The sequence below is a fragment of the Streptomyces sp. NPDC038200 genome, assembly GCF_055600785.1.
Genome location: NZ_JBVJYH010000005.1, coordinates 348,109 through 460,900, shown reverse-complemented (window position 1 = coordinate 460,900; position 112,792 = coordinate 348,109). Strand labels below are relative to the sequence as shown.

The 112,792-nt window shown below is 73.1% G+C and carries 102 protein-coding genes and 1 pseudogene (2 of these 103 running past the window's edge); 53 read left to right on the top strand and 50 right to left on the bottom strand.

Going from position 1 to position 112,792, the window contains the following annotated elements:
• The 4 genes from ACZ7KF_RS14320 to der form a co-directional block, all read left to right on the top strand.
• A protein-coding gene (locus ACZ7KF_RS14320; protein WP_471073342.1) for a prephenate dehydrogenase crosses the window boundary here: on the top strand, positions 1-840 show its 3' portion. The gene continues 246 nt to the left of window position 1, outside the view; 840 of the gene's 1,086 nt are visible here — the last part of the coding sequence; its start codon lies beyond the left edge, outside the window; its stop codon occupies positions 838-840.
• A gap of 99 nt (positions 841-939) precedes the next feature.
• Entirely contained in the window at positions 940-1,635 is a 696-nt protein-coding gene (cmk, locus tag ACZ7KF_RS14315) for a (d)CMP kinase (protein ID WP_471073339.1), read from the top strand.
• Entirely contained in the window at positions 1,593-2,285 is a 693-nt protein-coding gene (locus tag ACZ7KF_RS14310) for a lysophospholipid acyltransferase family protein (RefSeq protein WP_471073336.1), read from the top strand. The genes cmk and ACZ7KF_RS14310 overlap by 43 nt, the downstream gene beginning before the upstream one ends.
• A 77-nt stretch (positions 2,286-2,362) precedes the next feature.
• Positions 2,363-3,853 carry a ribosome biogenesis GTPase Der gene (gene der, locus ACZ7KF_RS14305; RefSeq protein ID WP_225822203.1) on the top strand — a complete coding sequence of 497 codons (1,491 nt, stop codon included), beginning with the start codon at positions 2,363-2,365 and terminating at the stop codon, positions 3,851-3,853.
• A 78-nt stretch (positions 3,854-3,931) separates the two neighbouring features.
• Here the strand turns inward: der and ACZ7KF_RS14300 are convergent, their stop codons facing one another.
• Both ACZ7KF_RS14300 and ACZ7KF_RS14295 read right to left on the bottom strand, forming a co-directional pair.
• Positions 3,932-4,327 carry a hypothetical protein gene (locus ACZ7KF_RS14300; protein ID WP_471073333.1) on the bottom strand — a complete coding sequence of 132 codons (396 nt, stop codon included), beginning with the start codon at positions 4,325-4,327 and terminating at the stop codon, positions 3,932-3,934.
• A gap of 56 nt (positions 4,328-4,383) precedes the next feature.
• Positions 4,384-5,178 carry a hypothetical protein gene (locus ACZ7KF_RS14295; protein ID WP_471073330.1) on the bottom strand — a complete coding sequence of 265 codons (795 nt, stop codon included), beginning with the start codon at positions 5,176-5,178 and terminating at the stop codon, positions 4,384-4,386.
• Positions 5,179-5,721: 543 nt separating this feature from the next.
• On the opposite strand from ACZ7KF_RS14295, the gene ACZ7KF_RS14290 reads away from it, so the two are divergent.
• A complete protein-coding gene (locus tag ACZ7KF_RS14290; RefSeq protein ID WP_471073327.1) occupies positions 5,722-6,417 on the top strand; it encodes a LysM peptidoglycan-binding domain-containing protein in 696 nt (231 codons plus the stop codon).
• A 731-nt stretch (positions 6,418-7,148) separates the two neighbouring features.
• On the top strand, positions 7,149-7,364 hold the full coding sequence (locus tag ACZ7KF_RS14285; protein WP_471073324.1) for an I78 family peptidase inhibitor: 216 nt from the start codon (positions 7,149-7,151) through the stop codon (positions 7,362-7,364).
• A gap of 115 nt (positions 7,365-7,479) precedes the next feature.
• Here ACZ7KF_RS14285 and ACZ7KF_RS14280 read toward each other — a convergent pair whose 3' ends face one another.
• Together ACZ7KF_RS14280 and ACZ7KF_RS14275 are read right to left on the bottom strand one after the other, a co-directional pair.
• On the bottom strand, positions 7,480-8,505 hold the full coding sequence (locus tag ACZ7KF_RS14280) for a phosphatase PAP2 family protein (protein WP_471073321.1): 1,026 nt from the start codon (positions 8,503-8,505) through the stop codon (positions 7,480-7,482).
• A gap of 237 nt (positions 8,506-8,742) precedes the next feature.
• Entirely contained in the window at positions 8,743-10,080 is a 1,338-nt protein-coding gene (locus ACZ7KF_RS14275; protein ID WP_471073318.1) for a glycosyltransferase family 39 protein, read from the bottom strand.
• A 260-nt stretch (positions 10,081-10,340) separates the two neighbouring features.
• On the opposite strand from ACZ7KF_RS14275, the gene ACZ7KF_RS14270 reads away from it, so the two are divergent.
• Positions 10,341-11,966, top strand: coding sequence for an MFS transporter (locus ACZ7KF_RS14270; protein WP_471073315.1), 1,626 nt, complete (start codon positions 10,341-10,343; stop codon positions 11,964-11,966).
• Between the two features lie 100 nt (positions 11,967-12,066).
• Positions 12,067-13,257, top strand: coding sequence for an acyl-CoA dehydrogenase family protein (locus tag ACZ7KF_RS14265; protein WP_471073312.1), 1,191 nt, complete (start codon positions 12,067-12,069; stop codon positions 13,255-13,257).
• 37 nt (positions 13,258-13,294) lie between these two features.
• Here ACZ7KF_RS14265 and ACZ7KF_RS14260 read toward each other — a convergent pair whose 3' ends face one another.
• Both ACZ7KF_RS14260 and ACZ7KF_RS14255 read right to left on the bottom strand, forming a co-directional pair.
• Positions 13,295-13,732: a cell division protein SepF gene (locus tag ACZ7KF_RS14260; protein ID WP_171157747.1), complete on the bottom strand. Its 438-nt coding sequence runs from the start codon at positions 13,730-13,732 to the stop codon at positions 13,295-13,297.
• A 342-nt stretch (positions 13,733-14,074) separates the two neighbouring features.
• On the bottom strand, positions 14,075-14,989 hold the full coding sequence (locus tag ACZ7KF_RS14255) for an ABC transporter substrate-binding protein (RefSeq protein WP_471073308.1): 915 nt from the start codon (positions 14,987-14,989) through the stop codon (positions 14,075-14,077).
• A 475-nt stretch (positions 14,990-15,464) separates the two neighbouring features.
• Between ACZ7KF_RS14255 and ACZ7KF_RS14250 the strand changes: the two genes are divergently transcribed.
• The 11 genes and pseudogenes from ACZ7KF_RS14250 (at position 15,465) to ACZ7KF_RS14200 (ending at position 29,610) form a co-directional block, all read left to right on the top strand.
• The gene (locus ACZ7KF_RS14250) at positions 15,465-16,322 is read left to right on the top strand and encodes an amino acid ABC transporter permease (protein ID WP_471073305.1); all 858 of its coding nucleotides are present in this window, start codon (positions 15,465-15,467) and stop codon (positions 16,320-16,322) included.
• Positions 16,319-18,079 (top strand): FAD/NAD(P)-binding protein, encoded by a 1,761-nt coding sequence (locus ACZ7KF_RS14245; protein ID WP_471073302.1) that lies wholly within the window; start codon positions 16,319-16,321, stop codon positions 18,077-18,079. Before ACZ7KF_RS14250 ends, ACZ7KF_RS14245 begins: the two co-directional genes overlap by 4 nt.
• Complete coding sequence (locus ACZ7KF_RS14240) at positions 18,076-18,837, top strand: amino acid ABC transporter ATP-binding protein (RefSeq protein WP_471073299.1); 762 nt, start codon at positions 18,076-18,078, stop codon at positions 18,835-18,837. The genes ACZ7KF_RS14245 and ACZ7KF_RS14240 overlap by 4 nt, the downstream gene beginning before the upstream one ends.
• Positions 18,838-18,982: 145 nt before the next feature.
• On the top strand, positions 18,983-20,101 hold the full coding sequence (locus ACZ7KF_RS14235) for an LLM class flavin-dependent oxidoreductase (RefSeq protein ID WP_471073296.1): 1,119 nt from the start codon (positions 18,983-18,985) through the stop codon (positions 20,099-20,101).
• Positions 20,098-21,378, top strand: a complete 1,281-nt coding sequence (locus tag ACZ7KF_RS14230) for an NtaA/DmoA family FMN-dependent monooxygenase (protein WP_471073293.1) — start codon at positions 20,098-20,100, stop codon at positions 21,376-21,378. The genes ACZ7KF_RS14235 and ACZ7KF_RS14230 overlap by 4 nt, the downstream gene beginning before the upstream one ends.
• A 24-nt stretch (positions 21,379-21,402) precedes the next feature.
• Positions 21,403-22,197, top strand: coding sequence for a DUF1684 domain-containing protein (locus tag ACZ7KF_RS14225; RefSeq protein WP_471073290.1), 795 nt, complete (start codon positions 21,403-21,405; stop codon positions 22,195-22,197).
• 294 nt (positions 22,198-22,491) lie between these two features.
• Entirely contained in the window at positions 22,492-23,391 is a 900-nt protein-coding gene (locus ACZ7KF_RS14220) for a S1 family peptidase (RefSeq protein ID WP_471073287.1), read from the top strand.
• Positions 23,392-23,662: 271 nt separating this feature from the next.
• Positions 23,663-27,199 carry a DNA polymerase III subunit alpha gene (locus ACZ7KF_RS14215; RefSeq protein WP_471073414.1) on the top strand — a complete coding sequence of 1,179 codons (3,537 nt, stop codon included), beginning with the start codon at positions 23,663-23,665 and terminating at the stop codon, positions 27,197-27,199.
• Positions 27,196-28,170, top strand: a complete 975-nt coding sequence (locus tag ACZ7KF_RS14210) for a DNA polymerase Y family protein (protein ID WP_471073284.1) — start codon at positions 27,196-27,198, stop codon at positions 28,168-28,170. Before ACZ7KF_RS14215 ends, ACZ7KF_RS14210 begins: the two co-directional genes overlap by 4 nt.
• Positions 28,171-28,201: 31 nt before the next feature.
• Positions 28,202-28,580 (top strand): annotated as a pseudogene (locus ACZ7KF_RS14205) (MarR family winged helix-turn-helix transcriptional regulator).
• A gap of 169 nt (positions 28,581-28,749) precedes the next feature.
• Positions 28,750-29,610, top strand: coding sequence for an esterase/lipase family protein (locus ACZ7KF_RS14200; protein ID WP_471073281.1), 861 nt, complete (start codon positions 28,750-28,752; stop codon positions 29,608-29,610).
• Between the two features lie 51 nt (positions 29,611-29,661).
• On the opposite strand, the gene ACZ7KF_RS14195 is transcribed toward ACZ7KF_RS14200, so the two are convergent.
• A complete protein-coding gene (locus tag ACZ7KF_RS14195) occupies positions 29,662-30,687 on the bottom strand; it encodes a lytic polysaccharide monooxygenase auxiliary activity family 9 protein (protein WP_471073278.1) in 1,026 nt (341 codons plus the stop codon).
• 166 nt (positions 30,688-30,853) lie between these two features.
• Here ACZ7KF_RS14195 and ACZ7KF_RS14190 point away from each other — a divergent pair, with 166 nt between their 5' ends.
• Entirely contained in the window at positions 30,854-31,312 is a 459-nt protein-coding gene (locus ACZ7KF_RS14190; protein ID WP_471073275.1) for a GNAT family N-acetyltransferase, read from the top strand.
• Between the two features lie 12 nt (positions 31,313-31,324).
• On the opposite strand, the gene ACZ7KF_RS14185 is transcribed toward ACZ7KF_RS14190, so the two are convergent.
• The 3 genes from ACZ7KF_RS14185 to ACZ7KF_RS14175 form a co-directional block, all read right to left on the bottom strand.
• Positions 31,325-31,459: a hypothetical protein gene (locus tag ACZ7KF_RS14185; protein WP_471073272.1), complete on the bottom strand. Its 135-nt coding sequence runs from the start codon at positions 31,457-31,459 to the stop codon at positions 31,325-31,327.
• A gap of 328 nt (positions 31,460-31,787) precedes the next feature.
• A complete protein-coding gene (locus ACZ7KF_RS14180) occupies positions 31,788-32,291 on the bottom strand; it encodes a ribonuclease FAU-1 family protein (RefSeq protein WP_471073269.1) in 504 nt (167 codons plus the stop codon).
• Positions 32,272-33,201, bottom strand: coding sequence for a GNAT family N-acetyltransferase (locus ACZ7KF_RS14175; RefSeq protein ID WP_471073266.1), 930 nt, complete (start codon positions 33,199-33,201; stop codon positions 32,272-32,274). Before ACZ7KF_RS14175 ends, ACZ7KF_RS14180 begins: the two co-directional genes overlap by 20 nt.
• A gap of 72 nt (positions 33,202-33,273) precedes the next feature.
• On the opposite strand from ACZ7KF_RS14175, the gene ACZ7KF_RS14170 reads away from it, so the two are divergent.
• Positions 33,274-33,642: a GntR family transcriptional regulator gene (locus tag ACZ7KF_RS14170; protein ID WP_471073263.1), complete on the top strand. Its 369-nt coding sequence runs from the start codon at positions 33,274-33,276 to the stop codon at positions 33,640-33,642.
• Between the two features lie 33 nt (positions 33,643-33,675).
• On the opposite strand, the gene ACZ7KF_RS14165 is transcribed toward ACZ7KF_RS14170, so the two are convergent.
• Both ACZ7KF_RS14165 and ACZ7KF_RS14160 read right to left on the bottom strand, forming a co-directional pair.
• Positions 33,676-34,446: a DUF72 domain-containing protein gene (locus tag ACZ7KF_RS14165; protein WP_471073260.1), complete on the bottom strand. Its 771-nt coding sequence runs from the start codon at positions 34,444-34,446 to the stop codon at positions 33,676-33,678.
• Positions 34,447-34,461: 15 nt separating this feature from the next.
• Positions 34,462-35,556 carry a DUF5925 domain-containing protein gene (locus ACZ7KF_RS14160; RefSeq protein WP_471073257.1) on the bottom strand — a complete coding sequence of 365 codons (1,095 nt, stop codon included), beginning with the start codon at positions 35,554-35,556 and terminating at the stop codon, positions 34,462-34,464.
• 220 nt (positions 35,557-35,776) lie between these two features.
• Here ACZ7KF_RS14160 and ACZ7KF_RS14155 point away from each other — a divergent pair, with 220 nt between their 5' ends.
• On the top strand, positions 35,777-37,192 hold the full coding sequence (locus ACZ7KF_RS14155; protein WP_471073254.1) for a GH39 family glycosyl hydrolase: 1,416 nt from the start codon (positions 35,777-35,779) through the stop codon (positions 37,190-37,192).
• A gap of 14 nt (positions 37,193-37,206) precedes the next feature.
• Here ACZ7KF_RS14155 and ACZ7KF_RS14150 read toward each other — a convergent pair whose 3' ends face one another.
• The 6 genes from ACZ7KF_RS14150 to ACZ7KF_RS14125 form a co-directional block, all read right to left on the bottom strand.
• On the bottom strand, positions 37,207-40,962 hold the full coding sequence (locus ACZ7KF_RS14150) for a lipopolysaccharide biosynthesis protein (protein ID WP_471073251.1): 3,756 nt from the start codon (positions 40,960-40,962) through the stop codon (positions 37,207-37,209).
• Positions 40,955-41,755 (bottom strand): polysaccharide deacetylase family protein, encoded by an 801-nt coding sequence (locus ACZ7KF_RS14145; protein WP_471073248.1) that lies wholly within the window; start codon positions 41,753-41,755, stop codon positions 40,955-40,957. The genes ACZ7KF_RS14150 and ACZ7KF_RS14145 overlap by 8 nt, the downstream gene beginning before the upstream one ends.
• Positions 41,748-42,881: a glycosyltransferase family 2 protein gene (locus ACZ7KF_RS14140; RefSeq protein WP_471073245.1), complete on the bottom strand. Its 1,134-nt coding sequence runs from the start codon at positions 42,879-42,881 to the stop codon at positions 41,748-41,750. Before ACZ7KF_RS14140 ends, ACZ7KF_RS14145 begins: the two co-directional genes overlap by 8 nt.
• The gene (locus tag ACZ7KF_RS14135) at positions 42,878-43,699 is read right to left on the bottom strand and encodes a glycosyltransferase family 2 protein (protein ID WP_471073242.1); all 822 of its coding nucleotides are present in this window, start codon (positions 43,697-43,699) and stop codon (positions 42,878-42,880) included. The genes ACZ7KF_RS14140 and ACZ7KF_RS14135 overlap by 4 nt, the downstream gene beginning before the upstream one ends.
• Positions 43,700-44,113: 414 nt before the next feature.
• A complete protein-coding gene (locus ACZ7KF_RS14130) occupies positions 44,114-44,545 on the bottom strand; it encodes a hypothetical protein (protein ID WP_471073239.1) in 432 nt (143 codons plus the stop codon).
• Positions 44,546-44,697: 152 nt separating this feature from the next.
• On the bottom strand, positions 44,698-45,906 hold the full coding sequence (locus tag ACZ7KF_RS14125) for a S8 family peptidase (RefSeq protein WP_471073236.1): 1,209 nt from the start codon (positions 45,904-45,906) through the stop codon (positions 44,698-44,700).
• A 315-nt stretch (positions 45,907-46,221) separates the two neighbouring features.
• Here ACZ7KF_RS14125 and ACZ7KF_RS14120 point away from each other — a divergent pair, with 315 nt between their 5' ends.
• The gene (locus ACZ7KF_RS14120) at positions 46,222-47,028 is read left to right on the top strand and encodes an SGNH/GDSL hydrolase family protein (RefSeq protein WP_471073233.1); all 807 of its coding nucleotides are present in this window, start codon (positions 46,222-46,224) and stop codon (positions 47,026-47,028) included.
• Positions 47,029-47,072: 44 nt separating this feature from the next.
• On the opposite strand, the gene ACZ7KF_RS14115 is transcribed toward ACZ7KF_RS14120, so the two are convergent.
• The 4 genes from ACZ7KF_RS14115 to ACZ7KF_RS14100 all read right to left on the bottom strand — a co-directional run bounded on the left by ACZ7KF_RS14115 (position 47,073) and on the right by ACZ7KF_RS14100 (position 53,598).
• Positions 47,073-48,701 (bottom strand): serine/threonine-protein kinase, encoded by a 1,629-nt coding sequence (locus ACZ7KF_RS14115; RefSeq protein ID WP_471073230.1) that lies wholly within the window; start codon positions 48,699-48,701, stop codon positions 47,073-47,075.
• A 27-nt stretch (positions 48,702-48,728) separates the two neighbouring features.
• The gene (locus ACZ7KF_RS14110) at positions 48,729-50,354 is read right to left on the bottom strand and encodes a HoxN/HupN/NixA family nickel/cobalt transporter (protein WP_471073227.1); all 1,626 of its coding nucleotides are present in this window, start codon (positions 50,352-50,354) and stop codon (positions 48,729-48,731) included.
• Positions 50,351-51,967: a tetratricopeptide repeat protein gene (locus ACZ7KF_RS14105; protein ID WP_471073224.1), complete on the bottom strand. Its 1,617-nt coding sequence runs from the start codon at positions 51,965-51,967 to the stop codon at positions 50,351-50,353. Before ACZ7KF_RS14105 ends, ACZ7KF_RS14110 begins: the two co-directional genes overlap by 4 nt.
• Before the next feature lie 89 nt (positions 51,968-52,056).
• A complete protein-coding gene (locus ACZ7KF_RS14100; protein WP_471073221.1) occupies positions 52,057-53,598 on the bottom strand; it encodes a DUF4331 domain-containing protein in 1,542 nt (513 codons plus the stop codon).
• Between the two features lie 209 nt (positions 53,599-53,807).
• Between ACZ7KF_RS14100 and ACZ7KF_RS14095 the strand changes: the two genes are divergently transcribed.
• The 3 genes from ACZ7KF_RS14095 (at position 53,808) to ACZ7KF_RS14085 (ending at position 55,590) form a co-directional block, all read left to right on the top strand.
• Positions 53,808-54,350, top strand: coding sequence for a sigma-70 family RNA polymerase sigma factor (locus ACZ7KF_RS14095; RefSeq protein ID WP_365705236.1), 543 nt, complete (start codon positions 53,808-53,810; stop codon positions 54,348-54,350).
• On the top strand, positions 54,347-55,195 hold the full coding sequence (locus ACZ7KF_RS14090) for an anti-sigma factor (protein WP_471073217.1): 849 nt from the start codon (positions 54,347-54,349) through the stop codon (positions 55,193-55,195). Before ACZ7KF_RS14095 ends, ACZ7KF_RS14090 begins: the two co-directional genes overlap by 4 nt.
• A 125-nt stretch (positions 55,196-55,320) precedes the next feature.
• The gene (locus tag ACZ7KF_RS14085; protein WP_471073214.1) at positions 55,321-55,590 is read left to right on the top strand and encodes a hypothetical protein; all 270 of its coding nucleotides are present in this window, start codon (positions 55,321-55,323) and stop codon (positions 55,588-55,590) included.
• A 62-nt stretch (positions 55,591-55,652) separates the two neighbouring features.
• Here ACZ7KF_RS14085 and ACZ7KF_RS14080 read toward each other — a convergent pair whose 3' ends face one another.
• The 3 genes from ACZ7KF_RS14080 to ACZ7KF_RS14070 are packed head-to-tail and all read right to left on the bottom strand — an operon-like array spanning position 55,653 to position 58,640.
• Positions 55,653-56,849, bottom strand: coding sequence for a CaiB/BaiF CoA transferase family protein (locus tag ACZ7KF_RS14080; protein WP_471073411.1), 1,197 nt, complete (start codon positions 56,847-56,849; stop codon positions 55,653-55,655).
• A gap of 58 nt (positions 56,850-56,907) precedes the next feature.
• Entirely contained in the window at positions 56,908-57,687 is a 780-nt protein-coding gene (locus ACZ7KF_RS14075) for an ABC transporter permease (RefSeq protein ID WP_471073211.1), read from the bottom strand.
• A complete protein-coding gene (locus tag ACZ7KF_RS14070) occupies positions 57,684-58,640 on the bottom strand; it encodes an ATP-binding cassette domain-containing protein (protein WP_471073208.1) in 957 nt (318 codons plus the stop codon). The genes ACZ7KF_RS14075 and ACZ7KF_RS14070 overlap by 4 nt, the downstream gene beginning before the upstream one ends.
• Before the next feature lie 63 nt (positions 58,641-58,703).
• Between ACZ7KF_RS14070 and ACZ7KF_RS14065 the strand changes: the two genes are divergently transcribed.
• A complete protein-coding gene (locus ACZ7KF_RS14065; protein WP_471073205.1) occupies positions 58,704-59,414 on the top strand; it encodes a TetR/AcrR family transcriptional regulator in 711 nt (236 codons plus the stop codon).
• Between the two features lie 69 nt (positions 59,415-59,483).
• Here ACZ7KF_RS14065 and ACZ7KF_RS14060 read toward each other — a convergent pair whose 3' ends face one another.
• The 3 genes from ACZ7KF_RS14060 to hmgA form a co-directional block, all read right to left on the bottom strand.
• Positions 59,484-60,638 carry a type ISP restriction/modification enzyme gene (locus tag ACZ7KF_RS14060; protein WP_471073202.1) on the bottom strand — a complete coding sequence of 385 codons (1,155 nt, stop codon included), beginning with the start codon at positions 60,636-60,638 and terminating at the stop codon, positions 59,484-59,486.
• Positions 60,639-60,865: 227 nt separating this feature from the next.
• Entirely contained in the window at positions 60,866-61,612 is a 747-nt protein-coding gene (locus ACZ7KF_RS14055) for a GntR family transcriptional regulator (RefSeq protein ID WP_471073199.1), read from the bottom strand.
• Between the two features lie 46 nt (positions 61,613-61,658).
• Positions 61,659-62,993: a homogentisate 1,2-dioxygenase gene (gene hmgA / locus ACZ7KF_RS14050; protein WP_471073196.1), complete on the bottom strand. Its 1,335-nt coding sequence runs from the start codon at positions 62,991-62,993 to the stop codon at positions 61,659-61,661.
• A 152-nt stretch (positions 62,994-63,145) separates the two neighbouring features.
• Between hmgA and ACZ7KF_RS14045 the strand changes: the two genes are divergently transcribed.
• The 9 genes from ACZ7KF_RS14045 to ACZ7KF_RS14005 all read left to right on the top strand — a co-directional run bounded on the left by ACZ7KF_RS14045 (position 63,146) and on the right by ACZ7KF_RS14005 (position 73,878).
• A complete protein-coding gene (locus ACZ7KF_RS14045; RefSeq protein WP_471073193.1) occupies positions 63,146-63,748 on the top strand; it encodes a hypothetical protein in 603 nt (200 codons plus the stop codon).
• 81 nt (positions 63,749-63,829) lie between these two features.
• A complete protein-coding gene (locus tag ACZ7KF_RS14040; protein ID WP_471073190.1) occupies positions 63,830-64,447 on the top strand; it encodes a TetR/AcrR family transcriptional regulator in 618 nt (205 codons plus the stop codon).
• Positions 64,448-64,719: 272 nt separating this feature from the next.
• The gene (locus ACZ7KF_RS14035; RefSeq protein ID WP_471073187.1) at positions 64,720-66,960 is read left to right on the top strand and encodes a molybdopterin oxidoreductase family protein; all 2,241 of its coding nucleotides are present in this window, start codon (positions 64,720-64,722) and stop codon (positions 66,958-66,960) included.
• 124 nt (positions 66,961-67,084) lie between these two features.
• The gene (locus tag ACZ7KF_RS14030) at positions 67,085-68,521 is read left to right on the top strand and encodes a CitMHS family transporter (RefSeq protein ID WP_471073184.1); all 1,437 of its coding nucleotides are present in this window, start codon (positions 67,085-67,087) and stop codon (positions 68,519-68,521) included.
• A 25-nt stretch (positions 68,522-68,546) separates the two neighbouring features.
• The gene (locus ACZ7KF_RS14025) at positions 68,547-69,785 is read left to right on the top strand and encodes an MFS transporter (RefSeq protein ID WP_471073182.1); all 1,239 of its coding nucleotides are present in this window, start codon (positions 68,547-68,549) and stop codon (positions 69,783-69,785) included.
• A gap of 102 nt (positions 69,786-69,887) precedes the next feature.
• Entirely contained in the window at positions 69,888-70,592 is a 705-nt protein-coding gene (locus ACZ7KF_RS14020; protein ID WP_471073179.1) for a hypothetical protein, read from the top strand.
• Positions 70,579-71,238: a class F sortase gene (locus ACZ7KF_RS14015; protein ID WP_471073176.1), complete on the top strand. Its 660-nt coding sequence runs from the start codon at positions 70,579-70,581 to the stop codon at positions 71,236-71,238. The genes ACZ7KF_RS14020 and ACZ7KF_RS14015 overlap by 14 nt, the downstream gene beginning before the upstream one ends.
• A 153-nt stretch (positions 71,239-71,391) precedes the next feature.
• Positions 71,392-72,780: an aldehyde dehydrogenase family protein gene (locus ACZ7KF_RS14010; RefSeq protein ID WP_471073174.1), complete on the top strand. Its 1,389-nt coding sequence runs from the start codon at positions 71,392-71,394 to the stop codon at positions 72,778-72,780.
• Positions 72,781-72,795: 15 nt separating this feature from the next.
• On the top strand, positions 72,796-73,878 hold the full coding sequence (locus ACZ7KF_RS14005; protein WP_471073171.1) for a Zn-dependent alcohol dehydrogenase: 1,083 nt from the start codon (positions 72,796-72,798) through the stop codon (positions 73,876-73,878).
• A gap of 170 nt (positions 73,879-74,048) precedes the next feature.
• On the opposite strand, the gene ACZ7KF_RS14000 is transcribed toward ACZ7KF_RS14005, so the two are convergent.
• Positions 74,049-74,762, bottom strand: coding sequence for an ArsR/SmtB family transcription factor (locus ACZ7KF_RS14000; protein ID WP_471073168.1), 714 nt, complete (start codon positions 74,760-74,762; stop codon positions 74,049-74,051).
• Positions 74,763-74,808: 46 nt separating this feature from the next.
• Positions 74,809-75,444: a TetR/AcrR family transcriptional regulator gene (locus tag ACZ7KF_RS13995; protein ID WP_225822149.1), complete on the bottom strand. Its 636-nt coding sequence runs from the start codon at positions 75,442-75,444 to the stop codon at positions 74,809-74,811.
• A gap of 102 nt (positions 75,445-75,546) precedes the next feature.
• Here ACZ7KF_RS13995 and ACZ7KF_RS13990 point away from each other — a divergent pair, with 102 nt between their 5' ends.
• The 3 genes from ACZ7KF_RS13990 (at position 75,547) to ACZ7KF_RS13980 (ending at position 77,742) form a co-directional block, all read left to right on the top strand.
• On the top strand, positions 75,547-76,698 hold the full coding sequence (locus tag ACZ7KF_RS13990; protein ID WP_471073408.1) for an acyl-CoA dehydrogenase family protein: 1,152 nt from the start codon (positions 75,547-75,549) through the stop codon (positions 76,696-76,698).
• Positions 76,699-76,757: 59 nt separating this feature from the next.
• Positions 76,758-77,045 (top strand): YiaA/YiaB family inner membrane protein, encoded by a 288-nt coding sequence (locus ACZ7KF_RS13985; protein WP_471073164.1) that lies wholly within the window; start codon positions 76,758-76,760, stop codon positions 77,043-77,045.
• Positions 77,046-77,118: 73 nt separating this feature from the next.
• Positions 77,119-77,742 carry a TetR/AcrR family transcriptional regulator gene (locus tag ACZ7KF_RS13980; protein ID WP_471073162.1) on the top strand — a complete coding sequence of 208 codons (624 nt, stop codon included), beginning with the start codon at positions 77,119-77,121 and terminating at the stop codon, positions 77,740-77,742.
• A gap of 39 nt (positions 77,743-77,781) precedes the next feature.
• Here ACZ7KF_RS13980 and ACZ7KF_RS13975 read toward each other — a convergent pair whose 3' ends face one another.
• On the bottom strand, positions 77,782-78,243 hold the full coding sequence (locus ACZ7KF_RS13975; protein WP_471073159.1) for a MaoC family dehydratase: 462 nt from the start codon (positions 78,241-78,243) through the stop codon (positions 77,782-77,784).
• A 104-nt stretch (positions 78,244-78,347) separates the two neighbouring features.
• Between ACZ7KF_RS13975 and soxR the strand changes: the two genes are divergently transcribed.
• Positions 78,348-78,806: a redox-sensitive transcriptional activator SoxR gene (gene soxR, locus ACZ7KF_RS13970; protein WP_471073156.1), complete on the top strand. Its 459-nt coding sequence runs from the start codon at positions 78,348-78,350 to the stop codon at positions 78,804-78,806.
• A 107-nt stretch (positions 78,807-78,913) separates the two neighbouring features.
• Here soxR and ACZ7KF_RS13965 read toward each other — a convergent pair whose 3' ends face one another.
• Positions 78,914-79,981 carry an RNA ligase (ATP) gene (locus ACZ7KF_RS13965; RefSeq protein WP_471073153.1) on the bottom strand — a complete coding sequence of 356 codons (1,068 nt, stop codon included), beginning with the start codon at positions 79,979-79,981 and terminating at the stop codon, positions 78,914-78,916.
• Between the two features lie 146 nt (positions 79,982-80,127).
• Here ACZ7KF_RS13965 and ACZ7KF_RS13960 point away from each other — a divergent pair, with 146 nt between their 5' ends.
• The gene (locus tag ACZ7KF_RS13960; protein ID WP_471073150.1) at positions 80,128-80,862 is read left to right on the top strand and encodes a hypothetical protein; all 735 of its coding nucleotides are present in this window, start codon (positions 80,128-80,130) and stop codon (positions 80,860-80,862) included.
• Positions 80,863-80,942: 80 nt separating this feature from the next.
• Here ACZ7KF_RS13960 and ACZ7KF_RS13955 read toward each other — a convergent pair whose 3' ends face one another.
• Positions 80,943-81,545, bottom strand: a complete 603-nt coding sequence (locus tag ACZ7KF_RS13955) for a hypothetical protein (RefSeq protein ID WP_471073147.1) — start codon at positions 81,543-81,545, stop codon at positions 80,943-80,945.
• Positions 81,546-81,753: 208 nt separating this feature from the next.
• Here ACZ7KF_RS13955 and ACZ7KF_RS13950 point away from each other — a divergent pair, with 208 nt between their 5' ends.
• Positions 81,754-84,543, top strand: a complete 2,790-nt coding sequence (locus tag ACZ7KF_RS13950; RefSeq protein ID WP_471073145.1) for a penicillin acylase family protein — start codon at positions 81,754-81,756, stop codon at positions 84,541-84,543.
• Positions 84,544-84,675: 132 nt separating this feature from the next.
• Here ACZ7KF_RS13950 and ACZ7KF_RS13945 read toward each other — a convergent pair whose 3' ends face one another.
• Positions 84,676-85,974, bottom strand: coding sequence for a serine-threonine protein kinase (locus tag ACZ7KF_RS13945; protein WP_471073142.1), 1,299 nt, complete (start codon positions 85,972-85,974; stop codon positions 84,676-84,678).
• A gap of 82 nt (positions 85,975-86,056) precedes the next feature.
• A complete protein-coding gene (locus ACZ7KF_RS13940; protein WP_471073139.1) occupies positions 86,057-87,286 on the bottom strand; it encodes an exo-beta-N-acetylmuramidase NamZ family protein in 1,230 nt (409 codons plus the stop codon).
• A 181-nt stretch (positions 87,287-87,467) separates the two neighbouring features.
• Here ACZ7KF_RS13940 and ACZ7KF_RS13935 point away from each other — a divergent pair, with 181 nt between their 5' ends.
• The 3 genes from ACZ7KF_RS13935 to ACZ7KF_RS13925 are packed head-to-tail and all read left to right on the top strand — an operon-like array spanning position 87,468 to position 90,521.
• On the top strand, positions 87,468-88,241 hold the full coding sequence (locus ACZ7KF_RS13935; protein WP_471073136.1) for an SDR family oxidoreductase: 774 nt from the start codon (positions 87,468-87,470) through the stop codon (positions 88,239-88,241).
• Positions 88,238-89,902 carry a class I adenylate-forming enzyme family protein gene (locus tag ACZ7KF_RS13930; RefSeq protein ID WP_471073133.1) on the top strand — a complete coding sequence of 555 codons (1,665 nt, stop codon included), beginning with the start codon at positions 88,238-88,240 and terminating at the stop codon, positions 89,900-89,902. Before ACZ7KF_RS13935 ends, ACZ7KF_RS13930 begins: the two co-directional genes overlap by 4 nt.
• A gap of 25 nt (positions 89,903-89,927) precedes the next feature.
• Positions 89,928-90,521: a TetR/AcrR family transcriptional regulator gene (locus ACZ7KF_RS13925; RefSeq protein WP_471073130.1), complete on the top strand. Its 594-nt coding sequence runs from the start codon at positions 89,928-89,930 to the stop codon at positions 90,519-90,521.
• Positions 90,522-90,574: 53 nt separating this feature from the next.
• On the opposite strand, the gene ACZ7KF_RS13920 is transcribed toward ACZ7KF_RS13925, so the two are convergent.
• The 3 genes from ACZ7KF_RS13920 to ACZ7KF_RS13910 form a co-directional block, all read right to left on the bottom strand.
• Positions 90,575-91,789 (bottom strand): acyl-CoA dehydrogenase family protein, encoded by a 1,215-nt coding sequence (locus ACZ7KF_RS13920; protein ID WP_471073127.1) that lies wholly within the window; start codon positions 91,787-91,789, stop codon positions 90,575-90,577.
• 5 nt (positions 91,790-91,794) lie between these two features.
• Positions 91,795-92,817 carry a phosphotransferase family protein gene (locus ACZ7KF_RS13915; protein WP_471073124.1) on the bottom strand — a complete coding sequence of 341 codons (1,023 nt, stop codon included), beginning with the start codon at positions 92,815-92,817 and terminating at the stop codon, positions 91,795-91,797.
• Between the two features lie 171 nt (positions 92,818-92,988).
• Entirely contained in the window at positions 92,989-93,288 is a 300-nt protein-coding gene (locus ACZ7KF_RS13910) for a hypothetical protein (RefSeq protein ID WP_471073121.1), read from the bottom strand.
• A 113-nt stretch (positions 93,289-93,401) separates the two neighbouring features.
• Here ACZ7KF_RS13910 and ACZ7KF_RS13905 point away from each other — a divergent pair, with 113 nt between their 5' ends.
• Complete coding sequence (locus ACZ7KF_RS13905) at positions 93,402-94,412, top strand: NADP-dependent oxidoreductase (protein ID WP_471073118.1); 1,011 nt, start codon at positions 93,402-93,404, stop codon at positions 94,410-94,412.
• A 325-nt stretch (positions 94,413-94,737) separates the two neighbouring features.
• Here ACZ7KF_RS13905 and ACZ7KF_RS13900 read toward each other — a convergent pair whose 3' ends face one another.
• From ACZ7KF_RS13900 to ACZ7KF_RS13880, 5 genes are all read right to left on the bottom strand, one after another.
• Positions 94,738-94,980, bottom strand: coding sequence for a hypothetical protein (locus ACZ7KF_RS13900; protein ID WP_471073115.1), 243 nt, complete (start codon positions 94,978-94,980; stop codon positions 94,738-94,740).
• Between the two features lie 194 nt (positions 94,981-95,174).
• The gene (locus ACZ7KF_RS13895) at positions 95,175-95,501 is read right to left on the bottom strand and encodes a DUF202 domain-containing protein (RefSeq protein ID WP_471073112.1); all 327 of its coding nucleotides are present in this window, start codon (positions 95,499-95,501) and stop codon (positions 95,175-95,177) included.
• A complete protein-coding gene (locus ACZ7KF_RS13890; RefSeq protein ID WP_471073109.1) occupies positions 95,498-95,890 on the bottom strand; it encodes a YidH family protein in 393 nt (130 codons plus the stop codon). The genes ACZ7KF_RS13895 and ACZ7KF_RS13890 overlap by 4 nt, the downstream gene beginning before the upstream one ends.
• 21 nt (positions 95,891-95,911) lie before the next feature.
• Positions 95,912-96,427, bottom strand: coding sequence for an NUDIX domain-containing protein (locus tag ACZ7KF_RS13885; RefSeq protein ID WP_471073406.1), 516 nt, complete (start codon positions 96,425-96,427; stop codon positions 95,912-95,914).
• Positions 96,428-96,474: 47 nt separating this feature from the next.
• On the bottom strand, positions 96,475-97,371 hold the full coding sequence (locus tag ACZ7KF_RS13880; protein ID WP_471073106.1) for a DMT family transporter: 897 nt from the start codon (positions 97,369-97,371) through the stop codon (positions 96,475-96,477).
• Between the two features lie 374 nt (positions 97,372-97,745).
• Between ACZ7KF_RS13880 and ACZ7KF_RS13875 the strand changes: the two genes are divergently transcribed.
• The 3 genes from ACZ7KF_RS13875 (at position 97,746) to ACZ7KF_RS13865 (ending at position 100,279) form a co-directional block, all read left to right on the top strand.
• Positions 97,746-98,720, top strand: coding sequence for a hypothetical protein (locus tag ACZ7KF_RS13875; RefSeq protein WP_471073103.1), 975 nt, complete (start codon positions 97,746-97,748; stop codon positions 98,718-98,720).
• Between the two features lie 217 nt (positions 98,721-98,937).
• Positions 98,938-99,669, top strand: a complete 732-nt coding sequence (locus ACZ7KF_RS13870) for a molybdopterin-dependent oxidoreductase (RefSeq protein ID WP_471073100.1) — start codon at positions 98,938-98,940, stop codon at positions 99,667-99,669.
• Positions 99,653-100,279 (top strand): cytochrome b/b6 domain-containing protein, encoded by a 627-nt coding sequence (locus ACZ7KF_RS13865; protein WP_471073097.1) that lies wholly within the window; start codon positions 99,653-99,655, stop codon positions 100,277-100,279. Before ACZ7KF_RS13870 ends, ACZ7KF_RS13865 begins: the two co-directional genes overlap by 17 nt.
• Positions 100,280-100,501: 222 nt before the next feature.
• On the opposite strand, the gene ACZ7KF_RS13860 is transcribed toward ACZ7KF_RS13865, so the two are convergent.
• Together ACZ7KF_RS13860 and ACZ7KF_RS13855 are read right to left on the bottom strand one after the other, a co-directional pair.
• Complete coding sequence (locus ACZ7KF_RS13860) at positions 100,502-101,899, bottom strand: GntP family permease (protein WP_471073094.1); 1,398 nt, start codon at positions 101,897-101,899, stop codon at positions 100,502-100,504.
• A gap of 39 nt (positions 101,900-101,938) precedes the next feature.
• Complete coding sequence (locus ACZ7KF_RS13855) at positions 101,939-102,466, bottom strand: gluconokinase (protein WP_471073091.1); 528 nt, start codon at positions 102,464-102,466, stop codon at positions 101,939-101,941.
• A 140-nt stretch (positions 102,467-102,606) separates the two neighbouring features.
• Here ACZ7KF_RS13855 and ACZ7KF_RS13850 point away from each other — a divergent pair, with 140 nt between their 5' ends.
• Positions 102,607-103,308 (top strand): FadR/GntR family transcriptional regulator, encoded by a 702-nt coding sequence (locus ACZ7KF_RS13850; RefSeq protein WP_471073088.1) that lies wholly within the window; start codon positions 102,607-102,609, stop codon positions 103,306-103,308.
• Positions 103,309-103,387: 79 nt separating this feature from the next.
• On the opposite strand, the gene ACZ7KF_RS13845 is transcribed toward ACZ7KF_RS13850, so the two are convergent.
• Positions 103,388-103,765, bottom strand: a complete 378-nt coding sequence (locus ACZ7KF_RS13845) for a YchJ family protein (RefSeq protein ID WP_471073085.1) — start codon at positions 103,763-103,765, stop codon at positions 103,388-103,390.
• 112 nt (positions 103,766-103,877) lie between these two features.
• On the opposite strand from ACZ7KF_RS13845, the gene ACZ7KF_RS13840 reads away from it, so the two are divergent.
• Genes ACZ7KF_RS13840 through ACZ7KF_RS13830 form a run of 3 tightly spaced genes read left to right on the top strand, consistent with a single transcriptional unit; the run spans position 103,878 to position 106,646 of the window.
• Positions 103,878-104,189 (top strand): dsRBD fold-containing protein, encoded by a 312-nt coding sequence (locus ACZ7KF_RS13840; RefSeq protein WP_471073082.1) that lies wholly within the window; start codon positions 103,878-103,880, stop codon positions 104,187-104,189.
• Positions 104,190-104,201: 12 nt separating this feature from the next.
• Entirely contained in the window at positions 104,202-105,506 is a 1,305-nt protein-coding gene (locus tag ACZ7KF_RS13835) for a phosphoribosyltransferase family protein (RefSeq protein WP_471073079.1), read from the top strand.
• A 9-nt stretch (positions 105,507-105,515) separates the two neighbouring features.
• Positions 105,516-106,646, top strand: coding sequence for a CapA family protein (locus tag ACZ7KF_RS13830; protein ID WP_471073076.1), 1,131 nt, complete (start codon positions 105,516-105,518; stop codon positions 106,644-106,646).
• A 67-nt stretch (positions 106,647-106,713) separates the two neighbouring features.
• On the opposite strand, the gene polX is transcribed toward ACZ7KF_RS13830, so the two are convergent.
• The 4 genes from polX to ACZ7KF_RS13810 form a co-directional block, all read right to left on the bottom strand.
• Positions 106,714-108,441, bottom strand: coding sequence for a DNA polymerase/3'-5' exonuclease PolX (polX, locus tag ACZ7KF_RS13825; protein WP_471073073.1), 1,728 nt, complete (start codon positions 108,439-108,441; stop codon positions 106,714-106,716).
• An 11-nt stretch (positions 108,442-108,452) separates the two neighbouring features.
• Positions 108,453-108,872, bottom strand: a complete 420-nt coding sequence (locus ACZ7KF_RS13820; RefSeq protein ID WP_471073070.1) for a CBS domain-containing protein — start codon at positions 108,870-108,872, stop codon at positions 108,453-108,455.
• Positions 108,873-108,986: 114 nt separating this feature from the next.
• A complete protein-coding gene (locus tag ACZ7KF_RS13815) occupies positions 108,987-110,330 on the bottom strand; it encodes a M1 family metallopeptidase (RefSeq protein ID WP_471073067.1) in 1,344 nt (447 codons plus the stop codon).
• A 69-nt stretch (positions 110,331-110,399) separates the two neighbouring features.
• Positions 110,400-112,792 carry the 3' portion of a Pls/PosA family non-ribosomal peptide synthetase gene (locus tag ACZ7KF_RS13810; RefSeq protein WP_471073064.1) on the bottom strand. Its footprint extends 1,477 nt past the window's final position, so 2,393 of the gene's 3,870 nt are visible here — the last part of the coding sequence; its start codon lies beyond the right edge, outside the window; it ends in the stop codon at positions 110,400-110,402.

The window sequence follows — 112,792 nt, the reverse complement described above, 5'->3', positions numbered from 1 at the left end:
TACCTGGACGTCGCCAGCGTCAAGGGCGGCCCCCGCCGCGAGCTGGAGACGCTCGGCCTGGACCTCTCGGCGTACATCGGCACGCACCCCATGTCCGGCCGGGAGAAGTCCGGCCCGCTGGCCGCCACCGGCGACCTCTTCGAGGGCCGACCCTGGGTGCTCACCCCGACCCGGGACACCGACACCGAGGTGCTGAACCTGGCCCTGGAGCTGGTCTCCCACTGCCGGGCCGTACCGGTCGTCATGGACGCCGACGCCCACGACCGCGCCGTCGCCCTCGTCTCCCACATGCCCCACCTGGTGTCCAGCATGGTCGCCGCGCGCCTGGAGCACGCCGAGGAGGCCGCCGTACGGCTGTGCGGGCAGGGCATCCGGGACGTGACCCGGATCGCCGCCTCCGACCCGCGCATGTGGATCGACATCCTGTCCGCGAACCCGGGGCCGGTCGCCGACCTGCTCTCCGACGTCGCCGCCGACCTGGACGAGACGGTGCGGGCGCTGCGCGCCCTGCAGTCCCCGGACGAGGCCGAGCGCGGTGAGGGCACCGTCGGCATCGAGGACGTGCTGCGCCGCGGGAACGCCGGCCAGGTGCGGGTACCCGGCAAGCACGGCAGCGCCCCGCGCGCGTACGAGACCGTCGTCGTCCTCATCGACGACCAGCCGGGCCAGCTGGCGCGCATCTTCGCGGACGCGGGCCGGGCCGGGGTCAACATCGAGGACGTCCGGATCGAGCACGCGACCGGTCAGCAGGCCGGTCTGATGCAGCTCAGCGTCGAGCCGAAGGCGGCGCCCGTCCTCCGTGAGGCGCTGCGCGAGCGGGGCTGGGCACTGCGCCAGTAACGCCCGGTGAGGACGGCTCCCGCGAGCCAGTAACCTTGTCCGGGGCGCCCTCGCGCCCCGGACCCCCGCTCACCACCCTTCACCTGGAAGGTGTCCCCCGTGGAAAACGGCGCCGCCCCGACCGCCAAGCCCGTGATCGTCGCCATCGACGGTCCCTCCGGCACGGGCAAGTCGAGCACGTCGAAGGCCGTGGCCGCGCAGCTCGGCCTGAGCTACCTGGACACCGGTGCCCAGTACCGGGCCATCACCTGGTGGATGGTGACCAACGGCATCGACCTGGAGGACCCGACCGCCATCGCCGCCGTCGCCGGCAAGGCGGAGATCGTCTCCGGCACCGACCCGGCCGCCCCCACCATCATGGTCGACGGCGTCGACGTGGCCGGCCCGATCCGCACCCAGGAGGTCACCTCCAAGGTCAGCGCGGTCAGCGCGGTGCCCGAGGTGCGCGCCCGGATCACCGAGCTGCAGCGCTCCCTGGCGGCGGGCGCGGAGGACGGCATCGTCGTCGAGGGCCGTGACATCGGTACGACCGTCCTCCCGGACGCCGACCTGAAGATCTTCCTCACCGCCTCCCCGGAGGCCCGTGCGGCCCGCCGCAGCGGCGAGCTGAAGGGTGCCGACGTCAACGCCACCCGCGAGGCCCTGATCCAGCGGGACGCGGCCGACTCCAGCCGCAAGACCTCGCCGCTCGCCAAGGCCGGCGACGCGGTCGAGGTGGACACCACCGAGCTGACTCTCGCCCAGGTCATCGAGTGCGTCGTCACCCTGGTCGAGGAGAAGCGAGCCGGGAAGTGACCCAGCCGTCCCTCCCGTCGGAGCGGGGTGCCGAGGTCGGCCGGCGCATCGGCGTCGGCCTGATGTACGGCCTGTGGCGACCGCGTGTGCTCGGGGCCTGGAAGCTGCCGGCCACCGGCCCGGCGATCCTCGCCGTGAACCACTCCCACAACATCGACGGCCCGATGGTGATGGGCGTGTCGCCCCGGCCCACCCACTTCCTGATCAAGAAGGAAGCCTTCATCGGCCCGCTGGACCCCTTCCTGACCGGCATCGGCCAGCTGAAGGTGGACCGCACCGCCGCCGACCGCACCGCGATCGGCCAGGCCCTCGGCGTGCTGACGGCCGGGGGAGTGCTGGGCATCTTCCCGGAGGGCACCCGGGGCGAGGGCGACTTCGCCTCGCTGCGCGCCGGGCTGGCCTACTTCGCGGTCCGCAGCGGGGCTCCGATAGTCCCCGTGGCGGTCCTGGGAAGCTCCGAGCGGCCCGGACGGTTGATAAAGGCACTGCCCCCGCTGCGCTCCCGCGTCGACGTCGTCTTCGGTGACCCCTTCGAAGCGGGCGACGGCACGGGACGGCGTACGCGGGCGGCGCTGGACGAGGCGACCGAGCGCATCCAGAAGCAGCTCACCAGCCACCTGGAAAACGCCAGGCGCCTGACCGGGCGCTAGGCGACACTTGAGTAGTGGATCAGCCCACGAGGGCCGCTCCACCGATCACCACGAATGAACGACGAGGTACGGACTTCATGAACGACGACATCCAGCCCGGCGGCTCGGACGCGTACGAGGCGCACGAGTACGACCACGGGGCTCTCGGCGACGCCGAGTACGCGGAGTTCATGGAGCTCGCCGCGGAAGAGGGCTTCGACGTCGAGGACGTCGAGGGCGCCATCGAGGCGGCGGGCCACGGCCCGCTGCCCGTGCTCGCCGTCGTCGGCCGCCCGAACGTCGGCAAGTCGACCCTGGTGAACCGGATGATCGGCCGCCGCGAGGCGGTCGTGGAGGACCGGCCGGGCGTCACCCGCGACCGCGTCACCTACGAGGCCGAGTGGGCCGGCCGCCGCTTCAAGGTCGTCGACACCGGCGGCTGGGAGCAGGACGTCCTCGGCATCGACGCCTCCGTGGCCGCGCAGGCCGAGTACGCGATCGAGGCGGCCGACGCGGTGGTCTTCGTGGTCGACGCCAAGGTCGGCGCGACCGACACCGACGAGGCGGTCGTGCGGCTGCTGCGCAAGGCCGGCAAGCCGGTCGTGCTCTGTGCCAACAAGGTCGACGGCCCGAGCGGCGAGGCGGACGCGGCCTACCTGTGGAACCTCGGCCTCGGCGAGCCCCACCCGGTCTCGGCCCTGCACGGCCGCGGCACCGGCGACATGCTCGACGCCGTCCTGGAGGTCCTGCCGGACGCGCCGGAGCAGTCCTTCGGCACGGCCGTCGGCGGCCCCCGCCGCATCGCCCTGATCGGCCGCCCGAACGTCGGCAAGTCCTCGCTGCTGAACAAGGTCGCCGGCGAGGAGCGCGTCGTCGTCAACGAGCTGGCGGGCACCACCCGCGACCCGGTCGACGAGATCATCGAGCTCGGTGGCAAGACCTGGAAGTTCGTGGACACCGCGGGCATCCGCAAGCGCGTCCACCTCCAGCAGGGCGCCGACTACTACGCCTCCCTGCGCACGGCCGCCGCCGTGGAGAAGGCCGAGGTCGCGGTCGTCCTGATCGACGGCTCGGAGAACATCTCCGTGCAGGACCAGCGGATCATCACCATGGCCGTCGAGGCGGGCCGCGCGATGGTGATCGCCTACAACAAGTGGGACACGCTGGACGAGGAGCGCCGCTACTACCTGGAGCGGGAGATCGAGACCGAGCTGGGCCAGGTCACCTGGGCACCCCGCGTCAACGTCTCCGCCCGCACCGGTCGGCACATGGAGAAGCTGGTCCCGGCGATCGAGACGGCGCTGGCGGGCTGGGAGACGCGCGTCCCCACCGGCCGGCTGAACGCCTTCCTCGGCGAGCTGGTCTCGGCCCACCCGCACCCGGTCCGGGGCGGCAAGCAGCCGCGCATCCTCTTCGGCACCCAGGCCGGCACCAAGCCCCCGCGGTTCGTGCTCTTCGCCTCGGGCTTCATCGAGGCGGGCTACCGGCGCTTCATCGAGCGCCGGCTGCGCGAGGAGTTCGGCTTCGAGGGCACCCCGATCCACATCTCGGTGCGGGTGCGTGAGAAGCGCGGCGCGAAGAAGAAGTAGCGCGGGCGGTCACGACGGCACGACACGAAGGGCGGCCCCTGGAGATCCAGGGGCCGCCCTTCGTCGTCCGTGTGCCCGTCATGCGCCGCGGCGGGGTCCCGGCGGCAGGGCGGCCGGGACGTAGTGCATCCCGGTGTCCTGCTGCCCGCCCAGCGTGCCGACCCGCTGCCACTGCGACTGCTGGCGGGCGCTGTACGCCCCCGCGCTGTAGGCGCTGTAGGAGCTGCTGAACGACCCCGCCCGATGGCTGCCGTAGGAGCCCAGACCGTCCGGGAAGTCCCCGAAGGCACTGAACCTCAGCCCCTCCTCGCCGCTGCGGTCCCCCGGCAGCGTGCGGAAGGTCTTGACCCACTCCGCGTAGAGCATGTCGTAGATCGGCGTGAGCGACGGCCCGCCGGACGGCTCGTGGGGAGCCCTCGCGGAAGGAACGGAGGAGAAGGACGACCGGCGGGGCGGAGTGTCGTATGCGTGCACGTATGTCCAAACGACCGGAACCCCAAAGGGATGCGGTCGGACACATCACCCGAAGTTCACGTGCCGGCGAGGGGGAGCGCCGCGGCGACCAGCCTCCCGTTCGCCGCCGCCTTGTCCAGCGCGTTCCGCAGCAGGTCCTCGCGGGGCTGCCGGCCGATGGAGCCCACCGGCGCCGCGAACATCAGCACCTGCTGGTGCTTGTTCGCCGCCGCCCGCCAGCTGTCCGTGACCTGGAGCGGCTGGTGCGCCTGCCACCAGGCCACCGGCTGCCCGCCGTTGCCGCCCGGCTGGAGCACCGCGTGCAGCTGGCCCATGGCCAGCAGGACGGACCAGCCGTGCAGCACCGGGGGGACGGAGGTCAGCGCGGTCACCGGCGTGAAGCCCTGCTCGATGAGGAGCGGGAGGAAGTCGTCGCCGACCCCGGTGGTGCCCGGGCGGACGATCGGGGAGGTCGGCTCGACGACGAGCGCGGGGTGCAACTCGGCGTCCACCAGGACGAGTCCGCTGGTCACGCCGAGCACCGCCTGCTCGGGCACGGCCTTCTGCGACGTGCCGCCGCCGGCCATGTCGCCGTCGGCGGCACCGATGGACCGGACGGCGCCCTGCAGTTGCTCCTCGGTGACCTGGACGACCTGTGAGGGCAGGCAACCGGCGTGGGCGAAGGCGAGGACGGCGGTCTCGTCGCCGACGAACAGAACGGTGCTGGTGCGCTCCTGCTCGGAGTCGCCCGGGGTGCGACAGGACGTGCAGTCGTAACTGCCCGGGGCGTTCTCTCCGGCGAGCAGCCGGTCGGCTTCTTCGTCGCCGATCTCGGCGCGTACGGCGTCACTGACGTCGAGCATGCGCGGCACGGGTGGCTCCCTCGGATCCGGTGCTGGGGTCGGCCGGGTGGCTCCCGGCCGATGAGCCCCGGGGTTCCGGGCTCATGAAGAAGACAACGGACGTCCTGTGGTGGGGGTCACGCCCCGACGTGGACCGGTTCGCACCTTCCGCCGCGCAGGGTCACCTTGCGTACGGAATCGGCCACTCACCGTCAACTCGTCGCGCAGTCAAGGAACTTGAACGGGTGAAGTGGGTCACAGTTTACTGCGGTCGCTGGTCGACAAATCAGGAAATCCCAGTATGTAGTGGGTGGCCGAAAATTGACGATACCCGCGGTAACGGGCAACTGGCCTGGACCGACGGCCAGTTGGTTGATTCCACCGGCTCGTCGTCCCTACATTCCTCCGCCGTGTGCAACGAGCACCGCTCGGGCACGTCCGCCGGCCGGCGTCAGGCAGAGCACGATCGCCGACACCGGTCACGGCGGGCGGGGCGGGCGCGGCGAACCGCGGCCATACGCGGCGAGGCGCGCTCCGCCTTGGGGGAGCCCGGGTTCGTGGAGAGGGAACCATATGTCCGAGTGTGCCGATACCACCCGCAACACCGCCCGTCCCGACAGCGCCCGCAAGGGCCGGACGACGGCCGCGCTGGCCGGTGCCGCCCTGCTGGCCCCACTGGGGCTACTGGCCGCGACCGGCAACGCCGCCGCGGCGGACAACGGAGTGTGGGACCGCATCGCCCAGTGCGAGAGCGGCGGCAACTGGCACATCAACACCGGCAACGGCTACTACGGCGGACTCCAGTTCTCCGCCTCGACCTGGCGCGCGTACGGCGGCAGTGCCTACGCCCCGACGGCCGACCAGGCCTCCAGGAGCGCGCAGATCACCGTCGCCACCAAGGTCCAGCAGGCCCAGGGCTGGGGCGCCTGGCCCGTCTGCTCGGCCCGCGCCGGAGCCTCCGGCGCCGCTCCGGCCGCGGACCGCACCGACTCCTCCGGGGCGTCGGCCTCGCAGGGCGGCGCGACGACGAGGTCCGCCCCGGCGAAGACGGCCCCGACGAGGTCCGCCCCGGCGAAGACGCCGGAACGCCCGGCGGCCACCACCGGCCGCAGCGCCTCCCGGGGTGACTACACCGTCCGCGAGGGCGACACCCTGAGCATCATCGCCGCCCGGCACGGGACCACCTGGCAGCGGATCTACGCCGCCAACGAGGCCGTCATCGGCGACGACCCCGACCTCATCGTGCCCGGCCAGCGCCTCGCGTTCTGAGTGCCGGACCTGACGTAGTGGACAGCCGCCGCCCCGCCGGGGGCGGCGGCTGTCGCGTCCGCCGGCAGACGCGGTGCCACCGCTCGGGCCGCGGTGGCCCGGCCGCGTGACACGGATGCCCGGCGGCGGCGAGGCCAGGGATCACCCCGGTCGGACCGCCGGACGGGAAGGTCACCGGTCCGTCGGCGAAGCCCGGGACCGGTCCCTCCTCGGCCGGCCGCTCCGCCCGCGTCGCAGGGGCCGTGCCCTCGTCCTTGCGGTCTCGCTCCCCCCGCTCGCTCGCCCTTCCGCGTCGTCGCTCCCGGCTCCCGCAGCCCGCGCCACGCGTCCCCGCGAGCCGCCGCAAGACGCTCGTCGCGCCCTGCGCCACAGGGGCGATCCGGCCGTCGTGTGCGGAATCCGTGAATTTTCTATGCGGCGTCAGCTTCCCCGGCAGCGCACGGGATTGTGCGGGGGAATCGTGTCCCCGGGCCCGCTCCGAGCCCCGTGGCGGCGCTTATGGCCGGGTATTTCGGGGCGCCCCCGGGGCATGCATGAATTCTGTTCGAATACCCCGGTAAGTCGTCTGGAAACCCTCGTACGGGTGATGCCCCGGTGTGGCGGCGGCTAAAGTCGCGCCGGGTGAAACCGGGTGCGGGAGGCTGTGACAGAAGTGTGACCGGAGTCGGATACGGCTCTTACCCGGCTGTGCCCGGCTTCCGTCACCACCGGTTGCGGCCTAGCGTGGCCGCATGGCACCGATTCCCACTCCGCCAGCGGAGCCCCAGGACAGTCCGGACGGGTACCTCGGCCTCGACGCCGACCACGCCGAGCGTCTCGCGCGCGGGCGCGGCTGGTCCACGGTGCGGTCGCTGCCCCCGGGCGCGATCATCACCATGGAGTACCGGGCCGGGCGGCTGAACTTCGAGGTGCGGGACGGCCGGGTGGCCCGCGCCTGGAAGGGCTGACCACCCGCACGGCCCGGACCCGCGTACGGCGAAGGCCCCGCTCCCTTCCCGGGAACGGGGCCTTCGCCGTGGCGCGGGGTGGTGGTGCGTACCGGACCCCGGAGTCTTTCCTCCGTCAGCCGCCCGCCACGGGGCGGGCCGAGGGGGACGTGCCGCGCGGGAGACGGTCGGCGTGCGGCGGGCGGCGGCTGCCCGCCGGGGTGACCGGGCTGCGTTCCGAACGGGCCGTGTGCGGTCCGGGAGCCAGGTGCGCCAGGCCCCGCGAGGCGCGGGTCGTGGAGACCGGTTCACGGGCCGGAGCGGGCTGCTCCGCGGCCGTGCCGCGCGGCGTGAGCAGCACCGGGGCGACCGGGACGGCCGGTTCGGGCACGGGCCGGCTGAGGCGGGCGCGCCAGCGGTCGCGCAGGTCGAAGAGCGCGGTCTCCGTCCGGGCGATCAGCGGCTCGAACCAGGGCAGGGCCAGCATGATCAGCAGCCCCGCGGCCCAGCCCAGCAGCACGTCGCTCAGCCAGTGCGTACCGAGGTAGACGGTGGTGAGGCCGACGCCGAGCGAGGTGAGCGCGGAGAGCGCGGACAGCCAGCGGCGCGCTCTCGGGGTGGAGGCCAGGTACGCCAGGATTCCCCAGGTCACCACGGCGTTGGCGGTGTGGCCGCTGGGAAATATATCGCCGCCGAGGCCCATCTCGTTCGAGCCGATCACGGTCGCGTAGTGAGGACCGAGCCGCCCCATGCCGAGCTTGGCGGCGCCGACCGTGACGTTCAGCAGCAGCAGTGAGGTGGCCAGGGTCAGCAGCGGGCGGAGCGTGTGCTGCCGCCAGGAGCGCCAGCCCAGCCAGGCCGCGACCATCACGGCGGTGGGGCCGCGCTGGCCGAGCACCACGTAGTAGTCGAGGAAGGCGTGGATCTCCGGCCACTGCTGGTACGGCCGGAAGAACATGACCTGCCAGTCCAGCCGGACCAGCCAGGAGCTGATCACGACGGCCCACACGATCGCGAGGTAGAAAGCCAGGGTCGCGGTGAACAGAACGACCCGGTGCCGGCTCATCCTCGGCACATCGATGTGGGCCGGTCGTTCCGGCTCACGGTCCAGTCTGGCGAACACCCGGTCCAGACGCCGGGTGAGGTTTCGTTCGGTACGCACCCAATCGACGTTACAGCGAGTGAGCTGTGTTCCCGGTCGAAACAGCGGCTTTGTGATGACGATGTGATGTGGGAAACGTCTCAAGGGCGGCCCGAATTCCCGGGATTCCGCAATCCGGTGAGGCCGATCAGGTCAATTCCTTTGATCATGCCGGGTGTTGTTTATATGGCGCTTATGAATGCGTTAACCCGGCCCTGGCGCGGAATTCTCCGGGGTGTCATCGGACGGCCCAGTTGATCATGGAGGTCCGGAACCGTTCAGCCAGAAGGCCCCATAGACCGCCGCCGCGCTCGCCAAACCGGCTGTGACCAGGGCCGATCGGGAGGTGCGCAGCCGGGCCAGGGCGCAGGCGAGCGGCAGCAGCACCGGGAAGGCGGGGAGCAGCAGCCGCGGCTTGGAACCGAAGTAGCTCGACGCGCACAGGGCCAGGGCGAGCACGACTCCCGTGTACACCAGCAGTTCGACCGGCTGGCGCCGGCGGATCCCGGTGACGTACAGCCAGATGAGCAGGGCCACACCGGCGATCAGGCCGAGGCCGGCGAGGGCGGACGGGAATGACGTGAACTTGTCGGCGACGAAGCACGCGAAGGCGTAACCGCCGTCGAAGCCGTTGCGCCATCCGGCCTGGACGTCGAGATACCCGAGCGGGCCCGCTCCGGTGCGGTGGCCGACCCAGAGCACGTACCCCGCGGCACCGAGCGGAGCGAGCGCCATGGCGAGCGCGCGGCGCCCGACGGGGGCGTACGGAGTGCTCGATGCGCCGGGAGGGGGAGGAGAGGCGCCGGGGGCCGAGGCGTCCGAAGTGGTCGGTGTGACAGGTGAGACCGGAGGGGCGTCCGGGGTGTGAGAGGGGGCGTACGGAGAAATGGATGCGCTGGGTGTGGACGCGGTGGTGCGTTCGTCGGGGTGCGCGCCCGGCGCGCACTCGGCGCCGCGCTCTCGCACGAACGAGACCACGGCCGCCACCCACACCGCCGCGACCACCGCGGCACCCACCGGCCGGGTCAGTCCCGCCAGCGCGGCCAGCACGCCCGCGCTCACCCACCGCCCGGTCAGCACCGCGTACAGCGCCCAGGCCGCCAGCGCCGTGAACAGCGACTCGCTGTACGCCATCGACTGCACGACCCCGACCGGCAGCACCGCCCACAGCAGCACGGCGCAGACCCCCACCCGGGAGCCGTACACGTGCTCCGCGACCGCGAAGATCCCGGCCGCCGCGGCCAGCGACGCCGACAGACTCACCACGAACCCGGCGTCCGCGTACGACAGCGGGCCGACCGCGTGCAGCAGCCGCTCCAGCCACGGCAGCAGCGGAAAGAACGCCAGATCGGAGTGGACGTCCCCGTTCGGCAGCCGCACCTCGTAGCCGTACCCCAGCTCGGCGACCCGCGAGTACCACAGCGAGTCCCAGCGCGCGGTCAGCAAGGTGTACGCGCTCTTGCCGCGCGCGGCACTCCACGACGCCAGCACGACCAGCCCCAGGGCGCGGACCGCCGCGTAGCCCAGGAGGGCCGGCGCCGCCCGGCGCAGGAGGGGGGCGTGGGGCGGGGCCACGCGCGTGTCGAGATCGGTCACGGGCTCGATTATCGACCGCGCGCCGAACCGGACCGGCCGCCGGGTCCTGGTCAAGAGGGGTCGGCGTGGTGTACGCCACACGGGTTCCCTCGGGTGTGTGAGAGGTCCGCCACGTGACGGTGCGGTGAACTCGCGTACGCTGACGAGTCACCCGCGAGGGTTCGCGCGGGCCGGGGACACCGCTCCTTCCCGGCCGTACGACAGGGAGTCCCCACCCCGTCGGTCCGCCCCTCGCGAGGGATCATCTGGGAGGTACGTACATGTCCGGGACGACCACGGCTGCCGTATGGCCGCGCCGTCGGGCGGCCGGGGCCGGTGCGGGCCGCTGGGTCGTCCTCGTCGTCCTCTGCGTCAGCCTGCTGCTCGTCGCCGTCGACGCCACCGTGCTGCACGTGGCGGTCCCCGCCGTCACCGAGGACCTCAGGCCCGGCGCCGTGGAACTGCTCTGGATCGTCGACGTCTATCCGCTGGTCTGCGCCTCGCTGCTGATCCTCTTCGGCACCCTCGGCGACCGGGTCGGCCGCAGACGCGTCCTGCTCCTCGGCTACGGCCTGTTCGGCGTCGCCTCCGCCGTGGCCGCGTTCGCGCAGACCGCCGAGATGCTCATCCTCGCCCGCGCGCTGCTCGGCGTCGGCGGCGCGATGATCATGCCCGCGACCCTGTCGATCCTCCGCCAGGTCTTCCCCGACCGGCGCGAGCGCGCCCTGGCCATCGGCATCTGGAGCGCGGTCGCCGCGGTCGGCGCGGCCGTCGGACCGCTGCTCGGCGGCTTCCTGCTGGAGCACTTCTGGTGGGGCGCGGTCTTCCTGGTCAACATCCCGCTGATGCTGGTCAGCCTGCCGGTCGGCAGGGCACTGCTGCCCGAGTCCCGGGGCGACGGCGAGGGCCCCTGGGACGTGGCCGGGGCGCTGATGGCGGCGGCCGGGCTCTTCGGTGTCGTGCTCGGCGTGAAGCGGCTCGGCGGCCAAGAGGCGCCGGCGAGCCCCTTCACCGTGCTGCCGCTGCTGCTCGGCGCGGCCCTCCTCCTCCTCTTCGTGCGGCGCCAGCGGCGGCTTCCGCATCCGCTGGTGGACCTGCGGATGTTCCGCCGGCCCGCGTTCAGCACCTCGGTGGGCTGCATCGTGCTGGCCATGCTCGCGCTGGTCGGCCTGGAGCTGATCGCCGCCCAGTACCTGCAACTGGTGCTCGGTCTGTCCCCGCTGCAGACCGGCCTCAGGCTGCTGCCCCTGACCGTCGCGGCCATGGCGGCGGGCCTGGCGGGCGCGCGCATGCTGCGCCGTTTCGGGCCGCGCCGGATGGTCTGCTTCGGCTTCTGCCTGACGGCGGCCGCGGTGCTGACGCTGACGGCGATGGGCGGCACCGACGATCCCGCGCTGCTGCTGGCCGGCTTCGTGCTGCTGGGCTTCGGCCTGGAGACCACGCTCTTCGGCGCGTACGAGTCGATGCTCAGCGAGTCCCCGGCCGACCAGGCCGGCGGCGCGGCGGCGATCGGCGAGACGTCCTACCAGCTCGGTGCCGGTATCGGCATCGCCCTGCTGGGCAGCGTGATGAACGCGGCGTACGCGCCGGGGCTGCGGTCGGTGCCGGGCGTGCCGCGCCCCGCGTCGGAGGCGGCGGGCCATTCGCTCGGCGAGGCCTACGAGGTGGCCGGCCGGCTCGGCGGAACCACCGGGGCCGCCCTGCGCCGGGCGGCGCGGGACTCCTTCGTGCACGGGCTGCACGTGACCCTGCTGGTGAGCGCGGGGCTGTTGCTGCTGGGCGCGGTGATGGCGCTGCGGCTGCCGAAGACCATGCAGTGCGGGCAGGAGCCGGCCGGGGCCGATCCGGCGCTTCCGGCGCCGCGCGAGGCGGAGCCGGCGGCCGGGAAGTCGCGGGTCAGCGCCTGACCTCCTCTGGACGTGCGGGACACTGCACCGTAACGTCGGCCCGAGAGTCGTAACTAGCGCTGCTAGTTTTGCTGATGTCCCGTGTCACGGAGGGTGTTCCATGTCCGCGTCCGCGAAGCCGCCCGCGTTCGATGCCGCCGACCCGCTCGGAATCGACGACCTGCTGGAGCCGGAGGACCTGGCCGTCCGGGACACCGTCCGCGGCTGGGCCGCCGACCGCGTCCTGCCCTACGTCGCCGACTGGTACGAGAAGGGCGAGCTGCCCGGGATCCGCGACCTCGCGCGCGAACTCGGCGCCCTCGGCGCCCTCGGCATGTCCCTCACCGGCTACGGATGCGCGGGCGCGAGCGCCGTGCAGTACGGCCTGGCCTGCCTGGAGCTGGAGGCGGCCGACTCGGGCATCCGCTCCCTGGTCTCCGTGCAGGGCTCCCTCGCGATGTACGCCATCCACCGGTTCGGCAGCGAGGAGCAGAAGCGGGAGTGGCTGCCGCGCATGGCCGCCGGCGAGGTGATCGGCTGCTTCGGGCTGACCGAGCCCGACCACGGTTCCGATCCCGCGTCCATGCGCACCCACGCCAAGCGCGACGGCGAGGACTGGGTGCTGAACGGCCGCAAGATGTGGATCACCAACGGCTCGGTCGCCGGGGTGGCCGTCGTCTGGGCGCAGACCGAGGAGGGCATCCGCGGCTTCGTCGTGCCCACCGGCAGCCCCGGCTTCTCGGCGCCGGAGATCAAGCACAAGTGGTCCCTGCGCGCCTCGGTGACCAGCGAACTCGTCCTGGACGACGTACGGCTGCCCGCCACGGCCGTCCTGCCCGAGGGCGCCGGCCTGCGCGGGCCGCTCAGCTGTCTCTCGCACGCCCGCTACGGCATCGTGTGGGGCGCGATGGGCGCGGCGCGCAGCAGTTTCGAGGCCGCGCTGGAGTACGCGAGGACACGGGAGCAGTTCGGGCGGCCCATCGGCGGTTTCCAGCTCACCCAGGCCAAGCTCGCCGACATGGCGGTGGAGCTGCACAAGGGGATCCTGCTCGCCCACCATCTGGGGCGCCGGATGGATGCCGGCCGCCTGCGTCCCGAGCAGGTCAGCTTCGGCAAGCTCAACAACGTCCGCGAGGCCATCGAGATCTGCCGTACGGCGCGGACGATCCTCGGTGCCAACGGGATCTCCCTGGAGTACCCGGTGATGCGGCACGCGACCAACCTGGAATCGGTGCTCACCTACGAGGGCACCGTCGAGATGCACCAGCTCGTGCTGGGCAAGGCGCTCACGGGGCTCGACGCCTTCCGGTGAGCCCCGGGGGGAGGCAGGGCCGGTGAGCGGCCCTGCCTCAGCTCTGGTTGAAGAAGCCGTCCGAACGGTGCGCGGAGGCATCGCCGCTGATGATCTCCGTGTCGGCCGGGGTGAGCAGGAACACGCGGTTGGACACCCGGTCGATCGAGCCGCGCAGGCCGAAGATGAGCCCCGCCGCGAAGTCCACGACCCGCTTGGCGTCACCGGGCTCCATGTTGGTGAGGTTCATGATCACCGGGACGCCGTCCCGGAACAGCTCGCCGATGGCGCGGGCGTCCCGGAAGCTGTCCGGGGTGACCGTGCCGATCCGCCGGCCCTTATCCTCGGCCGTGTCCGTGGCGACCTTGACCCGGGGGTCGGTGACCCAGGCGTCTCCGGACTCGGTGCCCTCGGAGTAGTCGTCGTCGTAGTAGCGCTCGTCATCGTTGTCGTCGACGAGGCCGAGCCACGCACTCGCCTTGCGTACCGATCCCATGGACGCCTCCTCTCACAGCGGTCTTTCTTGCTTTCCGCATCCCTATGGTCATCCATGATGCGGACGGCGCGCCAAGTGGATAGACGCCGCGCGGGGGGTTTGTGACGGTACTGGTGCACAGGCGATCCGTCGAGAGTCCTTGTGCCCCAAGGGTCGTGACACATACGGCTGCTGACTGAGAGTGAAATATGATTGTACGCGGCGGACGGGTGATGCACGGAGCGTACGGGTGAACGCCAACCCCGCCTCGCGGTCCGGGGGATGCCCGGTGTGAAAAACGTCAGACCCTGCTCCGCCGCGTCGGGGGAGCAGGGTCTGACGGAGCATCAAGCCGTCGGCGCCCTAGTCCTTCAGCTCCGGCGGGGAGATCTGGGACTTCTGGATCGCGGAACCCGTGGTGCCCCACTTCTTGAGGATCTTGGCGTACGTGCCGTCGGAAAGAAGCTTGTTCACCGCCGCCTGAAAGGCCGGGGCCAGTTTCGTTCCCTTCTTGAAGGCGAAGCCCACGTCGAGCCGGTGGTATTCGTTGAGGAACTTCAGGCCCTGCTGGTGCGCCACGGCATAGCGCAGGCCGTTGATCGTGGACATCACGATGTCGCTGCGGCCCTGCTGGAGCGAGGACCAGATCGCGCTCGGCTCGGCGTACGTCTGCACCTGGTACGCCTTCTTGCCCGCGTCGGTGCACAGGTGCTTGTTCTGCTCCAGCGTGGCCTCGAACGTCGTGCCGGCGCTGGTCGCGACGTTCAGGCCGCACAGCTGCTTCAGGTCGGTGATCTTCGAGAGCTTGCTGTCCTTGCGGGTGGCGAAGCCCTGGCCGTCGTTGATGTAGGTGACGAAGTCGATGGCCTTGCGCCGCTCGTCGGTGACGCCGAAGTTGCTTGCGCCGAAGTCGTACTTGCCACTGTCCAGGGCGGGCAGGATCGCCTCGAAGCTCGCCTGCTCCACCTTCAGCTTGATGCCGAGCGCCCGGGCCACGGCCTGGGTGAAGTCGACGTCCTGGCCGGTCAGGGTCTTGCCGTCGCCGAGGTAGGTGGTGCCGGGCGGAGTGCCGCCGACGCTGACCGCGACGGTGAGGCTCGTGGTGCCGGCGGGCAGCAGCTTCGCCGCGGCGTCGTCCTTCCGCACGCCGGAGACGACGTCCGTGGTGGGCACCTCGACGTTCTTGGCCGCCACCCCGGAGGTCTCCGTGCCGTCCGAGTCGCCGGAGCCGCAGGCGGTGAGCAGCAGCGCGGCCGAGGTGATGACGGCAAAAGGCATGAAATGTCGATAAGAGGGCGTACGCATCGGGAAGCGGTCTCCTGGAGCAGAAGTGTGTGAGGAAACGCGAGGGGAGGGGTGCGCGTGTGAAGGCGGAGAACGGCAAGAGAACGCGAGTACGCCCGCCCCTGGGGCGGGCACGCGCAGGGGGTCAGCTCAACAGGACGAGGACCACACGCGACCGAAGTCGATGTGGGAGCGGGTGACCAGCCACTGCTGCGGATGCATGGGGCAAGTGGAACAGGCATCCGGTTCCGCGTCAACCGACTTGAGATGTACTGCTCACAGTCCGGACAGCCTTGACAGCGCAGGGAAACGACCCCGTACTCTCGGTACACGGCCCTGCTGAGGGGCTCGGCCGTATCCGCGCCGCGCGGCGCGCCCGTGTGAAGGCACCACCCCGTTCCGACGGATCTCCCCGCTCTCGGTCTCGCCCGATCGAGCGGGAGGGACCTCCACGTCACGGAGCCTTCGCATGTCATCCGACACCCTCGCCAAAGTCCCCACCGCACCGGAGATACCCGAACCCGCGGACGTCCCGCGGATCGTCCCCCAGCGCCGCTACGGCCAGTGGGCGGCGGCCGTCGTCGTCCTCGCGCTGCTCGGGTTCGCCGTCAACTCGGTCCTGCGCAACAAGGCGTTCCAGTGGGACGTCGTCGCCGACTACTTCACCTCCGACTCCGTCCTGCGCGGCCTGTGGCTCACGCTGTGGCTGACCGCCGTGGTGATGGTCCTCGGTTTCGCCCTCGGCACCCTGCTCGCCGCGTTCCGGCTCTCCGCCAACCCCGTGCTCCGAGCGGTCAGCTGGGGATACGTGTGGCTGTTCCGGTCCATCCCGATCCTGGTGCAGCTGCTGCTGTGGTTCAACATCGGGGCGCTGTACCCGCAGGTGTTCGGCGTGAAGACGGTCAACCTGCTCAGCCCGGTCGCCGTCGCGATCGTCGGCCTCACCCTGCACGAGGCCGCCTACGCCGCCGAGGTCGTCCGCGGCGGCATCCTCTCCGTCGACCGCGGCCAGATCGAGGCCGCCCAGGCCCTCGGTCTGAGCCGGTGGCGGCGCTGGCGGCGGATCGTGCTGCCCCAGGCCATGCGCACCATCGTGCCGCCCGCCGGGAACATGCTGATCGGCACCCTCAAGGGCACCTCCATCGTCAGCGTCATCGCCGTCAACGACCTGTTGTTCTCCGCGCAGTTGATCTACCACCGCACCTACCAGGTGATCCCGCTGCTGATGGTCGCCACCCTCTGGTACGCCGTGGTCACCTCGGTCCTCGGGATCGGCCAGTACTACGTCGAGAAGCACTACGCGCGCGGCACGGAGAACGCCCGATGAGGCAGCAGCTGGTGATCGTGGGAGCCGGGCCGCGGGGGACCGGCATCCTCGAACGCATCGCCGCCAACGCGCCCGGGCTGTACTCCGGCCCCGGCCTCGACATCCACCTGGTCGACCCCCACCCGCCGGGCGGCGGACGCGTCTGGCGACAGGCGCAGTCCCCGCTGCTGTGGATGAACTCGCACGCCGAGGACGTCACCATGTTCACCGACGACACGGTGACGATGGCCGGCCCGGTCCGCGAGGGCCCCACCCTGCACGAGTGGGCCCGACTGGACGGCCGTACCTTCGCCGACCGGCAGCTCCAGGGCCGCTATCTGCGCTGGGTGTACGAACGGGCCCTGGCCGAACTGCCCCCGAACGTCACCGTGCACCACCACCCGCGGCGCGCCCTGCGGGTCGGCGGACCGCGCGAGGGCCGTCAGCAGGTGTGGCTGGAGGGCCGCCCGCGCCCGCTCCTGGCCGACCTGGTGATCCTCGCCGTGGGCCACCTCGACGCCGAACTCGACCGGGACCAGGTGGAGCTGGCGGCCTATGCCGAGCAGCACGGCCTGGTGCACCTGCCGCCCGACTTCACCGCCGACAGCGACCTGAGCGCGCTCAAGCCCGGCGAACCCGTCCTCGTCCGCGGCTTCGGGCTGGCCTTCGTCGACCTGATGGTGCTGCTCACCGAGGGGCGCGGCGGGCGGTACGACGGGGAGACGTACGTACCGTCGGGACGGGAGCCGGTGCTGTACGTCGGCTCGCGGCGCGGAGTGCCGTACCACTCCAAGATCGGCTACGACTGGACCGGCGAACGGCCCCCGCTGCCCCGCTTCCTGGGCCCCGCCGAGACGGACGCCCTCCTCGCCCGGCCCGGCGGCTTCGACTTCCGGCGCGATGTGTGGCCCCTTATCGAGAAGGAGCTGGGCTTCGCCCACTACCACCGGCTGTTCACCGCCCACCCCGGGCGTACGGCGATGGCCTGGGCCGACTTCGAGGAGAAGTACGCGGCGGCCGGCGATCCGGCCGAGACCGAGGCGCTCGTCGCCACCGCCGTGCCGGATCCGGCCGACCGGCTCGACCTCACCGCGCTCGACCACCCGCTGGACGGCGTGCGGTACGCCTCGCACGAGGACTTCCAGCACGGCCTCAGAAGCCACATCGAGGCCGACCTGCACCGCCGGCACGACCCCGACCACAGCGCCGACCTGGGCGTCTTCCTGGGGCTGCTCTCCGTCTACGGGCAGCTGGTGCGGCTCGGGAACATCGGCCCCTGGTGGCACGGGTTCTTCAGCTTCCTGGCGTCCGGGCCGCCCGGACCACGGCTGCGGCAGATGCTCGCGCTGTCCCGGGCCGGGCTGCTCCGGTTCGTCGGGGCCGGCATGACCGTCACCGCCGAGAACGGCGTGTTCCGGGCCACCAGCCCCACCGTGCCGGACTTCTCCGTCGAGGCCCGGGCACTGGTGGAGGCCCGGCTGCCCGAGCCCACCGTCGGACGCACCCGCGACAGCCTGCTGCGCGAGCTGCACGCCGACGGCGCCGCCGCGACCCCCGAGGGACTGCTCCGGGTCGACCCCGGCGACGGCCGGATCCTCGACGGCGCCGGGCGCCCGCATCCCCGGCGCTTCGCGCTCGGCCCGTACACCGACGTCCGCACCCCCGGCGCCTTCACCCGCCCCCGCACCGGAGGTCCCGCGTTCCGGCAGAACGACGCGACCGCCCGCGAGGTGCTGGCCTTCCTGAGCGCCTCACTCGTAAAGGAACTCGCCCGATGAGCGTCATGGTCGACATCAGGTCCGTGCACAAGAGCTTCGGCTCGCTCGACGTGCTCCGGGGCATCGATCTCCAGGTGCGCGCCGGTGAGGTCACCGCCGTGCTCGGCCCCTCCGGCTCCGGCAAGTCCACGCTGCTGCGCACCGTCAACCACCTGGAGAAGGTGGACCGCGGCGAGATCACCGTGGACGGCACGCTGATGGGATACCGGCGGTCCGGGGACAGACTGTACGAGCTGTCCGAGCGCGAGGTGCTCCGGCAGCGCACCCGGATCGGGTTCGTCTTCCAGAACTTCAACCTCTTCCCGCATCTCACCGTCCTCGACAACGTCGTCGAGGCGCCGGTGTCCGCGCTGAAGCGGCCCCGGAAGGCGGTCGTGGAGAGCGCGCACCGGCTGCTGGAGCGGGTGGGGCTCGGCGACAAGGCCGACGCCTACCCCCGGCAGCTGTCCGGCGGGCAGCAGCAGCGGGTGGCCATCGCGCGGGCGCTCGCCCTGGAGCCGAAGCTGCTGCTCTTCGACGAGCCGACGTCGGCCCTCGACCCCGAACTGGTGGGCGAGGTGCTGGACGTCATCCGGGACCTGGCCGCGCAGGGTACGACGATGATCGTCGTCACCCATGAGATCGCCTTCGCCCGGGAGATCGCCGACACGGTGGTGTTCATGGCCGACGGGCGGATCGTGGAGCAGGGGCCGCCGGCCGAGGTGCTGGGCGCACCCCGGGAGGAGCGGACCCGGACGTTCCTGGCGAAGGTGCTGTGAGGGTGGGAACCGTGATCGCTGGTCGCGGTGGGTCCGGCGCCGCCGGTCCGCGCCGTCGTGACGGCTCGCCGCCGGGGCGGCGGGAACGGGCGCGGAGCCGTCAGGGGCCGCCGGGTGCGGAAGCGCGGAAGACCGGGGTGCCGACGTGAGCGCGCGGTACGGCGGCGGGCTGCTGCATCTCGCCGCCGCTCTCGACCAGCCCGGGGCGCTGGACGCCGGTTCCTACGTCGAGCTGGCCCGGCTCGCCGAGCGGGGCGGCCTGGACTTCGTGACGCTGGACGACTCCTTCGCCCGGCCCGGGCCCGACGCGCTCGGCGTGCTGTGCCGGGTGGCGCCCGCGACCCGGCGGATCGGGCTGGTGCCGACGCTCACCACCACCCACACCGAGCCCTTCCAGGTGCAGGCCGCCGTGGCCACCCTGGACTGGATCGGCCAGGGGCGGGCCGGCTGGCGGATCGACGTGTCCACCACCGAGGGGGAGGCCCGGCTCTTCGGCCGCCGGCACGCGGCCCCGGCCGAGGCCGTCTGGCAGGAGGCGGGCGAGGTCGCCGACGTGGCCGCGAAGCTGTGGGACAGCTGGGAGGACGGCGCGGAGATCCGGGACGTGGCCACCGGCCGGTTCCTCGACCGGGAGCGGCTGCACCGCGTCGACTTCACCGGCACCGCCTTCTCGGTCCGGGGCCCGTCGACCGTGCCCCGCCCGCCGCAGGGCCACCCGGTCCGCGTGGTCGACGCCACCGACGGCCACGCCCGTGCGGTCGCCGCCCGGTACGCGGACGTCGCCCTGGTGCGCGCGGCCACCCGCGCCCAGGCCGCCGATGTCCGGGACCGGCTGCGGGAGCAGGCCCGCTCGTTCGGGCGGCACCCCGACTCGCTGCGGGTCCTGGTGAGCCTGCTGGTGGATCTCGGCGACGGCGAGTACGCGGCCGAGCCGGGATGGGGTTCCCCCCTGTTCGAGCGGAGCCGGGAACTCGGGGGAGGGGGCGGCGGCCCGCGGTCCACCGTGCAGGGCCCGCTGTACCGGGGCGGCCCGGTCGACCTCGCGGAGCTGGTGGCCGCCTGGTACGCCGACGGTGTCACCGACGGCTTCCACCTCGTCCCGGTGGAACCGCGCCGCGACCTGGAGCGGCTGGTGAACGGCACGGTGGCGCTGCTCCAGCACCGCGGCCTGTTCCGCACCTTCTACCCGGGCAGCACCCTGCGCGAGCACCTGGGCCTGGCCCGGCCCGCCAACCAGTACGCCGTGACCGGGGGAACGTCATGACCGTACGACGGCGACTGCACCTGGCGGCCGTGTTCCCGGGCGCCGATCCCCTCGACGCGGGGGCCGGCACCAGCGTGTGGGACGGTGCGCGCGCCGGCTCGCGGCTGGCGTTCGCCCCCTTCGAGCGGCTCGCCCGCGCCGCCGAGCGCGGCCTGTTCGACTTCCTCCTGCTCGACGAGGAGCCGCGGCTGCCCGAGCACCGGGGGCGGCTGCACGAGCTGGACCCGGTGGGCGGACCGGAGCCGGTGGCCGTACTGAACGCGCTCGCCGGGGTGACCGCCCGGCTCGGGCTCGCCGCCACGGTGAACGCCGTCTTCGGCGAGCCGTACGAACTCGCCCGCAGGCTGGCCACCCTGGACCATCTCAGCGAGGGCCGGGCGGGCTGGCGGGTGGCGGCCTCGGCGGACGCCCGCGCCGGAGCCGACCACCGCTGCGGCGGCCACCCCGACCCCTACGGCCGGGCCGCCGAACTCGTCTCCGTGACCCGCCGGCTGTGGGACTCCTGGAGCCCCGAGGGGGTGCCCCGGCCGTTCGCGTACCGCGGCCGGCACTTCGACATCGCGGGCGAGTTCGGGCTGCCCCGCTCGCCCCAGGGACAGCCCGTCGTGATCCAGGCGGGGGAGTCCGAGCGGGCCCGGGAGCTGGCCGCGGCCTCGGCCGACGTGCTGCTGGTCCGGCACGCCCCGCTGGAGGCGTCCCGCTCCCGCTACGCCGACGTCCAGCGGCGGCTCGCGGCCCACGGGCGCACCCCGCGCGACCTGTTGGTCATGCCCGGGGTCACCGTCGTCCTCGGGGACACCGCGGCCGAGGCCCAGGAGCGGGCCGCCGGGATCCGACGGCAGCGGATCACCCCGCGGTACGCGCTGTACGCGCTGGAACGGATCTGGGGCACGGACCTCTCGGGTTACGACCCCGACGGCCCGTTGCCCGAGACCGCCCCCGGCACCCGGGACGGCCGCACGCTCGCGCTGGCCGAGCGGTGGCGGGCGCTGGCCCGGGAGAAGGGGCTGTCCATCCGGGAGACCGTGATCGAGGCGAGCGGCCGGCAGTCCTTCGTGGGCACGCCCGACACGGTCGCCGCCGATCTGCACCGGTACGTCGGCGAGGGGGCCGCCGACGGCTTCGTCCTCGTCCCCCAGACCCCGGCCGACGGACTGGAGGAGTTCGTGGACCGGGTGGTGCCGCTGCTCCAGGAGCGCGGTGCCTTCCGCACGGAATACCGGGGCGGCACACTCCGCTCCCATCTCGGGCTGTCCCACCCGGTACCGCAACGCTGACCACAGAGGAAAGGAACCCTTGGCATGACGACGGACGCAGCCGACGCCTGGAAGCGGTGGCACGAGAACCGCGAGGAAACGGTCTCGACGCCGTACGGGCCGCTCGCGCTGACCGCGACGCACTGGATCGAGGACTATCCGGAGGGACGACTTCCGGACATTCCCGGGATCTGGGTTGCGGAACAGGACGGGGTGGTGCTGACCGCCACCGAGACCGACGGGCTGACGGTGGCCGGCCGGCCCTTCTCGGGCGCGGTCAAGCTGGCCGCCGACAGCGGCCCGGAGGCCGAGGCGCAGGTGGCGCTGGGCGGGAAGCGGCTGGTCGTCCTGGTGCGCGAGGACGTCTGGGGAGTGCGCGTGTACGACCCCGAGTCCGCCGCCCGGCACGCCTTCCGGGGCATCGACGCCCACGCCTACGACCCCCGCTGGTCGGTGCCGGGCCGGTTCACGCCGTACGACGAGACACGCACGGTCCGGCTCGGCAACGCGGACGGCCGCGAGCGCGGCTTCGCCCTCGTCGGTGAACTCGCCTTCCCGCTGGCCGGACAGGAGCGGACGCTGAAGGTCGCGCGCCAGGGGGACCGGCTGTGGGCGGTGTTCGCCGACGCCACCAGCGGTGACACGAGCTTCCGGTTCCGCTTCCTGTTCACGGCGGCCCCGGACGCCGAGGGGCGCACGACCCTCGACTTCAACCGCGCCCAACTCCCGCCGTGCGCCTTCGCCGACCACTTCATCTGCCCCTTCCCGCCCCCCGGCAACACGCTCGACGTGGCGGTCGAGGCGGGGGAGCGCCGTCTGAGCCGGCCCGAGGCGGGCTGAGCCGGGCCGAGGCCGCCTCGGCCCGGCTCCGGTGACCTGGGCCGGCCGGGGACGCCGAGCGATCCGGGCCGGTCCGGGGTGTGCCGGGCCGGCGCCGGTGCCGTCGGCGCTGCTGCATCCGGGTGGTTCTGGGCCGACGGCCGAAAGGCACCCTTGTGCCGACCGGCCGTTCGGCCGAATACTCCCCCCAGCGCTTGTCAGGGGCATGCATATTCGAATCCGGTCGGTCCCTGGCTGCGCCTCACGGGCCCCGACCCCACGCGGGCCCCCGACTTCCCTTGGAGGGAACGAAAAGTGAGGATCAAGCGCACCACTCCCCGCGGCGGTACCGCGAGACGGACCCGGCTCGTCGCGGTGGCCACCGGCTTCCTGGCCGCAGCCGCGTTCGCCGCCCCCACCGCGAACGCCAGTGACGCCCAGACGTTCAGCGCCACCCAGCTCGCCAAGGCGAACGACTCCGTCCTCAAGGCCGACATCGCCGGCACGGCCTGGGCGGTCGACAGCAAGAGCAACCGCGTCGTGGTCACCGTCGACAGCACGGTGTCCAAGGCCGAGATCGCCCAGATCAAGAAGCAGGCGGGCGGCAACGCGGGCGCGCTCGCCATCAAGCACACCCCCGGCAAGTTCAACAAGCTGATCACCGGCGGCGACGCCATCTACGGCGGCTCCTACCGCTGCTCGCTCGGCTTCAACGTGCACAGCGGCAGCACGTACTACTTCCTGACCGCGGGCCACTGCGGCGAGGTCGCCTCCACCTGGTACAGCAACTCCAGCAAGACCACGGTGCTCGGCACCAACGTCGGCTACAGCTTCCCGGGCAACGACTTCGCGCTGGTGCGCTACACCAACTCCTCCATCGCGCACCCGAGCGCCGTGGGCAGCCAGACCATCAGCAGCGCGGCCACCCCGTCCGTGGGGACGACCGTCTACCGGCGCGGCTCCACCACCGGCACGCACAGCGGCCGGGTCACCGCGCTCAACGCGACCGTCAACTACGGCAGTGGTGACATCGTGTCCGGTCTGATCCAGACCACGGTCTGCGCCGAGGGCGGCGACAGCGGCGGTCCGCTCTACGGCGGCAGCGTGGCCTACGGCCTGACCTCCGGCGGCAGCGGCAACTGCACCTCCGGCGGTACGACCTTCTTCCAGCCGGTGACCGAGGCGCTGAGCTACTACGGAGTCACCCTGCCCTGACGGGTTCGGCGGCATCGGTGAGCCCCCGCACGCGACCCGCGTGCGGGGGCTTCCTCGTGTCGTCACCGGCGGCGTCACCGTCACCGGCTCCGGCGGGTGCTGCCGAGGGGGGGCGGTCTGCCGCTCAGGGCCCGGGTCGGCGGGCGTTTGCCCAGGTGGGGGGCGCCTGGACGGGTGTCGCACACGTGTTCGGGAATGGAGGTATGGTGGGGGAGAGAGTAGGGAACTGATGTTCGAGAGCCGTTCGGGCTCACGAGTGCGGGAGGTGGGTGTGCCGGGCTTCGCGCATCTGCACACCGTCTCCGGGTTCTCCCTGAGGTACGGGGCGTCCCATCCGGAGCGGCTGGCCGAGCGTGCCGCGGAGCGGGGCATGGACGCCCTCGCCCTGACCGATCGCGACACCCTCGCCGGCACGGTGCGCTTCGCCAAGGCCTGCGCCGGAGCGGGCGTCCGTCCGCTGTTCGGGGTGAACCTGGCGGTGGCGGCCAAGGAGGCCGTACGAGGGGAGAAGCGGCGCACCCCGGTGCGCGGCGGTGCCTTCGTGGACGAATCGGCTCCCCGGGTGACCTTCCTCGCCCGGGACGGCGCCCGCGGGTGGGCCGATCTGTGCCGGCTCGTCACGGCGGCGCACGAGGGCGGGGCGGCGCCGCTGCTTCCCTGGTCCGGGAACCGGGGCGACGGCCTGGTGGTGCTGCTCGGGCCGGGATCGGACGTGGGACGGGCGCTCGCCGCCGGGCGGCCCGACCGGGCGGCGACGCTGCTGGCCCCGTGGCGCGAGGTCTACGGAGACGCGGTGCGGCTGGAGGCCGTCTGGCACGGTCGTACGGGTACGGGGAGCGGATCCCTGCGGCTGGCGGCCCGCACCGTCGGGTTCGCCGCCGAGCAGGGGGTGCGGCCGGTGCTCAGCAACGCCGTCCGGTACGCCGACCCCGGGATGGGACCGGTCGCCGACGTGCTGGACGCCGCGCGGCGGCTGGTTCCGATCGACCCCCGGGGCGAGCTGGACTCCGGCGCGGCCTGGCTGAAGGACGCGCAGGCCATGCTCCAGGTCGCCGAGCGGGTCGTGGAGGCCGCCGGCTACCGGCGGGACACCGCCCGCCGGCTGCTGGAGCAGACCCGGGCCACGGCCGCCGAGTGCCGGGTCGACCCCGAGGACGACCTCGGCATCGGTACCGTCCACTTCCCCGAGCCGCACCTCGTCGGCGCCGGCCGGCGCACCGCGCAGCGGGCGCTCGCCTCGCGGGCGACCGCCGGGATGCTGCGGCTCGGGTACGGCGGCCGGCACGCGTACTGGGAGCGGATGCATCGCGAGCTGGACATCATCGCCCACCACGGATTCGCCTCCTATTTCCTGACGGTCGCCCAGGTCGTGGACGACGTACGGGAGATGGGGATCAGGGTGGCCGCGCGCGGCTCCGGTGCCGGGTCGCTCGTCAACCACCTGCTCGGGATCGCGCACGCCGATCCCGTCGAGCACGGGCTGCTGATGGAGCGCTTCCTGTCCAAGGAGCGCGTCGTCCTGCCGGACATCGACATCGACGTGGAGTCCGCCCGGCGGCTGGAGGTCTATCGGGCGATCATCGGCCGGTTCGGCAGCGAGCGGGTCGCCACCGTCTCCATGCCGGAGACCTACCGGGTCCGGCACGCCGTCCGGGACGTGGGTGCCGCGCTGTCCATGGACCCGGCCGAGATCGACCGGGTCGCCAAGTCCTTTCCGCACATCCGGGCCCGGGACGCCCGGGCCGCCCTGGCGGAGCTGCCCGAGCTGAGGCGGCTGGCGGGGGAGAAGGAGAGGTTCGGCAGGCTGTGGGAGCTGGTGGAGGCGCTCGACGCCCTGCCGCGCGGGGTCGCCATGCACCCGTGCGGGGTGCTCCTGTCCGACGCCTCCCTGCTCGCCCGTACGCCGGTGGTGCCGACCAGCGGCGAGGGGCTGCCCATGGCGCAGTTCGACAAGGAGGACGTGGAGGATCTCGGGCTGCTCAAGCTGGACGTGCTGGGCGTGCGGATGCAGTCGGCGATGGCGCACGCGGTCGCCGAGGTGGAGCGGGCGAGCGGGGAGCGGATCGACCTGGACGCGGTCCCGGCCGGTGATCCGGAGACGTACCGGCTGATCCGGTCCACCGAGACGCTGGGCTGCTTCCAGATCGAGTCGCCGGGCCAGCGGGACCTGGTGGGACGCCTTCAGCCGGCCACCTTCCACGACCTGGTCGTCGACATCTCCCTGTTCCGGCCCGGACCGGTCGCCGCCGACATGGTGCGGCCGTTCATCGAGGCACGGCACGGACGGGCGCCGGTGCGCTATCCGCACCCGGACCTGGAGGAGCCGCTGAAGGGGACGTACGGGGTCGTCGTCTTTCACGAGCAGGTCATCGACATCGTCGCCGTCATGACCGGCTGCGGGCGCGGCGAGGCCGACCGGGTGCGGCGCGGACTGTCCGAGCCGGAGTCGCAGGGGCGGATCCGGCTGTGGTTCGCCCAGCAGGCGGCGGCCAGGGGATACGACGCGGAGACGATCCGGCGGACCTGGGAGATCGTGGAGGCCTTCGGGTCGTACGGCTTCTGCAAGGCGCACGCCGTCGCCTTCGCCGTGCCCACCTACCAGTCGGCGTGGCTGAAGGCGCATCACCCGGCCGCCTTCTACGCCGGGCTGCTCACGCACGACCCCGGGATGTACCCGAAGCGGCTGCTGCTGGCGGACGCCCGGCGGCGCGGGGTGCCGATCCTGCCGTTGGACGTCAACGCGTCCGGGGTCGCCCACACGATCGAACTGGTGTCTGAATCTCCGGCGGTGTGGGGACTCCGGCTCGCCCTCTCCGACGTGCACGGCATCAGCGAGGCCGAGGCGCGGCGGATCGCGGACGGGCAGCCGTACGCCTCCCTGCTGGACTTCTGGGAGCGGGCCCGGCCCAGCAGACCGCTGGCGGGACGGCTCGCCCAGGTGGGCGCGCTGGACGCCTTCGGCGCCAACCGGCGTGATCTGCAACTGCACCTGACCGAGCTGCACCGGGGCGCCCGGGGCGGGGGCGGCGGCCAGCTGCCCCTCGCGGGAGGCCGGAAGACCGCGCCGGCCGGCCTGCCGGACCTGACGTCGGCGGAGAAGCTCAGCGCCGAGCTGGGCGTGCTGTCCATGGACGCCTCGCGCAATCTGATGGACGACCACCGGGAGTTCCTCGAGGAGCTGGGCGTGGTCTCCGCGCGCCGGCTGCGCGAGGCCCGGCACGGCGAGACCGTGCTGGTCGCGGGCGCCAAGGCGGCCACCCAGACCCCGCCGATCCGCTCCGGCAAACGGGTCATCTTCTCCACCCTGGACGACGGCACCGGCCTGGTCGACCTCGCGTTCTTCGACGACTCGCACGACGCCTGCGCCCACACCGTCTTCCACTCCTGGCTGCTGCTGGTGCGCGGAGTGGTCCAGCGGCGCGGCCCGCGCAGCCTGAGCGTGGTCGGCTCCGCCGCCTGGAACCTCGCCGAACTGGTCGACGTGCGGCACGAGGAGGGGCTCGACGGGGTCGCGGCCCGGCTGGCCGAACCGTCCGGCACCGCCGGGGACGGGGCCGCGGCGGGCGGCGACGGGTCCGCCGCGGGCGGCGACGGCGGTCCGTCCCGGGCCCGGCTCGCCGGCTCCGACGGGCTGCCCGCACCGGCCGGCTCCGCGGCCCGTGACCCGAGGGAGGGCCGGACGATCCGCATGCCCACGGGATACGAGATGCACCCCTGGGCCGACCTGCGGCCCGCCGGCCAGGACGCCGCGCGGGGTCCCGCGGCGACGAGGAAGTTGTGGCACCAGAGTCCGGGGAGTGCGGGATGACCATCCTCTGCGTACGTTTCCAGCTGCCGCCGATGTACGAGGCGGCCCTGCCGGGGCTGCTCGGGCTGCTGGAGGAGTTCACCCCGGTGGTGGAGGCGCTGCCACCGGACGGCGCGCTGGCCGATCTGCGCGGTGCCGAGCGGTACTTCGGGCGGGACGCGGTGGAGCTGGCCGCGGTGATCCGGGTGCGGGCCCTCGCGCGGTACGGCGTCGACTGCGTGATCGGCGCCGGGCCGGGCCCGACGCTGGCCCGGGTGGCGCTGCGCGACGCCCGGCCCGGGGTGACCTGCGCGATGCCCGAGGACCCGGACGGCATCGCGGAGTTCCTCGCCGAGCGGCCGGTGTCGGTGCTGCCCGGCGTCGGCACGGCGACCGCCCGCACCCTGGACGAGTACGGCCTGGACACTCTGGGCCGGGTCGCCGCCGCGCCGCTGTCCACGCTCCAGCGGCTGATCGGCGCGCGGGCGGGGCGGGAACTGCGCGAGAGGGCGAGCGGTGTCGACCGCGGCCGGGTCGTCCCGAACGCCGTCGCGCGGTCCCTGACGACGGAACGGGTCTTCGGCATCGACGAGCTGGACCCCGGCCGGCACCGCAAGGCGCTGCTGTCGGCCACCGAGGAGATCGGTGCCCGGCTGCGCGCGGTGGAGAAGATCTGCCGCACCCTGACCCTCACCGTGCGCTACGCCGACCGTTCCTCGACCACCCGCAGCCGCACCCTGAGGGAGCCGACCGCGCACTCGGCCGCCCTGGCCGAGACGGCCTACGGCATGTACGAGGCGCTCGGCCTCCAGCGTGCCCGGGTCCGCGCGCTCACCCTGCGCGCCGAGGGACTGGCCCCCGCCGAACAGGGCTCCTGTCAGCTCACCTTCGATCCCGGGGACGAGAAGGCCCGCCGCATCGAGGAGGTCGCGGACCGCGCGCGGGCGAAGTTCGGGCCGCGGGCGGTGATGCCGGGCACCCTGGCGGCCTGACGCGCGCCGCCGGCAGACCGGTTGGCCCGGCATCCATGACGGGGTGGTCGCCCGTGGCTTCGCCGATCTCCGGCCCGCCCACGGCTTCGCCTTCGCGCGGCTCGCCCCGGGCGGGGCCACCGTCACCGAACTGGCCGCGCACCTCGGGGTGACCGAGCAGGCGGCGAGCCGGCTGGTGGACGAGATCGTACGCAAGGGGTATGCCGAGCGGCGCCCGCATCCCGAGGACGCGCGGGCCCGGCTGGATCGTGCTGACCGAGCGCGGACGGGCCTGCACCCGGGCGGCGGAGGAGGCGGCCGCCCAGGTGGTGGGGGGATGGGCCGAACTGCTGGGCGAGGGGGAAGTGCGGGAGTTGCGCGACCGTTTGGCGCGGATCGCGCCCTATGGTCCGATCAGGCCGTCCTGGTGACGCGTCGTCAGTGACCCGGTGCGCCTCTGGTTACCACTGGAAGTTTTTACTGACGCGTAACTTCACACTTGCACTACTCGCTCGTAACTTGACGAGTGAACAGCATCCCGTGATCCGGATCACAGGGTTAGGCCGTGCACCTCCCCTTGAGCCGCAAGGAGATCACACGATGCTGCCCTGGAAACGAGTGCTCAGACCCCTCGTCGCGCTGTTTCTGACCGCTGCCGTCGCCGCCGTGCCCGCCGCCACCGCCAGCGCCGCCGGCGCCCCCAGCTCGGGCTGGAACGACTACTCCTGCAAGCCCTCCGCCGCCCACCCCCGCCCCGTCGTCCTCGTCCACGGAACGCTCGGCAACGCGGTCGACAACTGGCTCGGACTCGCCCCCTATCTGGAGAGCCGCGGCTACTGCGTCTACTCCCTCGACTACGGCCAGCTCCCCGGCGTCCCCCTCTTCCACGGCCTCGGCCCCATCGACAAGTCGGCCGGGCAGCTGTCCGACTTCGTCGACAAGGTGCTCGCCGCCACCGGGGCCGCCGAGGCCGACCTGGTCGGACATTCCCAGGGCGGCATGATGCCCCGCTACTACCTGAAGTTCCTCGGCGGAGCGGACAAGGTGAACGCCCTCGTCGGCATCGCCCCCGACAACCACGGCGCCACCCTGAGCGGCCTCACCCACCTGCTGCCGTACTTCCCCGGGGCCGAAGACCTGGTCAAGGCCACCACCCCCGGCCTCGCCGACCAGATCCCCGGCTCCGCCTTCCTCACCAAGCTCAACACGGGCGGCGACACCGTCCCCGGCGTGCACTACACGGTCGTCGCCACCCAGTACGACGAGGTGGCCACGCCCTGGCGCAGCCAGTACCTGAGTGGCTCCGACGTCCACAACGTCCTGCTCCAGGACCTGTGCCCGCTCGACCTCTCCGAACACCTCGCGATCGCCCTGTTCGACCGGATCGCCTTCCACGAGGTGGCCAACGCGCTCGACCCGTCCCACGCCACCGCCACCAGCTGCGCGTCGGCCTTCAGCTGACGCATCGCCGGGGCCTGTCCGGCCTGAGCCGCCGGACAGGCCCCGGAACCCTCACCGGCGGTGGCCGCCCGCCGCGCGCCGCCGCACCGACAGGAACAGCGCGGCCGAACCCAGTGCCAGCGCCGCCGCGCCGCCGATCGCGAGGGACGAGGTGCCGGTGGACGCCCCCGTCTCGGCCAGGTCCGCCGACGCACCGGCCGCCTTCGGCCGGCCGGCCGCCGCGGCGGGCCTCGCCGCGGCGGCGGTGGGCTCCGCCGAGGTGCTCGCGTCGTCGTCCCCGTGCCCGTGGTGCTCGATCGTCGACTTGTCGGCACCGGCGGCGATCTGCTCGTCGGAGGGTGCGGAGGCGGCCGGGGCCGGAGCGGCCTCCGCGCTTCCCGTGCTTCCCGCGCCGCCGGCACCGGTGCCGGCACCGGTGTTCGTGCCGCTGCCCGCGCCCCCGAAGTCCACGTCCGAGCAGGAGTAGAACGCCTCCGGACTGTCCGAGCGCTGCCAGACCGCGTACAGCAGCTGTCGGCCGGACCGCTCGGGCAGGGTGCCGGAGAACGTGTAGAAACCGCCCGACGGGGCCGGGTCGGTGGCCGTCGCCACCGGGTGCTCCAGATCCAGGTCGGACCAGCCGAGCGGCTTCGCCGGGTCGTATCCGGGCCTGGTGAGATACACGGTGAAGGTGCCCTTGTGCGGGGCGGTCACGCGGTACTCGAACGTGTACGACCCGCTGCGCACGCTCGTCGCCGGCCAGTCGGCCCGGGCCAGGTCGAGGCCCCTGAACTCCTCGTTGTTCGCGCTGCACAGCTTGCCGTCCGGGATCAGCTGCCGGTGCCGTCCGGCCGCGTCGCCGATCCGGATGCCGTTCCAGTCGTACAGCGCCTGGGTGCCGCCGGCCGCCACGGCCGCCTTGCACGCGGCCGACTCCGGGCTCTCCGGCCCCTCCGCGTAGCACTGCGAGACGCGGCTGACCGGATCGCCCATCGAGCCGTGCGCGGACGCGGGGGCGGCGGCGAGCACGGTCAGGGCGAGCGGCGCCAGGCCGAGCGCCGCGACGGCGGACACCGTGGCCTTGCAGCTGGTGGGCATGCGGAACTCCTCCGAACGGTGTGCGGGGCGGGGCTGAATCCCGTGGGGGGTGATCAGAAGCTAGCCCCAGAAAACCGTGAAATCGCCTGCTGGGAGCGGGCGGAGGGGATCCTTATGGTTCGCTTAAGGGAGTGCTCAGACTGCGCTCAGGTACTAGCGTGCGCGCATGATCGACAAGGACGAGGAACGCATCCGGCCCGCCACGGCGGAGGACGTGGCGGCTGTGAGAACGGTGACGGACGCGGCCTACCGTCACTACATCGAGCGCATCGGTGTGGTGCCGCAGCCCATGGAGGCGGACCACGCCCGGGACGTGGCCGCCGGCAAGGTGTTCGTCACGGGGGACCCCGTCGTCGGCCTCGTGGTGATCGAGGCGTCCGCCGGTCATCTCTTCCTCGACAGCATCGCCGTCCGGCCCACGGCCCAGGGCACGGGGGTCGGACGGCGGCTGCTGCGTTTCGTCGACGCACGCGCGCGTGAACTGGGCCTCGACGAGATCAGGCTCTACACGAACGCGCTGATGTGGGAGAACCGGAAGATCTATCCGACGTACGGATACGAGGTCGTGGAGCGCCGGGTCGACGGCCCGTACGACCGCATCCACTACCGCAAGCGGCTGAACTGAGGCACACCCGCGTCAACCGTCGGGCCACCAGGTCCGTGCGATGTCCTTGCGCACCTCGGGACGCCCCGCCGGGCGCTCCGCCGTCTCCTCGCGGGTCCGGCGGCTGTCCGTCCTCTTCAGGGGCTTCTGCACGGTCATGCGGCGCATGGCTGCCTCCTTGAGCGCCTACCGGGTTCCGCGCTGTCACGGAGATAGACGCTTTCGGGGAGAGTTCCTCATCGGTGCCGAGATGTCAGTGGCGGCTGTCACGTCCGGACTGTCCGTGGCGCGTGTCACTCACCGGGCAGGACGAGCGCGAGTGGGCACACGGTTGCGGATGCCCCGGATGTGGCAGGGGATGCGTCGGCCGTCGTATCCGAGGCCGCGGCGCCGGCACCCCGTCACTCACCGCCGTCGAGCGGGGGCGCCGGGTGACGGGCGACGCCCGGTTCCCGGCGACGGCGGACCGTGGTGTGCCACGCCGTGGCCGGGTGTGTCAGGCCAGCAACTCCTCGAACCCGCCGGCACGGGCCGCCAGCGCCTCCAGCGTGTCGAGCGCGGCCACCGCGGCGGCGGCGGCCTCGGGATCCGTCTTCGCGAGCCCGCTCTCGGCGAACTCGTCCTCGTCCAGACGCCGTACGTCCCGTCCGTCCGCGGAGCGCCACAGGTCCAGGTCGAGGTCCTCCACGACCAGCTCCGTGTCGCGCAGGACCGCGGGGCGGGTGATGTCGCAGTACCACCCCTTGACGGAGCCGTCCGCGGCGCGCACCTCCTTCACCGCGTACCACCGGTCCCGCCAGTAGTACTCGGTGAACACGTCACCCGGCTCGAAGCGCACGAACCCGAAGTCGCGGACCCCGGACCCCGCCCAGGCGGCCCGTACGGCGATCCGCGTGCCGTCGTCCCGGAGCAGCTCCGCCGGATAACGGATCTTCGTACGCCCCGCCTTGACCAGGACCACCTCCAGCCGGCTCGCCGATTCAGTCGAGTTCGCGGACATACCGCACCTCCGTGGCGCAGATCTCGTACCCGAGCCACTTGTTGATCGCGATCATGGGGTCGTTCCCGGTGTCGTTGCCCGTGAAGGCCTCGGTGACACCCTCGGCCCGGGCCCGGTACAGGGAGTGGATCTTGGCGAGTTTGGCCAGGCCGCGTCCGCGGTGGGCGCGGGCGGTGCCGGTCATCGCGGTCGAGTAGCGGCCGGCGCCGTCGGTGTAGGCGACGCTGAAGGCCACCGGGCGGCCGTCGACGCAGGCGGCCGTGGTCAGCTCCCGGTTCAGCAGCGGGTGCTGCCAGGTCTCGGTGAGCCAGGTGTCGTAGTTCGTGAACGCGTAATCCACATCGCTCGGTTCGTCGAGCACCGTCTCCGCGTCCAGTTCGAACAGCGGCCGGGGATCGTCCGCGAAGTCGGCGGCCGTACGCAGCTCCACCCCGGCCGGGACCTCGGGAAGCGGCGGCAGGGTGCCGTGCGCCAGATCGAGCCGGAGGAAGTGGGCGGAGCGGCCCGGGTGATAGCCGCGCCGCTCGGCGAAGGCCCGGTGGTCCGGCTCGTCCAGGGCCCAGGCGAACAGCTTGACCGCGCCCAGCTCCGCCAGGTACTCCTCGGCGGCCCGCACCAGCAGCCGGCCGGCGCCGCGCCGGATCCGGTCCGGGCGGACGTAGATGTTCAGGGCCCCCTGGCCCGGGTCGGGGCTGTCGGGGATCAGATGGACCTGTGCCGTGCCGATCACCTCGCCGTCCTCCTCCGCGACGAGCGGCCGGAAGCGGGCGCCGGGCTGCATGTGGGCGGCGGTGTGCCGGACGGACTCCGGGGTGAACAGGATGTACGGCAGAGCGAGCCGGCGGACACGGACGAAACCTTCGACGTCCGCGGGGACGTCGGGGCGCAGAGCGCGCACGAGGACTGTCATGATCAGGCACGGTAAGCGCGGGGAACGCCGGGGCGCCTCTCATTTTCCGGCGGGTGCGGGACAATCGGCCCTGTGAGCCTGAAGATCCGCATCGACGACAGCGCGCCCCCCTACGAGCAGGTGCGGGCGCAGATCTCCGACCAGGCCCGGTCCGGGGCGCTCCCGGCGGGGTACCGGCTGCCGACCGTGCGGGGGCTGGCCGAGTCCCTGGGGCTCGCCGTGAACACGGTGGCCAAGGCGTACCGGGCGCTGGAGAGCGACGGGGTGATCGAGACGCGGGGCCGCAACGGCACGTTCGTGGCCGCCGCCGGCTCGGCCGCGGCACGGGAGGCGTCGCTGGCCGCGCAGGCCTATGTGGAGCGGGTGCGGCGGCTGGGACTGGGGGAGGACGAGGCGTTGGCCGCCGTACGGGAGGCCCTGCGGGCGGCCTCCGGGGAATAGCGGACCCGGTCGGGCGGCCGGGGCGGCAGGGGATCACCGGTGTCCCGCCGGCTCCGGGATCCGCGTCACCGTCAGCCCCGCCCGCCGTGCCGTCCGCCCGAAGAGCACCGCGTCCCGCACGGCCGCGCCCCCCGGATCGTTGTTGAAGTACGCGTACACGTCCTCCCCGTCCGCCCAGGTCGTCGCGATGCGGTCCACCCAGGTCTCCAGGGAGCGCCGGCCGTAGCGCGGCCAGGGCCGGGCGCGCCCCTGGTGGAAGCGGACGTAGCCCCAGCCGGCGGTGCGCCACAGCGGGACCACCGGGCGGGCCAGGACGTCCGCCCAGCACAGGGCCGCGCCCCGGGACTCCAGGACGCGTCGCAGCTCCGGGATCCACCAGGAGTCGTGGCGCGGCTCCACGGCGATGCGCGTACCGGGCGGGAAGCAGGCCAGGCAGGCGTCCAGCAGGGGCGGGTCGGCGCGCAGGGTGGGCGGGAGCTGGAGGAGGACCGGGCCCAGACGGTCGCCGAGGCCCGCCGCGTGCGTCATCAGACGGTGCACCGGCTCCTCGGGCTCCTTGAGGCGCTTGATGTGGGTGAGGTACCGGCTCGCCTTGACCGCGACCACGAAGTCCGGCGGGACCCGGTCGCGCCAGGCGGCGAAGGTGTCGTACGACGGCAGCCGGTAGAACGCGTTGTTGATCTCCACGGTCGCGAACAGCCGGGTGTACTCCTCCAGCCACAACCGCGTCGGCACCCCCGCCGGGTAGACGAGGTCCCGCCAGTCCTTGTACTGCCACCCCGATGTGCCGACATACAGGGTCATACCCTCATGAAAGCACTACAGGTACAGCCCCGCGTCCGCTCCCTCCCGCGCCCCCGGCACGGACGTCGGCGTGGTGCCCCGGCGCAGCGCGTACAGCTCGGCCAGGGTCGCGCCCTCCCGGCCGACGCCCTCTTCGCCGCCGAGCCAGTTCACCGCCTCCGCGCGGGTCAGCGGGCCCACCTCGATGCGGGCGAGACAGCGGCCGGGGCGGACCACGGCCGGGTGCAGACGCTCCAGGTCCTCGTTGGTGGTGACGCCGACGAGGACGTTGCGCCCCTGGCCGAGCAGGCCGTCGGTGAGGTTCAGCAGCCGGGACAGGGCCTGCCCCGCGGTGTGCCGGGCCTCGCCGCGGATCAGCTCGTCGCAGTCCTCCAGCAGCAGCAGGCGCCAGCGGCCCTTGCCGGCGCCGTCGTCCTCGCCGATCGCGATGTCCATCAGATAGCCGACGTCGGAGAAGAGCCGCTCGGGGTCCAGGACGCAGTCCACCTGGCACCAGTCCCGCCAGGAGCGGGCCAGGGTGCGCAGGGCGGAGGTCTTGCCGGTGCCGGGCGGGCCGTGCAGCAGGAGCAGCCGGCCCGCGATGTCCTGCGGGGTCGTCTTCATCAGGCGGTCCATGGCGTCCGCCACCGGCGCGGTGTAGTTGGGCCGGACCTCGTCCCAGGTGCCCGCGGAGATCTGACGGGTCGTGCGGTGCGGGCCGCGCCGCGGCGAGACGTACCAGAACCCCATCGTCACGTTCTCCGGCTGCGGCTCCGGGTCGTCGGCCGCGCCGTCCGTGGCCCGGTCGAGGACCTGCTTGGCCAGTTCCGCGCTGGTCGCGGTGACCGTGACGTCCGCGCCCCGGTTCCAGCGGGAGACCAGCAGGGTCCAGCCGTCGCCCTCGGCGAGGGTCGCGCTGCGGTCGTCGTCGCGGGCCACCCGCAGCACGCGGGCGCCCTCCGGCAGCAGGGTCGCGCCGGAGCGCACGCGGTCGATGTTCGCCGCGTGCGAGTACGGCTGCTCGCCCGTCGCGAAGCGGCCGAGGAACAGCGCGTCGACGACGTCGGACGGCGAGTCGGAGTCGTCGACGTGGAGCCGGATCGGCAGAGCGTCGTGTGGGTTCGCAGACATGCCGCCATGATCCGGCACGGATGGGCTCGGCGCACGGCATTTCCACCCCAACGCTCCGCGGGAAAATCCGCGGGAGAAGCGGTTCCCCGTCCGTGTGCCGCCGGCCGCCGGCCCCCTCCGCGCGGCGGCGCCGGGGTCCGGAACAGCCCCGTGCCGCCGTGGGGGAGCGGGTGTTCCCATACCTGCCCGGCAGGTGGTTCCCGGCACTACTGTGTCCTTGATGGGACGTCATGAGTGGTTCACGACGGCTCGGCGGTGGCGGCTCACCGCCCTGCTCGGTGGGGGAGTGGCCGCTCTGGCCCTGGTCGTGACGCTGGTCAGCACGGGGCCCGGCGGCCCCGGCACCGCCGGCACCACCCGGGACGGCGACAAGGTGCACGGCACCCCGGCCACCCCGGCCGGGCGGCCGGAACCGTACGTCGGCTGGGGCTTCACCCACACCCAGTACAGCGCCGACCAGGGCGCCGCGGCCGGCACCGCACGCGTGGAGCAACTGCTCGGCCGCACCGCCGGACTGCCGCAGAACCAGCACATCATGGGCTGGGGAGCCGACAACCCCGAACCGGTCGAGGGGCACTACGACTTCGGGGCGCTGGACCGCCGCATCGACTTCGTCCGCGCCTCCGGCGGCACCCCGGTGATCACCCTGTGCTGTTCCCCGGACTGGATGAAGGGCGGCAAGGCCGGGGCCGGCGCCACCGACTGGAGCCGGTCCGCCCTGGAGACCCCGCCGAAACCGGACCACTACCAGGACTTCGCCGACCTCGCCGCGACCGTCGCCCGGCGCTATCCGGACGTACGGCACTTCATCGTCTGGAACGAGTTCAAGGGCTTCTGGAACGACGCCGAGTCCCGCTGGGACTACGAGGGCTACACCCGGATGTACAACCTCGTGTACAAGGCGCTGAAGAAGGTCGACAAGGACCTCATGGTCGGCGGACCGTACCTGGTCATGGACAGTGTCGACCCGCGCGACGAGAACGCCTCCACCGCGCTCCGGGGGCCCTGGGGCGCTCTGGACCAGCGGGTCCTGGACGCCTTCGCCTACTGGAACACGCACAAGGCCGGGGCCGACTTCACGGTGGTCGACGGCGCCAGCTACACCCGCGACGACGAGCTGCTGCCGGACGAGTTCGCGGCCACCGCCAAGCTCACCGCCGTCGGCGAGTGGGTACGGCGGCAGACCCGCGACCTGCCCCTGTGGTGGGCCGAGTACTACGTCGAGCCCGGCGACGGCGACGACGCACGCACCGGCTGGTCCGAACCGCACCGGGTCGCCGTCCAGGCCGCCGGCATGATCGCCATGGCGGACGGCGGCGCCGACTCCGCCTTCTACTGGAACCCGGAGGAGAGGACGGGCCGCTGCCCCGGCTGCCTGTGGTCCCCGACGGACTCCGCCGACGGGGGCCGCCGCCTGCCCATGTACGACCTGGTGTCCCGCTTCGCCCGGGCGTTCCCGCCGGGCACCCGGTACGCGACCGTGTCCGTCGCCCCGGACGACGTGCCCCACGTCCGTGTCCTGGCCACCGGCGAGACCGTTCTCGTGGTCAACACCCTCGACCGGCCGATCAGCGCACGCGTCGACGGCAAACGGTTCCGGATGGGCGCCTACGAGGTGAAGTGGCTCGACCGCTGAACCACCGCCACCCGTCACTTCATCGTCAGGAACCGCTGCACCAGCGAGGCCAGCACCACGGCGAGCAGCGGGAGCGAGAACCAGAAACCGCCCTGCAGCAGACGCAGCCGGCGGGTGCTCGGCGGGACCGCGACCCGCACCAGTTCGCGGGCGGCCAGCAGCAGGACCAGGACCACGGCGGCCAGCGCACCGACCACCGACCAGGGCGTCCAGGTCACCTGCGGCCCGATCGGTCCCGGATGCGGCCGCGGCACCGGCCCCGTCGGCTGCCGGCGCAGCGCGTACACCGTGACGTCCTCGTTGACCAGGACCTTCGTCAGGTCCGCCCGGCCGTCCAGATGCCCGGCCAGCCGGGGCTCCCAGGTCTTCGGGTAGCCCGCGTCCAGCTCCAGGTACGTCACCTGACTCCGGTTGATCATCAGATACGCGTTCGGGCCGGCGTCCTTGAGCGCCTTGACCAGGCCGGCCACCAGCGCGGGGTCGGTCGGCGCCGGCGTCGGCACGTAGTTCACCCGCTCCATGTCCCGCGCGCCCCACGGCAGCGCCGGCGTCACGTCGTTGACCGGGTCCTGGGTCAGCCACAGCAGCCGTACCGTCGGCCGGTCGTGGGCGTACACCCAGTTCATGGCCGCGACCTCGCCGGGCCGGGTCCGCTCGAACGGCTCGTTGCCCCAGCGGGCCACGAGGAACCCGCCCATCAGCAGCAGCCCGGTGAGCAGCGCGGCCACGGGGGCCAGGCGCTGCCGGCGCTGCCGCGCGGCGGCACCGATGCGCGGGAAGAGCGCGAGCCCGCCGAGCAGGGCCGCCCCCGGCACCGCGAACATGAAGACCCGCAGCGCCATCTCACCGCCGTACGACTGCATGCCGAAGCCCAGGAACGGCACGAACGTGAGGATCAGCAGCGACCGTTCGCGCAGCCGGTGGCGGCGCCGCCGCCACCAGCCCCAGCAGGCCAGGCCCAGCACCGAGCCGGCCAGCAGCACCCGGGCGTACAGCACCAGCTTGTGCGTCGAACTCCCGCCCTGGATACGGCCGGAGACCGAGGTGGACACATTGCTGCCGACCCCGCCGACCCCGCCGAACAGCTCGTCGAAGTGCCCCGACCAGTAGGGCTCGGCCAGGAAACCGACCCAGACCGCGACCAGCACCGCGAACAGCAACGGCAGGCCGCGCAGTTCGGACCGGCCCAGCAGGACGAGGGCGGCGAGCACGCCCAGCATCACGAAGGGGGTGAGCTGGTGCGCGGGCACGGTCGCCGCGTACAGGCCGATCAGCAGCAGGAGCAGCACGGCCCGTCGGCGCCGGTCGGTGGGTTCCACCTCGGCCTCACCGGGGCGCAGCTTCGTCCAGATCACCCGCGGCGGGCGGAACCAGACCAGCAGGACCGCCACGAACACCAGGTACAGCAGATAGGTGAAGCCCTGCGGGGAGAAGTAGTCCTGACCGACCCAGCCGCTCAGCACGAAGATCCAGACGCCGGTCCACTTCGCCCGCCAGCTCGCCCGCAGCGCCCGGGTGAGCAGGAACAGCGGTGCCAGATAGGCGAGCTGGACAGCCGTCGGCCACCAGCGGATGACCTCGGTGAAGTCGCCGATCCCGCATGCCCGGCCGGCGAACGCGGCCACCGCGAAGAAGCCCGGCCAGCTCCAGCGGGCGTCCAGGTCCGGGACGGCGGAGCCGGTGCGGTCGATGTAGTCGATGAACCCCAGGTGCTGCCAGGCCGTCGGGAAGCGGGGCGCCGGTTCGATCACCGCGGGCAGCGCGTGCAGCGACACCACGGTCGCCAGCAGCGTGAGCAGCAGCAGCGCGCGGTGTTCGCGGCGCAGCCGGAGCAGCGCGGCGAAGACGGTGATCAGCAGGGCCGCGCCGGCCAGCGTCGCCGGCGGCAGCACCGACACCAGCCCGAGCCCGCCCATCCGGTCCAGGTCGCTCTCGCCGAGCCGCAGCGCGGGCACCCAATACAGCAGCAGTGCGGCCACGAGCAGACAGCCGAGGACGAAGCCGCTCCGGGTGGGCCGCCGACGGCCGCGCCCGGAGGACCGCGACTCCTCCGGTACGGCGTCCTCCGGTACGGCGTCCTCCGGTACGGCACCCACCGGAAGGGCGTCCTCGGGTACGGGGCGCTTCGGTGGGGCGTCCCCGGGCTCGGCCGTCGGCTCCGGCCGCTCCACCGGCAGCGGTACGGCGGTGCCCGCGGGCGGGGTGCCCGGCCCCGGGCGGACGTCCGGCCGGCGTTCCGCGTGGTCGAGGTCCACGTGGACGCCGAGGGCCAGGGTGTCGGCGTCCAGGGCCCAGGCGGGTCTCGGCCGGCGCGCCGGGGCGGAGGCCGGGCCGGGGAGGGTCCCCCCGCGCGGGCGGACCCGGGAGCGTGGAAGCGTTCCGAGGTCGGCGAGGTCCCCGTCGGGTGCCGCGGCCTCGGACACCGCGACGGGCGCGGCCCGCACCGTCCGCCACAGCTTCGGCGCGGCGAGCGCCACGATCACCGCGAGGCTGGAGATCTCGGCGACGCCCGCGCCGGTCAGCCCCATCCGCGGCAGGAGCAGCAGCGTGAGGCCGAGCACCAGCACGCACAACAGGCCCTGGAGCCAGGCCAGTCCGGCGGTGCGGCTCTGTGCGCGCAGCACCGCGAAGTGGGTCTCCATCACGGTCCGCAGGACCGCGCCGACCGCGAACCAGCGCAGCAGCGGGGTCGCCGCGTCCGCGTAGCCGCCGCCGAACACGCCCAGGATCCAGGGCGCGCCGACGAACAGCACACCGGCGACCGGCAGCATGATCCGGGCCATCCGCTGCAGCGCGGCCCGGGTGTTGGCGGCCAGCCGGGCCGGGTCGTGCGAGCCCTCGACGGTCAGGGAGGCGCCCATGTTGATGGCGAGCAGGTTGGTCGTGCCGCCGATGGTGGTGGCGATGTAGAAGTAGGCGTTCTCCTCGGAGCTGACCTGCGCGGCGATGATCACCGGGACGAGGTAGACCACGGCCAGGGAGAACAGGGAGCCGGTGTAGTCCCCGGCCAGGAATCTGACCAGTTCCCTCGGCGTCGGCGGGCCGGCGTGGCCCTCGGTCGCCGTCACATGGCGGGGCACCAGCCGCCGGAACACCAGCCAGCCCAGCGGGATCACCGAGGTGGCGATGGCGGCCACCCAGGACACGAAGACGCCGGTGGTGGGCAGGGCGACGGCGAACGCGGCCAGCAGGGCCAGCTTGACCGCCGAGAACACGGTGTTGCCGACCGGCACCCAGGGCGCGCTGCGCAGCCCGGTCAGCACACCGTCCTGGAGGGTGAGCAGGTTCCAGGCGGCGACCGCCACGATGAAACCGAGCCCGTTGAGCGTGCCGTGCAGGAAGCGGTACGACGGCCCCCAGACGTCCAGCGTCAGCAGGAAGACGCCCGCGGCCACCGCCACGATCAGTGAACTGCCCGCGTAGGTGCGGCGGACGAGCCGGCCGGTCCGGCCGCCGGCCACCGGGATGAAGCGGGCCAGGGCGCCGGTCAGGGTCACCGCGGTCAGCCCGGCGAGGAACTTCATCGCGGCGATGGCGGCCGATCCCTGGCCGACCGCCGACTCGGAGTAGTAGCGTGCCGCGGCCAGCCAGAAGCCGAGCCCGAGAACGGCGGAGATGCCGGTGTTGAGCATCAGCGCGTAGGCGTTGCGGAACAGCGGGCCGCCGTCGCCGGACCGGCCCCTGCCGGGCAGTCGCAGCCGGCGCCCGGTCTTCCCGGGCGCCGTGGCGTCGGGCGTCTCGGTCTCGGTCGTGGTGGTCGTGTCAGACACGGGAACGGATGGCCTTCCGGCGGACCTGGCGGGCTCTGCGGACCAGGGCGTACCCCTTGGTGAGGGCGCGGTCCCCGGCGAAGGTGCGGGCGAGGGAGCGGCCGAGGAGCAGCCGTTCGAACTCCTCGGCGCCGGTGCCGCGGCGGACCGTGAGCCGCTGGAGGGCGTACGGGCCCTGGCGGCGGCGGGCGAGGGCATTGCCCACGGCGAGCGCCTGGGTGTACCCGGCCGTGCGCACGGCCCGGCGGACCCGGCGGCTGGAGTAGCCGTACGGGTAGGCGAAGGACGTGGGGCGCGCACCGAGTTCCGCGGTGACGATCTCCGTACAGCGGGCCAGTTCGGCGTCCAGCCCGGCGTCGGGCAGCTGGTCGAGCTGGGGATGGGTGTGACTGTGCCCGCCGATCTCGATCCCGGCGGCGGCGAGTTCGCGCACCTGCCGCCAGTCGAGCATGGTGTCCGGGCCGCCCCCGGTGTCGTGGGCGCCCCTGAGCCAGCCGGTGGAGACGAACAGTGTGGCCGGGAAGCCGTGCTCGGCGAGCACGGGCAGGGCGTGCCGGTGGACGCCCTCGTAGCCGTCGTCGAAGGTGATCAGCACCGGCAGGGCGGGCAGCGGGTGGCCGGAGCGCCAGCGGGCGGCGAGGTCGGCGGTGGTGACCGGGGTGAGCCCCAGATCGTCGATGACCGCCATCTGCTCGCCGAAGGCCTCGGGCGCGACCGACAGGGCCCGGGTGGCGTCCTTGGGGGCGGTCGCGACCGAGTGGTACATGAGGATGGGCACGGGCGTGTCACTCATGGCTGCCCCCTGGGATCGGCACCTGACCGTGCGCCGGGCCCTGCGTCCGGCTCGATGCCCCGGCCTGCTTCCGGTCCGGCGTGCGGCCGGATGTCTCGGCCGGTGTCCGGTCCGGTGTCCGGCTCGATGTCTCGGCCGGTGTCCGGGGTGGTGCCTGGACCGGGGCCGGCGCGAACGCCGTACCGCTGCGGCGGGCCCGGAGGCTGCCCACCGCGTAGCCGCCCGCGGCGCCCAGCACCCCGGCGACGATCGCGCCCGCGCGCCCCGCCCCGCCCGGCCGGCCGAGCAGGGTGTCCCTCAGTCCCCGGGCGATCCCGGCCGGCAACACCCGTGTGGTGTACCGGCGTTCGGATTCCAGGCCCTTGCCCGCGCCGACGCTGCGCGCCACGAGCGCCTTGGACAGGCCCTCGGCGTAGGTGCGGGCGCGGAAGTAGGCGAAGCGCTCCCGGGGCCCGGGCACCCGGTGGTGGATCACCGCGCGGTCGTCGATGAGCAGGACGGCGTCCGGGCGGGCGCGGGTGAGGCGGATGCACAGCTCCGTCTCCTCGCAGCCCAGCGGGCGGCGGTCGCCGTCGCGGCCGATGCCGATGGCGAAGCCGCCCGCCGCCTCGAACGCCGTCCGCCGGAAGGAGGCGTTGCCGCCGAGGACGTTGCGGACCCGCACCCGGCCGGGCGGCAGCCCCTTGTACGTGCAGCCCACCACCCAGTCGAACTCCTCCGGGAACCAGTCCGGCCGCCGGCCCGACGCCCAGCTGGGCACCGTACGGCCGCCGACCGCCAGCACCCGCGGGTCGGCGTACCCCGCGGCGAAGTGGCGCAGCCAGTCCCGCTCGGCCACGGCGTCGTCGTCCAGGAAGGCGATCACCTCGCCGCGGGAGGCGGCGATGCCGGTGTTGCGCCCGGAGGACAGCCCGCGGGGCCCCGCGTTGGGCAGGACCCGGATGCCTTCGCTCTCCTCGTACTCGCGGGCCAGCCGGTCCGCGAGGCCCGGGTGGTGGTCCACGACCAGGAGGGTCTCCAGCGCCGGATACGACTGCGCGCGCACCGAGGAGACCGCCGCGAGGATGTCCTCCCAGCGGTCCTCGGTGTACACACAGATCACGACGGAGATGCCGGGATCCGTCAAGAGACCTCTCCCTGACCGGTGTGCAGCAGCGGGGAGCGGTGGGTGCGGCGGCGCAGGTCGCGCCGGTTGGACCGCTCCTTCAGGATCACCTTCAGCACCCGCAGCCCGTCCCGGACGGCCCGCAGATTGCTCGTGCCGTGGATCCGGAGGTACTCGTGGCTGGGGATCTCCTGCACCTTCAGGCCCGCCTTGACCACTCTGATGTTCATCAGCGTCTCGACCTCGAAGCCGGTGCAGTCGAGGTCGATCTTGTCCAGGCAGTGCCGCCAGAACGCGTTGTATCCGTAGCACAGATCGGTGTAGCGGGCGCCGAACTTGCGGTTGACGACCGTGCACAGCGCCCAGTTGCCGAGTTTGCGGATGAAGGTCATGTCGTCCGTGCCGCCGCCGTTGGCGAACCGTGAGCCCTTGGCGAAGTCGGCGCCGGAGACCAGGGCGGAGACGTACGACACGATCTCCCCGCCGTCGGCCGAGCCGTCCGCGTCGACCATCACGATGATGTCGCCGGAGCACGCCTCGAACCCGGTGATCAGGGCATCGCCCTTGCCCTTGCCGCGCTGTCCGACGACCTTGACCTCCGGCCACAGGGAACGCGCCACTTCGACGGTGCCGTCCGTGGAGTTGCCGTCCACCAGGACCACTTCGTGTATCCAGCCCGGCAGGGTCTTGAAGACGTACGGCAGATTCTCCGCCTCGTTCATGGCGGGAATCACCACGCTCACCGGCGGAGTGATCGCCAGGTGAGAGGAGATGGGCCGGTAGTCGGCGGCGATTGACGGATCACGACCCGAACCAGGCGGGCGCAGAACGGAACTCATGCGTCTTCTTCCCTCTCGTCCGGTGGACCGCCCGCCCCTGGGCGGTCCGGCTCTGTGTCCGGTTCGAAAGGGGGGTTCTCGTCTTCGGCACGGCAGACCCGAGCCGCGGACCGGGGTCCGCGACGATCTACGGTTCCGCTGACGAGCTGGCAAAGCTGGCCGGTCTGCCGGAAAAGGACGGCGGCCGGTCGCGCGGCACGACTCGGTCACAGGTACGGTCACCGAGCACGGCACCCCCCTACCGCGCCCCGCGCCGGAGACGCCGCGGCCCTGAACCCTCCCCTGGAGCCATGGGCGACGCACCCGGTACGGGTGATGTACGACGGTATTGACGATGGAAGCCTGGAGGCAAGACCCGAGGGCTGCCTCAGTTTGCTGGCGGTTTGGCCCTTACACAACCTTGGCCCATGTTGTTCAGTCTTGCGTGTGTTTTCCGGAAATTCGTGCCGCGAGCGAAGTCGCCAGCAGAACCAGCACACTGAATGCGCCCACCGCGAGCACCCCGCCGTGCGCCGACCAGTGGTGCACGGCCAGCATCCCCTGGGCGACCAGCATGTCGACGACCACCGCGCCCGCGAGGGCCGTGACCGTCCGGCCGAGGGGATCCAGCCCGCGCAGTGCGGCGCCGATCGCCACGGCCGGCGCCGCGAGCAGGAAGAACAGCGTGCACGGCGCACGCAGAGGCGAGGCGGAGTCGATGAGCGCGAGCAGCGCACCGGCCGCCGCGACGGCGGTCGCGGCCCCGGCGAGCAGCGGTGTCAGGACCCTCCCCGGTCCTGGCCGCGGCCCGTCGGCAGCCGACTCGGCGCCGTCTGGCGGAGGTGTCTTGTTGCGTAAGGTCTGCATTGGCGACTTTGCCCCCCGACGCGCCGGATGCCGGGCTTCAATGTGGCGCAGGCACGGGCGGGCCGTCAAGACGACGTCCCCCTGGGTACACCCGTTCCCCGGAGGGCTGGAGGGCCTCCGGGGAACGGGTGGTCTGCGGGGTGGCGCGAGCCTTACGGGACGATCTTCAGGAGCTTGTTCGGCGAGCCGCTGCCCGGGCTGGTGACCTTGCCGGACGTGGCGCCGTTGACCAGGGCCGAGGCGACCTGGGCCGGGGTGGCCGAGGTGTGGCCCGCGAGGTAGACGGCGGCGGCGCCGGCAACGTGCGGGGTGGCCATGGAGGTGCCGGAGATGGTGTTGGTGGCGGTGTCGCTGGTGTTCCAGCCGGCCGTGATCGACGAACCGGGCGCGAACACGTCCAGCACCGAGCCGTAGTTGGAGTAGCTCGCCCTGGCGTCGGAGCTGGTGGTGGCGCCGACCGTGATGGCCTCGGTCACCCGGGCGGGGGAGTACGAGGAGGCGTTGGCGTTGCTGTTGCCGGCCGCGATCGCGTAGGTGACGCCGCTCGCGATGGAGTTGCGCACCGCCGTGTCCAGCGAGGTGGAGGCGGAGCCGCCCAGCGAGAGGTTGGCGACCGAGGGACCGCTGTGGTTCGCGGTCACCCAGTCGACGCCGGCGATCACCCCGGCGGTCGTGCCGGAGCCGTTGTCGTCGAGCACGCGCACGGCGACGATCTTCGCCTTCTTGGCCACGCCGTAGGTGGAGCCCGCGATGGTGGTGGCCACATGGGTGCCGTGGCCGTTGCCGTCCTGGGCGGTGGTGTCGTTGTCCACCTCGTCGTAGCCGTACGAGGCACGGCCGTTGATCTGGGTGTGCGTGATGCGGACGCCCGTGTCGATGACGTACGCCGTCACGCCGCTGCCCGCGCTGTCCGGGTAGGTGTAGGTGCCGGACAGCGGCAGGTTCGCCTGGTCGATGCGGTCCAGCCCCCAGGGGGCGCTGGACTGGGTGGTGTCGGCCAGGTGGACGCGCTGGTCCTGTTCCACGGCGGCCACCGCCGGGTCGGCGGCGAGTCTCGCGGCCTCGGCCGCGGTCAGGTGGGCGGTGTAGCCGTTCAGGGCGGCGCGGAAGGTCTTCCGGACCGTGCCGCCGTACCGCTCGACCAGGCTCTTGCCGGTGCTGGACGAGGCCGTGAAGCCGGCCGTCTTCTTCAGGGTGACGATGTAGCTGCCCTTGACGGCCGCGGGGGAGTTCGCGGCCAGCACCGTGCCGGTAGCCGGGGCCGCCTGGGCGGGCAGGGCGGTGAGCCCGCCGACGAGGGCGGCGGTGGCCACGCCCGTGAGCGCGGCTATGCGGAGCTTGCGGGTACGCAGGTGTGCCATTGCGGGGGAGTCCTCCTGCTGGCGGCGCGCGCCCGGGTCTCGGCGCGCGTGAGTGGGGGTGCGCGCGGGCTTGCGCACACGGCCCTGGAGCGTCGCGTTCCGCTCCGGGGCTGCATCCAGCGTCGGTCTCCCGCCCGTGCAGGACAAGGGAGTTGACGATCAGTCAATAGAGCTGACATGCACACGCAATATATGAGCGGTGAACGTCTCGGGTTGATCCTGTTGAGAACGCAAAAGTCTTGGCATGGACACTTCCTGTCAACACGCGTAGCTGCTACGAAAGTCATGGCAGAGATCCTGCTAAAGGGAGGTTCCATGAGACGTTCCCGAATTACCGGATTCGTTACTTCGCTCCTCCTCGCCGTCGGCCTCGGTCTCACCGGGGCCGCTTCGGCGCAGGCGTCCTCGACGGCCGCGACCGGCGGCTACGTCGCGCTCGGCGACTCGTACTCCTCCGGGGTCGGCTCCGGCAGCTACATCAGCTCAAGCGGCGACTGCGACCGCAGCACCAAGGCGTACCCGTACCTGTGGAACGCCGCGCACAACCCCTCCTCGTTCGCCTTCAACGCGTGCTCCGGCGCGACCACCGACGACGTGCTCGCGGGCCAGCTGGGCTCGCTGAACTCCTCCACCTCGCTGGTGTCCATCTCCATCGGCGGCAACGACGCCGGTTTCGCCGACGTCATGACGACCTGTGTGCTCCAGTCCGACAGCTCCTGCCTGTCCCGGATCAACACCGCCAAGGCGTACGTCGCGGGCACGCTCCCCGGGAAGCTGGACACCGTCTACAACGCGATCAGCGCCAAGGCCCCCTCCGCCCGGGTGGTCGTCATCGGCTACCCCCGCTTCTACCTGCTCGGCCAGTCCTGCCTCGGCCTGTCGGAGACCAAGCGGTCCGCGATCAACGACGCCGCCGACTACATCGACGCCACCATCAAGACCCGCGCCACCGCCCACGGCTTCGTCTTCGGCGACGTCCGCACCACGTTCTCCGGCCACGAGATCTGCTCCGCCAACTCCTGGCTGCACAGCGTCAACTGGCTCGACATCGGCGAGTCCTACCACCCGACCGCGGCCGGCCAGTCCGGCGGCTACCTGCCGGTGTTCACCAACGCGGCGTGATCCGTACGGCTTCGCCCGTCGGGGTGAACTTTCCCGGCCGCTCCTCAGGGTGAGGCCGACGGTGAGGCGGAGGCCCCTTCCGACGGGGTCTCCGCCGCCGTCGTACAGGTCACCGAGAACGGCACGGAGTCCGACGTGACCCGTACGGGACCGCGGACCTCCACGCTGATCGCGTTCTCCACGGTCCCGCCCTCGGCGTACGTCGTCACCGTCACCTGCCGCTGCCGGGTGCGCGGGCCGTCCGCCGGGAACGACAGCGTCTGCCAGCCGGGGTCCGACAGCGAGCCGTGCGCGAGCACCCACCGGTACTCGACCCGAGCGGGCAGCCGCCCCACCGTGAACTCCGCCGTGAACGCGGGCGCCTGCCCGGCCGGCGGCGGACAGGTCCCGGAGTACTCCGTGTGCGCTCCGGTCAGCGTGACGCGCACCGACTGGGCCGGCCGGCTGCTCGCCGAGGCACTGACGCGGGTGGGCGCGGGGGCCCCGGTGTCCGTGTCGGGGCTGCCGTTCGACGCGGGGGAGCGGGCGCCGCCGCCGCTCGTCCGGCCGGTGCTCGCGGTGGCCTTCCCGTGCCTGTCCCCGGCGTCGCGGTCCAGCAGCGCGTACGTCAGTCCGGCCAGCGCCAGCAGGACCGCCAGCACCCCCGCGACCAGCACCACGGCGGCGCGGCGGTCGCGCCCGGGCCGCGGTTCCGGCTCGGCGACCGCGGTGCGGGGGTCCGGGTACCCGGTGGGCGACGGCACGGGCGGTGGGGGCGGCGCTTCGGCCCGCCGGGCCGTGGCCGTCGGCGAGTACGGCGCCGCCGGCGCGGTGTCCGCGCGCGTCGTCCCGCCCGCCGCGACCAGCCGCAGATCCCGTTCCGCCTGCTCCGCGGGCAGCCGCTCGGCGGGGTCCTTGCGCAGCAGCCCCCTGATGACGGGCGCGAGCGGCCCGGCCCAGCGCGGCGGCGGCAACTCCTCGTCCACCACGGCACGCAGCGTGCTGAGCGGGGTGTCCTGCCGGAACGGGGAGATGCCCTCGACGGCCGCGTACAGCAGCACCCCCAGCGACCACAGGTCCGACTCGGGACCCGGCGTCCGGCCCAGCGCCCGCTCCGGCGCCAGGAACTCGGGCGAACCGATCACCTCGCCGGTCATGGTCAGCGCCGAGCTGCCCTCCACCGTGGCGATCCCGAAGTCGGTGAGGACCACCCGGCCGTCGTCGGCCAGCAGCACGTTGGCCGGCTTCACGTCCCGGTGCAGCACACCGGCGGCATGCGCGGCGCGCAGCGCGGACAGCACCTCGGCACCGATGTGCGCGGCCCGCTGCGGCGGCAGGGGCCCCTCCGCCTCCAGCCGATCGGCGAGGGACGGCCCGCGCACCAGCTCCATCACGATCCAGGGCCGGCCGCCCTCCATCGCCACGTCGTACACCGTGACCACGTTGCGGTTCGCGACCCGGGCCGCCGCCCACGCCTCGCGCTCCAGACGCGCGTACATCCGCTCGACCTCGGGGCCGGGCAGTCCCGCCGGCGCCCGCACCTCCTTGACGGCCACCTCGCGGTGCAGCACCTCGTCCCGGGCCCGCCACACGGTCCCCATGCCGCCCTCGCCCAGCGGGGACAGCAGGCGGTAGCGGCCCGCGATCACACGTTCACGGCCCGGCTCTCCGGACACGGGCGCCCCCCACGGCATCTCGCGCGAATCCTCCACAAAAGTAGCTCAGCCGAGTGCGGTTGCGGCCCCCTTGAGCACCAATCCCGTGCCCAGGGCCAGCACGACCAGAGCCGACACGAGCGGCAGGGTCCGGTGCATCAGGGAGGCCAGCGGGTGGGTGGTCCAGCGCGGGCGCCGCTCCAGCACCCGGGCGGCCCCCGACCCCAGCCGTACGACGGCGAACCCGGCGGCGGTGAGGGTCAGCGCGAGACCGGCCCCGTACGCCACGACGAGCAGCAGCCCGAACCAGGCCTTGCCGAGCGCGGCGGCGCCGACCAGCACGACCACGGCGGACGGACTGGGCACCAGCCCACCCGCGAACCCGAGCAGGATCGTGCCGCGGAGGGTGGGCGCGACGGCATGCGTGTGCGTGTGACCGCCGTGGGTGTGGGTGTGGGTGTGCGTGTGGCCGCCGTGGGTGTGCTCGTCACCGTCGTGGTGGTGATGGTGGTCGTGGTCGTGGTGGCTGCGGTCTTTGTGGTCGTGGTGGCTGTGGTCGTGGTCGTGGTGGCCGTGGTCGTGGTGGTGGGCCGCGCCGTGGTCGGGGGCGCCCACCGTCGCCAACTCCCGCCGGACCGCCGCCGTCCGGGGCGCGGCGGTCGCGTGGGCACGGTTGTGCCAGGCCCGGCGGACGAGCGTCACGCCCGCCGCCAGCACCAGGACGCCGCTGGCGATGCCCAGCCAGGAGATCACCGCGGGTGCGGCGGCGGAGCCGGCCGTGACGAGGAGGCCGAGGGCCACCACGCCGAGGGTGTGGGTCACGGTGACCGACGCGGCCAGCGGCAGCACGTCCCGCGGCCGGGCCCGGCCCCCGCGCGCCGCCGCCGTCGCGGCCATCAGGGTCTTGCCGTGGCCCGGCGCGAGAGCGTGCATCGCTCCCAGGAAGACGGCGATGAGCAGGGCCAGTCCGGCGAAGCCCACGGTGAGGTCGTGCCGGGCCACGAGGTCGTCCAGGGCCCGGGTCCAGCGGTCGGCGCCCCGGGGGAGCACACCGGCGCCCGGCGCCGCCTGCCGCTCGTCGGCCGCCACGAGCGCCGGTCCGCCGGGCCGCACCCGCAGCGTGGCGGCAGCGGTGTCGGCGGGCGAGGACAGCAGGTCCTCGGGATAGGCGGTCAGCTCCCGCGACACCGACTCCTTCGGGACGTCCGTCGCGGTCAGCGTCATCCGGTCGCCGCGCGCGGTGATCTCCCGCCAGCCGGGCCCGCCGGTGGCGCCCGCACCGTGGAAACCCAGGCCGACGGCGGCACCGCGGGGGAGCGGGGCGGTGAACCGGCACTCCACGCGCAGGGTGTCCAGCCCGGCCTGGCCGGGGCGCAGCCGCGCGCTGCCGCGGACGGCCGTCAGCCCCGTCGTACGCCCGTCGACGCTGAGCCTGCTGTCGGCGGCGGCCCGCGCGCACCGCTGCCGGGCCCAGGCACTCAGCCCCAGCTCCTCGATGCCGGGCTTGGCCTGGGTCGCCGGGATCTCGGCCAGGTCCTCGACATGGTCGACGCGGAGCTGTCCGGGAGCGGCGACCAGACCGTCGTAGCGGTTCACGGTGAAGTTGCCGAGGGGGTGCGCGCTCGCGGCGCCGGCGGGGAGGAGCGCCAGGGCGCACACGGCGAGCAGGAGGCACAGCAGACGCGGCTTCACTCGGCACCCTCCAGCGCCTTGCGGGCCCGCGCGGCGCCGAGCGGGGAGAAGCCCGGGTTCAGCTTCAGGGCCGAGGCCAGCGAGGCGCGGCCTGCCGCCCGATGGCCCGTCGCCAGCTCGATCGTGCCCCGGTGGTACAGGAAGGCGGCGTTGCGGTAACCGGTGGCGGTGGCCCGGCGGGCGTACGGCAGGGCCTCGCCGTCGCGTCCGTTGACGTGCAGCGCCCAGGCGAGCGCGTCCGCCGTGTGCACCGTGTGCCGGCGGGCCCATTCGGCGCGGGCCGCGCGCAGGGCGGCCCGCTTGTCGCCGTGGTCGGCGGCGGCCAGCGCGGTGTCCAGGTCGGCGTTGACGCCGTTGGCACGGGCCAGGGCGATCCAGGCGTCGACCAGCGCGTACTGCCGCCGGGCCCGCGCCGGGTCGCCCGCCGCGCCGCGCGCCTCGTACAGCTCGCCCAGCGCGACCAGCGAACCGGGCAGCGGAGCGCGGGCGACCACCGTCTCCATGTCCTTGATCGCCGCGGCCCGGTCACCACCGGCCGCCCGTGCGCGGGCCCGGCCCTCCAGCGCGGGGAGGTAGCCGTCGTCGGCGGCCAGAGCGCGCGCGTAGAAGGTGAGAGCCGTGCGGTGGTCGCCCTGGTTCCAGGCGAGTTGGCCGAGCTGGGTGGCCACGTAGGCGGTGTCGCCCGGGGACGTGGCGGCGGACAGCGCCTGCCGCAGGACCCGGCGGGCCGTGGCCACGTCCCCGCGCAGCTCGTGCACATAGGCGTACCGGGTGAAGACCGGCACGCCCGGTTTGCGTGCGTCGGCGGTCCTCGCGGCCTCGGCCGCGTCGGTGTACCGGCCGAGTTCGACCAGGGCGTCGATCCGGGAGGACAGCGCGCGCTCGCTGTACGGGTTCTGCCGCAGGGCCGCGTCCGCGAAGGCGAGGGCGGGCGCGAAGTCGTGCCGGGCGGCGGCGAGGGCGGCGCGGCCGGCCAGGGCCTGGTCGTTGTCCGGCGTCAGCGACAGCGACCGCCGCAGCGCCTGCTCCGCCTGCGGGTACCGGGACGGGTCGCCCTTGGTCCGGGCCTGCTCGACGTAGGCCAGGCCGAGGGTGGCCCAGCCGCCGGAGTCCCTCGGCTGGGTCCGCAGATGCGTCTGCAGCGCGGTGATGCCCGCGTCCAGGTCCCCGCCGCCCAGGACCGCGGGGTCGACGGCAGCGGCGGCGACCGGCTGGGACGCCGGCGCCCGGCCGGCGCCGAGCGCGACGGCGCCGCCGGTCATGGCGACGGCCAGCAGGGCCGCGCCGGCCACGAGCCGGGCCCCGCGCCCGCGCCGCCCGACAGCACTCGCCCGACGGACGGCCGCGCCCCGCTCGTCACCCCCGGCACCCCCACCCCCGGCGCCTTCGGCCGCGGCACCCCCACCCCCGGCGCCCTCGGTCGCGGCGCCTTCGGCCGCGGCACCCTCACCCGCGGCACCCCCACCCCCGGCGCCCTCGGCCGCGTCCGCGTCGTCGGCCGCGGAGGAGCGTCCGTCCGGAGCCGTCGGTGCCGGAAGCGGTGCGGGCGGGTCGGTCTCGCCCGTGTCCGCCCTCTGGGCGTCGATCTCGTCGTCCTGCCCGCGCGGGCTCATGCCTTCTCCTCCGTCGGTCGTGTGTGAGGCGCGGCCCGTCGTGGGGGAGGGGGGAACACGGGCCGCGCCGGTCTCGGTGGATGCGGGGATCAGTACGCGCGCTGCATGCGCCGGCGCCACCACGCGAAGGCGGTGCCGATCAGCAGGATCCCCGCCGCGCCGGAGGCCGCGGAGGCGGCGATCAGCAGGGTGTCGCCCGACGTGCCGGAGGAGGACCCGGCCGGCTGGAGGGCGTCACCGAGCTGGCTGCGCACGTCCGTGCCCGCCGTCGTGCCCTTGGCGAGCCGGCCGCGCGAACCGGCCGTGGGCTCGGCGACGTACGGGAAGTACTTCTCGAACTTCTTGTCGTTCTTGTCGACCGCGTCACCCAGGTCGTTCTTCGAGCCGACCAGTTCGCCCTCGACGACCTGGAGCGCCTCGTCGATCACGTCGTCGGTGAGCCGACGCCCGTTCGGGAAGCCCGCGTTGTCACCGTCCAGCACACCCAGCCGCTTGGGATGCATGGCCGGCTTGATCGAGGTGTTCAGCCGGAGCTGCTCCGAAGCCTTCACGTTCGGCGGCTGGTTGAGGCCCTTGACGCCCTTGAGGAACACGTCGACCAGGTCGTTGCGCGGCTCGGCGGGCGCCTTGATCTTGTAGATCGACTCGATGAGCTTCGGCAGCTCGGGGTTGGTGACGTTCTTCAGGAACTGCGCGTCGTACGCGGGCTGCGAGGCGTTGAACCGGTCCTTGTCCTTCTGCGGGTTGACCACCTCGTTGACCAGCGGATTGCCCAGGCGCGAGACCTGGCTGTAGTAGCCCTGCGCGTTACGGCGCTGGGTGGTGGACCACAGACCGACGACCGGCTGGTGGGCGGACTCGCGGATCAGGTCGTTCGGCACCTGCAGGGCGATGGTGTTGACGTTGTAGCCCTTCAGGGTGTCCCGGCCCACCTCGCTGAGGTTCCCGCCGTACAGCAGGTCGAAGACCCGCAGGTCCAGGAAGAACGGGTCGTCCGCCTGTCCGGCGAAGGTCGTCGTGCCGCCCGCCGTCTTGTAGACGGCCTGCGAGCGCAGCTTGCCGTAGTCCGGCATGGACGCCTTGCCGACGTTCGACGGCGCGGCCGGCACGTCGTCGGCGAGCTTCGTCCTCGACGCCTCGCGCCCGTTCTTCATGCGGATGAGGTCGAGGTCGTAGGTCTGCGTGATGTTGAGGTCGGGGTCGGCCAGATTGGTGACCGGGCCCGTGTTGTACAGGAACGTGTCCCCGTTCTTCGTGTGGGTCTTGAAGGTGTAGCGGAACACCAGCTCGCCCTGCGCGTCACCGTTGTTGTCGATGTGGAGGTCGTACTGGGCGTCGTCGGCGAAGGTGTAGAAGTTCGGACCGCCGGCGGGCTCCTCGAACGGGATCCAGTTCGCCACGATCGTCGTCGTGTCGGGCTTGTCCGGGCTGACGAACGCGTACAGGTCCGTGTTGTCGTACTGCGGGGTGCCCGAGATCAGCGGGGCCTCGCGGTGGGAGGAGGCGGAGGCCGCCCCGGGTGCCAGCGTGGCGACGCCGGCGGCCGTGAGCCCTCCGGCGGCCAGCGCGCCGCAGATGAGCGTGACCAGGCCCGCGCGTCCCGTGCCGCTCCTGGAGAAAACAGGTGTCATGCCGTCCGTCCTCAGTGCCGACTTGCCTTTGACGGACGGGTATACGGAGCGAACCCGCCGATCGGTTTGGTCTGACGGCGAAAAACTTTTTTCCGGTCCGAGACCCGCGTTTTCGGCCCGCTGATCCGTAACCCCTCGGGGAGGTGTGTGCGGTGCGGATGCGCGGTGCGCGGAGAAGGACCGGCTGCGGCCACGGAGAGGGGGCCGGCATGCAGGCGGACGAGCTGCTGGTGCTCGTGGCCGGCGGCGACCAGAGAGCGTTCGAGGAGCTGTACGGACTGGTGTCCGGACCCGTGTACGGGCTCGTACGACGGGTGGTGCGCGACCCCGCCCAGTCCGAGGAGGTCGCCCAGGAGGTACTGCTCGAACTGTGGCGCTCCGCCGCCCGGTTCGACCCCGGCCGGGGCAGCGCCCTGTCCTGGATCCTCACCCTCGCCCACCGCCGTGCCGTCGACCGGGTGCGCAGCGCCCGCGCGGCCGGGGAGCGCGAGCAGCGCGAGGCCCTGCGCGCCGGGGAACCCGCGTTCGACCAGGTCGCCGAGGAGGTCGAGGCCGGCCTGGAACGCGAGTGGGTGCGCCGCTGCCTGAACCGGCTCACGGCCCTGCAGCGCCAGTCGGTGACCCTGGCCTACTACGACGGCTACACCTACCGTGAGGTGGCCGAACGGCTCTCGCTGCCGCTCGGTACGGTCAAGACGCGGATGCGCGACGGACTCACCCGGCTGCGCCAGTGCCTGGGAGGCGCCGCATGAGCATCCTCGGCAGGCTGCTGCGCGGGGAGGACCCGCATTCCCTCGCCGCGCCCTACGCGCTGGACGCCCTCGACCCGGGCGAGCGGCGCCGCTTCGAGAAGCATCTGGCGGGCTGCGACCGCTGCGCCGCCGAGGTGCGGGACCTGGCCGAGGACGCGGTCCGCCTCGCCTTCTCCGCCGCGGCCCCCGCGCCCGCCGCCCTGCGCGACCGGGTGCTGGCCGCCGTGCGCACCACCCCGCAGGAGCGGGCCCCCGCCGGCGGTCGCGCCGTCGGACCGGACCCGGCGCCGACCCGGGAGGGCACGCGCCGGCTGCCGCCGCACGTCTGGGGCACCCAGCCCCCGCCGGGACACACCCGTACGCCCCGGACCCGCCCCCTCTTCGTCCCCTTCGCCACGGCCACGGCCGCCGCGGCCCTCGTCGTCGCCTCCCTGTTCGCCGTCCAGGCACACCGCACCGGGGACCGGCTCGCCGCCGAACAGGTCCGGGCACGTGAGATCGCCCACGTTCTGGCCGCGCCCGACGCCCGCGCCGCGCGCGGCGCGGACGCGCGGGGCCGCAGTATCGGAGTGATCGCCTCCGCCTCCGAGCGGGAAGCCGTCGTCACCCTCAGCGGATACGGCACGCCGCCCGGCGGGCGCGTCCACCAGCTCTGGCTCATGCGCCCCCGCGTGCAACCGCGCTCCCTCGGCCTCCTCACGGGCGACACGCCTCTGGTCGCCAAGGGCATCGACACCTCCTCGACGTCACTCGCCGTAACCGTCGAGCCTGACGGTGGCTCAGCGCAGCCCACGGGCCAGCCCATTGTCCAACTCACCCTGAAATCGGTCGGATTCGGAGAGTAGTCAAAGAGGGATGGTCAACACCCTTATGGGGAAGGTGAATCCTGTGGCCGAGATACACGCGTGCCGCCCCGGGGCGATAGGGTTACCCTGCCCGGGCCGGGTGACTCGTACGGGTGGGGAGTGACATGGATCAGATAACGATGCGCAGCAGGGCGAGGGTCCCTGCCATCACCTGCGGGAGCAGCGCGACCAGTTCGCGTCTCGACCGCCATCTTTCGGTGCTGGGTGGCCCCGCCATACCGCAGCGGGAGACGATCGAGGCGACGTCGCTGATGCGCGAGCTGACGGCGCGTGACGCCGTGCACGAGCGCAGCGACCGGGGTACGCGGGTCAGCCGTGTCTCCCTCTTCGCGCCGCTGCGCCGGCTGCGCCGCTCGCTGTTCGGCGGTCACTGACCGGCACGCGAGCGGGTCACCGAACGGCCTTCGCCGCGGCCACCGCGCGCGGACGCCCGCGCTCAGGCCGCCACACCGTCCCGGCGTAGCGCTGCGATCTCGTCGTCCGTCATCCCCACGGCACGCAGCAGCGCTCCGGTGTGCTGCCCGAGCGCGGGCACGTCACCCATCCGCGCCTCGTCCCCGCCCGGCAGCGTGATGGGAGGCAGCAGCGCCGTCAGCGGCCCGGCCGGCGATCCCACCTGACGCCACCGCTCCCGGGCCGCCAGCTGTGGATGCCCCGCCAGTTCGTGCAGGTCCCGCAGCCGGGCACAGGCGATACCGGCCTTCTCCAGCCGGGCCAGTGCCTCCGGCGCGTCCAGCAGCCGCAGCGCCCCCGCGACCAGGGCGTCGGTCCGCTCCCGGTGGGCCACTCGCGCGGCATTGGTCGCGTACGCCGGGTCCGAGGCCAGTTCGGGGCGGCCCATGACCTGCTCGGCCAGCCGCCGCCACTCCCGGTCGTTCTGCACGGACAGCAGCACCCGTCCGCCGTCCGCCGTCGGATAGGCGTCGTACGGTGCGATCACGGCGTGCGCGAGGCCGGTGCGGGCCGGTGGTTCGCCGCCGTGCATCGCGTGGTGCAGCGGATGCCCCAGCCATTCGGCGAGCGCCTCCAGCATGGACACCTCCACCGGGCCGCCCCGCCCGGTCGTGCCGCGTCGCACGAGCGCGGCCAGCACCCCGGAGAACGCGTACATGGCCGCTGCGATGTCCGCCGCCGGGATGCCCGCCTTCACCGGCTGTTCCGGCGTCCCGGTCACCGACACCAGGCCCGCCTCGCACTGCACGAGCATGTCGTACGCCCGCTTGTCCGCGTACGGTCCCGAGCCGCCGTAGCCCGAGATGTCCACGGCGATCAGGCGCGGGTGCGCGGCGCACAGGGTGGCCGCGTCCAGGCCGAGCCGGGCCGCCGCGCCGTGCGCGAGGTTCTGCACGAACACGTCCGCGTCCGCGACCAGCCGCCGTACGACGTCCAGGCCGCGCGGGTCCTTCAGGTCCAGCGCGAGGGACTCCTTGCCGCGGTTGCACCACACGAAGTGCGAGGCGAGTCCGCGGGCCGCCGTGTCGTAGCCGCGCGCGAAGTCACCGCCGTCGACCCGCTCCACCTTGATGACCCGGGCGCCCAGGTCGGCGAGCTGCCGGGTCGCGAAGGGCGCGGACACGGCCTGTTCGACGGCGACGACGGTGATGCCCTCCAGGGGCAGGGGCTGCTGGTCCATCGGCTGATCCATGACCGGATCATGGCCCCTGAGCGGCGGCCTTGTCAGGAGGGGCCGATCACTCGGCCCGTGTGTACCGGCTCACCGCGAGCGGCAGGAACACCGCGGTCAGGACCAGGCACCAGGCGAGCGACCCGGCGACCGGGTGCGCCACCGGCCAGGCGGCGCCCGCAGGGACGGGCGCGTTGCCGAAGAGGTCGCGCAGGGCGGTGGTCACCGCGCTGATCGGGTTCCACTCGGCGAGCGTGCGCAGCCAGCCCGGCAGGTTGTCCGTCGGGATGTACGCGTTCGACAGCAGCGGCAGCACGAAGGAGGAGGCGCCCAGCTGCCCGGCGGCCTCTTCGCTGCGGGTGAGCAGGCCCAGGAGGATCCCGGCGCAGGTGCAGGCGAACCGGAAGAGCAGCAGCAGCCCCACGGCACCGGCCGCCCCGGCCGCGCTCCCCTCGATCCGCCAGCCCACCGCGAGGCCGACCAGCAGCAGCGGCACCGTTCCGAGACTCGTGACGACGAGGTCCGCGAGGGCCTGTCCGAGCGGGACGGCGGCCCGGCTCACCGGCATGCTGCGGAACCGGTCCGCCACGCCCCGGTGGGTGTCCTGGGCGGCCTGGAACATGCCGGTCATCAGCCCGCCGGCGGCGGTGGCGACGAGCAGGCCGGGCACCAGGAAGGAGCGGTAGTCGCGGCCGGGCATCGCCAGTGCGCTGCCGAACACATAGCCGAAGAACAGCAGCATGTTGACCGGCATCAGCTGGGTCAGGATCGCCAGGCCCGGGTTGTTGCGGACCCGGCGCAGCTGCCGGCCCGTCATCGCCAGGCCGTCGTGCGCCAGCGCGCTCATGCCACTCGCTCCTCGCTGTCGGTGGTCTCCCCGGTGAGCCGCAGGAAGACGTCGTCGAGGGTGGGCGGCCGGATGCCCGCGTCCAGCAGCGGCACCCCGGACGCGTCGAGTTCGCGCACCAGGCGGGGCAGGGTCAGGGTCGGGTCGGTGGTGACCGCGCCGACGGCGTTGCGCTCGCGGTCGAACACGGGCTCCCGGCCGGTCAGCCGGTCGAGCACGGCCGCCGCCCGGGTCAGCGCGCCCGCGTCGGCGACCACCGCCTCCACGTACGACCCGATGAGCGCCTTCAGTCCGGCGGGCGATCCGGTGTGGGCGACCCGCCCCCGGTCCACCAGGGCGATGTGGTCGGCGAGTCGGTCCGCCTCCTCCAGGTACTGCGTGGTCAGCAGCACCGTCGTGCCGTCCGTCCTCAGCTCGCGCACCGCCTGCCAGATGCGCGCGCGGCTGGCCGGGTCGAGTCCCGTGGTCGGCTCGTCCAGGAAGAGCACGTCGGGGCGGCGGATCAGGCTAGCGGCGAGGTCGAGCCGGCGCCGCATGCCGCCCGAGTAGGCCGACGCCCTGCGGTCCGCGGCCTCGGTCAGGCCGAAGCGTTCCAGCAGCTCGTCCGCGCGGGCGGCCGGTCCGCGCACCCGGTGCAGCCGGGCGAACAGCCGGAGGTTCTCCCGGCCGGTGAGGTCCCCGTCGACCGAGGCGTACTGTCCGGTGACCCCGATCCGGCGCCGGACGGCCGCCGCCTCGCGGACGAGATCGCACCCGGCCACCCGTGCCGAACCCGCGTCGGGGCGCAGCAGCGTGCTCAGCAGCCGCACCGCCGTCGTCTTCCCCGCCCCGTTCGGCCCCAGCAGCCCGCAGACCGTGCCCTCGGGGACCGCCAGCTCCAGCCCCCGCAGGGCGTGCACGGCGCCGAAGCGCTTCTCCAGACCCTCACTAAGTACGGCGTACGTAGTAGTCATGCGGGGACCATATCGCACTACGTACGGTGTACGTAACTAGGATGGTGGCCGAGGTGATGACCGATGGCAGTCCGAGGGGCCGTCCCCGAGGTGATCTGGGCCCGGCCCGAGCGCACGGGCCGGGGCCCGAAGCCGGCGTACACGCGCGACGACGTCGCCGCCGCGGCCGTCCGGATCGCCGACGCGCAGGGGCTCGACGCGGTGTCGATGCGGCACGTCGCGACCGAGCTGGGCTGCGGCACCATGTCGCTGTACAACTACGTCCCCCGCAAGGAGGACCTGTACGAGCTGATGGTGGACGCGGTCAGCGCGGAGCACGAGCTGTGGGAACCCGGCGGCGACTGGCGGGCCGATCTGCGCCGGGTCGCGCACCAGACCCGCGCGCTGATGCGCCGCCACCCCTGGATGCCGCGCCTGATGTCCCCCGTCTACGGCTTCAGTCCGCACGCCCTGCGCTATCTGGAGCACTGCCTGGCCTGCCTGGACCCGCTGGACGCGCCGTACGGCACCAAGCTGGAACTCATCGCGATGCTGAACGGCATGGTCACCACCTACGTCCGCAACGAACTCGACACCGCCGAGCGGGTCCGTGCCCTGCCGTGGTCGGAGGCCGAGGAGAACGAGGTCCGGATGGCCTACCTGGGCAGCCGGATCGGCACCGGCGCGTACCCGCGCATGGCGGCGGCGTTCATGGAGGACGCCGGGCCGATCGATCTGGAGGCGGTGTTCGAGCGGGCGGTGGCACGGGTCGTCGACGCGTTCGCGCCGCGCTGACCGGGTGACCGCCGCGGGCGGGCCCCGGCCCGGTGCGCCCCGGCCGGCCGGGCCGCGCCGGCGGGCGGGCTAGAGCAGCGCGAACTGCCCCTCCGGGCCCTCCTCGTGGTGGTCCAGGACGGACGCGGGGCGGCGGGACGCCCCCGGCACCGGCAGGACGCCCGCCCGCCGCAGGTCGGCCGCCGCCACCGGTGACGTCACCCGCAGGTCGGCGCGCAGCGGCCGCAGTTCCGCCAGCAGGGCCAGGACCGTGATCAGCTCCAGCAGTTCCGACGTCCAGGTCTGCGGCCAGGTCGCCGGGCGGATCGCGGCGAGCGTGCCCGGCTCGGCCGGCGCGGTCCGGGCCGCGAACCACGTCTCCAGGACCCGGGCCCCGGCCACCTCGTGGTCCCAGGCCGCGGGCGGCACGGGGGAGATGCGGCCCTCGTCCAGGTACAGGGTTTCCTCGTCGCGGTCGTAGCGCAGCGCGAGCGGACGGGCGGGCAGCGGAGCGCGGACGTAGGGGCGGCGACCGCCCGGCAGCTTGGGGCGTTCCCCGCCGCGGCGCATCAGCCGCAGCGTCCGGCGGCCCAGGTCCACGCCGGACGCCCACAGCCCGGGGTCGTCGGTGAGCGGCACGGTGAGGTCCGGGCGGGCCGCCGCCAGGATCCAGGCCAGCGTGTCGAGGGCCGTGGGGCGGGCGCCCAGACGGGCCGCCAGATGGTCCAGCAGGCCGGGGGCCAGGTTCGGTTCCGTGCCGTCGGGGCGGCGGTAGAGCGGGCGGACCCGGCCGGTGCGCAGCGTGGGCAGGAGCGCGGTCGCCAGCAGCGGAGCGTCCGCGTCACCCGTCTCGACCGTGAAGACCTGGTGGGCGTCCGCCACCCGCCACAGCTCCGGGCGGGCCGCGTCGATCAGCCGGTGGTCCGGGATCAGCCACTGCTCGTCGAACGGGGCGGTCAGCACCCGCACCGGCTCCGCGCAGGGGCCCTCGGCGCGCGCGAGCCGCCGCGTGCCGGTGGACCGGCCGGGCAGCTGACCCACCGCCGACCGGAGCGTACGCGCCCGGGTCGGCTCGAACAGGACCTCCCGGTCCGCCCCCTCGGCCTTCAGCAGGGCGTCCCAGCGGGCCTTCAGCGTGACCGGATCGGGTGCCGTAGGCCAGGCGCGGCCCGGCCGCAGAGGTGCGACGGACCACGGCATGAGGTCCGCCAGCGGCGGAGCGTCGTCGTGCGTCACGCTCGGCATGGTACGACAGCGCCTTGCGGCGAGGGCCCCGAAGTGGCGCGAGGTCGCGTGCACGGCATGCGGCCCCGCCGCGCGGACGCGACCGGCCCCCACGGTCCCGCGGATGACCGGCGGCCCCCGGCCCCGCGGACCGGCGTCCCCCGGGCACGCGCGGGCGACCGGCGGCCCCCGGGCACCCGGGCACTCGCGGGCGACCGGCGGCCCCTCGGCCCGCCGCGGGGGAGCGGCTACGCGTCCAGCGTGACGGTGAACGAGAAGCGGTCGCCCCGGTAGTGGATGACCGCCACGTCCAGCACCCGGCCCGCCGTGTCGTAGGTGACGCCCGTGTAGTGCAGGATCGGGCTGAGCAGCGGGACCTGGAGCAGACGTGCCGTCTCGGGGTCGGCGAGCCGCGCCTCCACGGTGTCCGTGATCCGGCTGATGTCCGCCCGCACCACGTCCCGCAGCACCTTCGTCATCGGCCATCGCAGCAGGTCGTCCGGGTCGATGCGGTCCGCCAGTTCGGGACGGACGTGGTTGACGGCGTGGTTGGTCGGCTCGCCGGTCTTCTCGTCGCTGCGCAGGCGGTGGTACGCCGCCACCTCCGTGAGGTCCGGGAAGTACTCGGCGAGCCCGGCCGGCACCGGCGCCCGGCCGTGGTCCAGCAGTTCGGTCGTCATCCCGGACTGCTGGGCGACGATCGCGTCCACCGAGCCCAGCAGCCGCACCGGCGCCCCGCGCCGGACCCCGGGCTCGATGAACGTGCCGCGCCGCCGGTGCCGGCTGATGAGCCCCTCGTCCTCCAGCTCCTTCAGTGCCTGCCGCATGGTCAGCACGCTCACGCCGTAGTGCTCCGCCAACTGCTCCTCGGTGGGCAGACGCAGCGGGTCCGCCGGGGAGCGGCCGAGTATCGAGGCGCGCAGCGACTGCGACACCTGGTACCACAGCGGCAGCTTGCGGTTCAGGACGATCGAATCCGGAGCGAAGGAGGTCACGCGGCTATCCGTACCTGGCGAAGAACGTTCGGCGCAACGGCGGCGGTCACCCCCGGAAGTGGCGCTCCAGCCCCTGCCACACGTCGTCGTAGCGCTGCTGGAGGTGGTCCGCGCGGGCCGCGTGCTCGGTGAGGGTCACCGGCCAGCGGGTCTCGAACATGAAGGCCAGCCCGTCGTCGATCTTCTGCGGCTTCAGCTCGGCCGCGCTCGCCCGGTCGAAGGTCTCCCGGTCCGGGCCGTGCGCCGACATCATGTTGTGCAGCGAGCCGCCGCCGGGCACGAAGCCCTCCGCCTTGGCGTCGTACGCGCCCTCGATCAGGCCCATGTACTCGCTCATCACGTTCCGGTGGAAGTACGGCGGCCGGAAGGTGTCCTCGCCCACCAGCCAACGCGGCGCGAAGACCACGAAGTCCACGCCGGCCAGGCCCGGGGTGTCCGACGGAGAGGTCAGGACGGTGAAGATGGAGGGGTCCGGGTGGTCGTACGAGATGGTGCCGATCACATTGAAACGGCGCAGGTCGTAGACGTACGGCACATAGTTGCCGTGCCAGGCGACCACGTCCAGGGGGCTGTGGTCGTAGGTCGCCGTCCAGAGGTTGCCGCAGAACTTGTTCACCACCTCCACCGGGCCCTCGGTGTCCTCGTACGCGGCGACCGGCGCCCGGAAGTCCCGGGCGTTCGCGAGCCCGTTGGCGCCGATCGGCCCGAGGTCGGGCAGCCGGAACGGCGCCCCGTAGTTCTCGCACACGTAGCCGCGCGCGGTCGGGCTCCGGCCGTCCTCCGGCGCGGTGTCGAGCAGCTCCACACGGAAGCGCACCCCCCGCGGGATCAACGCCACCTGCGCGGGCTCCACAGGGAGCCGGCCGAACTCGGTGTGCAGCAGCAGTCCGCCGCGCTCGGGCACGATCAGCAGTTCTCCGTCGGCGTCGGAGAAGACCCGCTCCATCGAGGCGTTGGCGTGGTAGAGGTGCACCGCCATGCCGGTGCGCTGGGTCGCGTCACCGTTGCCGCCCAGCGTCCACAGGCCGCCGAGGAAGTCGGTGCCGGCCGGCGGCTCCGGCAGCGGATTCCAGCGCAGCCGGTTGGGGTCGGCCGCCGTCTCGGTGAAGGGAGCCGTGCGCAGCGCGCCGTTGTCGGCGCGGGTGAACGCCGGATGCGCGGCCGAGGGGCGGATGCGGTAGAGCCAGGAACGCCGGTTGTGCGCCCGCGGTTCGGTGAACGCCGTACCGCTCAGCTGCTCGGCGTACAGGCCGAGCGGTGCCCGCTGCGGTGAGTTGCGGCCCTCGGGCAGGGCGCCCGGCACCGCCTCCGAGGCGTGCTCGTTGCCGAACCCGGTCAGATACGACAGCCCCTCGGCGGTCTTCCGTGCGTCCCCGCTCATGATCGCTCCTTGCGCTTCCGATTCCTATGCAACACCGTAGGAATGAGTGGGGTCCCGCGCAAGGGGGTCCCGGCGTCCTCCCGCCGGGGGAGGGCGGGAACCAGACTTCAGGGGGATCCGGGATGCCGGTCCGTCGGCATACGCTCCCCGTCATGTCGTGGACGAAGTGGACGCGTGGGACTCTCGCCGCGCTCGCGGTGTGCGTCCTGCTGCCGTTCGGGGCGTCGGCCTGCGCGACCGGCGAGGCGCACGGGGACACGGTCGCGCCCTCACCCGTGGGAAAGGTGCTGGACGACACCGACGAGACCGGCCGCAACCTGCGCGAGGTGCCCCGGAAGGACGCCCCCGAGGTCGCCGTCGAGGTCGTCCCGGACTCCGCCGGGGGCTGGGACGTCCGGCTGGCCTTCCGCCACTTCCGCTGCTCCCCGTCCGGTACCCGGCCGGCCGCCGTCCTCGGCCGTGGTCTGGCCCACCTCTTCGTCGACGGCCACCGGGTCGCCCGGCTGCGCACCCCCGTGTTCCACCTGGCCGCCGGCCTCGTCCCGCACGGCACCCACCGGGTCACCGCCCGGCTGTACGCCGACGACGGCACGGTGTGGGCCGTGCAGGGCAGACCGGTCGAGAGCACCGCCGACATCACGGTGTCCGACGCCACGGTGTCCGGCGCGCCGGCCTCCGATGCGACGGTGTCCGGCGCCGGGGCGGACGCGGCGCGGCCGACGGCCGGAACCGGGTCCCCCGCCACCGGTGCATGACCGCGGCCGGAACATGAGTGCAAGGGGCATCCGTCACCGTACTGGGGGACGAGGTTCACCGGACCCCGGCGGAAAGGCATCATGAAGCCCGTGCCCCACGCGACATCGCTCCGCCGCGCGCCCGTCCAGCGACGCAGCGCAGAACGGCTGACCAGGATCCTGGACGCCTGCGCCGAACTCCTCGACGAGGTCGGCTACGACGCCCTGAGCACCCGCGCGGTCGCCCAGCGCGCCGGCGTCCCCATCGGCTCGGTCTACCGGTTCTTCGGCAACAAGCGGGAGATGGCCGACGCCCTCGCCCAGCGCAACCTGGAGTGGTACGTCGAGCGCGTCACCGAGCGGCTGAAGGGGGCCGGCAAGGGGGACTGGCGGGCCGCCATGGACGCCGTCCTGGACGAGTACCTCGCCATGAAGCGCACCGCGCCCGGCTTCTCCCTGGTCGACTTCGGCAACCAGATCCCCGTCGGCTCCCGCCACTCCGAGCCCAACACCCGGGTCGCGGACCGGCTCACCGAGCTGCTCGCCGGCTATCTCACCCGCACCCCGGACGGGGACCTGCGGCGGGCCTTCCTGGTCGCCGTGGAGAGCGCCGACACCCTCGTCCAGCTGGCCTTCCGCCTGGATCCCCAGGGGGACGAGGCGATCATCGCCGAGACCCGGGAACTGCTGCGGGCCTATCTGGGGCGCGTGCTCGACTGAGGCGTCCGCGGGGCCCGGTGAACGGTCCCGTCGCGGATTCCGTGGGTCCCGTCCGGGGGCCTCTGCAGGGTCGCGTCCGCGGGCCGCCTGAACGATCCCGTCCGTAGTCCCCGGACGGGCTCACCCGGGCCCGCGGAAAACGGTCCCGGGCGAAGGGCTCCCCAGCGTGCATACCGGTCGGTATGCTCGCCCGAGTCGGTCCGTGCCGCGGAGACCTCCGCCGCGCCTTCGCGGTCACGGGCGACCCCGCCGCCGACCCTCCGGGAGGACCCGTGTCCCGCACCGCCCTGCGAATCTGCCCCCTGTGCGAGGCCACCTGCGGGCTCACCCTCACCATCGAGGGCACGCGCGTCACCGGCGCCCGCGGTGACCGGGAGGACGTCTTCAGCAAGGGGTTCATCTGCCCCAAGGGCGCCTCCTTCGGCGCCGTCGACGGCGACCCCGACCGGCTGCGCACCCCGCTCGTCCGCACGGACGGCGCGCTGCGCGAGGCCACCTGGGACGAGGCCTTCGACGCGGTCGCCGCCGGCCTGCGCCCGGTCGTGGAGCGGTACGGCCCGGACGCCGTCGGCGTGGTCCTCGGCAACCCCAACGTGCACACCATGGCGGGCGCCCTCTACCCGCAGGTCCTGCTCGGTGCCCTGCGCACCCGCAGCCTGTTCACCGCGTCCACGGTCGACCAGATGCCCAAGCACGTCTCCAGCGGGCTGCTGTTCGGCGACGCGAACGCCATCCCGGTGCCGGACCTCGACCACACCGGCCATCTGCTGCTCATCGGCGCCAACCCCCTGGAGTCCAACGGCAGTCTGTGCACCGCGCCCGACTTCCCCGGCAGGCTCAAGGCCCTCAAGGCCCGCGGCGGCCGGCTCACCGTCGTGGACCCGCGCCGCACCCGCACCGCCCGGCTCGCCGACCGGCACCTGGCGATCCGCCCCGGCACCGACGCCCTGCTGCTCGCGGCCATGGCGCACACCCTCTTCGCGGAGGACCTGGTCGACCTCAAGGACCTGGCCCCGCACGTCCAGGGCATCGACGAACTCCGGCACGCGATGGACGACTTCACCCCCGAGGCCGTGGCCCCGGCCTGCGACCTGGACGCCGACGAGATCCGCACCCTCGCCCGCGAACTCGCCGCCGCCCCCGCGGCCGCCGTCTACGCCCGCATCGGCAGCTGCACCGTCCCGCACGGCACCCTGGCCAGCTGGCTGGTCGACGTCCTCAACATCCTCACCGGAAACCTGGACCGGCCCGGCGGTGCCCTGTTCCCGCAGGCCGCCACCGACAGGACGCCCCGCCCGGCGGGCCCCGGCCGCGGCTTCGCGCTCGGCCGCTGGCACTCCCGGGTCAGCGGGCACCCCGAGGCGAAGGGGGAGTTGCCGCTCGCCGCGCTCGCCGAGGAGATCGACACCGCGACCGACGAGGGCACCCCGGTCCGCGCGCTGATCGCCGTCGCCGCCAACCCCGTGCTCTCCGCGCCCGACGGCGACCGGCTCGACAAGGCCCTGGACTCCCTGGACTTCATGGTCAGCGTCGACCCGTACCTGAACGAGACCTCGCGCCACGCCCACGTCGTCCTGCCCCCGCCCCCGCCCGCCCAGAGCCCGCACCACGACTTCGCCTTCAACACCCTCGCCGTCCGCAACCAGGTCCGCTACACCCGCCCCGCGGTCCCGCTGGAGCCCGGCCGGATGGCGGAGAGCGAGATCCTCGCCCGACTGGTCCTCGCGGCCACGGGGATGCACGGCACCGATCCGGCCGCCGTCGACGCCCTGGTCGTCGACCAGACCCTCGGCAAGGCCGTCCAGGACGCGCACTCGCCGGTGCACGGCCGGGACCCGCAGGCCCTCGCCGCCCAGCTCTCCGGCGACAACGGCCCCGAACGGCGGCTCGACATGATGCTGCGCCTCGGCCCGTACGGCGACGGCTTCGGCGCCCGCCCCGACGGGCTCACCCTGGAGAAGCTGCTCGCCCACCCGCACGGCATCGACCTCGGCCCGCTGCGCCCGCGCCTGCCGCAGCCGCTCCGCACCCGCAGCGGCAAGGTCGAGCTGCTGCCCGGGCCGATCGCCGGCGACCTGCCCCGGCTCCGCGCGGCCCTGCGCGAACGGCCCGCGGGTCTCGTCCTCGTCGGCCGCCGCCATCTGCGCTCCAACAACAGCTGGATGCACAACGTGCCCGCCCTCACCGGCGGCAGCAACCGCTGCACCGTGCACATCCATCCCGAGGACGCCGTCCGCCTCGGGGTCGTGGACGGCGCCGACGTACGCGTCAAGGGCGCCGGGGGAGAGGTGGTCGCCCCCGCCGAGATCACCGACGGGGTCCGGCCCGGCGTGGTGAGCCTGCCGCACGGCTGGGGCCACGACCGCCCCGGCACCCGGCTGAGCCACGCCGCCACGGATCCCGGTGTCAACGTGAACCAGCTGCTCGACGGCAGCCTGCTCGACCCGCTCTCGGGCAACGCGGTGCTCAATGGCGTCCCCGTCGAGCTGGTCGTACCCCTCGCACAGCCGTGACCAGGACTTTTGCGCTTATTGCTCGCGCGTCAACATCTTGTTAACGCCATTTGAACGGACCTAACGTCATCGCACCGCCGACCCCCAGGTGGGATGTTCAAGGGCGAACGTTAGGTAACCATTCATGCTGACCATCCTCGGCTTCGCCATGATCGCGACCTTCCTGGTCCTGATCATGCTGAAGAAGATGTCGCCGATCGCGGCGCTCGTGCTCATCCCCGCGCTCTTCTGCGTGTTCGTGGGCAAGGGCGCCAAGCTCGGCGACTACGTCATCGACGGCGTCACCGGCCTCGCCCCCACCGCGGCGATGCTCATGTTCGCGATCGTCTACTTCGGTGTGATGATCGACGTCGGCCTCTTCGACCCGATCGTGCGGGGCATCCTGAGGTTCTGCAAGGCCGACCCGCTGCGCATCGTGCTCGGTACGGCGGTGCTCGCCGCGATCGTCTCCCTGGACGGCGACGGCTCCACCACCTTCATGATCACCGTCTCGGCGATGTACCCGCTGTACAAGCGCCTGAAGATGTCCCTGGTCGTCATGACCGGCGTCGCCGCCATGGCCAACGGCGTGATGAACACGCTGCCCTGGGGCGGCCCCACCGCCCGGGCCGCCACCGCCCTGAAGCTGGACGCGAGCGACATCTTCGTACCGATGATCCCGGCCCTCGCCATGGGCCTGCTGTTCGTCCTCGCCCTCGCCTACGTCCTCGGCCGCCGCGAGCGCAAGCGGCTCGGCGTGCTCACCCTGGACGAGGTGCTGGTGGAGGAGACCGAGACGGTGCTCGTCGGCTCCGGTCCCGGCACGGAGGCCGCGAAGGCCGGCGGCGCCGGCTCCGGCGAGGGCGCGACCGGCACCGGCGGGTCCGGTTCCGGTGCGGACGCCGCCTCCGACGAGCCCGAGGCGGCCGAGGAGGAGGGCTTCCAGGGCCTGGACCCGGACCGGCCCACCCTGCGCCCGAAGCTGTACTGGTTCAACGCGCTGCTCACGGTCGTCCTGCTCACCGCCATGATCATGGAGTGGCTCCCGATCCCGGTGCTCTTCCTGCTCGGCGCGGCCCTCGCCCTCACCGTCAACTTCCCGCACATGCCGGACCAGAAGGCCCGCATCGCCGCCCACGCGGAGAACGTCCTCAACGTCTCCGGCATGGTGTTCGCCGCCGCCGTCTTCACCGGCGTCCTGCAGGGCACCGGCATGGTCGACCACATGGCCACCTGGCTGGTGGACAACATCCCCGACGGCATGGGCCCCCACATGGCCTTGGTCACCGGCGTGCTGAGCATCCCGCTCACCTACTTCATGTCCAACGACGGCTTCTACTTCGGCGTCCTGCCGGTGCTCGCCGAGGCGGGCCAGGCGCACGGCGTCTCCTCGCTGGAGATCGCCCGCGCCTCGATCATCGGCCAGCCCCTGCACATGTCCAGCCCGCTCGTCCCCGCCGTCTACGTCCTGGTCGGCATGGCCGGGGTCGAGTTCGGCGACCACACCCGGTTCGTGGTCAAGTGGGCCGCGCTCACCTCCCTGGTGGTCCTCGGCGCGGGGCTCCTGTTCGGCATCATCTGAGCACCCTTCGGAAAGGACTCGCGTCATGGCGCCCGGTGGGAACCGCGGCTGGCTGCTCCGCCTCGTCATCGCCTTCGGCTGCGCGCAGGGGGCGGTGTCGATGGCCCGGCCCGCCGTCTCCTACCGGGCCCTCGCGCTGGGTGCCGACGAACGGGCGGTGGGCGTCATCGCCGGCGTGTACGCCCTGCTGCCGCTGTTCGCCGCCGTACCGCTCGGCCGGCGCACCGACCACGGCCGCTGCGCGCCCCTGCTCCCGGCGGGCGTGGTCCTCATCGCCGGCGGCTGTGTCCTGAGCGCGGTCGTGGACTCCCTGTGGGCGATGGCCCTGTGGAGCGGGGTGATGGGGCTCGGCCACCTCTGCTTCGTGATCGGCGCCCAGTCGCTGGTGGCCCGCCAGTCCGCGCCCCACGAGCAGGACCGCAACTTCGGCCACTTCACCATCGGCGCCTCGCTGGGCCAGCTCGTCGGACCCGTGGCCGCGGGCGCCCTCATCGGCGGCCCCGACATGGCACACGGCAGCGCCCTCGCGCTGGGCACCGCGGGCGCGGGCGCGGCGGTCGCGTTCACCTCGCTGTGGCGCATCGAGGACCGTACGGCCGTCGGCACCGGCCCGCGGCAGGGCGCACGCGTGCCGGTCGCCGGCATCCTGCGCGCCCGGGGCGTGCCCGCGGGCATGCTGATCAGCCTGTCGGTGCTGTCCGCGACGGACGTCCTCACCGCCTACCTCCCGGTGGTCGGCGAGCACCGGGGCATCGCCCCCTCGGTGATCGGCGTCCTGCTCGGCCTCCGGGCCGGCGCCACCATCGCCTGCCGGCTCGTCCTCACCCCGCTGCTCCGGCTGCTCGGCCGGCCCGCGCTGCTCACCGTGACCTGCCTGCTGGGGGGCCTGCTGTGCGCGGGGGTCGCGCTGCCGGTGCCGGTGTGGGCGCTCGGCGTGATGCTCACGGTCCTGGGCTTCTGTCTGGGGGTGGGCCAGCCGCTGTCGATGACGACGGTGGTGCAGGCCGCCCCCGCGGAGGCCCGCTCCACCGCGCTCGCCCTGCGGCTGACCGGCAACCGGCTCGGCCAGGTCGCCGCGCCGGCCGCCGCGGGTCTGGTGGCCGGGCTGGCGGGGGTGGCGGCGCCGTTCGTGATGCTGGGTGCCCTGCTGCTGGTGTCGTCGGGGGTCGCGCTGCGGTCGCCGGCCAGTCCCCGCGAGGTGCCCGACGGGGCGGTGCCCGAGGGACCGAGGCGTGCGGGATTGCGCCGCACGAGCGATATCTGACGGCGCGCCGGGCGTCGCTGCCGGGGGTCGCGCGGCCCATGACGGAGAGTCCAGGCGAAAGAGCGATTTGTATGAAAATCGTCTGAACTCGGAGGATTGCGCATGCCGACCCTGACACTCCCACGCGCCGTCGGCCCTCGCGCGGGCGCCACTGTCGTCCTCACCGCCCTCGCAGCGGCCGGCGCATCATGGGTGGCGGCGCCGAGCGCGGTCGCCCAGGGGGAGAACGGTGACATCAGGATCCACAACGCCCGCTCGACCAACCCGCCGTCGTTCATCGGATCGGCGAAGGACGATCCGGTGGTCTGCAAGTTCTTCCTCGAGGCCGTCAACTTCGACTCGCTCCCCAGCATCGCCTACACCATCACGCCCCAGCCCCCGCTGCCCACGGCGGCCACCGTGACCGGTGTCATCCAGCTCGCCGCCGGTGCGGGGCACACCGACCCGCTGGGGCTGGCGGACGGGCAGTACAAGATCAGCTGGACCGTGGGGACACCCCCGGCGCTGAAGGAGAAGGTCTTCCGCGTCAACTGCCACGACGGCCGGGTGGAGGGGGAGCACGGCCCGAACGGGCAGATCGCCGACCAGCAGCAGGACGACGGGGGCTGGGGCCAGGGCGGCCAGGGCGGTCAGGGCGGCGGCGACCACGACGGTCCGAAGGGCGGTGTGCACGCGGGCGGCGGTGGTCTCATCGACACGGCCGCCGCGTACTCCCCGGTGGCCGCCGCGGCGGCCGTGGGTCTGGTGGCCGTCAGCGGTGTCGTGTACTTCCGGCTGATCCGCCGGCGGCCCCATGGTGCCGCGTAGGCACCGACGCAGGCCCTGGTACCGGACCCGTGCCTACCGGCTCGCCAGGACGGCCGTACTGGCGGTCGTCCTGGTGACGGTGGTGTCGCACTGCGGGCCGACGGGCGGGCCGGCCGCGGCCGGCCGCGCGGGCGGGCAGGGGTCCGGTTCCCCGGGCTCCGCCCCTCCGACGCCGCCGCCCCGCCCGCTGCCCCGTTCCCGGCCGACGTCCTTCCGCGTGCCCTTCCTGGGGGTCGACGCCCCGATCATCCCGCTCCGGCTCGACCGGAACCGGCAGTTGGAGACACCGCCCGTCGACAGGCCCCGGCTGGTCGGCTGGTACCAGGGCGGCCCCACACCGGGGGAGAACGGCACCGCGGTCGCCGTCGGACACCGCGACACCACGACCGGATCCGCCGTGTTCGCAGGGCTCGCCCAGATCCAGCCCGGCAAGCACATCGAGGTCGCGCGAGCGGACGGGCGTACCGCCGTCTACTCCGTGGACCGGGTCAAGGTCTTCGACAAGACCGGTTTCCCCGACAAGGAGGTGTACGGCTCGGCCGGGCGCCCGGAGCTGCGGGTGATCACCTGTGGTGGCCTGTTCAGCCGGCGGACCGGTTACACCAGCAATGTGGTGGTCTTCGCCCATCTCACCGCGACGAGATGACCCACGGGCCGGCCGGAGGGGCTCCCCGCCCGCACCGGCCGGCCCGCTCGTCATGATGTCCTGGTACGGCTGCGACCCAGGAATGTCTGGCGCACGAAAACTATCATCGCTAGTTTGTGTGCCGGACGACGCGGACCCGCCGGGAGGAACAGCATGAAGGCACACGACGGCCTGTACATCGACGGCGCCTGGCGCCCCGCCGAGAGCAGGGACGTGATCGAGGTCGTCGACCCCGTCGGCGAGCAGGTCATCGGCCGGGTCCCGGCGGGCGGGGCGCTGGACGTCGACACCGCCGTACGGGCCGCGCGCGCCGCCCTGCCCGGCTGGGCCGCCACACCCCCGGCCGAGCGCGCCGCCCGCCTGACCGCCCTCCGGGACGCCCTCGTGGCCCGCAAGGACGAGATCGCCGAGACGGTCACCGCCGAACTGGGCTCCCCCCTGCAGTTCTCCCAGGCCGTGCACGCCGGCGTACCGATCGCGGTCGCGGGCTCCTACGCCGGGCTGGCCGCGACCCACCCCTTCGAGGAGAAGGTCGGCAACTCCACCGTCCTGCACGAGCCGATCGGCGTGGTCGGCGCGATCACCCCCTGGAACTACCCCCTCCACCAGATCGTCGCCAAGGTCGCCCCGGCCCTCGCCGCGGGCTGCACGATCGTCCTCAAGCCCGCCGAGGACACCCCGCTCACCGCCCAGCTGTTCGCCGAGGCGGTGCACGAGGCCGGTCTGCCCGCGGGCGTGTTCAACCTGGTCACCGGCCTCGGCCCGGTCGCCGGACAGGCCCTCGCCGAACACCCGGGCGTGGACCTGGTCTCCTTCACCGGCTCCACGGCGGTCGGCAGGCGGATCGGCGCGGTGGCCGGCGCGGCCGTGAAGAAGGTCGCCCTGGAACTGGGCGGCAAGTCCGCCAACGTGATCCTGCCGAGCGCCGACCTCGCCAAGGCCGTCAACGTCGGCGTCGCCAACGTGATGTCCAACTCCGGCCAGACGTGCAGTGCCTGGACCCGCATGCTGGTCCACCGCGACCGGTACGACGAGGCCGTCGAGCTGGCCCGTGCCGCCGCCGCCAAGTACGGCGACCGCATCGGCCCGGTGGTCAGCGCCAAGCAGCAGGCCCGGGTGCGCGGCTACATCGAGAAGGGCATCGCCGAGGGCGCCCGGCTGGTCGCGGGCGGCCCCGAATCCCCGCGCGAGAAGGGCTACTTCGTCAGCCCCACCGTCTTCGCCGACGTCACCCCGGAGATGACGATCGCCCAGGAGGAGATCTTCGGCCCCGTCCTGTCGATCCTGCGGTACGACGACGAGGACGACGCCCTGCGCATCGCCAACGGCACGGTGTACGGCCTCGCGGGCGCCGTGTGGGCCGCCGACGAGGCCGAGGCGGTGGCCTTCGCCCGCCGCATGGACACCGGCCAGGTCGACATCAACGGCGGCCGGTTCAACCCCCTCGCGCCCTTCGGCGGTTACAAGCAGTCCGGCGTCGGCCGGGAACTCGGCACGCACGGCCTCGCCGAGTACCTCCAGACCAAGTCCCTCCAGTTCTAAGGAAGTCCGAGACCCATGGCCGTACGAGCCGCCGTCCTGCCCGCCATCGGCGCCCCGCTGGAGATCACCGGGATCGAGCTGCCCGAGCCCGGACCCGGACAGGTCCGGGTCCGCCTCGCCGCCGCCGGCGTCTGCCACTCCGACCTGTCCCTGTCCGACGGCACCATGCGGGTACCGGTCCCGGCCGTCCTCGGCCACGAGGGCGCCGGCACGGTCGTCGCCGTCGGCGAGGGCGTCACCCATGTCTCGCCCGGCGCCCCCGTGGTGCTCAACTGGGCGCCCGCCTGCGGCGCCTGCCACGCCTGCGCGCTCGGCGAGGTCTGGCTGTGCGCCAACGCCCTGGCAGGCTCCGCCGGCGTCCACGCCCGCACCGCCGACGGCACCGCACTGCACCCCGGCCTGAACGTGGCCGCGTTCGCCGAGGAGACGGTCGTCCCCGCGGCCTGCGTGCTGCCGCTGCCGGACGGGGTACCCCTGGTGGACGCCGCCCTCCTGGGCTGCGCCGTGCTCACCGGCTACGGCGCCGTCCATCATTCGGCGAAGGTCCGGGAGGGCGAGACGGTCGCCGTGTTCGGTGTCGGCGGGGTCGGCCTGGCCACCCTCCAGTCGGCCCGTATCGCGGGCGCGTCGCGGATCGTCGCGGTCGACGTCTCCCCCGAGAAGGAGGAGCTGGCCCGCGCGGCCGGCGCCACCGACTACGTCCTGGCCTCCGACACCACCGCCCGCGAGATCCGCGCCCTGACCGGCAAGCAGGGCGTCGACGTCTCCGTGGAGTGCGTGGGCCGCGCGGTCTCCATCCGCGCGGCCTGGGAGTCCACCCGCCGGGGCGGCCGTACGACGGTCGTCGGCATCGGCGGCAAGGACCAGCAGGTGACCTTCAACGCGCTGGAGATCTTCCACTGGGGCCGCACCCTGTCGGGCTGTGTCTACGGCAACAGCGATCCGGCCCGTGACGTGCCCGTGCTCGCCGAGCATGTGCGGCAGGGCCGCCTGGACCTGCCGGGACTGGTCACCGAGCGGATCGGCCTGGAGGGGATCCCGGCGGCTTTCGAGAACATGCTGGCGGGCAAGGGCGGCCGGGCGCTGGTGGTGTTCTGAGGGTCAGCCGGCCTTCTCGGGTCGCGGCTCCCGGGCCGCGACCCGCTTGCCTCGGCCCCGCGCGCCGGACGTTCGGAGTGGCCGGCAGGGGCGCGGGGAATCGCGCGAGTGGTCACGGCGGAGCCGTGCCCGGTGTGCGGCAGGACGGCGCTCCCGGGGGCCGGGCCGCGTCAGCGCAGCGCACCGGACGGGATGCCGAGCAGGGAGTCCAGCACGCGTTCGCCGGACGGAGTCACTTTCACGGCCCGCCCCGTCCCGATCCGCACACACCACCCCGCGTCCAGCGCATGCCGGCACAGCGCGGCCCCCGCAGCCCCCGCGAGGTGCGGTCGGCGCTCGGTCCAGTCGAGGCATGCGCGGGCGAGTGGGCGCCGGCTCGAAAGGTCCAGCGGAATGCCCGCCGCGCCGAACCACTCCACCCCCGCGTCCGTGAGCGCGAACCCCGTGTCCTGCCGCAGCAGCCCCCGGCGGGTCAGCGCGTCCGTGACCGCGATCCCCAGCCGCCCGGCGAGATGGTCGTAACAGGTACGGCCCCGCGCCATCGCGGACCCGGCGCTCGACTCCCGCAGCGAACGCGGCCGTTCGGCCGGCGCGGGCACCCGCACCTGCGCCGCGAGATCCTCGACGAGCTGGGCCACGCGCGCGTCGGCCAGCCGGACGTACCGGTGCCGCCCCTGCCGTTCCTCCGCGAGCAGCCCGCCGGCCACCAGCTTGCCCAGGTGCTCGCTCAGCGTGGAGGCCGCGACTCCGGCGTGCCGGGCCAGTTCACCGGCCGTCCACGCCCGCCCGTCCAGCAATGCCAGCAGGCACGCGGCCCGCGTCCGGTCGGCGATCAGCCCGGCCAGCGCGGCGAGGCCCGCCGCCTGGGGGTCCTTGATGCTCATGCCCCCAGCATGCGGCACCCTCACTTCGGCGCCGGCCGAAGCGTTCTCACACCCGGACCTGTTCGTACTGCTGCGCCAGCCCGTCCAGCAGCGCGCTGAGCCCCGCCTCGAAGGCCCGCTCGTCGATCTTCTCCTGCTGCTCGGCGAGCAGATGGGCCTGGCCGAGGTGGGGATAGTCGGCGGGGTCGTACGCGCTCGCGTCGTCCACGAAGCCGCCCGCGAACGAACCGAGCGCCGAGCCCATGATGAAGTACCGCATCAGGGCGCCGATGGAGGTGGCCTGCGCCGGCGGCCAGCCGGCGTCGACCATCGCGCCGTAGACCGCGTCGGCCAGGCGCAGCGCGGCGGGGCGGCGGCCGGGGCCGCGCGCGAGGACCGGGACGATGTTCGGGTGGTCGCGCAGCGCGGCCCGGTAGGAGACGGCCCAGTCGTGCAGCGCGGTCCGCCAGTCCCGGCCGTCCTCGAACATCGACAGGTCGACCAGCGCGCTCACCGAGTCCGCGACCACCTCCAGGATCTCGTCCTTGGTGCGGAAGTGGTTGTAGAGCGAGGGCCCGCTGACCCCCAGCTCGGCGGCGAGGCGGCGAGTGGAGACGGCCGCCAGGCCCTCCCGGTCCACGAGGTCCCGGGCCGTCTCGACGATCCGGTCGGTGCTGAGGAGGGGCTTGCGCGGTCGGGCCATGGCGCACATAGTAGGGCTGCGGCCGGAAACTAGCAGTGCTAATTTAAATGTACGGCTTTCAAGATCTGTCGGCGTATCCGTGTGGTGTGGGGTGATCTCGTGGTGAACCTGGGGCTCAGCGAGGAGCAGGCGGCCGTACGGCGGCTCGCCCGGGACTTCGTGGAGCGCGAGATCGCCCCGCACGTGGTCGCCTGGGACCGGGCCGAGGAGGTCGACCGGGCCCTCGTCGAGAAGCTCGGCGAGGTCGGCTTCCTGGGGCTGACCGTGGACGAGGAGTACGGCGGCTCCGGCGGTGATCACCTCGCCTATTGCCTGGTCACCGAGGAACTGGGGCGCGGGGACTCCTCGGTCCGCGGGATCGTCTCCGTCTCCCTCGGGCTCGTCGCCAAGACGATCGCCGCCTGGGGGAGCGAGGAGCAGAAGCGGCGCTGGTTGCCGGGGCTCACCGCGGGCGAGTACGTCGGCTGCTTCGGCCTCACCGAACCCGGCACCGGCTCCGACGCCGGCAACCTCACCACCCGGGCGGTGCGCGACGGCGACGACTACGTCGTCAACGGCACGAAGATGTTCATCACCAACGGGACGTGGGCGGACGTCGTCCTGCTCTTCGCCCGCTCCACCGACGCCCCCGGCCACAAGGGCGTCTCCGCCTTCCTGGTCCCCACCGACACCCCCGGCCTGACCCGCCGCGCCCTCCACGGCAAGCTCGGCCTGCGCGGCCAGGCCACCGCCGAGCTGGTCCTGGAGGACGTGCGTGTGCCCGCCTCGGCGATGCTCGGCGAGGAGGGCAAGGGCTTCTCCGTCGCCATGTCCGCGCTCGCCAAGGGGCGGATGTCGGTGGCCGCGGGCTGCGTCGGGATAGCCCAGGCCGCGCTGGACGCGGCCGTGCGGTACGCCGGGGAGCGCGAACAGTTCGGCAGGTCCATCGCCCACCACCAGCTGGTGCAGGAGCTGATCAGCGACATCGCCGTCGACGTGGACGCGGCCCGCCTGCTCACCTGGCGGGTCGCCGACCTGATCGACCGCGGCGAGCCGTTCGCCGTCGAGTCGTCCAAGGCCAAACTGTTCGCCTCCGAGGCCGCGGTACGCGCCGCGAACAACGCCCTCCAGGTCTTCGGCGGCTACGGCTACATCGACGAGTACCCGGCCGGCAAACTCCTGCGCGACGCCCGCGTGATGACCCTGTACGAGGGCACCAGCCAGATCCAGAAACTGCTCATCGGGCGTTCCCTGACCGGGGTCTCGGCGTTCTGAGTACGCTCCTGAGTATTCCGGCGGATGTGGCGCGGACCACGTCCGCCGATGCTGGGGGCATGAGTGACACACCGGTCAAGCACGAGAGCACGGCCGCCTTCTACGGCCAGGCCGTCGCCTCCTTCGCGGTCGCCATGGCGGCCACCGCCATCGGCATCTTCCGGCTGGACGCGAACGCCTGGGTCCGCGGCTTCCTGGCCATCGCCGTCCTCTACCTCGTCACCTCCGCCTTCACCCTCGCCAAGGTGATCCGGGACCGGCAGGAGGCGGGGCAGATCGTCAGCCGTGTCGACCAGGCCCGCCTGGAGAAACTGCTCGCCGACCACGACCCCTTCGAAAAGCTCTGAGCCGCTGCACTAAGCGCTCGCTCACCGTCGGCGGTATGGTGGTGCTCCTGTCACCGAGAGGGGCGAGCGAGCGATGAGTACGGCGGAGGAGACGACCGGCGGCGAAGTGGAGCCGTGGGAAGAGGTCACCCCTGACGCGGCCCGGCGGCTGCTGGTCGCCGCCGTGGAGGCCTTCGCCGAGCGCGGCTACCACGCCACGACGACCCGCGACATCGCGGGCCGCGCCGGCATGAGCCCGGCCGCGCTCTACATCCACTACAAGACCAAGGAAGAGCTGCTCCACCGGATCAGCCGGATCGGCCACGACAAGGCCCTCGACATCCTGCGCACGGCGGCCCGCCGCGAGGGCAGCGCCGCCGAGCGGCTGGCCGACGCGGTCAGCTCCTTCGTCCGCTGGCACGCGGGACGGCGCACCACCGCGCGCGTCGTGCAGTACGAGCTGGACGCCCTCGGCCCCGACGCCCGCGCGGAGATCCTCGCGCTGCGCCGCCAGGTGGACGCCGAGGTGCGCGGGATCATCGAGGACGGCGTCGCCGCGGGCGAGTTCGACGTGCTGGACGTCCAGGGCACCACGCTCGCCGTGCTGTCGCTGTGCATCGACGTGGCCCGCTGGTTCAGCGTCGACGGCCCGCGCACGCCCGAGGAGGTCGGCGCGCTCTACGCCGACCTGGTGCTGCGCATGGTCGGGGCGGAGTAGGCCCGGCTCGGCCCGCCGGGCCGGCCGGGCCCGCCGGGTCTACAGGTAGTACCGGGACACCGACTCCGCGACGCACACCGGCTTGTCGCCGCCCTCGCGCTCCACGGTGAACGCGACCGTCACCTGGACACCGCCGGTGACGTCCTCGACCCCGGTGATCTTCCCGGTGGCGCGCAGCCGGGAGCCGACGGGGACGGGGGAGGGGAAGCGCACCTTGTTCGTCCCGTAGTTGACGCCCATCTTGACGCCCTCGACGCGGATGAGCTGCGGTCCGAACAGCGGGAGCAGCGACAGGGTGAGGTATCCGTGGGCGATGGTCGTCCTGAACGGTCCGGCGGCGGCCTTCTCCGGGTCCACGTGGATCCACTGGTGGTCCCCGGTCGCCTCGGCGAACAGATCGATCCGCTTCTGGTCGATCTCGACCCAGTCGGTGGGGCCCAGCTGCTCGCCCACGGCCGCCTTCAGCTCGTCGGGGGAGGTGAAGGTCCTCGGTTCTGCCATGTTCCCGGCCTCTCGCTCGCGTCTCTAAGCAACTGCTTAGCATGCTCGGGTGGCGGGTCGATGTCAACGGACACCCGGATCGGCCCGTGAGTAATCTTTGAGGAGTGCCCCAGATTCCCGAGAAGATCCACGAGCTGACCGTCGGCCAGTTGTCCGCGCGCAGCGGAGCCGCGGTGTCCGCCCTGCACTTCTACGAGTCCAAGGGACTGATCGCCAGCCGGCGCACCCCCGGAAACCAGCGCCGGTACAGCCGGGACACCCTGCGCCGGGTCGCCTTCGTCCGCGCGGCCCAGCGGGTCGGCATCCCCCTGGCCACGATTCGCGAGGCCCTGGCCGAGCTGCCGGAGGAACGGACGCCGACCAGGGAGGACTGGGCCCGGCTGTCGGAGAAGTGGCGCTCGGAGCTGGAGGAGCGGATCCAGCAGCTGAACCGTCTGCGCGACCATCTCGCCGACTGCATCGGGTGCGGGTGCCTTTCGCTGGAGACGTGCGTCCTGTCCAACCCGGACGATGTGTTCGGACAGCGCCTGACGGGGTCGCGTCTCATGGCGGAGCGGCGCTGAGTCCGGCGCCCGGGCGGAGGGCGCCGGTCGCCCGCCGGATGCGGCGCCGTCATGGCTCCGCGCGAGGTTCCGCGGCGCTCCTCCGGGGCGCCGCGGAACCCGCCGGCCTACTCGAACTCGGTGCCGCCCTTGCGCGTCAGGTACGCCGGGCTGACCGCCTTGGCGATGGCCCGGCCCCCGGTCACCGCGCTGTACCGCTCCGTCGCCGGCCGTATCACCACGCCCTCCCGCAGATGCAGCTCCCGCCCGGACACCGTCTCCCGTCCGCTCGCGAACTCCAGCACCCGCTCGATGTCGTACGGCCCGGCGAACAGCCTTGGCACCAGCGGCAGTTCGCCCTCCAGCACCTCGGCCGGGTCGAGCCAGCGCACAGTGCCGTCCACCTCGGCCGAGACGTCGAACACCGCGTAACCCAGCGACTCCCGCCGCCCGTCGGCGCCGTAGGCCAGGTCCTGCACCCCCGCGCCGTACACCTCTCCGAAGACGCCGACCCGGGTGGCGCCCAGCCGTTCGCAGAGCCTCGCCGCCGCCTCCGCCACCCCGTGCCCGCGCACCGCCCGCCAGTACAGGTTCCGCGGGTCCTCCCGCAGCGCCAGGGACTTGGCGCCGAAGCCCTTGGAGGACACGTGCACCCGCCCCTCCTCGGCGACATACGTCAGCAGGCATGCCGAACCGTGCAGCTTCTCCGTCAGGACGACCGGCTCGCCCGGCGTGAAGATGTCCGGATAGCGCTGGACGTTCTCGATGTCGACCCACGGGAGCAGGTCCGGTGCCGCCTCCACGTCGCCGTTCATGGTGGGCGGGATCGGCGGCACCCACTTGGTGACGCCCAGCCGTTCCGCGAAGTCGGTGCCCTCGGCCGCCGCCCGCGCCAGGTCGACGTCCGCCAGCGCCTCCGGCCGGCACACGATGCCCTGCGACAGCTCACCCCGCAGCCGCACCGCCTTGACCCGGTTGGCCTCGCCGCCCGCCAGCCGCCCGGTCAGCCCCAGCTCCTCGATCAGCGCGGCCGGGAGGACGGCCTGCTCGGGGATGTACACGGCCGCCTCACCGGTGCGGTACGCGCCCTTGGCGACGACGGCCCGGTACAGGCCCACCTGGGCCAGCTCCAGGGCATCGGCGTTCGGATGGTCGTGGACGGTCAGCACTTCGGCGGTGACACGCAGCGTGGACATGGGAGTTCCCCGTTCAGTCGTTCGGTTTCATCGCCTCCCACTGTCCGGACGCGAAAGGGGTGGAGCGAGGGGATTAGGGTCTGCTAACGTCGCGATCTTCGGCCGGCGGTGACGCCGCGCACGGAGTCACGACGGGACCGACATCCTTGTCCTCCACCGCTCTCGACGCCGCCCTGGCCGGCATCGACACCGTCTTCGCCGGCTTCGCGAGCCCGCACGAGACCCCCTGCCCCCAGTGCCACGTGGAAGAAGAGACCGCGTACCTGCGCACCCCCGACGTGCCCGTCCCCTTGGACGTGGTGCGGTTCTACCTCTACGAGGTGCCCGACCACTTCGACGACCACGCCGCCGCGATGCGCCGCCTGCTGCCCCCGGCCGCCCGGGCTCTGGCCGAGGGCACCCTGAGCACCATCAACTACCTGGGGATGGGACTGGCCCGGGTGGACTGGCGGTCCTGGCCCGCCGAGCAGGCCGCGGCCCTCGACGCCTTCCTGCGCGCCTGGTGGCAGGACGTCCTCACGACGGCCGACCCGCCGTACGCCGCCGACGACGTCTTCGAGACCTGCGTCACGACCGCCCGGACCGTGCTCCCCTTCCTGGACGCGTGGGCCCCCGGCGCAGCCGGCGACGCCCACCTCGTGTCCCTCACCGACTCCTGGCTCTATGACCTCCTGGGCGACCGCTCTCCCTTCACCTGGTGGAGCGGGGACGGCGAGGAGACGGGCGTCGACGAGCTGCGCACCTGGCTGTCCGGCCCCGGCGCGGCCCGACTGCGCGCGCTGGGCGAGCACGACCTCGCCATCCGCTGCGAACTCCTCGCCCTGCCCGAGGAGGAGCGCTGGGCGCATCCCTACTGGGCCGGTGTCGCCGCCGCCGACTGAGGACGGGGTGCGGCATCCCCTGCGCACCCCCGCACCGGCCGGCCCGCCGCTCGGGCCGCACCCGGTGACACCCCGGCCGCTCAGGCCGACATCAACAGGCGTCCCCGCCTGGCGTACTGAAGGGCCCGCGGGCTGAGAACGGGCCGCGGCACCAGGATCCCGCAGTCCGCGCAGACCGGGCCGGCCGACGGCTCGTGGTCCAGGCCGTACTTCCAGACCAGCCGCTCACCGCCGCAGACCGGGCACGACGAACCCGGCTCCCGCTCCAGCGCGGCGATCAGCCGGCGCAGCACCTCCGCCAGCGGCTCCTCCGGGTGGACCCGCGGGTCGTCGCACCAGGCGACCCCGAACCCGCCCCAGGTCAGCCGGTGCCAGTCGTCCACACTGCCCGGCCGGCGCAGCCCGTCGTGCTTCTCCTTCTTCCGCCGCTCGGTGAAGTCCGTCTCGTAGGCGAGCCAGACGTCACGGGCCTCCTCCAGCTCCTCCAGCGCGGCCACGAGCCGCGCCGGATCGGGGGAGCGGTCCTCCGGGCCGAAACCCGCCCGGGAGCACAGATGGTCCCAGGTCGCCCGATGCCCGTAAGGAGCGAACTTCTCCAGGCACTTGCGCAGCGAATACCGCCGCAGTGCCAGATCACACCTCGGATCGCGTACCTGTCTCGCCAGACTCCGGAAACCGGCCATCGTCCTGCACCTCCGTCACACCTGCACCTGTTCCTCGGTCACTTCGGCGTCGTCGCACGGACGTCGTCGAATAGACGTATCGACAGGCGATTCGGCTCCATCTCTTCGCGCGGTTCTGCTTGCTGACTCCAGAAAGTGACGCATGTTCATCTTTGAACCGGGGGATACCGGCGGTAACGTTCGGCCACCCCAGTCGCTTGGAGCTGCCATGCCACGGCGAACCCCACGTACCGTCCTCGACAGACTGAGAACGTCCCGTCCACTTCCCGGGTTCCTGAAGACCGCGTCCGTATGCGTCCTGATCGCCGGTCTTCTCTCCCCCTTCACTCGGACGGCGGTGGCGGCAGTCGGTGCCACCGCCTCCAACGACTACTGCGGCGGCCGGTGTTCGGACATCCTGCCGCCCGGTGAGAACGGCAACGCGACCCTCGCGCAGATCCTGCTCAACCAGGCCTTCGGCACCCAGCCCGCGCACGCCGAGGACCAGCTCGGCCCCTACGCGGGCCTGGCCACCGGCTACGCGGGCCTGACCGAAGCGAAGATCAACACCTTCTTCAACGACGCCTCGTTCGGTGTCCCTTCCGACCAGGTCGCCTCCACCGAGAAACCGGCCGGCCGCGGTGACGTGACGATCGTCCGCGACAAGAAGGCCGGTGTGCCGCACATCACAGGGACCACCCGGTACGGCACCGAGTTCGGCGCCGGATACGCGGCGGCCGAGGACCGGCTGTGGCTGATGGACGTCTTCCGGCACGTGGGCCGCGGCCAGCTGACCTCCTTCGCGGGCGGCGCCCCCGCCAACCAGGGCCTGGAGCAGCAGTTCTACCGCAGCGCGCCCTACACCGAGGCCGACCTCCAGGCGCAGATCGACAGCGCCGTGGCCAAGAGCGGGGCCCGCGGCCAGCAGGCCCTCGCCGACGTCAAGGCCTACCTCGACGGCATCAACGCCTACATCGACGCCTCCGACAGCGGCCGTTACTTCCCCGGCGAGTACGTGCTGACCGGCCACAAGGACGCGATCACCAACGCCGGGACCATAGACCACTTCAAGGTCACCGACCTCGTGGCGCTGGCCTCCGTGGTCGGCTCGCTGTTCGGCTCCGGCGGTGGCGGCGAGGTCGGCAACGCCGTGTCACTGATGGCCGCCCAGGCCAAGTACGGCGTCGAGGAGGGCACCAGGGTCTGGGAGTCCTTCCGCGAACGCAACGACCCCGAGGCCGTCCTCACCGTCCACGACGGCGAGAGCTTCCCGTACGGCACCAAGCCCGCCGACGCCAAGGGCCGGGCCCTGCCCGACGCGGGCACGGTCACCCAGGAACCGCTCGTTCACGACCGCACCGGCACCGGGGCCACGGCGACCGCCCGGAGCACCTCGGCCACCGCCGCCGCCACGACCCTCGGGTCCGCCAAGCGCGGCATGTCCAACGCCCTCGTGGTGAGCGGCGAGCACACCGCCAGCGGCCATCCGGTCGCCGTCTTCGGGCCGCAGACCGGCTACTTCGCGCCGCAGCTGCTCCTGCTCCAGGAGATCCAGGGCCCCGGCATCAGCGCCCGCGGCGCCTCCTTCGCGGGCCTGAGCATGTACGTGGAACTCGGCCGCGGCCAGGACTACTCCTGGAGCGCCACCACCTCGGGCCAGGACATCATCGACACCTACGCGGTCGAGCTGTGCCAGGACGACTACCACTACCTGTACCACGGCACCTGCACCGCCATGGAGAAGATCGAGCAGAAGAACGCCTGGAAGCCCACCACCGCCGACGGCACGGCCGAGGGGTCGTACACCATGCGGGCGTGGCGCACCACGTACGGTCCGGTGGCGTACCGGGCGACGGTCGGCGGCAAGAAGGTCGCCTACACCACCCTTCGCTCCTCCTACCTGCACGAGGCCGACTCGATCATCGGCTTCCAGATGCTCAACGACCCCGACTTCGTCAAGGGGCCCGGCGACTTCGAGAACGCGGCGCAGCACATCAACTACACCTTCAACTGGTTCTACGCCGACTCCCGGCACACCGCCTACTACAACAGCGGGGACAACCCCGTCCGGGCCGGCGGTGTCGACACCGAGTTCCCGGTCTGGGCACAGCCGGCGTACGAGTGGCGGAACTGGGACCCGGCCACCAACACGTCCGACTACACCCCGGCCGCCGCGCACCCGAACTCGATCGACCAGGACTACTACATCTCCTGGAACAACAAGCAGGCCGAGGACTACGCGGCCGCGCCCTGGGGCGAGGGGTCCGTGCACCGCGGCAACCTGCTGGACGACCGGGTGAAGAAGCTGGTCGCGGCGGGTGGGGTGACCCGTACCAAGCTGGTGCAGGCCATGGCGGACGCCGCTCTCGCCGATCTGCGTGCCGAGGACGTGCTGCCCAAGCTGCTGAAGGTGGTCAACTCCTCGGCGGTGACCGACCCCACGGCCGCCGCGGCGGTGAGCAAGCTCCAGGCGTGGGTGACCGCGGGCGCCAGGCGCACGGAGACGTCGGCCGGTTCCAAGACGTACGCCGACGCCGACGCGATCCGCATCCTGGACGCCTGGTGGCCGCTGCTGGTCAAGGCGGAGTTCCAGCCGGGGCTCGGCAACGATCTGTACACCGCGATCACCGACAACCTGCCGACCGACGAGGCACCGTCCGCCGGACACGGCCCGACCGGCTCGCACGCCGGAAGCTCCTTCCAGTACGGCTGGTGGTCCTACGTCGACAAGGACATCCGGGCGGTGCTCGGCGAGCCCGTACGGGGCGGTCTCGCGCAGAAGTACTGCGGCGGCGGCAGCCTCACCGCCTGCCGGGACATCCTGATCGGCACCCTGAAGCAGGCGGCCGGCATGACCGCCGCCCAGGTCTATCCGGGCGACGACCAGTGCTCGGCGGGCGACCAGTGGTGCGCCGACTCGATCGTCCAGCGCACCCTGGGCGGCATCAAGCACGGCAAGATCAGCTGGCAGAACCGGCCGACGTTCCAGCAGGTCGTGGAGTACACGTCACACCGGTGAGCCTGCGCCGACGGGATGGGCGCGGGCACAGCGGGCCCGGGCGAACGGGTGCCGTCGAACGGGCGTGGGCAGACGGTTGTCGGTCAACGCCCGTAAGCCGGCGCCCGTAGGCCGGCGCCCGGTGGCGGCGGGTCAGCCGATGCGGCCCGCCGCCAGTACCACCCGCGCCAGTTCGGGGTGCACGATGTCGCTGTGTGCCCCGGACGGCGCGCCCCCGCGCCGCACCACGGCCGCCGCGTCCACGTTCACGCAGCCCGACGCGGGCAGCGCGCCGCTCAGTGCCGCCGCCAGGTCCAGCCGGGCCGTGTCCGGCACCGCCTGCGCCCCGTCGTGCCCCATGGCGCCCCACCGCGGCCCCAGCACCGCCGCGATCTCGTTGCCCGCGCAGGCGCGGTCGTCCCCGGCGAGCCGGGAGGCCAGCGGGTAGAACGTGCCGAGGGCCGCGTCGAAGTGGGAGTAGCAGCACACCAGCGGGCCGTCGATCCGCTTGTGCCGGTCCTTGAGCGCCCCCGAACGGTCCGGCGCGTGCGGCAGCCGGGCCGCGAACGCGTAGTGGGAGAAGGCCCCCTGGAGGAGGGTCAGCGACTTCACCGGGCGCACCTTCCCGGGCAGCCCGCGCAGCGCGAACGCCACCAGCCGGCCGCCGAAGCTGTGCCCCACCAGGTGCACCCGCACCCCGGGCGCCGCCCCGGCCAGCCGCCCGAGCAGCGGCCCGAGCCCGTGCTCGCCCACCGTCCCGGCCCGCCGTTTCATCTGGTGGTACGTCGCCTGCCGCAGCAGCTCCTTCGCGCCGTCCCACGGATCGGGCAGGCGGAACCGGGCGGCGTCGCCCGCCGGGCCGAGCGCGGCCAGGGCCTCGGCGAACCGTTCGCACGCGGTCACCGGATCGCCGTCGAACACGGCGGGTTCACCGGGTTCGTCCGTGTCGGCCACCCCCTGCCGGTCCCCGTCCGGCAGCAGCCGCACCAGCCGCCCGAACTCGGCCAGCCCCGCGGCGCCGTCCGGTCTCTCGTCCAGCATGCGGGCCAGCCGGTCCAGCACGGTCGTCCGGCCCGGGAAGGTCTCCAGCAGCGCGCGCCGGGTGTCCTTGTCCAGCGCCGGACGCGGCGCCGCCTGCGCCTCCGCGGCCGCCGCGGACCTGGGGAAGTCCGGGATCGGCTCGTCGCTGAACCGCATCGACGGCCAGATCACGCCGACGTACCCGAGCCGGGCGTTCGGCGCCAGCTTCGGGATCGGGGCGAAGAAGCGCCGGTACAGCGCGGTCGCGCCCGAACGGTCGTTGTTCCAGCCGTGCGAGAAGACGATCAGGTCACGGACGCCGTGGTCCGTGACCTGCGTCAGCAGCCGGTCGCGTTCGGGGCCGTCCACGTCCCCGTCCGCGTCGAAGGTCAGCTCCCAGTAGGGAGTCACGCTCATCCCAGGATCCGCCATGCCAGGCTCCCTCGTCCCCCCGAAACGGTGCACTCGGCACGTATCGTCCTGCCGGGGGGCAGGGTTGGCCATACGCCGCGGGCTACTTGTAGAGGAGATATTCCTTTCGAATCCGCCGGAACGCGGACAGCTCCTCCTGCCAGGCGTCCGTCACCTCGTCGGTGCCCGCACCCGCGTCGATCATCGTGCGGACCCGGGCGGAACCGGTGAGCTTGTCGATCCAGTCGTCGGACCGCCAGGCGAAGCCGCTCCACACCTTCCGGGCGGTCACCAGCAGCGCGATCCCGGTGCGCACGGGGTCGTAGCCGGCCCGGTCGGTCACGTGGATCTGCACCCCGCCGACGGTCTTGCCCTGGAACTTGGAGAACGTGGGCGTGAAGTACGCCTCCCGGAACCGCACGCCGGGCAGCCCGAGTCCGTTCACGGCGGCGGCCCAGCGGCCGTCGACGCCCTCGGCGCCGAGGAGTTCGAAGGGCCGGGTCGTGCCGCGCCCCTCGGAGAGGTTCGTCCCCTCGAACATGCAGGTGCCGGAGTACACCAACGCCGTGTCCACGGTCGGCATGTTGGGGCTCGGCGGCACCCAGGGCAGGCCGGAGTCCTCGTAGAACCCGTCGCGCCTCCAGCCCGACATCCGCACCGTCTCCAGCGGTACGGGCGTGGTCAGGAACTCGCCGTTGAACAGCCGGGCCAGCTCCGCGACGGTCATGCCGTGCGCCTGTGCGATCGGCTGCCGCCCGACGAAGGTGGCGAACTCCTTGTGCAGCACCGGGCCCTGGGCCGCGCGGCCGGTCACCGGGTTGGGGCGGTCCAGGACGACGAAGCTCTTGCCGGCGAGCCGGGCCGCCTCCATACAGTCGTAGAGCGTCCAGATGTAGGTGTAGAAGCGGGCGCCGACGTCCTGGATGTCGAAGACGACCGTGTCGACGCCGGAGGCGGTGAAGACGTCGGCGAGCGGCCGGCCGCTCTTCAGATAGGTGTCGTAGACGGGGAGGCCGGTCGCCGGGTCGTCGTAGCGGCCCTCGGAGCCGCCCGCCTGGGCGGTGCCGCGGAAGCCGTGCTCGGGGCCGAAGACCGCCGTCAGCCCGACGCGGGGGTCGGCGTGCATGACGTCGACGATGTGGCGGGCGTCCCGGGTGACGCCGGTGGGGTTGGTGACGACTCCGACCTTCCGGCCGGAGAGCAGGGAGTAGCCGTCGGCGGCGAGCCTTTCGAAGCCGGTGCGCAGGTGCTCGCGGTGCTCGCCGTGCCGGCGGGCCGCCGGAGCCGCCGACAGCGCGGCCGAGGCGAGCAGGTTTCTTCGGGACAGGTGCATGGGTCCTCCTGTGGGTGGTCGCGTGCGGGCCGTCGGTCGTTGCTCCCGCAGGCGCGGCGGAGCCGCATGGCGGTACCGCCCCGTGCCCCTTGAGGTTGACGCAGTCACCCTTTCCTTTACACATACCGACCGGTTAGTCTGACGCTCGCTGAGCCGAGTCGCGTCGTGTCGAAGGAGACCGATGGTGGAAGCCGTGCAGGATGCGGGAGTGATCGTCACGGGGGCGGGCGGGGGGATCGGGGCCGCCCTGGCCCGGCGGTTCGCCGCCGAGGGGGCCCGGGTCGTGGTGAACGACCTGGACGCCGGCAAGGCCCGGGCGGTGGCCGACGAGATCGGCGGGACCGCCGTGCCCGGCGACGCCTCCGCGATCATCGACGAGGCCCGTGACGCGCTCGGCGGCACGGTCGACGTCTACTGCGCCAACGCGGGCGTCGCCTTCGAGGACGGCGGCCTCGACACGGCCCTGGACGAGCGGACCTGGGCGACCTCCTGGGACGTCAACCTGATGGCCCACGTCCGCGCGGCCCACGCGCTGCTGCCCGACTGGCTGGAGCGGGGCGCCGGACGTTTCGTCTCCACCGTCTCCGCCGCCGGACTCCTGACGATGATCGGCGCGCCCTCCTACAGCGTGACCAAGCACGGCGCCTACGCCTTCGCCGAGTGGCTGTCGCTGACCTACCGTCACCGGGGGGTCAAGGTCCACGCCATCTGCCCGCAGGGCGTCCGCACCGACATGCTGGCCGCCACCGGCAGCGCGGGCGACCTGGTGCTCCAGCCGACCGCGATCGAGCCGGAGGCCGTGGCCGACGCCCTGCTCAAGGGCATCGAGGAGGACCGCTTCCAGATCCTGCCGCACCCCGAGGTCGCCGGCTTCTACCAGCACCGGGCCGCCGAGCCCGACCGCTGGCTCGCCACCATGAACCACATCCAGCAGAAGTGGGAGGCCGGCCGGTGACCGCCGCCCCCTCCGCCGGCCGGCCCTGGCTCGCCCTGCTCGACGAGGCCCAGCGCGCCCCGGTGGACCCCGCCGACTCCCTCGCGCACGCCCTGCGCGACGCCGTCGCCGAAGCCCCCGACCGCACCTTCCTCGCCTACTTCGACGCCCGCCTGAGCTACCGCGAGGCGGACGAGCTGAGCGACGCCGTCGCCGCCCACCTCGTCGCGCGCGGCCTGGAGCGCGGCGACCGGGTGGCCGTCCTGCTCCAGAACACCCCGCACTTCGCGCTGGCCGTGCTCGGCGCCTGGAAGGCGGGCGCGATCGTCGTCCCCGTCAACCCCATGTACAAGTCGGCCGAGGTGGCGCACGTCCTGCGGGACGGCGAGGTGGCCGCGCTGATCTGTTCCGACCGGGCCTGGGAGACGTATCTGCGCGAGACGGCCGCCGGCTCGCCGGTGCGGATCGTGCTCACCGCGTGCGAGCTGGACTTCCAGACGCGCGACGACGCCCGCGTGCTGACCTTCGAGCGGCTGCCCCAGGCCCCGGACGCCGACGACCTGGTGGCCGTGGCCCGGCGGGGCGGCCGGCCCCCCGAGGACCGCCTGCCGCGCCCGGACGACATCGCGCTGATCAGCTACACCTCCGGCACCAGCGGCACGCCCAAGGGCGCCACCAACACGCACGCCAACATCATGCACAACGCCGAGCGGCAGGCCACCGGGCTCGGCCTGCCCGAGGCGCCCGTCTACTACGCGCTCGCACCCCTGTTCCACATCACCGGCATGGTCTGCCAGTTCGGTGCCTGCCTGAACAGCGTGGGCACCCTCGTGCTCACCTACCGCTTCGAGCCCGGCGTCGTCCTGGACGCCTTCGCCGAGCACCGCCCGCACTACACCGTCGGCCCCTCCACCGCCTACATGGCGCTCGCCGCCCACCCGGACGTCACCCGCGAGCACTTCGCCTCCTTCGTGAACATGTCGTCGGGCGGCGCGCCCGTGCCGCCGGCCCTGGTGGAGAAGTTCCGGGAGCGCTTCGGGCCGTACATCCGTGTGGGCTACGGCCTGACCGAGTGCACCGCCCCCTGCGCCTCCGTCCCGCCCGGCCTGGAGGCGCCCGTGGATCCCGTCTCCGGGACGCTGTCCGTGGGCCTGCCCGGTGCCGACACGGTCGTGCGCATCCTGGACGACCAGGGCGCGGAGGTGCCCTTCGGGGAGCAGGGCGAGATCGTCGTCCGCGGACCCCAGGTGGTGCCGGGGTACTGGCGGCGCCCGGACGCCACCGCCGAGACCTTCCCGGACGGCGAGCTGCGCACCGGCGACATCGGGTTCATGGACGAGCAGGGCTGGCTGTACGTCGTGGACCGCAAGAAGGACATGATCAACGCGTCCGGGTTCAAGGTGTGGCCGCGCGAGGTCGAGGACGTCCTCTACACGCATCCTGCGGTGCGCGAGGCGGCCGTCGTGGGCGTCCCCGACGGGTACCGTGGCGAGACCGTCAAGGCCTATATCAGCCTGCGTCCGGGGGCCGAGACGGACCCGGACGAACTCGCGGTGTACTGCAAGGAGAGACTGGCCGCCTACAAGTACCCGCGCCAGGTGGAGATCCTGGCCGACTTGCCCAAGACGGCGAGTGGGAAGATCCTCCGGCGGGAACTGCGTTCCCGCACCGAACACGATTAGCAGACCGGAAAGGCAGGTGGCGGCAGTGCCCAGGACGACGGACGGGGACGGGACGCCCGTCCCGCAGCGGCTGCTGGCCGCCGCCACCCGGCTCTTCGCCGAGCAGGGCTACGACCGCACCTCCGTGCAGGAGATCGTGGAGGCGGCCGGCGTCACCAAGGGGGCCCTGTACCACTACTTCGGCTCCAAGGACGACCTGCTGCACGAGGTGTACGCGCGTGTGCTGCGCCTCCAGCAGGAGCGGCTGGACACGTTCGCGAACGCCGACGAGCCCGTGGAGAAGCGGCTCAGGGGCGCGGCGGCGGACGTCGTCGTCACGACGATCGAGAACCTCGACGACGCGATGATCTTCTTCCGCTCCATGCACCACTTGAGCCCGGAGAAGAACAAGCAGGTCCGCGCCGAACGCCGCCGCTACCACGAACGCTTCCGCGCGCTCGTCGAGGAGGGCCAGAAGGAGGGGGTCTTCTCCACGGCGACCCCGGCCGACCTGGTCGTGGACTACCACTTCGGCTCCGTGCACCACCTGTCGACGTGGTACCGGCCCAACGGCCCCCTCACCCCCCAGCAGGTCGCCGACCACCTCGCCGACCTGCTGCTGCGGGCGCTGCGGCCGTAACGGCGCGCGACGGAGGGGCGGCCCGCACCGCGGGCCGCCCCTCCGTTCGCGTTCTACAGGTACTTCTTCAGCTCCCGGCGCGCCAGCGACCGCTGGTGCACCTCGTCCGGGCCGTCGGCGAGCATCAGCGTGCGGGCGCTCGCGTACAGCTCGGCCAGCGGGAAGTCCTGGCTCACCCCGCCCGCGCCGTGCAGCTGGATCGCCCGGTCCAGGATGCCGACCACCGCACGCGGAGTGGCGATCTTGATGGCCTGGATCTCCGTGTGGGCGCCCTTGTTGCCGACGGTGTCCATCAGCCAGGCCGTCTTCAGCACCAGCAGCCGCAGCTGCTCGACGGTGACCCGGGCGTCCGCGATCCAGTTCTGGACGACGCCCTGCTGGGCCAGTGCCTTGCCGAACGCGGTCCGTGAGACGGCCCGCCGGCACATCAGCTCGATCGCCCGCTCGGCCATGCCGATCAGCCGCATGCAGTGGTGGATGCGGCCGGGACCGAGCCGGGCCTGCGCGATGGCGAAGCCGCCGCCCTCCTCGCCGACGAGGTTCGCCACCGGCACGCGCGCGTGGTCGAAGACGACCTCGGCATGGCCGCCGTGCGAGTGGTCCTCGTAGCCGAACACCTGCATCGCCCGCTCGACGGTGACGCCGGGAGTGTCGCGGGGGACCAGGATCATGGACTGCTGACGGCGGATGTCCGCTCCGTCCGGGTCCGTCTTGCCCATCAAGATGAAGATCTTGCAGTCCGGGTTCATCGCGCCGGAGATGTACCACTTGCGGCCGGTGATGACGTAGTCGTCGCCGTCCCGCTCGATGCGCGTGGTGATGTTGGTGGCGTCCGAGGAGGCCACCTCCGGCTCGGTCATCGCGAACGCCGAGCGGATCTCCCCGGCCAGCAGCGGCTCCAGCCACTGCTTCTTCTGCTGCTCGTTGCCGAACTGCGCCAGCACCTCCATGTTGCCGGTGTCGGGCGCGGCACAGTTGGTCGCGGTGGGTGCGAGATGGGGGGAGCGGCCGGTGATCTCGGCGAGCGGGGCGTACTGGAGGTTGGTCAGCCCGGCGCCGTGCTCGGCATCGGGCAGGAAGAGGTTCCACAGGCCCTGCCTGCGCGCCTCCGCCTTCAGTTCCCCGACCACGGCCGGGGTGTCCCACGGCGAGGCGAGCGCGGCGCGCTGCTCCTCCGCCACCGCCTCCGCCGGATACACGTACTCGTCCATGAAGGCGAGCAGCCTGCCGCGCAGTTCCTCGGTGCGCGCGTCGAACGCGAAGTCCATGCGGGTCAGCCTTCCTGAAGAGTGGTCAGTCCGTGGTCGATGAAGACGGGCACGAGGTCGCCGATGCGGTCGAAACCGTGGCCGACCGTCTGGCCGAGCGTGTACCGGTAGTGGATGCCCTCCAGGATCACGGCGAGCTTGAACCAGGCGAACGCCGTGTACCAGGAGACGGCCGAGACGTCCCGGCCGGAGCGGGCGGCGTACCGCTCGATCAGCTCCCGCGGGTCGGGGTGGCCCGGGGCCTCGGCGGTGGTGGAGACGGGCGAGTCGGGCGTGCCGAGCGGCCGGCTGTACATCACGAGCAGCCCGAGATCGGTCAGCGGGTCGCCGAGCGTGGACATCTCCCAGTCGAGGATCGCCTTGATCTTGTCGTCGTCGCCGATGAGGACGTTGTCCAGGCGGTAGTCACCGTGCACGACGGTGGCCGCCGGCGAGGTGGGCAGCCGGCGGCCCAGTGCCGAGTGCAGTTCGTCGATGCCCGCCAGCTCGCGGTTGCGGGAGGCGTCGAGCTGCTTGCCCCAGCGGCGCAGCTGCCGGTCCAGGAAGCCCTCCGGGCGGCCGAAGTCGGCGAGGCCCACCGCGTCGGGGTCCACGGCGTGCAGCTCGACGAGGGTGTCGACGAGGGACAGCACCGCGTCGCGGGTGCGCGCCGGGCCGAGCGGTGCGAGCTGGTCGGCGGTGCGGTAGGGCGTGCCCTCGACGAACTCCATGACGTAGAAGGGCGCCCCGAGGACCTCCTCGTCCTCGCACAGCAGTACGGGCCGCGGCACCGGCACGTCCGTCGGGTGGAGCGCGCTGATCACGCGGTGCTCGCGCTTCATGTCGTGCGCGGTGGCCAGCACGTGGCCGAGCGGGGGCCGGCGTACCACCCACTTCGAGGTGGCGTCGGAGAGCGCGTAGGTGAGGTTCGACCGTCCGCCCTCGATCAGCCGTCCGGTCAGGGAACCGTTCACCAGGCCGGGGCGCTCGCGGTCGAGCAGGGCGCGCAGCCGGTCCAGGTCGAGTCCGGGCGGGTGGTCGGCGCTCATTCTTCACTCCTACGGACGGGTGAACAACAGGATGCGACTCATGATGCCGACCGGTCGGTATGCCGTCCAGTGCAGGGGGCGAAGATCAGGCCGAACGTGACCGGAGCCACGACGGGCCGACGGCTCCCGGGCGTGCCGCCCGGGAGCCGTCGACCGCTGCCGTCCGGCAGCTCAGTGGTCGTCCCAGTGGTCCCCGTGCTCGGCGTGCCGGTGTCCGTCGTGCAGATAGTCGACGTGATCGCCGTGCCGCACCCGCGCATGCCCGCACTCGTCGTGGTGCACGTGCTCATGGCCCGCGTGCACGGCGTGCCCGGCCGGCTCGCACTCGTCCCAGTGCCCGTCGTGCTCCCGGTGCAGGTGCCCGTCGTGGGCGTAGTCCAGGTGGTCGCCGTGCGGCACGGCGTTGTGCCCGCAGTCCGGTCCGTGGCGGTGCGTCCCGTGCTCGGTGTGTTCCTGATGGAGGGTGGTCATGGTGCTCACCTTCGGCGGTACGGGGGGTTGACGACGGACAGGCTGCCACGCGAAAGCCGCATATCCGGGCATCCCGGTTTGCGTGGCGCACGAGTACCCCGGAGGGTCGAAGGATGAAGGGCATCAGCTACAGCCGCTACGGCGGACCCGACGTGCTGGAGTACGGCGAGCTGCGCGACCCCAAGCTCGGCCCCGACCAGGTCCTGGTCAAGGTGCGCGCGGCGGCCGTCAACCCCGTCGACTGGAAGTGCCGCGAAGGCCATCTGGACGCGGTCCTGGACGCCGTCTTCCCGGTGATCCCCGGCTGGGACGTCAGCGGAGTGGTCGTGCAGCCCGGTGTCGCGGTCACCGAGTTCGCCGTCGGTGACGAGGTCATGGGCTACGTCCGCGAGGATTTCCTGTCCCGGGGCACCTGCGCCGAGTACGTCGCCGCGCCCGTGCGCACCCTGGCCCGCAAGCCGCGCAACCTGACCTTCGAGGAGGCCGCCGGGCTCCCACTGGCCGGGCTCACCGCCTATCAGGTGCTGGTCAAGGTGCTGGAGGTCAACGCGGGCGAGACCGTCCTGGTGCACGCGGCGGCCGGCGGGGTGGGCTCGTTCGCCGTCCAGATCGCCGCCCACCTCGGCGCCCGGGTCATCGGCACCGCGAGCGAGTCCCACCACGACTACGTCCGCGGGCTGGGCGGCGAGCCGGTGACGTACGGCGAGGGCCTGGTGGGGCGGGTGCGCGGGCTCGCCCCCGAGGGCGTGGACGCGGTCTTCGACACCGTCGGCGGCGACGCGCTGAAGGACTCGGCCAACCTGCTCGCCCCGGAGGGCCGGCTGGCGTCGATCGCCGACCCGGAGGTGCTGGCCTACGGCGGCCGGTACGTCTTCGTCCGCCCGGACGCCGAGGACCTCGAGTCCTTGGCGCGGCTCGCGGAGCGTGGCGTCGTGTCCGTCCACGTCCAGCAGACGTTCCCGCTGGAGCGGACGGCGGACGCCCACCGGCTGAACGAGGAGGGCCATACCCGCGGGAAGATCGTGGTCACCGTGGACTGGGAGACCGCCGAGGAGGAGGGCACCGTCTGGGCCGCGAACGAAGAGGAATCCCTCTACACGACGAGCCAGGAGGGCACCTTCTAGCCCGGCGGACGTTCTCGGTGCTGGTGCTGGTGCTGGTGCTGGTGCTGGTGCTGGTGCTGGTGCTGGTGCTGGTGGCAGCGGCGGTGGCGAGGGGACCGCGCACGGGCCGCTGCTGCCGGGGAGCACAACCGGGCCCGGGGGTACGGGCGTTCCTCGATGGTCGGCAGGGCGGTCGGGAACAGGGGTCGATGCCCTGTCCCGACCGCCCTGGGGTATTCGGGTGGAGTTCTTCCCTGGGGGGTGTGGGGTTGCGGCGTTGTGCGCCTTGCGGGTGAAATTCCTTCGGTTTCCGGTCAGTTGCCGGTCAGTCGACCGTCGGCACCGGTCAGTTGCAGAAGTTGAGGATGGGGAGGAGGCCGTTGCCGCACTGGAAGTGCTCCCCGTCCCCGCCGCCGCCGTGGCCGTAGGCGGGGGCGGCCTTCGCGGCGACGTGCGTGACGGGCGTCGCGGCCGCGGCGGAACCGGCGGTCGCCAGCCCCGCCGCACAGGCGATGCCCACGACGGCACTCACCGCGCATGCTCGCGGAATACGGAAAACGGCCTTGCTGAGCTGAGGTGTAGTGTTCATGAACTCACCATGCACACCCTCGCGATCAGTTGCTCGCCGAGCGCATCCGAGCGGGTGAGCCCCCCGCGCAGTCGGGGACACGGAGTCGGCGGACTGGTCAACTTCCTTGGGGAATCACGGACTTGTGCGGGTGCGGCCTCGCCGCGAGGAACCACGAGCCGCGAGGTCCGCCGCCGGCTCGTGGGGACCGGTTCCTAGACCACGAGTACGGCCGCGCACGCCGCCGTCGCCACCGCGCACAGCACCGCGGCCGTCGCGTGCCGGGGGGCGAGCGCGGGCGGGGGGCTCCCGGCGGACAGTGTGCGGATGCGGTGGTGGGCCACCCGGAGGAAGCCCAGCCACAGTCCGCAGCACACCGCGCACAGGACGATCCCGGTGCCCGACGCACCGCCGTGCAGTGCCGTCTTCACGGCCAGCACGGCGACCACCGCCGCCGACAGCGTCGTACGCCGCCAGGCCAGCCGGGTGCGCTCCGGCTGGAGTCCGGGATCCCGGCCCGCCGGGCCGGGCCCCGCCGTCATCCCTCCCACCCGACCAGCACCACCACGACCATCGCGACGGCCACCACCGCCACCACCAGGCTCAGCACCGCCGGGAAGCGGGACGCGGGCAGGTCCTCGCCGCGCCGGATCGCCCGCTCGCAGCGCACCCAGTGGTTCACGGCGCGCAGGGAGCACAGCACACCGGCCGCGAGCAGCGCGAGGGCGAGACCGACGCGCGCCGCCCAGCGCAGGTCCGGCAGGAACTGGTCCACCGCGAATCCGCCGCCGATCAGCGCGAGGGCCGTGCGCAGCCAGGCGAGGAAGGTCCGCTCGTTGGCCAGGGAGAACCGGTAGTCGGGCGTGCCGCCCTCCTCCCGCACCCGTTCCGGCGCGAACCACAGCCGGATGTTCCGTACGAATTCGCTCACCCGGCCGACCCTACCGGGCGTTCAGCGGCCTGCCCGGAACGCCCGCAGCCGCTCGTACGCGGCCAGCCCGTCCGGTACCCACTCCCACGCGTCGAGCCGCCGCCCGACCTCCTCCTCGGTGAGGAAGGCGTGCCACTGGACCTCCTCCGCCTGGGGCCGCACCGGCAGCTCGCAGCGCACCTCGTACACGGCCGACCACCAGCTGTTGCCGGCGCCGTCGTCGTACAGGAACTTGAAGAGGAAGGCCGGCCGGGGCAGCCCGGTCACGCCCAGTTCCTCCTCGGCCTCCCGCAGCGCCGCCTCGTCGTAGGACTCGCCCGCGCCGACGACCCCGCCCACGAACATGTCGTACAGGGAGGGGAAGACCAGCTTGGTCGCCGTCCGCCGGTGCACGAAGAGCCGGCCGGCCGCGTCCCGGGCCTGGATGAACACACAGCGGTGGCGCAGTCCGCGGGCGTAGGCCTCGCCGCGCGGGTACCGGGCGACGACCCGGTCGTGCTCGTCGACGATGTCGAGGATCTCGTCGGCGGGGTTCACGTGAGCAGGGTTCATGCCCCCATCCAAGCAAAGCCGCCGCGGTGGGCTCAGCGCCGCTGGAGGTCCCGGGCCGAGGGCTGCTCCTCGGAGCCGCCGCACGGCATCGCCGGATGCAGCCCGAGCAGCACGATGCCCGCCACCACGGCCGCCAGCCCGGCCGCCTGCCAGGCCAGCGCCCCGGTGTCGGTGTGCAGCCGGTCGCCGAGGAAACCCACCCCGCACAGGATCCCGGCGAGCGGCTCGGCCGCGGTGAGGGCGGGCAGCGACATCCGCAGCGGGGCGGTCTCGAACGCGCTCTGCACCAGCACCAGCCCGGTCACCCCGCAGGCCACCACGCCGTACGGCTGCCAGCCGGTGAACAGCTCGCCGAAGCCCCCGTCGGCGAACAGGGTGCCGCTCACCCGGGTCAGCGCGTCCTGGACGCCGTACAGCAGCCCGGCCGCCAGGGCCAGCAGCACCGGGCCCCAGCTCAGCCGGGAGCGTTTGGCGTACGTCGTGAGGAGCAGGGCCGCGCCCACCACGGCCCCGATGATCAGCCAGTGCCGCAGTGGATCGGCGACGGCCGTGCCGCCGCGCGGCTGGCCGGCCACGATGAACGCGCTCACCCCGCCCGCGAGCAGCAGCAGCCCGGCCCAGCCCTGACGGCCCAGGGGCTGCTTGGTCTGGTGCCGGGAGAGGGCGAGGGCGAACAGGAGATTGGTCGCGAGCAGCGGCTCGACCAGGGAGATCTCGCCCTTGCCGAGAGCGATCGCGCCGAGCACCATGCCGGCGATCATCAGCCCCAGGCCGCCCAGCCAGCGCGGCACCCGCATCAGGTCGAGCAGCAGCCGGAAGGAGAGGAAGTCGCCGAGCGGTGCCTTCTGTGCCGCGTTCTGCTGGAGAACGAATCCGAAGCCCAGGCAGCAGGCCGCGCTCACGGCGAGAAGGAGAACCAGAACGGACACGCTGTGTACCTCATCATCCGGCCGGACCACGGGCGGGTAGTGGCCGACTGTAGCGCTCCGGGGACGGGAATGCCCCGGAAGTACCCGTAACCGGGCGGTTGACTCGCCATGCTCCGCAACCGCGGCGCGGGGCGCCATGGCGTACGCCACAGAAACCCGGGGTATGCGGTCCGGAAAGCCATGGCCTCCACCACAGAGGCATGGCTCGCGGCCGCGCGCGGGCGCCCCACCGACCTGCGCCGAAGCGATCAAGTGTCGTTCTCGACCCGGAAGTTGAACGCGGCAACAGCGCCGTTCCGCTTGACGTGATCCATGGCTGGGGGTTTGCTGTGCGTGATCGGTCGATGGCAGCCCGAGAAACAGGAAGCCCCGCGGTGCCCCCTCTCCCGCCTCTGCTCGGCGCTCGCCGGGCCCCCACGGACCCGTCCGGCGAGACCGCCCAGGACGACTCCGGTGCCTTCGACGCCGCCCTCGACGACGCGGAACTCCACACCGCCCGGGCAGCGATGGCCCAGGGCCGGCGGCAGGCCGCCCGCTCGCTGCTGGTGCACACCGGCGACGACTGGGACCGCCGCGGTCACCGCCTCACCGTCCTCGCCCAGGATCCCTACGCCGCCGCCTGGGCGAACGACTGGCTGACCACCGAGCCCGGCTCCGCCGACGCCACCGCCCTGCTCGCCCTGGCCCGGGTCCACCGCGCCTTGCGCGGCAAGGAGGAACCCAGCCGGGCGCGCGAGGCCTGCGACACGGCCGCCGCGCTGGCCCCCGCCGACCCCACCCCCTGGCTCGGCCGGATGCTGCTGGCCCGCGCCCTGGGCCCGGAGCGCGAGCTGCTCGGTGCCTTCACCGAGCTGCGCCGCCGCCACCCCGAGCACCACCACGCCCACCACCTGCTGATCGCGCGCCTGGCCGAACGGCCCGCCGGCGGCCGGGCCGAGTCCCACGAGGTGTACGACCTCGCCGAGCTGGCCGCCGCGGAGGCCCCCGCCGACTCCCCGCTGGCCGTGCTGCCGGTCGTGGCCTACGCCGAGCGCTACCGCGTCCTCGCCGCCACCGGCCTGGCCCCGGCCGACCCGGCCGCCTCCCGGCACTGGTCCGGGCCGCGGGCCCGCCGCATCCTGCGGGCCTCCTTCGACTGGTGGCTGGAGTGGGAGCACGACGAGCACCCGCGCCGCCACATCGATCTCAACCACCTCGCGTTCGCCCTGACCTGCGCCGGCCGCCCGGCCGAGGCGGCGGCCCTGTTCCAGCGCATCGGCGAGCACGCCACCCCGGCGCCCTGGGCGTACACGCACCGCGACCCCCGGGCGGCCTTCCACGCCGCCCGCACCCGCGCGCTCGGGCAGTGAGGAAACGCGCTCGGGCGATGAGAAGAAGGGGCCCCCGGCGCGTACCCGAGAAGAGACGACCGCGGGACGAGACGACCGCGGGACGAGACGACCGCGGGAAGCGACGAGGCGGGAAGAGACGGTGGCGGGACGAGACGATGGCCGCAAGAGATTACGGAAGTCTGACCGGCGGCCCGATTCCCTGGCCCCCCTGGGCCCCGAGTGCTCGAATGAACAGGTGAACTCCGAACAACCAGAGGAGCAGCGGGACGGCCGGCCCGTCGGCCGCCGCGTCTTTCTCGGCACCCTCGGCCTGGGCGCGCTCGGCGTCCTCACCGCGCCGGTGCTGCAACGCGGTCTCGAAGGCTTCCTCGGCAGCGTCGCCGGCAAGGACCCCACCGGCCTGACCGGCCTGCTGCCCAACGGCGGCGGCTTCCGCTACTACTCCGTCGCCGCCTCCGTCCCGCACCGGACCGGCGCGGACTACCGCCTCACCATCGACGGTCTGGTCGACCACCCGCGCAGCCACACCCTCGCCGATCTGCGCGCCCTGCCGCAGACCCGCCTGGTCAGGGACGTCCAGTGCGTCACCGGCTGGCGGGTCCCCGGCACCCCGTTCCAGGGCGTACGCCTCTCCCACCTGCTGGACGCGGCCGGCGTCCGCCCCTCCGCCAAGGCCGTCCGCTTCACCTGCTTCGACGGCACCTACACCGAGAGCCTCACCCTCGAACAGGCCCGCCGCCCGGACGTCCTGGTCGCCCTGCGCATGCAGGACAAGGACATCAGCCACGACCACGGCGGCCCCGCCCGCCTCTACGTCGCCCCCATGTACTTCTACAAGTCGGCCAAGTGGCTCTCCGGCATCACGGTCACCGACCGGGTGAAGCCCGGCTACTGGGAGCACCTCGGCTACGACGTCGACGCCTGGGTCGGCCGCTCGAACGGACGCACCGATGAGCCTACGAGCTGAGACCCCGGCCCCGCCGAGCGCCCGCGTCCACCGCTTCACCCGGGCCGAGCGCCTGGTGCACCGGGCCACGGCCGCGCTGATGGGCGCGTGCGTGGTGACCGCGGCCTTCCTCTACGTCCCGCAGCTGGCGGTCATGGTGGGCCGACGGGAACTGGTCGTCCGGATCCACGAGTGCGCGGGCCTCGCCCTGCCGGTGCCCGTCCTGCTGGGCCTGGCCTCCCGCGCCTTCCGCGCCGACCTGCGTTTCCTGAACCGCTTCGGCCCGCACGACAGGGTCTGGCTGCGCGCCGCCCTGCGCCGCGACAAACGCCGCGCCGCGCGTCCCGCCGGCAAGTTCAACGCCGGGCAGAAGGTCTACGCCTCCTGGATCGCGGGCGCCACCCTGGTCATGCTCGGCACCGGCCTGATGATGTGGTTCACCCGTCTCACCCCGCTGATGTGGCGCACCTCGGCGACCTTCGTCCACGACTGGCTGGCCCTGACGATCGGCGTGGTCCTGGCGGGCCACATCGGCATGGCCCTGGGGGACCCGGAGGCGAGACGGGGTCTGCGCACAGGAACGGTGACCGAGGAATGGGCCCGCCGGGAACATCCCCTGTGGCGCCCGTGACGCTCGCCCACGTCCGCTGCCACCGCCGCCTCGGCTCGCCTCGCCCCCCAGAACTCCAGCAGCACCTTGCACGACCGTGCCCGGTCGGCGGCCAGGGCGAAGGCGGACTCGGCCGGGGCCAGGCCGAGGCCCATGCCCCGGCCGGACCCGGTGACCGGCGCCGTACGGCCGCCGATGTCACAGAGGGGGGCGAGCCGTCATCGCCGTCGCGCCCTCGCTCGGCTAGATCACGAGGGACAGCAGCAGGACCAGGCCGCCCGCGACGACCGAGATGATCGTCTCCATCACGGACCAGGTCTTGACGGTCTGCCCCACGGTCAGCCCGAAGTACTCCTTCACCAGCCAGAAACCGGCGTCGTTGACCTGGCTGAAGAAGAGCGAGCCCGCGCCGATGGCGAGGACGAGCAGGGAGGCGTGCGTGGTCGACATGTCGGCCGCGAGCGGCGCGACCAGCCCGGCCGCCGAGACCGTCGCCACCGTCGCCGAGCCGGTCGCCAGCCGGATCGCGACCGCGATCAGCCAGGCCAGCAGCAACGCCGGGATCGACCAGTCCTGGGAGACGTCCAGGATCATCTGGCCCACGCCGGAGTCGATCAGTGTCTGCTTGAAGCCACCGCCCGCGCCCACGATCAGCAGGATGCCGGCGATGGGCATCAGGCCCTTCTCGACGGTCTGCTGGAGCCGGTCCTTGGTGAATCCGGCGGCCCGGCCGAGCGTGAAGAAGCCGACGAGCACGGCGGCGAGCAGGGCGATCAGCGGGGAGCCGACGACGTCGAAGACACGCTGGGTCCGGTCGGCGGGGTCGTCGACGACGATGTCCACCAGTGCCTTGGCCAGCATCAGCACCACCGGCAGCAGCACCGTGCCGAGCGTCGCGCCGAAGCCCGGACGGCGCTCCAGTTCCTCCGAGGTGCGCTGCGGCAGCATCCGGTCGGGCGCCGGCACGTCCACCCAGCGGGCCGCGACCTTCGAGAACAGCGGACCGGCGACGATCACCGTCGGGACGGCGACCAGGATGCCGAGCGCCAGGGTCACGCCCAGGTTGGCCTTGACCGCGTCGATGGCGACCAGCGGGCCGGGGTGCGGCGGGATCAGGCCGTGCATCACGGACAGACCGGCCAGCGCCGGTATCCCGATGCGCATGAGGGAGTAGTTGCCGCGCTTGGCGACCATCAGCACGACCGGGATCAGCAGCACGATGCCGACCTCGAAGAACAGCGGCAGACCGATCACGGAGGCGATCAGCACCATCGCCCACGGCATGGCGCGCCCGCCGGCCTTGGCGAGGATCGTGTCGACGATCTGGTCGGCGCCGCCGGAGTCGGCGAGGAGCTTGCCCAGGATCGCCCCGAGCGCGATCAGGACGCCCACGCCGGCCACCGTGGAGCCGAGCCCGGTGGTGAAGCTGGCGATGGCCTTGTCGAGCGGCGCTCCCGCGGCCGCCCCGAGCACCAGCGACCCGATGGTCAGTGCCAGGAAGGCGTGGAGCTTGAACTTGGTGATGAGCAGGACGATGACGGCGATGCCCACCAGGACGGCGATGCCCAGCTGGGCGTGCCCGGCGGAGGTGATCGGCGCAGGGGCGTCCGCTGCCAGCATCTCGACGCTGAGTCTGGTCACGGGGGTTTCCTTGTGGTTACGGGACTCTTCTGACGGGCGCTACCGGGAGCTGCCCGCGGTGTCGGGAAGTGCCACGAGGGCCCGCACGGCCCGCTCGGTGATCTCCTGAGGACCGCCGCTGACGTCCACGGCCACTCCGGCCTCGTCCGGCTGGAGCGGCTGGAGCGTGGCGAACTGGGAGTCCAGCAGCGCGGTCGGCATGAAGTGCCCCTGCCGCTGCGACATCCGCTCCTCGATCACCTGGCGGTCGCCCGTGAGGTGCAGGAACACGATCCCGGGGGCCACGGCCCGGAGCCGGTCGCGGTACGCCCGCTTCAGCGCCGAACTGCTGACCACTCCGCCCAGTCCGGCCCGGCCGTGCGCCCAGTGCCCGATGGCCTCCAGCCAGGGCCACCGGTCCGCGTCGTCGAGCGGGATCCCGGCCGACATCTTGTCGATGTTGGCCTGCGGGTGGAAGTCGTCGCCCTCGGCGTACGGCACGCCCAGCCGCGCGGCGAGCAAGGGACCGATCGTGGTCTTGCCCGTCCCCGCGACGCCCATCACGACGACGACCTGGGGGGTTCGCATCACTGCCTCGCTGTCTTCCTCGACATCCGACGCCACTGCGGCGTCGCCACACTGAAACCCATTAGGTACGACAAATTCAAGAGTCTGTGACTTATAAGTCTGACTTTTTGCGGCTGTGACACAGGTCGTACGCTGAGTGCATGAGCACACGGGGCCGGGGGCTGCACGGCCATGTACTGGACACCCTCGGTCCGGCGATCACAGCGGGCGAGTACCCGCCGGGCAGCGTCCTGCGCACCGACGAACTGGCACAGCACTTCGAGGTCTCGCGCTCCGTGATGCGCGAGGCGGTCCGCGTGCTCGAATCCATGCACCTGGTCGAGTCCCGCCGCCGCGTGGGCGTCACGGTCCGCCCCAAGGCCGAGTGGAACGTCTACGACCCGCAGGTCATCCGCTGGCGCCTGGCCGGCGCCGACCGGCCGCACCAGCTGCGCTCGCTCACCGTGCTGCGCTCCGCGATCGAACCCGTCGCGGCCGGCCTCGCCGCGCAGCACGCCACGGCCGAGCAGTGCGCCGAACTCACCGAGTGCGCGCTCGGCATGGTGGCCAACTCACGCGGCCGCAGGCTGGAGAAGTACCTCGTCCACGACGTCGCCTTCCACCGGGTCGTCCTCACGGCCTCGGGCAACGAGATGTTCGCCCGCCTCGGGGACGTCGTCGCGGAGGTGCTGACCGGCCGCACCCAGCACGAGGTCATGTTCGAGGACCCCGACCCGGCGGCCGTCACCCTGCACGTGCGGGTGGCCGAGGCGGTCCGCGCGCGCGACGCGGCCCGCGCCGAGGAACTGACCCGGCAGATCACCGTGGGCGCCCTGGAGGAGCTGGACATCCTGGCCCCCTGAGCCCGGCCGCTCGCCGCCCGGGCCCCCGGCCGCTCGCCGTGCGGGGAAGTCCCCGGTCAGTCGTCCGGGAAGCTCCCGGTCACTCGTCCGGGAAGTCCCCGTCCACGTACACCCACGCCCCGTCCACCCGCTCGAACCGGCTCCGCTCGTGCAGCGAGCCGCCCCGGTAGGAGGCGCGGAAGGTCACCGTTCCCGTGGTGTGGAACGCGGACCCGTCGGTGGTGTCCAGGATCTCCAGCCCCGTCCACGTCATCCGCGGATCGAGGTCCAGCCGTCCCGGCCGGGTCCGGGGATGCCAGGTGCGCAGCAGATACCCCGCGTCCCCCGCGACGAACGCGCTGTACCGCGAGCGCATCAGCAGCTCGGCGGTCGGCGCGCTCGCCGGCCCCGCGTGGAAACGACCGCAGCAGGCGTCGTAGGGCCGGGGGAGTCCGCAGGGGCAGGCGCGCGAGGTCATGGACCACATTCTGCCCCCCGACAGGGGAGGCGTCCGCCTGCGGCGGGGTGCACAGTGGAAGAGCCGGCCGGTGTACCGACCCGGGCCGCAGCAGAGGGAGGCGAGAGGGACGATGACCCGACCCGTGAGCAGCCGTCCTCCGGCCGTCAAGGAGTGGCGGCTGAACCTGTACCTGTCCGAGCACGATCCGGACACCACGGCCCGGATCGTCCTGGACACCGGAGACAACGTCCTGGAGAGCCATGCCGAGGCCCGCCGCAACCCCTACGACCAGGCGATCCCGGAGATAGGCGACGAACTCGCCGCCGGCCGCGCGCTCATCGCCATGGGCCGCATCCTGCTGCGCGCCGCCGACGGCGACATGAAGGCGACGGGAGCGGCCGACACGGACGGCCCGGCACCGCTCTGGCTGCCCCGGGAGTGAAGGAGCCCGACCGTGCACTTCAGGAACCGTCTGGACGCGGGACGGCGGCTGGGCCCCCGCCTGGAATACCTGCGCGGCCAGGACGTGGTGGTGCTCGGCCTGCCCAGGGGCGGAGTACCGGTCGCCGCGGCGGTCGCCGAGGCGCTCGACGCACCCCTGGACGTCTGCCTGGTGCGGAAGCTGGGCGTGCCGTACCAGCCCGAGCTGGGCATGGGGGCGATCGGCGAGGACGGCGTACGCGTGATCAACGACGAGGTGCTGCGCGGGACCGGGGTCTCGGCGGCGGACCTCGCCCGGGTCGAGGAGGACGAGCGCCGGGTCCTGGAGGAGCGCGCCGCGCGCTACCGGGGCGCGGCGCCGCCCGTCTCCGTCGCCGGCCGGACCGCCGTGGTGGTCGACGACGGAGTCGCCACCGGCTCCACCGCGCGCGTCGCCTGCCGGATCGCCCGGGCCCGGGGCGCGGCCCGGATCGTGCTGGCGGCCCCCGTGGCCCCGCGGGACGTCGCCCGGCGGCTGGGCGGCGACGCGGACGAACTGGTCTGCCTGCACACCCCGTGGGACTTCGCCGCGGTCGGCCAGTTCTACGCCGACTTCACCCAGGTCGACGACGAGGAGGTCACCGCCTGGCTGCGGCAGGCCGCGGACCGCCACCGGCACACCGCGGGCGCCGCGTCCACCGACCGGGAGGTGACGGTGACGGCCGGTGCCGTACGCCTCGGCGGACGGCTCACCCTGCCCGACGACGCCACCGGCGTCGTCGTCTTCGCCCACGGCAGCGGCAGCAGCCGGCACAGCCCGCGCAACCGGTTCGTGGCCGAGGGGCTGCACCGGGCCGGGCTCGGCACCCTGCTGTTCGACCTGCTCACCGACGCCGAGGAGGCCGACCGGGGCAATGTGTTCGACATCCGGCTGCTGGCCGGCCGGCTGCTGGACGCCACCGGCTGGCTGCGCGAGGAACCCGACGTCGAGGGGCTCGCCATCGGCTGGTTCGGCGCCAGCACCGGCGCGGCCGCCGCCCTGTGGGCCGCCGCCGATCCCGCCGCACGGCCCGCCGCGGTCGTCTCCCGCGGCGGCCGGCCCGATCTCGCCGGAGAACGGCTCGCCGCGGTGAGCGCACCCACCCTGCTCATCGTCGGCGGCGCCGACGAACCGGTCCTCGGACTCAACCGGGAGGCACAGGCCCGGCTCCACTGCGAGAACCGGCTGGTGGTGGTCCCCGGCGCCACCCACCTCTTCGAGGAACCCGGCACGCTGGAGCGGGTGACGGAGGCGGCACGCGACTGGTTCACGGACCACATGGCGCCCGCGCACGTGTAGGCGGGGATCATGCCCGACGGGCTCGTCACCCTGTTCCTCGCCGGGGACGTCATGCTCGGCCGGGGCGTCGACCAGATCCTCCCGCACCCCGGCGATCCCGTCCTGCACGAGGACTACGTGCACGACGCCCGCGAGTACGTCGCCCTGGCGGAGGCCGCCAACGGACCCGTACCCCGGCCCGTGGACCCCGCCTGGCCCTGGGGCGACGCCCTGCCCGTGCTGGAGCGGGCCGCGCCGGACGTCCGGGTGATCAACCTGGAGACCGCCGTCACCGGGGACGGCGAGTTCGCCCCGGGCAAGGGCGTCCACTACCGCATGCACCCCGCCAACCTCCCCTGCCTCGCGGCGGCCCGCCCCGACGTCTGCGTCCTCGCCAACAACCACGTGCTCGACTTCGGGCCCTCCGGCCTGGGGGAGACGCTGGACCGTCTCGCCGCGGCCGGGGTGCGCACCGCCGGAGCGGGCCGGGACCGGGCCGCGGCATGGCGGCCGGCGGCCGTCCCGCTGCGGACCGGCGGACGCGTCCTGGTCTTCTCCTTCGGCATGCCGTCCAGCGGGATCCCGCACAGCTGGGCCGCCACCGCCGAACGCCCCGGCGTGGCCTTCGTCGCCGCGCCGACCGCGACCGCCGCGGCCGACTTCGCCGACCGTCTGCGCCGGGTCGCGCGGCCGGGCGACATCGTCGTCGCCTCCGTCCACTGGGGCCCCAACTGGGGCTACACCGTCCCCCGCAACGAGGTCCGCTTCGCCCACGCGCTGATCGACGCCGGCGCCGACGTCGTCCACGGGCACTCCTCCCACCATCCGCGTCCCCTGGAGGTGTACCGCGACCGGCTCGTCCTGTACGGCTGCGGCGACCTCGTCGACGACTACGAGGGCATCGGCGGCCACGAGCGCTACCGCGACGACCTGCGGCTGCTGTACCTGACCTCGGTCGCACCCGGCACCGGCCGGCTGACCGGGCTGCGGATGGTGCCGCTCCGGGCCCGCCGGCTGCGCCTGGAGCACGCCTCGGCCGACGACACCGCGTGGCTGCGCACCGTCCTCGACGGATACGGCCGCGGTCACGGCACCCGGGTCGAGCCCGCGGACGACGGCACCCTGACGATACGGTCCCTGCGCACGGACGCACCGCGCTGAGGGGAGGGCGGCGCAGGGCGGCACTCCGGCGACACGGCCCCCGGACGCGCCGCGCCGAGGCCGCTGTTCAGCGCCGCCCGCCCGCGTGCAGGAACCGGCGCAGCCGGGTCAGCGGCCATGTGTTGATCACGTCGTCCGGCGTCAGCCAGCCGCGCTGCGCGGTGCCGACGCCGTAGCGCAGCTGCCCCAGGTGCGGGACGGAGTGCGCGTCGCTGTTCACGGCGAACCTCACCCCGTGCTCCCGGGCCCGCAGGATGTCCTCGTCGCGCAGGTCCAACCGGTCCGGCTGGGCGTTGACCTCCAGCGCGGTACCCGTGCGCGCGCACGCCGCGAACACCTCGTCCCAGTCCGCGTCGACGCCCGCCCGTCTGCCGATCAGCCGGGTCGTGGGATGCCCGATGATGTGGACGTACGGGTTCTCGCAGGCCCGCACCAGCCGGCGGGTCATCGCCCCGCGGTCCAGGTCGAAGTGCGAGTGCAGCGAGGCCACGCACAGATCGAAGCCGGCCAGGAACGCCTCCGGCCAGTCCACCTCGCCGTCCGGGCCGATGTTCAGCTCGATGCCGTGCAGCAGCCGCATCCGGCGCCGGGTGCCGTCCAGCTCCCGCACCCGTTCCCGCTGCGCGAGGATCTTCTCCTCCGTCATGCGCTGCATGTACAGGTCGGGCGCGTGGTCGGTGACCGCGTAGTACGCGTGACCGCACGCGGCGGCGGCCTCCACCATCGCCTCCAGCGAGGCCAGGCCGTCCGTGAGATCGGTGTGCGTGTGCAGATCGCCGCGGATGTCCCGCTCGGTCACCACCTCGGGCAGCTCGCCGTGCAGCGCCGCCTCGATCTCCCCGCGGTCCTCGCGCAGCGTCGGCGGGATCCAGGGCAGGCCGAGCCGCGCGTACACCTCCTCCTCGGTGCGGGACGCCACCGCGACACCGCTGCCGGTGTCGAACAGGCCGTACTCGGAGAGCTTCAGCCCCAGGTGCACGGCGAGCGTCCGGGTGCGGATGTTGTGCGCCCTGGACCCGGTGAAGTACTGCATCGCGGCACCCCACGACTCCGCCGGCACCACCCGCAGATCGACCTGGAGCCCCCGGGCGGTGCGCACCGACGTCTTCTTCGTGCCCCGCGCGACGACCTCGGCGGTGACCGGCAGTTCGCACAGCGCGTCCATGAACGGCGCCGACCTGCCGGCCGCGACCAGCACGTCCAGGTCGCCGACGGTCTCCCGCATCCGGCGCAGCGAGCCGGCGTACGCACACCGCTCGCAGCCCGGCACCCCGGACAGCGCGCCCACGATCTCCTCGGCGGTGTCCAGCGCCGCCGCCAGCGGCACCCGCCCGCCCGCTCGCCGGAGCAGCTCGATGCCGTGCCGGATGTTGTCCTGCGTCTTCTCGCCGAAGCCCCTCAGATCGGCCAGCGCGTCCGCCTCGATGGCCGCGGCCAGCTCGCTCACCGACGAGATGTGCAGGTCCTCGTAGAGCCGCAGCGCCTTCTTCGGACCCAGGGTCGGGATCGTGATCAGCTCGCGCACCCCGGCGGGGATCCGCGCCCGGCGCTCCTCGACCACCGCCATCGTGCCCGTGCGCAGGTACTCGATCACCTTCTCGGCGATCGACCGCCCCACGTTCGGGATCTCCCGCAGTCCGTCGGCGTCCAGCGTGGAGATGTCGGCCGGATGTCCGCCGATCGCCCGCGCCGCCTTCTCGTAGGCGCGCGCCTTGAAGGCGTCGCCTCCGGTGATCGCGACGAGATCGGCGTACTCCCGCAGGAGCGCCTCGACCTCGTCGTTGGGCCGGGCCACGGAAGACCGGTTCAGGCCTTCGCGTAGACCCTCTCCACGAAGCCGGCCAACTGCCGCTCCGTCACATGCGCGGCCAGATCGGCCTCACTGATCATGCCGACGAGCCGCTTGTTCCGGATGACCGGCAGCCGGCGTATCTGGTGGCTCTCCATCTCCTCCAGCACCTGGTCCACGCTCGCGTCCGCGTCGATCCAGCGCGGGGTGCCCTGCACCAGATCGCCGCACGTCACCCTTGCCGGATCGTGGCCCTTGGCCACGCACTTCACGACGATGTCGCGGTCCGTGATGATGCCGGCCATCCGCTCGTCGGGGCCGCTGACGGGCAGCGCGCCCACGTCCAGCCGGGCCATCAGCTGAGCGGCACGGTCGAGGGTCTCGGTCGCCGGTATCCACTGGGCACCGGCGTGCATGATGTCTGCGGCGGTCGTCATGGGTCGAACCTCCGGGGAGCACACGCCCCCACGGACAGCGAGGGCGTCCTCCTTCCACCGTACGAGCGTGTCCGCGTCCCCGCGCGACGTCCCGGACGGGTAGCGCCCGACGGGCTAGCCGGCCGCCCGGGTGCCGGGCGTCGGCAGCGGCGGCAGCGCCGTCCCGTACACCCAGGCGTCGAACAGGCCGTCCAGCGGCTCGTCCGTGAAACGGGCCACGTGCGCGGTGAACACCGGCGTCGTCACCGACCCGTTCCGGTGCGTCCGCACCCAGCCGCGCACCATGCGGAAGAACGCCTCGTCGCCCAGCGCGCAGCGCACCGCGTGCAGGGCCAGCCCGCCCCGCTCGTAGACCCGGTCGTCGAACATCGCCTTGCGGCCCGGGTCGGCCAGCTCCAGATCCTGCGGCAGCGAAGCCAGCAACCGGTGTGCGGCGGCGGCCAGTTGCTGCGCGCTGCGACCGCCCGAGCGCTCGGACCACAGCCATTCGGCGTACTTGGCGAACCCCTCGTTCAGCCAGATGTGCCGCCAGTCGGCGATGGACACACAGTTGCCGAACCACTGGTGCGCCAGCTCGTGCGCCACCAGCCGTTCCGAACCCCGGGCGCCGTCCACGTGGTTGGAGCCGAACAGCGACAACCCCTGCGCCTCGACGGGCACATCGAGTTCCTCCTCGGTCACCGCGACCGCGTAACTGTCGAACGGGTACGGCCCGAACAGCTCCTGGAACAGCTCCATCATCGCGGGCTGCCGCGCGAAGTCCCGGGAGAACTCCGGGAGCAGCTGCGCCGGGATGTGCCCGTGCTGCGGGACACCGCCCGGTCCCGGATCGCCCAGCAGCACCGTCTGGAGCTTGCCGATCGCCAGCCCGACGAGATAGCTGGACGTGGGCGCGGACTGCTCGTACACCCAGGTCGTCGTCGAGGCCTTCGTCGTACGGGTCAGCAGGCGCCCGCCCGCGACCACCGCGTACGCGGACGGCGTGGTGACCGAGAGCTGGTACGACGCCTTGTCCGCGGGCCGGTCGTTGCACGGATACCAGGACGGCGCCCCGATCGGCTGGCTCGCCACCAGCGCCCCGTCCGCCAGCTCCTCCCAGCCGAGCCCGCCCCAGGGGCTGGCCACCGGCTGGGGGTTGCCGGACCAGTGCACCTCGACCGTGAACGCGGCCCCGGCCCGGACGGGCTTGGCCGGGCGGACGCGCAGCCTGCCGCCGCGGTGCGTGTAGTGCGGCTGCCGGCCGTCCACCCGGATCCGGCCGATCCTGAAGTCGGCCAGGTTCAGCTGGAACTCGGTGAGCGCCGCCCGTCCCGCGATGGCGTTGATCCGGGCGGTGCCGGCCAGCCGGTTCGGGTCCGGGCGGTAGTCCAGCGCGAGTTCGTAGCGGTGCACCCGGTAGCGGGCGTCACCGTTGTCCGGGAAGTACGGGTCCCGGCCGGCCGTCTGCTGAACTGCCACTGCTGTGTCCGCTCCCTGCGCTGTGCCACCCCTGCGGTGCCCCGCCCACCGGACCCGAGTGGCCCGTGCTCACGGACGCCATGCCTCGATCGGATTGCCGAGCCAGCGGGTGTCGTCCGGGACGGACTCCGCGGCCATGACGAGCGACGCGGGACCCAGGGTCGTACGAGCCCCGACCGTGCTGCCGGGCAGCACGATCCCGCCAGGGCCCAGGGTGGCGCCCTCACGGAGGACCACAGTATCCGTCCGCAAGATCCGGTCGTGGAAGAGGTGAGTCTGCAGCACGCAGCCGCGGTTCACGGTGGCCGCGTCCCCCAGGGTCACCAGGTCCGCCTCCGGCAGCCAGTAGCTCTCCACCCAGACGCCCCGGCCGATGCGCGCGCCGAGCCCGCGCAGCCACGCCGTCATCACCGGCGTCCCCGGCACCGCCCCGGCCAGCCACGGCACCGCCAGCACCTCGACGAACGTGTCCGCCAGCTCGCCCCGCCACACGAAGGAACTCCACAGCGGATGCTCCCCGGCCCGGTGCCGCCCCACCAGCAGCCACTTCGCCGCGACCGAGACGACCGCCGCCGCGCCGCCCGCCGCCAGCAGCACCAGCCCCGACAGGGCCCACGCCCACGTCCCCAGCGCGCACAGCGCCACCACCGTCGCCGCGGCCAGCGCCGCCGAGCACAGCACCGGCACGAACCGGCACAGCTCCACCAGCGCGCGCGCCCACAGCAGCCGGGCCGGCGGGTCGTACGTACGGCTCTGATCCCCGCCGGCGGCACTGCGCGGCAGCCGCACCGGCGGCAGCCCCAGGTACGACGTGCCCTTCTTGGCCTTCTTCGGCGTCGCCGAGAGCACGCCCACCAGGCCGCCGTCCGGCACGCTCCGCCCCGGCGCGGTCATCCCGGAGTTCCCGAGGAACGCCCGCCGCCCGATCTCCGCACGCCCGATCCGGACCCAGCCGCCGCCCAGCTCGTACGGCGCCGTCAGCGTGTCGTCCGCCAGGAAGGCACCGTCGCCGACAGTCGTCAGGCTCGGCAGCGCCAGCACCGTCGACACCTCGGCACGGCGCCCGATCCGCATCCCCAGCAGCCGCAGCCACACCGGCGTGACCAGACCGGCGTACAGCGGGAACAGCACCTGACGGGACCGGTCCATCAGCTGTGTCACGGTCCATGCCTGCCAGCCGACCCGGCCGTGCGTCGGATACGTGCCCTCGCGCAGCCCCAGGCCGAGCAGCCGGACGGGGACCAGGATCTTCAGCGCGTACACCAGCCCGAAGACCAGCGTGGCCGGGACGAGCGCGAACGCGACTCCCCCCAGGGCCTCCGCGAGTCCGGTCCCGGGCGCCACGAAGACACGGGCGACCATCAGCGCGGCCACCACCGCCGACACCGGCATGGCGCTCAGCGCGACGCCCGTCACGCCGTACACCACCTGCCACCGCCTGCTCCGCCGCGGGCGTTCCTTCGGCCAGTTGCGCTTGGCCTTGCCGAGCTTGACCGCGGGCGCGCCCGCCCACCGCTGACCGGTGGGCACCTGCCCGGTCACCGCCGACCCCGGCGCCACCTCCGCCCGCTTGCCGACCCGCGCCCCCGGGAACAGCATGCTGCGCGTCCCCACGACGGCGTGCGCGCCGACCCTGACCGGGCCGACCTCCAGACGGTCGCCGTCCAGCCAGTACCCGGACAGGTCGACCTCGGACTCGACGGCCGCGCCCCGGCCCAGCCTGAGCATCCCGGTGACCGGCGGCAGCGAGTGCAGGTCCACCTCGGGTCCGACCTTGGCGCCCAGCGCCCGCGCATACCGCTCCAGCCAGGATCCGGTCAGCTCGGTCGCCCCGCTGAACTCGGCCAGCCGCTCGGCCGCCCACAGCCGCAGGTGCACGCTCCCGCCGCGCGGGTACCGCCCGGGTGTCACACCCCGCAGCAGCAGCCGCGCCCCGCCCGCCGCCAGCGCGATCCGCCCCGGCGGGGTGAAGAACAGCAGCACACCGGCGACGAGCAGCCACCAGGGGGCCGTGGGCAGCCAGGGGTAGCCGGGCAGCAGGTTCCCGGCCGTGGCCAGGACCAGCGTCCAGCGCAGCCCGAGCAGCGTGACCAGCGGGAGCAGCAGGAGCAGCTGGACGACCTGGGCGCGCACCGGCACCGGGGCGACGGCGCGCCGGGCGCCGTCGTCCTGCGCCGAGGCCTCCAGCCGCCGGGCCAGCTTGCGCAGGACGGGCTGCTGGTAGACGTCGAGGACGGCGGCGCTCGGGTAGCGGGCGCGCAGCCGGGTGGTGAGCTGGGCGGCGGCCAGGCTGCCGCCGCCGATCGCGAAGAAGTCGTCGGAGGCGCCGGTCACCGGGATGCCCAGCACCTCCGCCCACTGCTCGGCGAGCCAGGCCTCGGTGCCGTACAGGTCGGCCCGGGGCGTCTCCACCCCCTCCAGCGGCCACGGCAGGGCGCCCCGGTCCACCTTCCCGGAGGTCC

Coding starts and splice junctions, on each gene's coding strand:
- ACZ7KF_RS13895 (WP_471073112.1), bottom strand. CDS start 95,501: ATGACGGCGGGGCCCGGCCCGGCGGGCCGGGATCCCGGACTCCAGCCG.
- ACZ7KF_RS14175 (WP_471073266.1), bottom strand. CDS start 33,201: ATGACAGTCCTCGTGCGCGCTCTGCGCCCCGACGTCCCCGCGGACGTC.
- ACZ7KF_RS13980 (WP_471073162.1), top strand. CDS start 77,119: ATGAGTACGGCGGAGGAGACGACCGGCGGCGAAGTGGAGCCGTGGGAA.
- ACZ7KF_RS13985 (WP_471073164.1), top strand. CDS start 76,758: ATGAGTGACACACCGGTCAAGCACGAGAGCACGGCCGCCTTCTACGGC.
- ACZ7KF_RS14200 (WP_471073281.1), top strand. CDS start 28,750: ATGCTGCCCTGGAAACGAGTGCTCAGACCCCTCGTCGCGCTGTTTCTG.
- ACZ7KF_RS14195 (WP_471073278.1), bottom strand. CDS start 30,687: ATGCCCACCAGCTGCAAGGCCACGGTGTCCGCCGTCGCGGCGCTCGGC.
- ACZ7KF_RS14090 (WP_471073217.1), top strand. CDS start 54,347: ATGAGCATCCTCGGCAGGCTGCTGCGCGGGGAGGACCCGCATTCCCTC.
- ACZ7KF_RS14180 (WP_471073269.1), bottom strand. CDS start 32,291: ATGTCCGCGAACTCGACTGAATCGGCGAGCCGGCTGGAGGTGGTCCTG.
- ACZ7KF_RS14060 (WP_471073202.1), bottom strand. CDS start 60,638: ATGCCGAGCGTGACGCACGACGACGCTCCGCCGCTGGCGGACCTCATG.
- ACZ7KF_RS13920 (WP_471073127.1), bottom strand. CDS start 91,789: ATGGACTTCGCGTTCGACGCGCGCACCGAGGAACTGCGCGGCAGGCTG.
- ACZ7KF_RS14165 (WP_471073260.1), bottom strand. CDS start 34,446: ATGACCCTGTATGTCGGCACATCGGGGTGGCAGTACAAGGACTGGCGG.
- ACZ7KF_RS14145 (WP_471073248.1), bottom strand. CDS start 41,755: ATGAGTGACACGCCCGTGCCCATCCTCATGTACCACTCGGTCGCGACC.
- ACZ7KF_RS13855 (WP_471073091.1), bottom strand. CDS start 102,466: ATGCGAACCCCCCAGGTCGTCGTCGTGATGGGCGTCGCGGGGACGGGC.
- ACZ7KF_RS13965 (WP_471073153.1), bottom strand. CDS start 79,981: ATGTCCACGCTGCGTGTCACCGCCGAAGTGCTGACCGTCCACGACCAT.
- ACZ7KF_RS13950 (WP_471073145.1), top strand. CDS start 81,754: ATGCCACGGCGAACCCCACGTACCGTCCTCGACAGACTGAGAACGTCC.
- ACZ7KF_RS14000 (WP_471073168.1), bottom strand. CDS start 74,762: ATGAGCATCAAGGACCCCCAGGCGGCGGGCCTCGCCGCGCTGGCCGGG.
- ACZ7KF_RS14085 (WP_471073214.1), top strand. CDS start 55,321: ATGGATCAGATAACGATGCGCAGCAGGGCGAGGGTCCCTGCCATCACC.
- ACZ7KF_RS14290 (WP_471073327.1), top strand. CDS start 5,722: ATGTCCGAGTGTGCCGATACCACCCGCAACACCGCCCGTCCCGACAGC.
- ACZ7KF_RS14255 (WP_471073308.1), bottom strand. CDS start 14,989: ATGCCTTTTGCCGTCATCACCTCGGCCGCGCTGCTGCTCACCGCCTGC.
- ACZ7KF_RS13820 (WP_471073070.1), bottom strand. CDS start 108,872: ATGACGACCGCCGCAGACATCATGCACGCCGGTGCCCAGTGGATACCG.
- ACZ7KF_RS14045 (WP_471073193.1), top strand. CDS start 63,146: ATGTCGTGGACGAAGTGGACGCGTGGGACTCTCGCCGCGCTCGCGGTG.
- ACZ7KF_RS14250 (WP_471073305.1), top strand. CDS start 15,465: ATGTCATCCGACACCCTCGCCAAAGTCCCCACCGCACCGGAGATACCC.
- hmgA (WP_471073196.1), bottom strand. CDS start 62,993: ATGAGCGGGGACGCACGGAAGACCGCCGAGGGGCTGTCGTATCTGACC.
- ACZ7KF_RS14020 (WP_471073179.1), top strand. CDS start 69,888: ATGCCGACCCTGACACTCCCACGCGCCGTCGGCCCTCGCGCGGGCGCC.
- ACZ7KF_RS14185 (WP_471073272.1), bottom strand. CDS start 31,459: ATGCGCCGCATGACCGTGCAGAAGCCCCTGAAGAGGACGGACAGCCGC.
- ACZ7KF_RS14070 (WP_471073208.1), bottom strand. CDS start 58,640: ATGACTACTACGTACGCCGTACTTAGTGAGGGTCTGGAGAAGCGCTTC.
- ACZ7KF_RS14010 (WP_471073174.1), top strand. CDS start 71,392: ATGAAGGCACACGACGGCCTGTACATCGACGGCGCCTGGCGCCCCGCC.
- ACZ7KF_RS14130 (WP_471073239.1), bottom strand. CDS start 44,545: ATGCAGACCTTACGCAACAAGACACCTCCGCCAGACGGCGCCGAGTCG.
- ACZ7KF_RS14125 (WP_471073236.1), bottom strand. CDS start 45,906: ATGGCACACCTGCGTACCCGCAAGCTCCGCATAGCCGCGCTCACGGGC.
- ACZ7KF_RS14225 (WP_471073290.1), top strand. CDS start 21,403: ATGACGACGGACGCAGCCGACGCCTGGAAGCGGTGGCACGAGAACCGC.
- ACZ7KF_RS14285 (WP_471073324.1), top strand. CDS start 7,149: ATGGCACCGATTCCCACTCCGCCAGCGGAGCCCCAGGACAGTCCGGAC.
- ACZ7KF_RS14210 (WP_471073284.1), top strand. CDS start 27,196: ATGACCATCCTCTGCGTACGTTTCCAGCTGCCGCCGATGTACGAGGCG.
- ACZ7KF_RS14160 (WP_471073257.1), bottom strand. CDS start 35,556: ATGTCTGCGAACCCACACGACGCTCTGCCGATCCGGCTCCACGTCGAC.
- ACZ7KF_RS14100 (WP_471073221.1), bottom strand. CDS start 53,598: ATGACACCTGTTTTCTCCAGGAGCGGCACGGGACGCGCGGGCCTGGTC.
- ACZ7KF_RS14115 (WP_471073230.1), bottom strand. CDS start 48,701: ATGCCGTGGGGGGCGCCCGTGTCCGGAGAGCCGGGCCGTGAACGTGTG.
- ACZ7KF_RS14075 (WP_471073211.1), bottom strand. CDS start 57,687: ATGAGCGCGCTGGCGCACGACGGCCTGGCGATGACGGGCCGGCAGCTG.
- ACZ7KF_RS14065 (WP_471073205.1), top strand. CDS start 58,704: ATGGCAGTCCGAGGGGCCGTCCCCGAGGTGATCTGGGCCCGGCCCGAG.
- ACZ7KF_RS13945 (WP_471073142.1), bottom strand. CDS start 85,974: ATGGCGGATCCTGGGATGAGCGTGACTCCCTACTGGGAGCTGACCTTC.
- ACZ7KF_RS14135 (WP_471073242.1), bottom strand. CDS start 43,699: ATGAGTTCCGTTCTGCGCCCGCCTGGTTCGGGTCGTGATCCGTCAATC.
- ACZ7KF_RS13915 (WP_471073124.1), bottom strand. CDS start 92,817: ATGAGCGCCGACCACCCGCCCGGACTCGACCTGGACCGGCTGCGCGCC.
- ACZ7KF_RS14245 (WP_471073302.1), top strand. CDS start 16,319: ATGAGGCAGCAGCTGGTGATCGTGGGAGCCGGGCCGCGGGGGACCGGC.
- ACZ7KF_RS13940 (WP_471073139.1), bottom strand. CDS start 87,286: ATGCACCTGTCCCGAAGAAACCTGCTCGCCTCGGCCGCGCTGTCGGCG.
- ACZ7KF_RS14260 (WP_171157747.1), bottom strand. CDS start 13,732: ATGGGATCGGTACGCAAGGCGAGTGCGTGGCTCGGCCTCGTCGACGAC.
- ACZ7KF_RS14155 (WP_471073254.1), top strand. CDS start 35,777: ATGGGACGTCATGAGTGGTTCACGACGGCTCGGCGGTGGCGGCTCACC.
- ACZ7KF_RS13995 (WP_225822149.1), bottom strand. CDS start 75,444: ATGGCCCGACCGCGCAAGCCCCTCCTCAGCACCGACCGGATCGTCGAG.
- ACZ7KF_RS14030 (WP_471073184.1), top strand. CDS start 67,085: ATGCTGACCATCCTCGGCTTCGCCATGATCGCGACCTTCCTGGTCCTG.
- ACZ7KF_RS13910 (WP_471073121.1), bottom strand. CDS start 93,288: ATGACCACCCTCCATCAGGAACACACCGAGCACGGGACGCACCGCCAC.
- ACZ7KF_RS13955 (WP_471073147.1), bottom strand. CDS start 81,545: ATGGCCGGTTTCCGGAGTCTGGCGAGACAGGTACGCGATCCGAGGTGT.
- ACZ7KF_RS14105 (WP_471073224.1), bottom strand. CDS start 51,967: ATGAGCCCGCGCGGGCAGGACGACGAGATCGACGCCCAGAGGGCGGAC.
- ACZ7KF_RS14040 (WP_471073190.1), top strand. CDS start 63,830: ATGAAGCCCGTGCCCCACGCGACATCGCTCCGCCGCGCGCCCGTCCAG.
- ACZ7KF_RS13840 (WP_471073082.1), top strand. CDS start 103,878: ATGACCCGACCCGTGAGCAGCCGTCCTCCGGCCGTCAAGGAGTGGCGG.
- ACZ7KF_RS14240 (WP_471073299.1), top strand. CDS start 18,076: ATGAGCGTCATGGTCGACATCAGGTCCGTGCACAAGAGCTTCGGCTCG.
- ACZ7KF_RS13905 (WP_471073118.1), top strand. CDS start 93,402: ATGAAGGGCATCAGCTACAGCCGCTACGGCGGACCCGACGTGCTGGAG.
- ACZ7KF_RS13865 (WP_471073097.1), top strand. CDS start 99,653: ATGAGCCTACGAGCTGAGACCCCGGCCCCGCCGAGCGCCCGCGTCCAC.
- ACZ7KF_RS14230 (WP_471073293.1), top strand. CDS start 20,098: ATGACCGTACGACGGCGACTGCACCTGGCGGCCGTGTTCCCGGGCGCC.
- ACZ7KF_RS14265 (WP_471073312.1), top strand. CDS start 12,067: ATGTCCGCGTCCGCGAAGCCGCCCGCGTTCGATGCCGCCGACCCGCTC.
- ACZ7KF_RS14025 (WP_471073182.1), top strand. CDS start 68,547: ATGGCGCCCGGTGGGAACCGCGGCTGGCTGCTCCGCCTCGTCATCGCC.
- ACZ7KF_RS14120 (WP_471073233.1), top strand. CDS start 46,222: ATGAGACGTTCCCGAATTACCGGATTCGTTACTTCGCTCCTCCTCGCC.
- ACZ7KF_RS13845 (WP_471073085.1), bottom strand. CDS start 103,765: ATGACCTCGCGCGCCTGCCCCTGCGGACTCCCCCGGCCCTACGACGCC.
- ACZ7KF_RS13830 (WP_471073076.1), top strand. CDS start 105,516: ATGCCCGACGGGCTCGTCACCCTGTTCCTCGCCGGGGACGTCATGCTC.
- ACZ7KF_RS14190 (WP_471073275.1), top strand. CDS start 30,854: ATGATCGACAAGGACGAGGAACGCATCCGGCCCGCCACGGCGGAGGAC.
- ACZ7KF_RS13935 (WP_471073136.1), top strand. CDS start 87,468: ATGGTGGAAGCCGTGCAGGATGCGGGAGTGATCGTCACGGGGGCGGGC.
- der (WP_225822203.1), top strand. CDS start 2,363: ATGAACGACGACATCCAGCCCGGCGGCTCGGACGCGTACGAGGCGCAC.
- ACZ7KF_RS14005 (WP_471073171.1), top strand. CDS start 72,796: ATGGCCGTACGAGCCGCCGTCCTGCCCGCCATCGGCGCCCCGCTGGAG.
- ACZ7KF_RS14015 (WP_471073176.1), top strand. CDS start 70,579: ATGGTGCCGCGTAGGCACCGACGCAGGCCCTGGTACCGGACCCGTGCC.
- ACZ7KF_RS13850 (WP_471073088.1), top strand. CDS start 102,607: ATGAGCACACGGGGCCGGGGGCTGCACGGCCATGTACTGGACACCCTC.
- ACZ7KF_RS14270 (WP_471073315.1), top strand. CDS start 10,341: ATGTCCGGGACGACCACGGCTGCCGTATGGCCGCGCCGTCGGGCGGCC.
- ACZ7KF_RS14095 (WP_365705236.1), top strand. CDS start 53,808: ATGCAGGCGGACGAGCTGCTGGTGCTCGTGGCCGGCGGCGACCAGAGA.
- ACZ7KF_RS14080 (WP_471073411.1), bottom strand. CDS start 56,849: ATGGACCAGCAGCCCCTGCCCCTGGAGGGCATCACCGTCGTCGCCGTC.
- ACZ7KF_RS13975 (WP_471073159.1), bottom strand. CDS start 78,243: ATGGCAGAACCGAGGACCTTCACCTCCCCCGACGAGCTGAAGGCGGCC.
- ACZ7KF_RS13900 (WP_471073115.1), bottom strand. CDS start 94,980: ATGAACACTACACCTCAGCTCAGCAAGGCCGTTTTCCGTATTCCGCGA.